Source organism: Labedella phragmitis (assembly GCF_004078635.1).
Taxonomy (GTDB): domain Bacteria; phylum Actinomycetota; class Actinomycetes; order Actinomycetales; family Microbacteriaceae; genus Labedella; species Labedella phragmitis.
On record NZ_RZNB01000008.1, the window covers coordinates 1 to 106,111 of the forward strand.

At 69.5% G+C, this 106,111-nt stretch carries 104 protein-coding genes and 1 pseudogene; 61 read left to right on the forward strand and 44 right to left on the reverse strand.

Annotated elements, in window-relative coordinates; genetic code table 11:
- Positions 1 to 664 (reverse strand): DUF222 domain-containing protein (locus ELQ90_RS15430; protein ID WP_128496200.1); only part of this gene is annotated, 664 nt, incomplete at its 3' end.
- Positions 665 to 889: 225 nt separating this feature from the next.
- Positions 890 to 1,456 (reverse strand): PadR family transcriptional regulator, encoded by a 567-nt coding sequence (locus ELQ90_RS15435; protein WP_166409119.1) that lies wholly within the window; start codon positions 1,454 to 1,456, stop codon positions 890 to 892.
- Between the two features lie 88 nt (positions 1,457 to 1,544).
- Here ELQ90_RS15435 and ELQ90_RS15440 point away from each other — a divergent pair, with 88 nt between their 5' ends.
- Genes ELQ90_RS15440 through ELQ90_RS15455 form a run of 5 tightly spaced genes read left to right on the forward strand, consistent with a single transcriptional unit; the run spans position 1,545 to position 5,181 of the window.
- Positions 1,545 to 2,516 (forward strand): ATP-binding cassette domain-containing protein, encoded by a 972-nt coding sequence (locus ELQ90_RS15440; protein WP_128496202.1) that lies wholly within the window; start codon positions 1,545 to 1,547, stop codon positions 2,514 to 2,516.
- Entirely contained in the window at positions 2,513 to 2,845 is a 333-nt protein-coding gene (locus ELQ90_RS17060) for a hypothetical protein (protein ID WP_243696216.1), read from the forward strand. The genes ELQ90_RS15440 and ELQ90_RS17060 overlap by 4 nt, the downstream gene beginning before the upstream one ends.
- Positions 2,842 to 3,393 carry an ABC transporter permease gene (locus ELQ90_RS17065; protein WP_243696217.1) on the forward strand — a complete coding sequence of 184 codons (552 nt, stop codon included), beginning with the start codon at positions 2,842 to 2,844 and terminating at the stop codon, positions 3,391 to 3,393. The genes ELQ90_RS17060 and ELQ90_RS17065 overlap by 4 nt, the downstream gene beginning before the upstream one ends.
- Positions 3,394 to 3,452: 59 nt before the next feature.
- Positions 3,453 to 4,190 carry a histidine phosphatase family protein gene (locus tag ELQ90_RS15450; protein ID WP_128496203.1) on the forward strand — a complete coding sequence of 246 codons (738 nt, stop codon included), beginning with the start codon at positions 3,453 to 3,455 and terminating at the stop codon, positions 4,188 to 4,190.
- A complete protein-coding gene (locus tag ELQ90_RS15455; protein WP_341810339.1) occupies positions 4,174 to 5,181 on the forward strand; it encodes an NAD(P)H-hydrate dehydratase in 1,008 nt (335 codons plus the stop codon). Before ELQ90_RS15450 ends, ELQ90_RS15455 begins: the two co-directional genes overlap by 17 nt.
- Before the next feature lie 156 nt (positions 5,182 to 5,337).
- Here ELQ90_RS15455 and ELQ90_RS15460 read toward each other — a convergent pair whose 3' ends face one another.
- Positions 5,338 to 6,357 carry an aldo/keto reductase gene (locus ELQ90_RS15460; protein WP_128496291.1) on the reverse strand — a complete coding sequence of 340 codons (1,020 nt, stop codon included), beginning with the start codon at positions 6,355 to 6,357 and terminating at the stop codon, positions 5,338 to 5,340.
- 112 nt (positions 6,358 to 6,469) lie between these two features.
- On the opposite strand from ELQ90_RS15460, the gene ELQ90_RS15465 reads away from it, so the two are divergent.
- Together ELQ90_RS15465 and ELQ90_RS15470 are read left to right on the forward strand one after the other, a co-directional pair.
- On the forward strand, positions 6,470 to 7,087 hold the full coding sequence (locus ELQ90_RS15465; RefSeq protein WP_128496204.1) for a TetR/AcrR family transcriptional regulator: 618 nt from the start codon (positions 6,470 to 6,472) through the stop codon (positions 7,085 to 7,087).
- 101 nt (positions 7,088 to 7,188) lie between these two features.
- Positions 7,189 to 7,905, forward strand: coding sequence for an alpha/beta fold hydrolase (locus ELQ90_RS15470; RefSeq protein WP_128496205.1), 717 nt, complete (start codon positions 7,189 to 7,191; stop codon positions 7,903 to 7,905).
- Positions 7,906 to 7,925: 20 nt separating this feature from the next.
- Here the strand turns inward: ELQ90_RS15470 and ELQ90_RS15475 are convergent, their stop codons facing one another.
- Both ELQ90_RS15475 and alr read right to left on the reverse strand, forming a co-directional pair.
- Positions 7,926 to 8,861, reverse strand: coding sequence for a D-alanine--D-alanine ligase family protein (locus ELQ90_RS15475; RefSeq protein WP_128496206.1), 936 nt, complete (start codon positions 8,859 to 8,861; stop codon positions 7,926 to 7,928).
- Complete coding sequence (gene alr / locus ELQ90_RS15480; RefSeq protein WP_128496207.1) at positions 8,858 to 10,201, reverse strand: alanine racemase; 1,344 nt, start codon at positions 10,199 to 10,201, stop codon at positions 8,858 to 8,860. The genes ELQ90_RS15475 and alr overlap by 4 nt, the downstream gene beginning before the upstream one ends.
- Before the next feature lie 264 nt (positions 10,202 to 10,465).
- Here alr and ELQ90_RS15485 point away from each other — a divergent pair, with 264 nt between their 5' ends.
- The 6 genes from ELQ90_RS15485 (at position 10,466) to ELQ90_RS15510 (ending at position 17,021) form a co-directional block, all read left to right on the forward strand.
- Positions 10,466 to 11,842 (forward strand): NAD(P)H-dependent oxidoreductase, encoded by a 1,377-nt coding sequence (locus ELQ90_RS15485; protein WP_128496208.1) that lies wholly within the window; start codon positions 10,466 to 10,468, stop codon positions 11,840 to 11,842.
- Between the two features lie 98 nt (positions 11,843 to 11,940).
- Positions 11,941 to 12,678, forward strand: a complete 738-nt coding sequence (locus ELQ90_RS15490; RefSeq protein WP_128496209.1) for a FadR/GntR family transcriptional regulator — start codon at positions 11,941 to 11,943, stop codon at positions 12,676 to 12,678.
- 74 nt (positions 12,679 to 12,752) lie between these two features.
- Positions 12,753 to 14,087: an MFS transporter gene (locus ELQ90_RS15495; RefSeq protein WP_128496210.1), complete on the forward strand. Its 1,335-nt coding sequence runs from the start codon at positions 12,753 to 12,755 to the stop codon at positions 14,085 to 14,087.
- 121 nt (positions 14,088 to 14,208) lie between these two features.
- Complete coding sequence (locus ELQ90_RS15500) at positions 14,209 to 15,462, forward strand: four-carbon acid sugar kinase family protein (RefSeq protein ID WP_128496211.1); 1,254 nt, start codon at positions 14,209 to 14,211, stop codon at positions 15,460 to 15,462.
- A 231-nt stretch (positions 15,463 to 15,693) separates the two neighbouring features.
- The gene (locus tag ELQ90_RS15505; protein ID WP_128496212.1) at positions 15,694 to 16,170 is read left to right on the forward strand and encodes a DUF2243 domain-containing protein; all 477 of its coding nucleotides are present in this window, start codon (positions 15,694 to 15,696) and stop codon (positions 16,168 to 16,170) included.
- Positions 16,167 to 17,021, forward strand: a complete 855-nt coding sequence (locus tag ELQ90_RS15510) for a cytochrome c oxidase assembly protein (protein WP_243696218.1) — start codon at positions 16,167 to 16,169, stop codon at positions 17,019 to 17,021. Before ELQ90_RS15505 ends, ELQ90_RS15510 begins: the two co-directional genes overlap by 4 nt.
- 82 nt (positions 17,022 to 17,103) lie before the next feature.
- Here ELQ90_RS15510 and ELQ90_RS15515 read toward each other — a convergent pair whose 3' ends face one another.
- The 6 genes from ELQ90_RS15515 to ELQ90_RS15540 form a co-directional block, all read right to left on the reverse strand.
- Positions 17,104 to 17,817, reverse strand: a complete 714-nt coding sequence (locus tag ELQ90_RS15515; protein ID WP_128496213.1) for an SDR family oxidoreductase — start codon at positions 17,815 to 17,817, stop codon at positions 17,104 to 17,106.
- A 69-nt stretch (positions 17,818 to 17,886) separates the two neighbouring features.
- On the reverse strand, positions 17,887 to 18,246 hold the full coding sequence (locus ELQ90_RS15520) for a winged helix-turn-helix transcriptional regulator (protein WP_208004404.1): 360 nt from the start codon (positions 18,244 to 18,246) through the stop codon (positions 17,887 to 17,889).
- Between the two features lie 136 nt (positions 18,247 to 18,382).
- Positions 18,383 to 18,790, reverse strand: coding sequence for a GlcG/HbpS family heme-binding protein (locus ELQ90_RS15525; protein ID WP_128496214.1), 408 nt, complete (start codon positions 18,788 to 18,790; stop codon positions 18,383 to 18,385).
- A 17-nt stretch (positions 18,791 to 18,807) separates the two neighbouring features.
- Complete coding sequence (locus ELQ90_RS15530) at positions 18,808 to 19,851, reverse strand: zinc-binding alcohol dehydrogenase family protein (RefSeq protein WP_128496215.1); 1,044 nt, start codon at positions 19,849 to 19,851, stop codon at positions 18,808 to 18,810.
- A gap of 151 nt (positions 19,852 to 20,002) precedes the next feature.
- Positions 20,003 to 20,800 (reverse strand): SDR family NAD(P)-dependent oxidoreductase, encoded by a 798-nt coding sequence (locus tag ELQ90_RS15535; RefSeq protein ID WP_166409121.1) that lies wholly within the window; start codon positions 20,798 to 20,800, stop codon positions 20,003 to 20,005.
- Positions 20,797 to 21,636 carry an SDR family oxidoreductase gene (locus tag ELQ90_RS15540; RefSeq protein ID WP_128496217.1) on the reverse strand — a complete coding sequence of 280 codons (840 nt, stop codon included), beginning with the start codon at positions 21,634 to 21,636 and terminating at the stop codon, positions 20,797 to 20,799. The genes ELQ90_RS15535 and ELQ90_RS15540 overlap by 4 nt, the downstream gene beginning before the upstream one ends.
- Positions 21,637 to 21,784: 148 nt before the next feature.
- Here ELQ90_RS15540 and ELQ90_RS15545 point away from each other — a divergent pair, with 148 nt between their 5' ends.
- On the forward strand, positions 21,785 to 22,621 hold the full coding sequence (locus ELQ90_RS15545; protein WP_243696219.1) for a helix-turn-helix domain-containing protein: 837 nt from the start codon (positions 21,785 to 21,787) through the stop codon (positions 22,619 to 22,621).
- Between the two features lie 200 nt (positions 22,622 to 22,821).
- Here ELQ90_RS15545 and ELQ90_RS15550 read toward each other — a convergent pair whose 3' ends face one another.
- Entirely contained in the window at positions 22,822 to 23,436 is a 615-nt protein-coding gene (locus ELQ90_RS15550; protein WP_128496219.1) for a TetR/AcrR family transcriptional regulator, read from the reverse strand.
- Between the two features lie 74 nt (positions 23,437 to 23,510).
- Between ELQ90_RS15550 and ELQ90_RS15555 the strand changes: the two genes are divergently transcribed.
- Entirely contained in the window at positions 23,511 to 24,362 is an 852-nt protein-coding gene (locus tag ELQ90_RS15555; protein ID WP_128496220.1) for an MBL fold metallo-hydrolase, read from the forward strand.
- 348 nt (positions 24,363 to 24,710) lie between these two features.
- Here ELQ90_RS15555 and ELQ90_RS15560 read toward each other — a convergent pair whose 3' ends face one another.
- The 3 genes from ELQ90_RS15560 to ELQ90_RS15570 all read right to left on the reverse strand — a co-directional run bounded on the left by ELQ90_RS15560 (position 24,711) and on the right by ELQ90_RS15570 (position 27,838).
- Positions 24,711 to 25,478, reverse strand: coding sequence for a FadR/GntR family transcriptional regulator (locus ELQ90_RS15560; protein ID WP_279432144.1), 768 nt, complete (start codon positions 25,476 to 25,478; stop codon positions 24,711 to 24,713).
- Positions 25,475 to 26,941, reverse strand: a complete 1,467-nt coding sequence (locus tag ELQ90_RS17070; protein ID WP_243696220.1) for an APC family permease — start codon at positions 26,939 to 26,941, stop codon at positions 25,475 to 25,477. Before ELQ90_RS17070 ends, ELQ90_RS15560 begins: the two co-directional genes overlap by 4 nt.
- 114 nt (positions 26,942 to 27,055) lie before the next feature.
- A complete protein-coding gene (locus tag ELQ90_RS15570; protein WP_128496222.1) occupies positions 27,056 to 27,838 on the reverse strand; it encodes a carbon-nitrogen hydrolase family protein in 783 nt (260 codons plus the stop codon).
- 262 nt (positions 27,839 to 28,100) lie between these two features.
- Here ELQ90_RS15570 and ELQ90_RS15575 point away from each other — a divergent pair, with 262 nt between their 5' ends.
- From ELQ90_RS15575 to ELQ90_RS15590, 4 genes are read left to right on the forward strand one after another with little or no spacing between them, the layout of a single operon-like run.
- Positions 28,101 to 29,024 carry an ABC transporter ATP-binding protein gene (locus ELQ90_RS15575; protein ID WP_128496223.1) on the forward strand — a complete coding sequence of 308 codons (924 nt, stop codon included), beginning with the start codon at positions 28,101 to 28,103 and terminating at the stop codon, positions 29,022 to 29,024.
- A complete protein-coding gene (locus ELQ90_RS15580; protein WP_128496224.1) occupies positions 29,021 to 29,890 on the forward strand; it encodes an ABC-2 transporter permease in 870 nt (289 codons plus the stop codon). Before ELQ90_RS15575 ends, ELQ90_RS15580 begins: the two co-directional genes overlap by 4 nt.
- A gap of 56 nt (positions 29,891 to 29,946) precedes the next feature.
- Complete coding sequence (locus ELQ90_RS15585; protein WP_208020687.1) at positions 29,947 to 31,179, forward strand: sensor histidine kinase; 1,233 nt, start codon at positions 29,947 to 29,949, stop codon at positions 31,177 to 31,179.
- Positions 31,176 to 31,841, forward strand: coding sequence for a response regulator transcription factor (locus ELQ90_RS15590; protein ID WP_128496225.1), 666 nt, complete (start codon positions 31,176 to 31,178; stop codon positions 31,839 to 31,841). Before ELQ90_RS15585 ends, ELQ90_RS15590 begins: the two co-directional genes overlap by 4 nt.
- Positions 31,842 to 31,990: 149 nt before the next feature.
- On the opposite strand, the gene ELQ90_RS15595 is transcribed toward ELQ90_RS15590, so the two are convergent.
- Complete coding sequence (locus ELQ90_RS15595; protein ID WP_128496226.1) at positions 31,991 to 33,052, reverse strand: 2,3-butanediol dehydrogenase; 1,062 nt, start codon at positions 33,050 to 33,052, stop codon at positions 31,991 to 31,993.
- A gap of 77 nt (positions 33,053 to 33,129) precedes the next feature.
- Entirely contained in the window at positions 33,130 to 33,909 is a 780-nt protein-coding gene (locus tag ELQ90_RS15600; protein ID WP_128496227.1) for an SDR family NAD(P)-dependent oxidoreductase, read from the reverse strand.
- Between the two features lie 98 nt (positions 33,910 to 34,007).
- On the opposite strand from ELQ90_RS15600, the gene ELQ90_RS15605 reads away from it, so the two are divergent.
- Positions 34,008 to 34,601 carry a TetR/AcrR family transcriptional regulator gene (locus ELQ90_RS15605; protein WP_128496228.1) on the forward strand — a complete coding sequence of 198 codons (594 nt, stop codon included), beginning with the start codon at positions 34,008 to 34,010 and terminating at the stop codon, positions 34,599 to 34,601.
- 157 nt (positions 34,602 to 34,758) lie between these two features.
- A complete protein-coding gene (locus ELQ90_RS15610) occupies positions 34,759 to 36,135 on the forward strand; it encodes an NAD-dependent succinate-semialdehyde dehydrogenase (protein ID WP_128496229.1) in 1,377 nt (458 codons plus the stop codon).
- 82 nt (positions 36,136 to 36,217) lie between these two features.
- Here the strand turns inward: ELQ90_RS15610 and ELQ90_RS15615 are convergent.
- Positions 36,218 to 36,562: pseudogene (locus ELQ90_RS15615) on the reverse strand (response regulator transcription factor); the annotation flags it as partial.
- Positions 36,563 to 36,843: 281 nt separating this feature from the next.
- Between ELQ90_RS15615 and ELQ90_RS15620 the strand changes: the two are divergent.
- From ELQ90_RS15620 to ELQ90_RS15635, 4 genes are all read left to right on the forward strand, one after another.
- Positions 36,844 to 37,407 (forward strand): signal peptidase I, encoded by a 564-nt coding sequence (locus tag ELQ90_RS15620; RefSeq protein ID WP_208020688.1) that lies wholly within the window; start codon positions 36,844 to 36,846, stop codon positions 37,405 to 37,407.
- Positions 37,404 to 38,270, forward strand: coding sequence for a hypothetical protein (locus ELQ90_RS15625; protein ID WP_208020689.1), 867 nt, complete (start codon positions 37,404 to 37,406; stop codon positions 38,268 to 38,270). Before ELQ90_RS15620 ends, ELQ90_RS15625 begins: the two co-directional genes overlap by 4 nt.
- Positions 38,267 to 40,063, forward strand: a complete 1,797-nt coding sequence (locus ELQ90_RS15630; protein ID WP_128496232.1) for a choice-of-anchor G family protein — start codon at positions 38,267 to 38,269, stop codon at positions 40,061 to 40,063. The genes ELQ90_RS15625 and ELQ90_RS15630 overlap by 4 nt, the downstream gene beginning before the upstream one ends.
- A 198-nt stretch (positions 40,064 to 40,261) precedes the next feature.
- Positions 40,262 to 41,044, forward strand: a complete 783-nt coding sequence (locus tag ELQ90_RS15635) for a dienelactone hydrolase family protein (RefSeq protein WP_128496233.1) — start codon at positions 40,262 to 40,264, stop codon at positions 41,042 to 41,044.
- Here the strand turns inward: ELQ90_RS15635 and ELQ90_RS15640 are convergent.
- From ELQ90_RS15640 to ELQ90_RS15660, 5 genes are all read right to left on the reverse strand, one after another.
- Complete coding sequence (locus ELQ90_RS15640; protein ID WP_128496234.1) at positions 41,041 to 41,532, reverse strand: MSMEG_6728 family protein; 492 nt, start codon at positions 41,530 to 41,532, stop codon at positions 41,041 to 41,043. The two genes, ELQ90_RS15635 and ELQ90_RS15640, sit on opposite strands and share 4 nt — an antisense overlap.
- Before the next feature lie 100 nt (positions 41,533 to 41,632).
- On the reverse strand, positions 41,633 to 41,848 hold the full coding sequence (locus tag ELQ90_RS15645; protein ID WP_128496235.1) for a hypothetical protein: 216 nt from the start codon (positions 41,846 to 41,848) through the stop codon (positions 41,633 to 41,635).
- 8 nt (positions 41,849 to 41,856) lie between these two features.
- Positions 41,857 to 42,456, reverse strand: coding sequence for a hypothetical protein (locus tag ELQ90_RS15650; RefSeq protein ID WP_128496236.1), 600 nt, complete (start codon positions 42,454 to 42,456; stop codon positions 41,857 to 41,859).
- A 5-nt stretch (positions 42,457 to 42,461) separates the two neighbouring features.
- Positions 42,462 to 42,779 (reverse strand): lactococcin 972 family bacteriocin, encoded by a 318-nt coding sequence (locus ELQ90_RS15655; RefSeq protein WP_208020690.1) that lies wholly within the window; start codon positions 42,777 to 42,779, stop codon positions 42,462 to 42,464.
- Positions 42,780 to 42,901: 122 nt separating this feature from the next.
- Positions 42,902 to 43,198: a hypothetical protein gene (locus tag ELQ90_RS15660; protein WP_128496238.1), complete on the reverse strand. Its 297-nt coding sequence runs from the start codon at positions 43,196 to 43,198 to the stop codon at positions 42,902 to 42,904.
- A 150-nt stretch (positions 43,199 to 43,348) separates the two neighbouring features.
- Here ELQ90_RS15660 and ELQ90_RS15665 point away from each other — a divergent pair, with 150 nt between their 5' ends.
- Positions 43,349 to 44,668 (forward strand): M18 family aminopeptidase, encoded by a 1,320-nt coding sequence (locus ELQ90_RS15665; RefSeq protein ID WP_128496239.1) that lies wholly within the window; start codon positions 43,349 to 43,351, stop codon positions 44,666 to 44,668.
- 137 nt (positions 44,669 to 44,805) lie between these two features.
- On the opposite strand, the gene ELQ90_RS15670 is transcribed toward ELQ90_RS15665, so the two are convergent.
- The 8 genes from ELQ90_RS15670 to ELQ90_RS15705 are packed head-to-tail and all read right to left on the reverse strand — an operon-like array spanning position 44,806 to position 54,791.
- The gene (locus ELQ90_RS15670) at positions 44,806 to 46,272 is read right to left on the reverse strand and encodes a glycoside hydrolase family 5 protein (protein WP_128496240.1); all 1,467 of its coding nucleotides are present in this window, start codon (positions 46,270 to 46,272) and stop codon (positions 44,806 to 44,808) included.
- 52 nt (positions 46,273 to 46,324) lie between these two features.
- Positions 46,325 to 47,971 carry an FAD-dependent oxidoreductase gene (locus tag ELQ90_RS15675; protein ID WP_128496241.1) on the reverse strand — a complete coding sequence of 549 codons (1,647 nt, stop codon included), beginning with the start codon at positions 47,969 to 47,971 and terminating at the stop codon, positions 46,325 to 46,327.
- Positions 47,968 to 49,023, reverse strand: coding sequence for a LacI family DNA-binding transcriptional regulator (locus ELQ90_RS15680; RefSeq protein ID WP_128496242.1), 1,056 nt, complete (start codon positions 49,021 to 49,023; stop codon positions 47,968 to 47,970). Before ELQ90_RS15680 ends, ELQ90_RS15675 begins: the two co-directional genes overlap by 4 nt.
- Positions 49,020 to 50,099, reverse strand: coding sequence for an ABC transporter ATP-binding protein (locus ELQ90_RS15685; protein ID WP_128496243.1), 1,080 nt, complete (start codon positions 50,097 to 50,099; stop codon positions 49,020 to 49,022). The genes ELQ90_RS15680 and ELQ90_RS15685 overlap by 4 nt, the downstream gene beginning before the upstream one ends.
- Positions 50,096 to 51,136 (reverse strand): ABC transporter ATP-binding protein, encoded by a 1,041-nt coding sequence (locus ELQ90_RS15690; RefSeq protein ID WP_128496244.1) that lies wholly within the window; start codon positions 51,134 to 51,136, stop codon positions 50,096 to 50,098. Before ELQ90_RS15690 ends, ELQ90_RS15685 begins: the two co-directional genes overlap by 4 nt.
- A gap of 1 nt (position 51,137) precedes the next feature.
- Complete coding sequence (locus ELQ90_RS15695; protein WP_128496245.1) at positions 51,138 to 52,043, reverse strand: ABC transporter permease; 906 nt, start codon at positions 52,041 to 52,043, stop codon at positions 51,138 to 51,140.
- Between the two features lies 1 nt (position 52,044).
- Positions 52,045 to 53,148 carry an ABC transporter permease gene (locus ELQ90_RS15700; protein ID WP_128496246.1) on the reverse strand — a complete coding sequence of 368 codons (1,104 nt, stop codon included), beginning with the start codon at positions 53,146 to 53,148 and terminating at the stop codon, positions 52,045 to 52,047.
- Positions 53,145 to 54,791 carry an ABC transporter substrate-binding protein gene (locus ELQ90_RS15705; RefSeq protein WP_128496247.1) on the reverse strand — a complete coding sequence of 549 codons (1,647 nt, stop codon included), beginning with the start codon at positions 54,789 to 54,791 and terminating at the stop codon, positions 53,145 to 53,147. The genes ELQ90_RS15700 and ELQ90_RS15705 overlap by 4 nt, the downstream gene beginning before the upstream one ends.
- Positions 54,792 to 55,038: 247 nt before the next feature.
- Here ELQ90_RS15705 and ELQ90_RS15710 point away from each other — a divergent pair, with 247 nt between their 5' ends.
- The 9 genes from ELQ90_RS15710 to ELQ90_RS15750 all read left to right on the forward strand — a co-directional run bounded on the left by ELQ90_RS15710 (position 55,039) and on the right by ELQ90_RS15750 (position 66,690).
- Positions 55,039 to 55,560 carry a hypothetical protein gene (locus ELQ90_RS15710; RefSeq protein WP_128496248.1) on the forward strand — a complete coding sequence of 174 codons (522 nt, stop codon included), beginning with the start codon at positions 55,039 to 55,041 and terminating at the stop codon, positions 55,558 to 55,560.
- A gap of 71 nt (positions 55,561 to 55,631) precedes the next feature.
- Entirely contained in the window at positions 55,632 to 56,525 is an 894-nt protein-coding gene (locus tag ELQ90_RS15715) for a hypothetical protein (protein WP_128496249.1), read from the forward strand.
- Between the two features lie 115 nt (positions 56,526 to 56,640).
- Positions 56,641 to 57,906: an ammonium transporter gene (locus tag ELQ90_RS15720; RefSeq protein ID WP_128496250.1), complete on the forward strand. Its 1,266-nt coding sequence runs from the start codon at positions 56,641 to 56,643 to the stop codon at positions 57,904 to 57,906.
- 256 nt (positions 57,907 to 58,162) lie between these two features.
- The gene (locus tag ELQ90_RS15725; RefSeq protein ID WP_243696221.1) at positions 58,163 to 59,107 is read left to right on the forward strand and encodes a carbohydrate ABC transporter permease; all 945 of its coding nucleotides are present in this window, start codon (positions 58,163 to 58,165) and stop codon (positions 59,105 to 59,107) included.
- On the forward strand, positions 59,104 to 60,036 hold the full coding sequence (locus tag ELQ90_RS15730; RefSeq protein ID WP_128496251.1) for a carbohydrate ABC transporter permease: 933 nt from the start codon (positions 59,104 to 59,106) through the stop codon (positions 60,034 to 60,036). The genes ELQ90_RS15725 and ELQ90_RS15730 overlap by 4 nt, the downstream gene beginning before the upstream one ends.
- 119 nt (positions 60,037 to 60,155) lie before the next feature.
- Positions 60,156 to 61,475: an ABC transporter substrate-binding protein gene (locus tag ELQ90_RS15735; RefSeq protein ID WP_128496252.1), complete on the forward strand. Its 1,320-nt coding sequence runs from the start codon at positions 60,156 to 60,158 to the stop codon at positions 61,473 to 61,475.
- A gap of 3 nt (positions 61,476 to 61,478) precedes the next feature.
- Positions 61,479 to 63,344, forward strand: a complete 1,866-nt coding sequence (locus ELQ90_RS15740; protein ID WP_243696222.1) for a BNR-4 repeat-containing protein — start codon at positions 61,479 to 61,481, stop codon at positions 63,342 to 63,344.
- 87 nt (positions 63,345 to 63,431) lie between these two features.
- Positions 63,432 to 65,708: an FAD-dependent oxidoreductase gene (locus tag ELQ90_RS15745; protein ID WP_128496253.1), complete on the forward strand. Its 2,277-nt coding sequence runs from the start codon at positions 63,432 to 63,434 to the stop codon at positions 65,706 to 65,708.
- 88 nt (positions 65,709 to 65,796) lie between these two features.
- Positions 65,797 to 66,690: a LacI family DNA-binding transcriptional regulator gene (locus ELQ90_RS15750; RefSeq protein ID WP_128496254.1), complete on the forward strand. Its 894-nt coding sequence runs from the start codon at positions 65,797 to 65,799 to the stop codon at positions 66,688 to 66,690.
- A 44-nt stretch (positions 66,691 to 66,734) separates the two neighbouring features.
- On the opposite strand, the gene ELQ90_RS15755 is transcribed toward ELQ90_RS15750, so the two are convergent.
- Complete coding sequence (locus ELQ90_RS15755) at positions 66,735 to 67,550, reverse strand: DeoR/GlpR family DNA-binding transcription regulator (RefSeq protein WP_128496255.1); 816 nt, start codon at positions 67,548 to 67,550, stop codon at positions 66,735 to 66,737.
- A 14-nt stretch (positions 67,551 to 67,564) separates the two neighbouring features.
- Between ELQ90_RS15755 and ELQ90_RS15760 the strand changes: the two genes are divergently transcribed.
- The 4 genes from ELQ90_RS15760 (at position 67,565) to pdxY (ending at position 72,771) form a co-directional block, all read left to right on the forward strand.
- Positions 67,565 to 68,611, forward strand: coding sequence for an acetylxylan esterase (locus ELQ90_RS15760; protein WP_243696223.1), 1,047 nt, complete (start codon positions 67,565 to 67,567; stop codon positions 68,609 to 68,611).
- Between the two features lie 9 nt (positions 68,612 to 68,620).
- Positions 68,621 to 69,598, forward strand: coding sequence for an acetylxylan esterase (locus tag ELQ90_RS15765; RefSeq protein WP_128496256.1), 978 nt, complete (start codon positions 68,621 to 68,623; stop codon positions 69,596 to 69,598).
- A 71-nt stretch (positions 69,599 to 69,669) separates the two neighbouring features.
- Complete coding sequence (locus tag ELQ90_RS15770; protein WP_128496257.1) at positions 69,670 to 71,820, forward strand: heavy metal translocating P-type ATPase; 2,151 nt, start codon at positions 69,670 to 69,672, stop codon at positions 71,818 to 71,820.
- Between the two features lie 99 nt (positions 71,821 to 71,919).
- A complete protein-coding gene (gene pdxY, locus ELQ90_RS15775) occupies positions 71,920 to 72,771 on the forward strand; it encodes a pyridoxal kinase PdxY (RefSeq protein ID WP_128496258.1) in 852 nt (283 codons plus the stop codon).
- A gap of 80 nt (positions 72,772 to 72,851) precedes the next feature.
- Here the strand turns inward: pdxY and ELQ90_RS15780 are convergent, their stop codons facing one another.
- Together ELQ90_RS15780 and ELQ90_RS15785 are read right to left on the reverse strand one after the other, a co-directional pair.
- A complete protein-coding gene (locus ELQ90_RS15780; RefSeq protein ID WP_128496259.1) occupies positions 72,852 to 73,514 on the reverse strand; it encodes an NAD(P)H-binding protein in 663 nt (220 codons plus the stop codon).
- Complete coding sequence (locus ELQ90_RS15785) at positions 73,496 to 74,497, reverse strand: aldo/keto reductase (RefSeq protein WP_128496260.1); 1,002 nt, start codon at positions 74,495 to 74,497, stop codon at positions 73,496 to 73,498. The genes ELQ90_RS15780 and ELQ90_RS15785 overlap by 19 nt, the downstream gene beginning before the upstream one ends.
- A 177-nt stretch (positions 74,498 to 74,674) precedes the next feature.
- On the opposite strand from ELQ90_RS15785, the gene ELQ90_RS15790 reads away from it, so the two are divergent.
- The 6 genes from ELQ90_RS15790 (at position 74,675) to ELQ90_RS15815 (ending at position 80,160) form a co-directional block, all read left to right on the forward strand.
- On the forward strand, positions 74,675 to 75,322 hold the full coding sequence (locus ELQ90_RS15790; RefSeq protein WP_128496261.1) for a TetR/AcrR family transcriptional regulator: 648 nt from the start codon (positions 74,675 to 74,677) through the stop codon (positions 75,320 to 75,322).
- A 220-nt stretch (positions 75,323 to 75,542) separates the two neighbouring features.
- Entirely contained in the window at positions 75,543 to 75,956 is a 414-nt protein-coding gene (locus ELQ90_RS15795) for a carboxymuconolactone decarboxylase family protein (protein WP_128496262.1), read from the forward strand.
- A 20-nt stretch (positions 75,957 to 75,976) separates the two neighbouring features.
- Positions 75,977 to 76,864 (forward strand): NAD(P)-dependent oxidoreductase, encoded by an 888-nt coding sequence (locus ELQ90_RS15800; RefSeq protein ID WP_128496263.1) that lies wholly within the window; start codon positions 75,977 to 75,979, stop codon positions 76,862 to 76,864.
- Positions 76,861 to 77,442 carry a TRAP transporter small permease gene (locus ELQ90_RS15805; protein ID WP_128496264.1) on the forward strand — a complete coding sequence of 194 codons (582 nt, stop codon included), beginning with the start codon at positions 76,861 to 76,863 and terminating at the stop codon, positions 77,440 to 77,442. Before ELQ90_RS15800 ends, ELQ90_RS15805 begins: the two co-directional genes overlap by 4 nt.
- A complete protein-coding gene (locus ELQ90_RS15810; RefSeq protein WP_128496265.1) occupies positions 77,439 to 78,989 on the forward strand; it encodes a TRAP transporter large permease in 1,551 nt (516 codons plus the stop codon). The genes ELQ90_RS15805 and ELQ90_RS15810 overlap by 4 nt, the downstream gene beginning before the upstream one ends.
- 10 nt (positions 78,990 to 78,999) lie before the next feature.
- Positions 79,000 to 80,160, forward strand: coding sequence for a TRAP transporter substrate-binding protein (locus tag ELQ90_RS15815; RefSeq protein ID WP_128496266.1), 1,161 nt, complete (start codon positions 79,000 to 79,002; stop codon positions 80,158 to 80,160).
- Between the two features lie 209 nt (positions 80,161 to 80,369).
- Here ELQ90_RS15815 and ELQ90_RS15820 read toward each other — a convergent pair whose 3' ends face one another.
- The 3 genes from ELQ90_RS15820 to ELQ90_RS15830 all read right to left on the reverse strand — a co-directional run bounded on the left by ELQ90_RS15820 (position 80,370) and on the right by ELQ90_RS15830 (position 83,277).
- Positions 80,370 to 81,800 carry an aldehyde dehydrogenase family protein gene (locus tag ELQ90_RS15820; RefSeq protein WP_128496267.1) on the reverse strand — a complete coding sequence of 477 codons (1,431 nt, stop codon included), beginning with the start codon at positions 81,798 to 81,800 and terminating at the stop codon, positions 80,370 to 80,372.
- A gap of 102 nt (positions 81,801 to 81,902) precedes the next feature.
- Positions 81,903 to 82,286, reverse strand: coding sequence for a nuclear transport factor 2 family protein (locus tag ELQ90_RS15825; RefSeq protein WP_128496268.1), 384 nt, complete (start codon positions 82,284 to 82,286; stop codon positions 81,903 to 81,905).
- Between the two features lie 22 nt (positions 82,287 to 82,308).
- Complete coding sequence (locus ELQ90_RS15830) at positions 82,309 to 83,277, reverse strand: AraC-like ligand-binding domain-containing protein (protein ID WP_128496269.1); 969 nt, start codon at positions 83,275 to 83,277, stop codon at positions 82,309 to 82,311.
- 252 nt (positions 83,278 to 83,529) lie between these two features.
- Between ELQ90_RS15830 and ELQ90_RS15835 the strand changes: the two genes are divergently transcribed.
- Positions 83,530 to 84,054 carry an SRPBCC family protein gene (locus ELQ90_RS15835; protein WP_128496270.1) on the forward strand — a complete coding sequence of 175 codons (525 nt, stop codon included), beginning with the start codon at positions 83,530 to 83,532 and terminating at the stop codon, positions 84,052 to 84,054.
- Positions 84,051 to 84,368 carry an ArsR/SmtB family transcription factor gene (locus ELQ90_RS15840; RefSeq protein WP_128496271.1) on the forward strand — a complete coding sequence of 106 codons (318 nt, stop codon included), beginning with the start codon at positions 84,051 to 84,053 and terminating at the stop codon, positions 84,366 to 84,368. The genes ELQ90_RS15835 and ELQ90_RS15840 overlap by 4 nt, the downstream gene beginning before the upstream one ends.
- 160 nt (positions 84,369 to 84,528) lie before the next feature.
- Here ELQ90_RS15840 and ELQ90_RS15845 read toward each other — a convergent pair whose 3' ends face one another.
- Both ELQ90_RS15845 and ELQ90_RS15850 read right to left on the reverse strand, forming a co-directional pair.
- Positions 84,529 to 85,188 carry a PadR family transcriptional regulator gene (locus ELQ90_RS15845; RefSeq protein WP_128496272.1) on the reverse strand — a complete coding sequence of 220 codons (660 nt, stop codon included), beginning with the start codon at positions 85,186 to 85,188 and terminating at the stop codon, positions 84,529 to 84,531.
- 448 nt (positions 85,189 to 85,636) lie between these two features.
- Positions 85,637 to 86,668, reverse strand: coding sequence for a LacI family DNA-binding transcriptional regulator (locus ELQ90_RS15850; RefSeq protein ID WP_128496273.1), 1,032 nt, complete (start codon positions 86,666 to 86,668; stop codon positions 85,637 to 85,639).
- Positions 86,669 to 86,939: 271 nt separating this feature from the next.
- Here ELQ90_RS15850 and ELQ90_RS15855 point away from each other — a divergent pair, with 271 nt between their 5' ends.
- From ELQ90_RS15855 to ELQ90_RS15870, 4 genes are all read left to right on the forward strand, one after another.
- A complete protein-coding gene (locus tag ELQ90_RS15855) occupies positions 86,940 to 88,229 on the forward strand; it encodes an extracellular solute-binding protein (protein ID WP_128496274.1) in 1,290 nt (429 codons plus the stop codon).
- Between the two features lie 6 nt (positions 88,230 to 88,235).
- Entirely contained in the window at positions 88,236 to 89,264 is a 1,029-nt protein-coding gene (locus ELQ90_RS15860) for a carbohydrate ABC transporter permease (protein WP_128496275.1), read from the forward strand.
- The gene (locus ELQ90_RS15865; protein ID WP_128496276.1) at positions 89,261 to 90,154 is read left to right on the forward strand and encodes a carbohydrate ABC transporter permease; all 894 of its coding nucleotides are present in this window, start codon (positions 89,261 to 89,263) and stop codon (positions 90,152 to 90,154) included. Before ELQ90_RS15860 ends, ELQ90_RS15865 begins: the two co-directional genes overlap by 4 nt.
- Positions 90,155 to 90,234: 80 nt before the next feature.
- Positions 90,235 to 92,577, forward strand: a complete 2,343-nt coding sequence (locus ELQ90_RS15870; RefSeq protein WP_481808282.1) for a beta-xylosidase/alpha-l-arabinosidase — start codon at positions 90,235 to 90,237, stop codon at positions 92,575 to 92,577.
- Between the two features lie 33 nt (positions 92,578 to 92,610).
- Here the strand turns inward: ELQ90_RS15870 and ELQ90_RS15875 are convergent, their stop codons facing one another.
- Both ELQ90_RS15875 and ELQ90_RS15880 read right to left on the reverse strand, forming a co-directional pair.
- On the reverse strand, positions 92,611 to 93,342 hold the full coding sequence (locus ELQ90_RS15875; protein ID WP_128496278.1) for a DedA family protein: 732 nt from the start codon (positions 93,340 to 93,342) through the stop codon (positions 92,611 to 92,613).
- The gene (locus ELQ90_RS15880) at positions 93,342 to 93,680 is read right to left on the reverse strand and encodes a hypothetical protein (protein WP_128496279.1); all 339 of its coding nucleotides are present in this window, start codon (positions 93,678 to 93,680) and stop codon (positions 93,342 to 93,344) included. Before ELQ90_RS15880 ends, ELQ90_RS15875 begins: the two co-directional genes overlap by 1 nt.
- A gap of 226 nt (positions 93,681 to 93,906) precedes the next feature.
- On the opposite strand from ELQ90_RS15880, the gene ELQ90_RS15885 reads away from it, so the two are divergent.
- Positions 93,907 to 94,560 (forward strand): DedA family protein, encoded by a 654-nt coding sequence (locus tag ELQ90_RS15885; RefSeq protein WP_243696226.1) that lies wholly within the window; start codon positions 93,907 to 93,909, stop codon positions 94,558 to 94,560.
- A gap of 6 nt (positions 94,561 to 94,566) precedes the next feature.
- On the opposite strand, the gene ELQ90_RS15890 is transcribed toward ELQ90_RS15885, so the two are convergent.
- Positions 94,567 to 95,505, reverse strand: coding sequence for a LysR family transcriptional regulator (locus tag ELQ90_RS15890; RefSeq protein ID WP_128496281.1), 939 nt, complete (start codon positions 95,503 to 95,505; stop codon positions 94,567 to 94,569).
- 349 nt (positions 95,506 to 95,854) lie between these two features.
- Here ELQ90_RS15890 and ELQ90_RS15895 point away from each other — a divergent pair, with 349 nt between their 5' ends.
- The 9 genes from ELQ90_RS15895 (at position 95,855) to ELQ90_RS15930 (ending at position 105,149) form a co-directional block, all read left to right on the forward strand.
- Positions 95,855 to 96,553: a hypothetical protein gene (locus ELQ90_RS15895; RefSeq protein ID WP_128496282.1), complete on the forward strand. Its 699-nt coding sequence runs from the start codon at positions 95,855 to 95,857 to the stop codon at positions 96,551 to 96,553.
- A gap of 97 nt (positions 96,554 to 96,650) precedes the next feature.
- Complete coding sequence (locus ELQ90_RS15900) at positions 96,651 to 97,160, forward strand: hypothetical protein (protein WP_128496283.1); 510 nt, start codon at positions 96,651 to 96,653, stop codon at positions 97,158 to 97,160.
- 235 nt (positions 97,161 to 97,395) lie between these two features.
- Positions 97,396 to 97,776: a hypothetical protein gene (locus tag ELQ90_RS16720; RefSeq protein WP_166409127.1), complete on the forward strand. Its 381-nt coding sequence runs from the start codon at positions 97,396 to 97,398 to the stop codon at positions 97,774 to 97,776.
- Positions 97,777 to 97,780: 4 nt separating this feature from the next.
- Entirely contained in the window at positions 97,781 to 98,701 is a 921-nt protein-coding gene (locus tag ELQ90_RS15905) for a T6SS immunity protein Tdi1 domain-containing protein (protein ID WP_166409129.1), read from the forward strand.
- 41 nt (positions 98,702 to 98,742) lie between these two features.
- Positions 98,743 to 99,267, forward strand: coding sequence for a hypothetical protein (locus ELQ90_RS15910; RefSeq protein ID WP_128496285.1), 525 nt, complete (start codon positions 98,743 to 98,745; stop codon positions 99,265 to 99,267).
- 30 nt (positions 99,268 to 99,297) lie between these two features.
- Positions 99,298 to 99,975, forward strand: coding sequence for a DUF2185 domain-containing protein (locus ELQ90_RS16825; protein ID WP_208020691.1), 678 nt, complete (start codon positions 99,298 to 99,300; stop codon positions 99,973 to 99,975).
- 218 nt (positions 99,976 to 100,193) lie between these two features.
- On the forward strand, positions 100,194 to 101,927 hold the full coding sequence (locus tag ELQ90_RS15920; protein ID WP_128496286.1) for an L-aspartate oxidase: 1,734 nt from the start codon (positions 100,194 to 100,196) through the stop codon (positions 101,925 to 101,927).
- Positions 101,928 to 102,031: 104 nt separating this feature from the next.
- A complete protein-coding gene (locus tag ELQ90_RS15925) occupies positions 102,032 to 103,126 on the forward strand; it encodes an LLM class flavin-dependent oxidoreductase (protein WP_128496287.1) in 1,095 nt (364 codons plus the stop codon).
- A 217-nt stretch (positions 103,127 to 103,343) separates the two neighbouring features.
- Complete coding sequence (locus tag ELQ90_RS15930; protein ID WP_128496288.1) at positions 103,344 to 105,149, forward strand: endonuclease/exonuclease/phosphatase family protein; 1,806 nt, start codon at positions 103,344 to 103,346, stop codon at positions 105,147 to 105,149.
- 111 nt (positions 105,150 to 105,260) lie between these two features.
- On the opposite strand, the gene ELQ90_RS15935 is transcribed toward ELQ90_RS15930, so the two are convergent.
- Both ELQ90_RS15935 and ELQ90_RS15940 read right to left on the reverse strand, forming a co-directional pair.
- Complete coding sequence (locus ELQ90_RS15935; RefSeq protein WP_128496289.1) at positions 105,261 to 105,713, reverse strand: septum formation family protein; 453 nt, start codon at positions 105,711 to 105,713, stop codon at positions 105,261 to 105,263.
- Positions 105,714 to 105,890: 177 nt separating this feature from the next.
- A partial coding sequence (locus ELQ90_RS15940) for an HNH endonuclease (RefSeq protein ID WP_133425025.1) occupies positions 105,891 to 106,111 on the reverse strand: 221 nt, incomplete at its 5' end.

Below are 106,111 nucleotides of genomic sequence, written 5' to 3' on the forward strand. Positions count from 1 at the left end.
GGATGAGACCGTCTGACGTTTCGCGACCGAAGCGCAGCTTGCGCTGCTGACGGGCGCGGTGCTCCTTCGGTCGAGCGCCGTCCGGGTCGATCCGCGCGATGAACACGGCTGCTTGCCCGCGCACGAGGTCGACGCAGAGGGGTGGGTGTGTGTCGTCACCCGCGGCGAGAAGGACGAGGCCTCGTTCGGCTTCGTCGAGAACCTCGGGTGGAACGCGGCTCGCGACGCCGTCCAATTCGCGGATGAGGAGCGCGGCTGCCTCGACCCCGAGCAGCCCCTCGGTCACTGCTGCGGCGATGTGTCGGTGGGATGGAGCGAGAACAGAGCCGGTCACGGTGAGCCTCGGGGTCAACGCTTCGCCGACCCGCATGCGGTTCTTTGCGCTGACGACCGATACTCCGGTGAGAGCAGCGAGCGCGTCCTCCGGGGTGGCATGACCCAGCCGGCCGAACGTGTCGATGGGGCCGCCGGAGCGAGACCTCGCATCGCCCGCGAGCCGATGACGGAGCGCATCGACGACGCGACCGAGGGACTCGACCTCCATGAGAAGAGTGAGGTAATCGTCGCCGGAGAGACGCGCGGGGACGAGGGCGTCGAGGGGCGCGGCGAGCTCGTCGACCGCGTGTGCGATCGCGACTCGAAGCTGCGTCTCGTGTTCCCCCATAGGAACAGTGAACACCACACCACCGACATCCACTCCGGGAGGCGTGGCACGGTGGAAAAGCTGGTGGGTGGCCGTTTCGTGGACGACGGTCGTGAGTGTGAATGGTGCCCTTCGACAGGCTCAGGGACCGCCCTTCGACAGGCTCAGGGACCGTGCGGGGCGGGGAGTCGAGGCGGGGGGCTGCTCTGACGCGCATGCTTCCCGACGGGCGCCGCGCCCGCGCCGTCAGTCCATCGACTCGAGGCGGTCGCGAAGGTCCGCGACGATGCGCGATTCGCTGGCGTAATACGCGAGCCCCCACTCCGCGACGAGGGCGGCGTAGCGCCTCTGATGATCGTCGCCGAGCATGTCGCGCACTCCCTGCAGGTCGGCGCGCCGCGCATCGAGATCACGGAGGTGCTGCTCGAGCATCTCCTGGAGCCGCTCCGGTGTGGACAGTCGCCCCATGAGCAGCCGCAGGGCCACGGGGTGCTTGAGGATCGGGAAGCCGACCTCGCCCTCGAAGAGCCAGCGCTCGACGGCGTCACGGCCCTCGGCGGTCACGCGGTACCGTGTCGGCCCCTCGCCCGGGAGCTCCGAGATGTAGCCCTCAGCGGACAGTCGGCGCAGCTCGGTGTAGATCTGGCTCATCGCGGGCGACACCCAGTAGTAGCGGAGCGTGAAGTCGGCCCGCTGCTTGAGTTCGTATCCAGTCATGCCCCCGGCGGAGTCGGCACCCGAGTCGGCGTCCGAGTCGGCATCGAAGACGAGCAGACCGAGCAGCGCGAAGGCCGTAGGGGGTAATCCCGGCATGGACATGATCGTATCTTCCTGCTAGGAATGTTCCTAATCGGAATACGCGGCGGATCGTCCCGATCCCGCTGTGAACGAGGGGACTCCCATGACCGATCTCGCCATCGAGACGCACGGCCTCGTCAAGGTCTTCGGCTCCAACCGCGCTGTCGACGGCGTCGACCTCGCCATCAGGAGGGGCGGCGTGCACGGCTTCCTCGGCCCCAACGGCGCCGGGAAGACGACGACGATCCGCATGCTCGCGACCCTCGCGCGCCCCGACGGCGGCACGGCGATGGTGCTGGGCCGCGACGTCGTCAAGGAGGCCGACGAGGTGCGCCGTCGCGTGAGCCTCACCGGCCAGTTCGCCTCCGTCGACGAGGATCTCACCGGCCGGGAGAACCTCCGGCTCATCGGGCGCCTGTTCGGCTACACCGGTGCGAGCGCCAAACGGCGGGCCGACGACCTCCTCGACGCGTTCGCGCTCACCGACGCCGCCGACCGCCAGGTGAAGAAGTACTCGGGCGGAATGCGCCGCCGCATCGACATCGCGGCGAGCATCGTCGTGACCCCCGAACTGCTCTTCCTCGACGAACCGACCACGGGCCTCGACCCGCGCAGTCGCAACGAGGTATGGGACATCGTGCGAGCGATGGTCGCGAGCGGCACGACGGTCCTCCTCACGACCCAATACCTCGACGAGGCCGATCAGCTTGCGGACCGCATCAGCGTCATCGACAGCGGAAAGGTCATCGCCGAGGGGACGTCGTCGGAACTCAAGGCATCGGTCGGGTCCGGATCGCTCTTCGTCCGCGTCATGGACCGCGACGACCGACCGGCGGCCCGTGCGGTGCTCGAGCGCGAACTCGGCGTGGAGGTGCGCGACGAGGCGGACCCGAACGCCCTCTCGGCGAACATCGACGAGCAGGGGCGCGTCACGCGCGCTCTGTCCGCTCTCGATGAGGCGCACATCCCCCTGGCCCAGTTCTCACTCGGGCAACCGACGCTCGACGAGGTGTTCCTGTCGCTCACAGGGCACCACGCCGAGGAGAAGACCGATACCGAGGAGGCAGCGGCATGACTCTCGACTCCACGCGCACGGACGACGCGGACGGACGCGGCGGGAACGCCGCTTCCACCACGAGCGCCGACCGCGGATCCAAGATCCTCTCGGCCCTCGCAAGCAGCGAGCGCCCCTCCCCTCCGGGACCGCTGTCGACGTCGCTCACCTTCGGGTGGCGGGCTCTGCTCAAGATCAAGCACGTGCCCGAGCAGCTCTTCGACGTCACGGTCTTCCCCGTGATGTTCACGCTGCTGTTCACGTTCCTGTTCGGTGGCGCCCTCGCCGGCAGCACGGTCGACTACATCCAGTTCCTCCTGCCCGGGATCATGGTCAGGGCGTCATCATGATCACGATGTACACGGGAACGACGCTCCGGACCGATCTCGAGAAGGGCGTCTTCGACCGCTTCCGCTCACTCCCGATCTGGCGGCCGTCGGCGCTCGTCGGCATGCTGCTCGGCGACGCCGTGCGGTTCACGATCTCGCTCACGGTGACCGCGCTCCTCGGCCTGCTGCTCGGCTGGCGTCCCGGCGGCGGCTTCGGCGGATTCATGGTCGGCGCCCTCCTCATCCTGCTGTTCTCGTTCAGCCTCGGGTGGGTGTGGACGTTCCTGAGCCTCGTGCTGCGCACGTCGGGGAGCGTCATGGGCGTGAGCATGCTCGTGATCACGCCGCTCACGTTCGGCAGCAACATCTTCGTCGACCCGACGACGATGCCCGGCTGGCTGCAGTCGTTCGTCGAGGTGAACCCCGTCTCGCACCTCGTGACGAGTGTGCGCGCCGTGATGGGCGGCATCGACCCCGGCGCGAGCCTGCCGCTCACGATCGTCTGGTCCGCCGTCCTCATCGCGGTCTTCGGTTCGCTCACCATGTGGCGCTACCGCGACGCTCGCTGATCATCGGGCCCCTGCACAACCCGGTGCGGGGGCCGGATGAGCGTGACTAGCCTCGATGCATGGCATTGCAACGGTTGGTCCTCGTCCGGCACGGCGAGAGTCTCGGGAACGAGGCGGCGTCCCTTGCCGAGAGCACGGGATCGCAGGTCCTCGACATCCCGACGCGAGAAGCGGACACGCCCCTGTCGCCGACGGGCGCGGAACAGGGGAGCGCGGTCGGCATCGCCCTCACGGGACTCGGGCTCGACGACAGTGCTGCCGTCTGGAGCTCCCCGTACCTTCGAGCGCGCCACACGGGCGAACTGGCAATCGCGGCCGCTGGTCTCCGCCTCGTCCCGCGTATCGACGAGCGCCTCCGCGACCGGGAGCTCGGCATCCTCGACAAGCTCACGAGCGCCGGAGTGCTCGCGCGCTACCCCGATGAGGCGGCGCGGAAGGCGCATCTCGGCAAGTTCTACTACCGGCCGCCGGGGGGCGAATCGTGGGTGGACGTGGCACTGCGGCTCCGCTCGTTCCTCGCCGACGCGGTGGCCGCACCCACCGACCACGGGGTGGTGTTCGCCCACGAGGCGATCGTCTACCTGATCCGCTACGTGCTGGAGGGCTGGGACGAGGCCACCGTCCTCGGCGCCGCTCATGCAGCGCCCGTCCGCAACGCCGCGGTCACCGTGCTGGAGCGTTCCGCCGAGCCCGGTGCGCCGTGGCACGCGACGCTCGTCGGGGACGTGTCGCACCTCCAGCGGTCCGGGGTCGAGTCGACGATGCACGCGGGGGCCGGGCGTGTCGAACAGCACTGACGCGAACGACGCTCGGCCGCACGGCACCGCGTCGCACGGCACCGAGCCGAACGGCACCGAGCCGAACAAGCCTGCGCCGAACAAGCCTGCGCCGAACAAGCCTGCGCCGAACAAGCCTGCGCCGCAGAGTGTCACGCCCGACCTCCTGCGGGAGTGGGGCCAGCCGCAGCCGGGTGAGTCGAAGTACGACCGCGGGGTCGTCCTCATCGTCGGCGGCGCGCGCCGCAGCCCGGGTGCCGTGGCGCTCGCGGGAGTCGCGGCGCTGCGCGTCGGCGCCGGCCGGCTGACGCTCGCGGCCGCCGAATCGGTCGCCGTCGGCCTCGCTATCGCGGTTCCCGAGAGCGGCATCGTCCCCCTCGCGGAGACGGCGGAGGGCAGCGTCCGCGGAGACGCCGGATCGGCGCTCGGGAGCGACCTCGAGAGCGCGGACGTCGTTCTCGTCGGCCCCGGCCTCGACGATCTCGAGGCCGCTGCGCAGTTGCTCGACGAGATCGTCTCGCTCGTGGGCGACGACACCGTCGTGGTGCTCGACGCCTATGCGCTCGCCGCTGTGCACGAGGACCCGAGCAGGGTCGTGTCCCTCGCCGGCCGTCTCATCGTCACGCCGAATCCGACAGAGCTCGCGCTCCTCGCCGACCTCGACGAGGAGCTGCACGGCTCCGACGGCGATGCCGTCGTGCGGACAGCGCGCAGCGTCGCGGAACGCCTCGACGCGACCGTCGCGACGCAGAACGCCGTCGTCGGCCCCGACGGGACGGCCTGGACGATCGAGGCCGGCAATCCCGGCCTCGGCACGTCGGGGAGCGGGGATGTTCTCGCGGGCGCTGTCGCGGGGATGGTGGCTCGGGGCGTGGATCCCGCGCGAGCCGCGGTGTGGGCGACCTATCTGCACGCGGCGGCGGGGGATCGCCTCGCCGTCGATGCGCCCGTCGGGTTCCTCGCGCGCGAGCTGTCCGACGAGTTCCCGTCCTTGCTCGCCGGGCTGCAGTAAGGCCTGCGCCAGAGACGTCGCACCTCGTCCTCCTTCGTCATGGCGGACGCGGCGGCCCGCACCACGAAGCAACCCTCAGAGAGATCGGCGGGGTGATAGCGGACCCGGCGCCGAGGTCCGATCCCCCTCGAGGAACTCCGCGTCGAACGACCGCGGCTACGCCGCCGATCGCTCCGGCGTAGGGCGGCGTCGCAGTGCCGCGTTCACGATCGCGGGAGTGTTGTACTCCTGGTCCATCCGTCCGACCCCTGTTCCCGGCGGGACGATCGCGTCGATCCGGTCGAGGAGGTCGTCGGAGAGAGTGACCTCCGCCGCGAGGAGCAGGTCGTCCAGTTGTTCCCTGGTTCGCGGGCCGATCAAGGCGGCCGTCACGCCGGGATGAGCGATGACGAAAGCGAGTGCCATGTGCGTGAGCGACATCCCGGCCTCCTCGGCGAGCGGGATGAGCTGCTCGACGGCATCGATGCGCCGCTCGTCGCGCAGGGCGGCGAACATCCGAGTGCGCCGCAGGTCGCTCTCCTGCCCGCGTCGGACACGGCCCGTGAGCATCCCGCTCGCGAGCGGGCTCCAGATGACGGTGCCCATCCCGTAGCGCTGTGCGACGGGGAGCACCTCGCGCTCGATCGACCGGTCGAGGATGGAGTAGTGGGGCTGCTCGGTCCGGAAGCGTTCGAGACCTCGTCGTTCGGCGACCCACTGTGCTTCGACGATCTCGGAAGCGGGCATGTCGGACGACCCGATGGCGCGGACCTTCCCGGAGCGCACGAGGTCGGTGAGCGCCGACAGCGTCTCGTCGATGTCGGTCCGGGGGTCGGGGCGGTGCATCTGGTACAGGTCGAGGTGGTCCGTCTGCAGCCGGCGCAACGAGTTCTCGACCGCGGTCATGATCCACCGGCGCGACCCGCCCTGGTGATTGACGTCCTCGCCGATCGGCCGCGAGAACTTGGACGCGAGAACGACCTCGTCGCGTCGCCCCTTGAGGGCGCGGCCGACCATCTCCTCGGAGTCGCCGTAGGCATCCGCGGTGTCCACGAGATTGACGCCGGCGTCGAGCGCGCGCCCGACGATTCGATCGACGTCGACCTGGTCGCTGTTGCCGAACGAACTGAACATCATCGCGCCGAGCGCGAAAGGCGACACCTCGATACCGGTGCGGCCGAGCGAGCGGTAGTGCATGGTCTCCTCCATTCGACCCTTCGCGTCTCGAGCGGGTAGGCTCAGGGGTAAACGGAACGGTCGTCCGCAACTATACGGAACGGCGTTCCGTTTGTCACGTGGAAGGTGAGAGATGAGCACGAACGACACGGCGGGGCCGCCCCGACCCAAGCGAGCCGATGCCGTCCGCAACACCGAGGCTGTGCTCGCGGCCGCGAAAGCGGCCTTCGCCGAACTCGGCGTCGATGCTCCGATGCGCGACATCGCCGCCCGTGCGGGTGTCGGCGTCGGAACGATCTATCGCAACTATCCGCAACGATCGGATCTGATCATCGCGGTCTTCAGACGTGAGCTCGATGCCACCGCCGCTGAGGCGGATCGACTCGCTTCCGAGTACCCTGCACCGGAAGCGTTGCGACGGTGGGCGGACGCCCTGGGGCGATTCGTCGCGACGAAACGCGGGTTCGCGAGTGCCCTGCACTCCGGGGACCCCGCCTACCGACCTCTTCCCGGCCTGTTCCTCAGCATGCTCGCTCCGAGGGTCCAGGCCATCCTCGACGCCGGTGCGGCCGAGGGCTCCCTCCGCGACGACATCCGCGCAGAGGACCTCATCCACGCCCTCAGTCGCCTCGCCGATGACCAGCCCGCCGACCCGGACCGTCGGACGGGCCGGATGAGCGCCGTGCTTCTGGACGGACTCCTGAGGTCACCGCAGGGGGAACGCCCGCGGCCGGACGCCTCGAACCCGTGATGCGGCGTGCGCCGTCGCGGCTCGGACGAGCGCGTGATCTCCTCGGCAGTGCCCGGGAGGAACATCTTCCCGATGTCGGTGGTCGCGCGTAGCGTCTCGGCATGGACATCATCCTCGTTCCCGGTTTCTGGCTCGACGCGTCGTCGTGGCGCGACGTCACCCCCGCCCTCGAGGCGGCGGGGCATCACGTTCACCCGCTCACGCTTCCCGGGCTCGAGTCGGTCGACGCCGATCGTGGCGGCATCGGTCTCCGTGACCACGTCGACGTCGTCGTCGCTGCGGTCGACACACTCAGCGAGGAGTCCGGCGAACGCGTCGTGCTCGTCGGGCACTCCGGTGGAGGTGCGATCATCCACGCGGCTGTCGACGCGCGTCCCGACCGCGTCGCCCGCGCCATCTACGTCGACAGCGGCCCGCTCGGCGCCGGCGGCGTCATCAACGACGAACTCCCGTCGGACGGAGACGACGTGCCGCTGCCCCCGTGGGAGCTCTTCGAAGACGCCGACCTCGTCGACCTCACCGACGAGCTGCGCGTGCAGTTCCGCTCGCGTGCGGTCCCCGAGCCGCTCCGCGTCACGTCGGATGTGCAAGAGCTCAACGACGAGCGTCGCTTCGACGTGCCCGTCACTGTGATCGCGTGCGAGTTCCCGTCGTCATTGCTGCGGGAGTGGATCGCGGGCGGTCACCCGTACGTCGCGGAACTCGCGCGCGTCCGCGAGGTCGAGTACCTCGATCTCCCCACCGGGCACTGGCCGCAATTCACGAAGCCGGCCGAGTTGGGAGACCTTCTCGTCGGAGCGGTCGACCGGCAGCGCTGATCGCCGCGCGCCGACGTCGGTCAGCGGCGGCGCGCGACCTCCACGAGCGACCGCACGAAGTCGGCGTAGCTCATGCCGGCGGCAGCGACCATCGCGGGAACCTGCGAGTGCTCGGTCATGCCCGGCATCGCGTTCACCTCGTTGAAGACGAAGCCGCGGTCGTCGAGGAAGAAGTCCACGCGGGCGAGTCCTCGGCAACCGAGAGCGCGGAAGATCGTCGTGGCCGCCTCCGACACGCACCGGAGTTCTTCGGGCGAGAGCGGAGCCGGCACGAGGAAGCCGGGATCGCCGCCGTACTTTCCGGCCACGTCGAAGACCGAGCCGGGGGTGCGCGGGATCTCGAGGGCCGGGGCGACCGAGAGCGCGCCGTCCGCCTCCTCGAGAACGGCAACGTCCACCTCACGGCCCACGATGAGCTCCTCGATGAGGACGTCGTCCCCGGGCTGCGCCGCCGCGATAGCGCTGTGCACGTCCGCTATGGAACTCGCGATCGAGACGCCATGGCTCGAACCGCCCGTCACGGGCTTCACGATGACGGGGAAAGGTGCCGATCGGCGGACGTCGTCGATCGAATAGGCGCGGGCGGTCCGCACGCCGACGCTCTCGGCGACGAGTTTCGTCGCACGCTTGTCCATCGCGAGCGCGCTCGCCACGACGCCCGAGCCCACGTACGGGATCCCGATGGTCTCGAGGAAACCGGCGATCGTGCCGTCCTCGCCGTTCACGCCGTGCAGGGCGGGGAAGGCGACGTCGGCCCGGCCGATCTCGGCGACGGCCTCCGCGGCCCCGAGTGCCCGATGACCGCCGATGTTCCACGAGCCGTCCCGACCGATGCGTACGTCGAGTACGTCGTAGTCGTCCGAGAGGGCGCGCCGGATACCTGCCGCCGACGCGAGTGAGACGTCGTGTTCCGAGTTGCGACCGCCGGCGATGACCGCGACCGTCGGCCGCCTCACAGCGATCGTCCCGCGAGGTCGGTGCGCGTGTCGGCGCGGCCGCTGGCAGCCACGTGCGCCGAGACGTGTGCGGAGGCGGGGACCGGTGCCGATTCGGCGGCGGAATCGCCTGCCGGCGTCGAGCTCGACGCGCGTGCCGCTGGGTGTCGCGGCTGCTCGGGACCTCCTGGTCCACGGTCGTCGACTCCCGCGGTGACGCGGCCGTCGTCGACCCCGTCACCGATCGAGGTGCCGTCCGTCGAGACCCCGCGATGCTCGCGACGGATGCGTGGGCCGAGACCCGTGACGATCTCGTGCTCGATCGTTCCGGCCCAGTCCGCCCAATCGCGGACGGTCGGCTCGCCGTCGTTCCCCGGCCCGAAGACGACGGCTCGCTCGCCCTCCGTCACGGGTACGTCACCCGTGTCGACGACGAGCTGGTCCATCGAGATGAGCCCGACGACGGGGCGCCGGACCCCGCGGATGCTCACGCTCGCGTGATGCGACGCCGCGCGCGGAATGCCGTCGCCGTAACCGATCGGCACGAGGGCAAGCCGGGTGTCCCGGTCGGTGTGGTGGCTGAGCCCGTAGCCGACACCGGTTCCCGCCCGCACGTCGCGCACCGACACCACGGGGGCGTCGAGCGTCATCGCACCCTCCAGCGCGAACCGGTGCGCCGGGTCGATCCCGAAGAGGCCGGCCCCCACGCGTGTCAGGTCGAAGCGCGTGTCGGGGCGCGAGAGCGCGGCCGCCGTCGCGGCGAGGTGTCGCACGCTCGGCCGCAATCCGGCTCGCGCTGCCATGCGGCACCCGTTGAGGAAACGCTGCCGCTCGACGACGTTCTCCTCGGCTTCCGGATCCTGCGCCGACGACAGGTGCGCCATGATCCCGACGACACGGATCGCGCCGCGCTCCTCCCACTCCCGTGCGAAGAACATGAGCTGCTTCCACTCGGCGGAAGCGGCACCGTCGCGCGCCATGCCCACGTCGAGGTGGAGGTGCACCCGTGCTCTCCGCCCGGCCGCCACGGCAGCGCCAGCGATCGCGGAGAGGTGGCGCACGCCCGGAACGGCGAGGTCGATGTCTGCGGCGATGGCCGCCGCCCAGTCCGCATCGACCGGGTTCAGCCAGCTCAGCAGGGGAGCGCGCACGCCGTGTTCGCGGAGGGGCATGGCCTCCTTGATCGACGTGACGCCGATCCAGCTCGCCCCGGCCGAGAGTACGACGGCGGCTTGTGGGCCGTGGCCGAAGGCGTCCGCCTTGAGCACTGCCATGAGCGGTGTGCCGGTCGAGCGGACGATGCGCCTGACGTTGCGCGCCACAGCGCCGTCGTCGATCAGGAGGCGAGATCCGTCGTGCATGGGGGGCTCCGTTCTGCCGCTCGAGCCGAGCGGACGCTCAACGTTACGAGCGCGGGGCGCGCCGTCACGTCAGTCGCGAGGGTGAAGAGCCACCAGCGCCATACATCCCGCGGATGAAACCGACGGTTCACAAGCGCGCGATGGGCGTTTGACAGATGGTCAGACCAACGTTTACAGTCGCTTCTATTGATGGTCTGACCATCACCCGAACTGATCGACCGGTACCTCACACCGTAGTGGGCCTGTCTACGAAGGAGTAGAAACGTGAACCTCTTCTCGCTCATGCAAAAGCGAACGGCCGAGGCCGGACCGATCCGCGTCGGCGTCATCGGAGCCGGCAAGTTCTCGTCGATGTTCCTGACCCAGGCGGTTGGAAGCTCCAACATCCACGTCGTCGGCGTCGCCGACATCGACGTCACCAAGGCGCGCGCGGCCCTCGCCCGCACCGGCTGGCCGGAGGAGCGCTACTCCGCAGCGTCTCTCGACGAGGCGGTCCGCTCCGGCGGCACTGCGGTCATCGACAGCTCGGACGCGCTGCTGACCCACCCGGCGGTCGAGGTCATCCTCGAGATCACGGGCAACCCGCTCGTCGGGACCTACCACGCGGTGACTGCCATCGACAACGGCAAGCACGTGATCATGGTCAACGTCGAGGCGGACTGCATGGTCGGTCCGATCCTCCAGCGCCGGGCGCAGGCCGCGGGCGTCATCTACTCGATGGCGTACGGCGACCAGCCGGCCCTGATCTGCGAACTCGTCGACTGGTGCCGCACCGTCGGTTTCGACGTCGTCGCAGCGGGCAAGGGCACCAAGTACCTCCCCGAGTACAACTACTCGACTCCCGACACCGTGTGGAACTACTACGGCTTCACGGACGAGCAACTCGCCTCCGGCGACTACAACCCGAAGATGTTCAATTCGTTCCTCGATGGCACGAAGTCGGCCATCGAGATGGCCGCCGTCGCCAACGGCACGGGTCTGCAGCCGCAGGAGGAGGGCCTCCTCTTCCCCGCCGCGAGCAAAGACGACCTGCCGACGGTCTTCCGCGAGAACCGCTTCGACGGCGGCAGCCTCACGCGTCGCGGGACGGTCGAGATCGCGTCGAGCATGTACCGTGACGGCACCGAGGTGCCGGACAACCTCCGCTGGGGCGTGTACGTGACGTTCGAGGCGACCACCGACTACGCGGTGCAGTGCTTCGCCGAGTACGGCGTGCACACGGACGCGACCGGTCGCTACGGATCGCTCTACCGCCCGTACCACATGATCGGTCTCGAACTCGGGGTCTCGATCGCGGCCGCGGTGCTGCGCAACGAAGCCACCGGGTCGCCCACCGGCTTCCGCGGTGACGTCGTCACGACGGCGAAGCGGGATCTGCGCGCCGGCGACACGCTCGACGGTGAGGGCGGTTACACCGTCTTCGGGAAGCTCGCTCCCGCTCATCTCTCGCTCAGCCGCAACGCGCTCCCGCTCGGGCTCGCTCACGGTGCCAAGCTCATCCGCGACGTGCCGAAGGACCGCACCGTCTCGTGGGACGACGTCCAGCTCGACGAATCGCAATTCGCCGTCCAGATCCGCCGCCAGCTCGAGGCCGAGTTCCGCGCCGAGCACGCCGTCGCCGGCTCGCTCGCGTCCGTCTGACGACGGCGCTCGAAGGTCTGACCGTCGAACCATGGAGACTACGATGGACGCACCCACCCCCGCCGGGGCGGGCAGGCGAACCGGGGAGTTGACGCGTGGTGACCGCGAACGATCGGTGGGAGCCCGTCCAGCGGCTCCGCACGTACGAACAGGTGATGGCGCAGATCGAGCAGCGCATCCTCGACGGACGACTGAAGGCGGGGGACCACCTCCCGAGCGAGCGGGAACTCGCCGTCTCGCTCGGCGTCTCGCGGCCGTCGCTGCGGGAATCGCTCCGGGTCCTCGAGGCCCTCGGCGTCGTCGAGATCCGGCGGGGCGGCGAGGGCGGAGCCGTCCTCGTGCAGACCCCCGGGTCCGGCATGGTCAACCTGCTGAAGCTGCAGATCGCCCTCTCGCAGTTCTCGTGGACGGACGTCCTCGAGACCCGGCTCGCTCTCGAGACATGGTCCGTCGAGGAGGCCGCCTATCGATCGACTGAGGATGACCACCGGGAACTCGCGGCGATCCTCGACCGCATGGACGACGCGTCCATCGAGGCGTCGCAGTTCAACAGTCTCGACGCCGCCTTCCACATGCGGATCGCGGAGTCGACGGGCAACGCCCTCACGGCTCACTTCATGGGCTCCCTTCGAACCGCGATCCACCGCCAGATGGTGGAGATGTACGCGGAGCTGGAGGACTGGCGGCGGACCGCCACCACCGTGCGGCGCGAGCATCGCGAGATTCTCGACCTCATCGTCCGGAAGGACGGGAAGACGGCCGCGCGGGCCGTGCACGCGCACATCAGCGACTTCTACAAAATCGGAGCGATCGACGGGGCCGACGCCCCCGGCTGACGCGGGAGAACCGACTCCCGGTCGATCTCGGACGAGACGCCTCTCGTTCATATCAAGGGAGATACGGACCAATCATGACCACCACGACAGCCCCACTGGATCGCAGCACTCGTGCTCGCGACGGCTCGCCTGACAAGCTCCGCACGGCCATCGGCAGCGCCGTGGGAACGACGATCGAGAACTACGACTTCCTCGCCTACGGGACGGCGGCCGCGCTCTACTTCAACACGGTGTTCTTCCACTCGGAGGACCCCGCGATCGGTCTCCTCCTCGGCTTCGCGACGTTCGGCGTCGGCTTCGCCGCCCGCCCCATCGGTGGCGTGATCGGTGGCTACCTCGGTGACAAGATCGGCCGGAAGCCCGTGCTCGTCGGGGCACTGCTCCTCATGGGCATCTCGACCGTCGCGATCGGCATCCTGCCGACGTACGCGCAAGTCGGCCTCCTCGCCCCGATCCTCCTGACACTCATCCGCATCATCCAGGGCCTCGCCTTCGGTGCGGAGTGGGGCGGCGCGATCCTCATGACGTTCGAGCACGCACCGTGGAAGAAGCGCGGCCGCTACACGGCCATCCCGCAAGCGGGCGTGCCGCTCGGGCTCCTGCTGGCGAACCTCGTCTTCCTGTGGTCGAGCACTCTCGACAGCGAACTCGCCTGGCGGCTGCCGTTCCTCCTGAGCGCCGTGCTCATCATCGCGGGACTCATCATCCGCGCGAAGGTCAGCGAGTCCCCCGAGTTCGAGGACACCAAGAGCCTCGGCCTCGTCGTGAAGAATCCCCTCAAGGAGGTCTTCAAGAACGACTGGCGGACGATCCTCCGGGTCATCTCGCTGCGACTCGCGGAATCGGGCGGCTTCTATGTCATCGTCACGTTCATGCTGTCGTACCTCACGAGCGGCGACGACCCCATCGCCGAGCGCTCGACGGCCCTGACCGGACTCATCATCGCCGCGGGAATCGGTCTCGTGACGACGATCCTCTTCGGAACGCTCTCCGACAGGGTCGGTCGTAAGCCCGTCTACCTCGTCGGCTCGCTCCTCGTGATGGCCTTCGGCTTCCCGATGTTCCTGCTCGTCAACACCGGGCTCCCTGTGCTCATCGTGCTCGTGTACATCATCGCGATGGCCGTCATCCACGACTCGCTCGCCGGAACGCAGGGCGCGTGGTTCTCGGAACTCTTCGACACGAACACACGCTCGTCCGGCGCGTCGATCGGCTACCAGTTCTCGGCCGCGATCTCCGGGTTCATCCCGCTCATCGCGACCGCGGTCGCGATCCCGCTCGGATGGGGCGGCGTCGCGATGGTCTACATGGCGTGCGGTCTGCTCGGCGTCGTCGGCACCCTGCTGACGAAGGAGACGTGGAGCGCCTCCCGCCGGGCCGAGGTCGACGCGGTCATCGCCGGCCGCTGACCCGCGCAGCCCTCCCGCCCCGACCCACGTGCCGGGGCGGTCACGAGGGTGTCGGCTCTCACTCGTGCGGCGGGCGGGCGCACCCGCCCGCCGCACCCACTACTCCAGCCAGGAAGGCACCATGAAGACCATCGTCCTGGACGACGACCCCACCGGCACGCAGTCCGCCACGGGAGTGACCGTCCTCCTCGAGAGCGACGCGGATCTCCTCGAGGCCGCGCTCACCGAGTCCGACAGCGTCTATGTGCAGACGAACAGCCGTGCCCTGCCCGAGGCGGAGGCGACCGCTCTCGTGACCCGGATCCGTGCCGACGGCGAGGAGGCTGCTCGCCGTCTCGGATCGCCGGTCCGGTTCGTTCTGCGCGGGGATTCGACGTTGCGCGGCCATGTTTTCGCTGAGACCGAGGTCTTCCTCGACGGAGATCGGGCCGATGACGCGCTCATGCTCTTCGTCCCGGCCTTCCCTGACGGTGGCCGGACGACCACCGACGGCGTCCACCTCGTCCGGGTGAACGGTGAGACGGTGCCGGCGCACGAGACCGAGTACGCCGACGACCCCGTGTTCCCGTTCTCGACGGCGGTTCTCGTGGACTACGTCGCGGAGAAGTCCTCGCGGCGAGCGGTCCCCGTCGCCCTCGACGTCGTGCGGTCGGGCCGATTCGCCGAGGCGCTCGTCGCGGCACCGGCGGGCTCCGTCGTGGTCCCGGACGCCGAGAACGACGAGGACATCGCCGGGATCGCGCACGGCGTGGACGTCGCCACGCAGGCGGGCGTGCGCATCGTCGTCCGTTCGGCCGCGCCCCTCGCCGCCGCTCTCGCGGGCGTCACGAGCACGGGGCTGCTGCCCGTGCCCCTCGTCCCGGAGCCGCGACCGACGCTGCTCGTGTGCGGGTCCCACACGGCGGGCGCGACGGCGCAGCTCGCACCGGTCGTCGACGCGTGGGGAGCCCCCGCGATCGTCGACACCGCTCACGCTCTCGGCGACCCGTCGGCGGCGGGCCGGCGGGCCGCCGAGTCCATCCGCGAGCAGTTGGACGCGCGCCTGCTCGGCATCGTCACGACGGAACGCGTGCGCTCGCGCGACCACGGCACGCTCGATCACGGCGAGCGGGTCATGGCCGCACTCACGACAGCGGTGCGGTCGGCGCTGCCGGCGGTCGACGTCGTCGTCTCGAAGGGCGGGATCACCTCGGCCGAGGTCGCCCGCACCGGCATCGGCGCCTCGTCGGCCGTCGTGCTCGGCCAGGTGCTCCCCGGCGTCTCCGTGTGGTCGATGACGACGCACGACGGCCGTGAGGTGCTCTACGTCGTCGTCCCCGGGAACGTCGGGGAACCGGACACCCTCGAGCGCGTCCTCGCGGCCGTGGGGTTGTGAGTGCCCCTTCCTTCCCCGGCGGCGGACTGGTTGTCGTCGACACGGCGACCACCCGCTGGCCGCGAGGCGCCGCTTCGCATCCGTCAGGCCCCTGCAGCAGCGCTGCAGGGGCCTGAGACGTGTGAGCAGGAAGGCGAGCGGCCCTCGTCAAGCTGTCGTCGGTGATCGCGGCGGTCGTTAATGTGGGGCCGAGACGCTCCGCCGACCGGGCGGGCGGTGGAGGCGGTGCGGATGAACGAGACATCGACCCTACGGGTGACGCGACGCACGATCGCGCGGCGACGAGCGTTCTGGGCGACGTTCCTCATGGGAGCGGCCGTCATGGCGGCCGTCGACGAGATCGTGTTCCACCAGCTCCTCCGTTGGCACCACTTCTACGACCGGTCGACGACCGACGTCGGACTCGTCTCGGACGGCGTCCTGCACGCCGCCGAGCTCGTCGCCCTCGTCGCAGGGTTCTTCCTCCTCGCGGATGCGCTCCGACGAGGAGCGGTCGACGCGCTCACGATGTGGTCGGGTTTCTTCGTCGGCGCCGGCGCCTTCCAGATCTGGGACGGGCTCGTCGACCACAAACTCCTGCGCGTGCACCAGGTCCGGTACGACGTCGTGCTCCTCCCCTACGACGTGGCCTGGGTCGCCGCGGGCGTCGTGCTGCTGGTGCTCGGTCTCCTGCTCGGACGCCGAACGGACGGCGAGCGGACGACATGACGGACGCGACGGTCGTCCCGGTGATGTCCGGCGTCCTGAGCGTCACGCGCGAGCACGACCACGGGGGAGCGGTGATCGGTGTCGCGTGGCTCCTGCTTCTCCCCCTCGCTCTCGCCGCTGTCGCCTACCTGGGAGCGGCCGCCGCGGAACGCTCACACGGCCGGCGCTCGTGGCCGTGGTACCGGGACGTCGCCTGGAGCGCGGGGCTCGCGATCGTGGCCGTCACCCTCGTCGGCCCGCTCGCCGATGCCGCGCACGGGGACCTCGCCGCCCACATGGTGGCGCACCTGCTCGCCGGGATGCTCGCCCCGCTCCTGCTCGTGGCGGCGGCCCCCGTCACGCTCGCCCTGCGCTCCCTCGACGTCGGCCCCGCGCGGCGTCTCTCACGACTGCTCGCGAGCGCCCCTCTCCGCGTCCTGACGCACCCGGTCGTCGCGGCGACGATCGCCGTCGGTTCCCTCTGGCTCCTGTACGCGACGCCCCTCGCGGCTGCGATGCGCGACGTCCCGCTCGTGCACGAGCTCGTGATCGTGCACGTCGTGATCGCCGGATACCTCTTCACGGCGTCGATCGTGTCGGTGGACCCGGCACCCCACCGTGCCGGGTACGCCCTCCGGCTCGGCGTGCTGGTGCTCGCGATCGCCGCCCACTCCGTGCTCGCGAAACACGTGTTCGCCGTCGCCCCGACCGGAACGGCGATCGTCGAGGCGGAGCGAGCGGGACTCGTCATGTACTACGGCGGCGACGCCGTCGAGCTCGTCCTCCTCATCGCGTTCTTCGCCGAGTGGTACCGGTCGGCCGGTCGGCGGCTCCGCGTGGGCGGTGGCCACGCCCTTCCCGGTCCCGGCTGACGGAGGTCCTGCGCGCAGGTGATGCCCGCGAGTGCGACGCGAATCGCGAGAGGGAGTCTGAACGCGCTGGTGGACCGGGCGCTCACGCGACCGGTTGCCCCCCGTCGATGCGCAGCGTCGTCGCCGTGAGGAACCTGCTCGTCAGGGCGAAGACGACCGCGGCGGCTATGTCATCGGGCGTTCCGACCCGCCGCGCGGGGTTCGACGCTCGGATGTTGTCGAAGAACGTCTCCTTGTCGGACATGTCGTCCCATGATCCCGAGTCCACCACGCCGGGAGAGATGCCCACGACGCGGATAGGCGCTACCTCGGTGGCGAGAGCCGGGACGAGGGCGTCGACGGCGCCGTTCGCCGTGGCCATCACCGTGAGGGTGGGAGCGGGGCGGACCGATGCGTAACCCGAGAACAGCACAATCGATCCGTCGGTCGGCATGGTCGGGACGAAGTGCTTCGTGAGCAGGATCGGTCCGACGACCTTGGCCGTAAAGGCCTCGTCGATCGCACGGCGTTCAAGAGTCGAGAGCGGACCATTGGCGTGGTCCGCAGCGACGGACACGATGTGGTCGACCCGGCCAAGGCGCTGGGCGGCCTCGGCAATCGTCGTCTCGTCGGAGAGATCGAGACGGATCCCCTCCGCTCCGTGACCGATGCGAGCGGCGACGTGATTCGCGGTCTCGGATCGGCGGCTCGTCGCAATGACGTGCGCCCCCGCTTCGGCCGTCGCATGTGCTACCGCCGTCCCGATGCCTGAACCGGCGCCGACGATGAGGACACGGGCTCCGTCGAGTTGTGGCATGCGTTCTTCTCCTTCGTATCGATGGCCGGGCCACCGGCCTTTGAGGTCACGAGGGCGACGCTGAGCGCGTCAGTGGCGTGTGACGTTGGCGTTCACCCAGTCACGCAAGTGGGCAAGGGGTTCGCCGGCGCTGACCCCGAGGGGGGTGAGCTCGTACTCGACCCGGAGAGGGACCTCGGCGAAGACGGTTCTCGTGACGAGCTCGGCATCCTCGAGTCGTTTGAGCGTCGAGGACAGGACCTTCGGTGTGATGCCCTGCAGGTCGCGGCGGATCTCGCCGAAGCGGCGCGGCCCATCTGCGAGGGCGCCGATCGCCAGGGCGGACCACTTGTTGGCCAGGAGATCGAGCATCTCCCGGCAGGGGCACGCCGCCGCGTACACGTCGTTCCTATCGCACGCGTCAACGGTGAAATGCTGTTCGATGGACATGACAGCACGGTACGCCGATTGCACGGTACCTCCAAGTACTTTCGTACCCGGCCGATACTGGCGAGCCGACTCATCGACGTGCCGGGGTATCTGCCGGAGGGAACGGGCCGTCGTGTACGCGGCGGCGCCTGTGGCGTTAGAGGGACGCGACGCCGGCCTCGGCGATGACGGCATCCTGCTCGGGCGTGCCGCCACCGGAGCCGATCGCTCCGATGAGTACGCCGTCGGCGTCGCGAAGCGGAAGGCCGCCCGCGAGGAACGTCAACTGCTCCGGCGTCGCGTCGCCGAGTGTGAACAGCGGCGCACCGGGCTGGATCGCCCCGACGAGGTCACCTGTCGCCGCGCCCCCGAAGAAGACGGAGGTGCGTGCTTTCGCGACGCTCGAGTCGATGGACACGAGCGGTGCGCCGTCCTGGCGCAGGAGGGCGACGAGGCGAGCGCCGGTGTCAAGGATTGAGATCGACGACGGCACGCCCGTCTCGACGGCCTTGGCCTCGGCTGCCGCCAAGACGCGCTGGGCTTGCTCGAGAGTGATGTTAGACATGATTTCCTTTCGTTGCGTCAGTGACGCTCTGTCGCTGACGGGGTCTGGTGGGCGACGACGACCTTGCCGATCACGCGGCCTCCTTCGACGAGGCGATGCGCTTCTCGGAGGGTGGTCGCGTTGATCGGGGCAAGGATCGACGTGGCGGTCGTACGCACCCGTCCCTCGTCGACGAGGCGCGCGACCTCCTCGAGGATGTCGTGCTGCCGGCGCATGTCCGCGGCGTCGTGGAGTGAGCGCGCGAACATGAACTCCCAGTGCCACGACAGAGCCTTGGACTTGAGCGGGACGACGTCGACGACGCGGGGGTCGTCGATCGCGACGATCTGACCGAAGGGCTTGGCGACTGCCACGTAGTCGGAGATGCGCCCCTCGGAATTGGTGCTCAGGATCCATTCCACGCCTTCGGGGGCTATCGCGTGGACCTGGGCGGGCAGGTCGCTGTGGTGGTCGACCGTGGCGTGCGCCCCGAGGGACAGTGCCCATTCGGCGCTTTCCCGTCGCGATGCTGTCGCGATGACGCGGATTCCGGGACGCAGCACTCGGATGAGCTGGATGGCGATCGAGCCGACGCCGCCGGAACCTCCGACGATGAGGATGGTGCCGGTCGCTTCGGGATCGATGCGTAGCTTGTCGAAGAGGCTCTCCCACGCCGTGAGGGCAGTGAGGGGAAGGGCGGCGGCCTCGGCGGCGTCAAGCGACCGGGGCTTGTGCCCCACGATGCGCTCGTCGACGATCTGGCGATCCGCGTTGCTGCCGGGCCGATCGATCGCCCCCGCGTAGTAGACCTCGTCACCCGGGGCGAACAGGGTGACCGACTCGCCTACCTCGATGACCGTCCCGGCCGCATCGAAGCCGAGCACTCGCAGTCCACCGTCGGGTTCGACTCCACTTCGGAGCTTCACGTCGACCGGATTGACGGATACCGCGTGAACGTCGACGAGGACGTCGAACGGGCCCGGCACGGGGGCAGGGATGGTCGCGGGGATGAGGCTTCGCTCACTCGTGATGGGTAGGGCGGCCGTCTGGCCGACCGCTCGAATCTCGTTGTCTGAGGTCATGGAAGAGACGGTAGAACCCGTGGCGTGGTTTCCCGCAAGGGCAGTGAGTTACCCCGTGGATACTGCTGCCGCTCGGTCGGGGTACGCCGCTACAACGGCCACGTCGGATTCGATGGACCACCTGTATTCGACGACCGATAACGCGCGGCGCTCAGGAGGCGAATCGGACACCGAGTCCTCCGTCCACGTCCCAGCTCGCGCCCGTCACGAAGCTCGCCGCGCGCGACGCGAGGAACGCGACGACCGCAGCGATCTCGTGGGGCTCTCCGATCCGACCGAGCGGGTGAACGCTCGCAAGTCGCTTCCAGGCTGCTGTCGGGTCCGGCATTCCGTCGTACTGGGCGACCATCGGCGGGGTCCGAACGTACCCGGGGCAGACAGCATTCACACGCACGTCGTCGGCGGCCAACTCGAGGGCCATCGAACGGGTCAGTCCGAGGATTCCGGCCTTGGCCGCGGCGTAGGGGAACAGGCCCGGCCGTGTGAGGTGTGCATGGATCGACGCGATGTTCACGACGGAACCGCCTCCGGCCCGCAGCCCCGACAACGCCGCCCTCGTGCACAACCAGGCAGCTTTGAGGTCGACCGCCATGAGTGCGTCCCAATCGTCGCTCGTCACCTCCTCGAACGCGGCGACGCGGCCGACGCCCGCATTGTTGACAAGGACTTCGACGCGCCCGAGCTCCTTCTCTACCTCGGCGAACGCCTCGGGGATACGTGACTCGTCCGAGACATCGCACGAAATGAAACGGTGTCGAGTGCCGAGGCGCGCCGCGGCCGCGCGGCCCGTGATCTCGTTACGGCCCATGACGGCGACCCGCCATCCCTGAGCAGCGAGCGTCATTGCGATCGCGTGGCCGATGCCTTGGGTTCCGCCGGTGACAACCGCGCTCCCGCGATTGTCACCGTCCGGAGCGGGAGCGGCAGAATCGGCGACGTCGTCGCTCACGGTGCCGGGGTGAGATCGGTTGCGGCGGCGGAGGCCTCCTGCGATTCGACGTCGGCCAGGCGCTCCCGCAGCGCGTCGCGGATGTATCGCTGCGAGTCGCTCCCCGTAACGAGTCGCAACGGAGCCGGTGTCACGTCGACCGAGGCGATGATCGCCGCAGCGACCTTCTCCGGATCGCTCACCGAGGGCAGAGCGGGGTTCTGGATACCGCGACTCATCGCAGCGGGAGTCCCGTCGTACGCGGACATCGGCTCCGGCAGGCGCGATCCGCCCACCCGGAAGCCCGTCGCGGCGCTACCCGGTTCAACGATCGTCACCCCGATGTCGAAGGGTGCGAGGTCGCGGGCATTACCCTCCATGAATCCTTCGACCCCCCACTTGCTCGCGTGGTACAGCGACGCCCCGGGGTTTGTCGCCTGTCCGCCGTACGTGGACACCTGGATGAAGCGTCCCCCGCCCTGCTCGCGGAAGTGCGGCACGACTGCCCGGAGCAGCTGGATGGGGCCGACGAGGTTCGTCCCCAACTGGTGTTCGATCTGGTCGTCCGTCAGTTCCTCCGCCGCACCGAAGAGCCCGTACCCGGCGTTGCTGATCACCACGTCGATGCGGCCGAGGTCCGTGAAGGCCGCCTCCACGGCGCGCCGGATCCCGGCGGTGTCGGTCAGGTCGAGTTCCGCCGTCCAGAGAGCGTCGCCGAAGCGTGTCTGCAGGTCCTGAAGGCTCGTCGTGTCGCGAGCCGTCGCGGCCACGCGGTCGCCCCTCTCGAGAAGACGTTCCGCGATGATGCGACCGAATCCTCGATTCGATCCGGTGATGAGCCAGGTCCGTTGAGCCATGTCGTGAATCCCTTCGATGTTGTGGACGGCTACTCCGGCCGCCGGAGAGCCTCCATCGTGCGCGCGAGCCGCACCCGGACCCAGCCCCCGCTTATCCCAGTCCTCAGAGGGACAGCATGACCCTGCCGCTGGCGCGTACCCTCGGAGCGTGGATCAGGACAACCTGCTGGGGGAATTCCTCCATGCACGGCGTGAACTCGTGCATCCCGAGGAAGTGGGACTGCCCGTCGGCCAGAGGCGACGTGTCGCCGGACTGCGCCGCGAGGAAGTCGCATCTCTGGCGGGGATCAGCACGGAGTACTACGTTCGCCTGGAGCAGGGGCGGGACCGGCACCCGTCCGAGCAGGTAGTCGATGCGATCGCCGACGCGCTGAGGCTCGATGTGGAGAGCAAACGGCATGCGTTCGAGCTTGCGAGGGACCGCTCCCGCCAGAGGAAGTTTGCCGGTGCACGTGCCGAAAAGGTACCTGCCGGTGTCCAGATGTTGCTTTCGACGATGAACGTCCCGGCGTTCGTGCTCAATCGGTATCGGGACGTGCTCGCCGTCAACGATCTCGCGACGGCCATGGAGCCGTCACTCGTGGTGGGGAGCAATCGGCTCGTTTCGCTCTTCACGGACCCGGCGGCTCGCGCGTATCACCCGGACCTCGACGCCAACACTGCGAGCGTCGTCGCTCAACTCCGTGCCGACATCGGCACCGACGACAGAGACCCGAGGTACCAGGCCCTCGTCGGAGAACTGTCATTGCGGAGCGAGCAATTCCGACGGCTCTGGGCGCGCCACGACGTCAGGATTGGCGGGTCGGACTCGGCCATCGTCGAGCACCCCGAGTGGGGCGAGATCCGGTTGCGCCGGGAGAAGCTCGCGATGGTCGGGACCGACCTCGTCCTCGTGATCTACCACGCGGATCCGGGCAGCAGGTCGGCCGACGTCATCGCTCGGCAATGGTTAGCGATGAGGACGGGAGCGGGGGAGGACGGATGAGTCATCGAGGCGACGTTTCAGTCCTCGAGAGGCGGCTCCGTCTTGAGTCGAAGAGGGTTCGGGACGGCGACGTTCGCCATGGAGGGGGCGTCGCGCTTCGCTCCCGCTGACGGCGTGGTGTTCGTCGTTCTGGCGATGCCGAGTTTCGCAGATGTCCTGTGCAGGTGCCAGCCAACCGTCCTATCGTGATTTCGGGGTTTTCACTGCACCACGGTCTGGACGAACCTCCGTATCTTCCCAATGGCCGTGTCCAGTTCAGCCCCCACTCGGCTGAAGTCGTCGTCTCCGGCGCACGCGACAAGCGCTCGTTCCCACGCCAGCATCATCACTCCACTGTGCAATCGGCTCTCCATGGTCCCGGTGGGAAGGCCCATACGTTCGTCGTTCGCGGCGGCCAGCGCTTGCGCCCAGACGTCCTGCTGTTGGAGATGGCGCCGTCGGAGCGCGGGTTCGGACTGCCCCAGCGCGATGACGGTCGCCCAGCGTTCCGGCGTTGCCATCACCGAGTCGACCGCGACGTCGAACGCCGCGCGAAAAGCCTGCAGCGACGTCTCACGAGGGGGACGAGCGGCGACAGCTTTCGCCACGGACGAGCCGAGCGACTCCGTCGGTTGCAGGACCGCGTCCTCCTTCGTGGGGAAGTAGCGGAAGAACGTCCGCTCGGAGACCCCGGCGGCGGACGCTATCGCGCTCGCGGTCGTGCCGGTGAAGCCCACCTCTTGGACGAGGCGAACGGCCGCGTCCGTCAGCTCTCCGCGAATCGTCTCGCGCATCCGCTGCCGGATGCCGATGGGATGCGGTTCCGAGTGTTCCATGTGTTCGATCCTACGCTAGAGTCATCCAGTGACTGCATGACAGTCACTGACAGATTCGAGCCGGAGGACTCACGATGAATGAATCGATAGAAATCGGGAAGTACACGATCACGGCGCTCGAGGACGGTGAGTCCCATCTGCCGGCTTCCGCGTACCCGGGAGCGGATTTTTCCGTGTACCCGGGACTCCTGAAGGAGACGGGAACGCATCGAATCCGCATCGGAGCGCACCTGGTGCGCGGGCCGGCGGGAACCTCTCTCATCGATGCCGGTGCTGGGCCACTCTCGTTGCCGTTTCCGCCGGAACTCGCCATCGCGAACGGCCTGACGAACCCGCCTCGTCACCTGGCCGAAGCCGGATCGCTCCCGAATTCGCTTGCGGCCGAAGGTGTGGCGCCCGAGGACATCACTTCGATCTTCGTCACCCATCTTCATCTTGATCACGTCGGTTGGATCATGAGGGACGACGAGCCCTTCTTCCCGAACGCCGAGGTGTACTACGGCGCTGAAGACTGGGAGCTGCTCGTAGACGGCGCACCCGATGACGATCCGGCTCGGCTGGTGATGCAGGCCGCCGCTGAAGCGGGCATCCTGCGCACCTTCGCGCCCGGTTCGGCTGAGGTCCTCCCCGGTGTCACGGCGACCCATGTTCCCGGGCATACTCCGGGTCATAGGACGATCGAGATCGAGTCGGAAGGTGAACGGATCATCTTCGTTGGCGATCTCGTCGAGCTGCCCGCGCAGCTCGCGGACCGGGAGATCCATTTCATGACCGACCACGACCGGGAAGAATCCGGTGCGGCGCGAGCTGCGCTGTTCGCTCGGGCGGAGTCGGAGGGTGTCGTCATCGCAGCGGCCCACCTCACAAACCCGACTTTCGGGCTGATCACCGAGGATGGTGCGTGGGCGGACGCCAGGGCTCGCTGAGTGCCACGGGAGCACACGGCAGGCGGCGGCGCCACGGGGAGAGCGGCTCGCTGAGCCGGCAAAGGGCTGCGCACTGGGTGGATCTCGCGCGGCGGTCTCCGGGGGCGCAGACCGTTCGCGGCCCATCTCGCGACTGCTCGCGACCGCCCGTCGAGCTCGTCCTCCTCATCGCGTTCTTCGCCGAGTGGTACCGGTCGGCCGATCGGCGGCTTCGCGTGGGCGAGCACCGCGCCCTTCCCGGCCCGGGCTGACGGAGGCGCTGTGCGCGGATGACGCCCGCAAGTACGATCCTCGTCATGTCGCTGCGCTGGGATGACGTCGTCGTCGATTGCCGTGACCGGCGGACGCTCAGTGGGTCCCGAGCCCCACGTACATGGAGCCGTGCAGGTCGGCGACGTGATCGAAGGCGAGTCGGCTCGCCGCGCCGGCGTCCCGCGCCGTCAACGCGGCGATGAGTCGCGCGTGCTCCTCGTTCGACGACCTCAGGTAGTCGATCCGGTAGGGGATGAAGTAGGCGTAGAGCTCGTGCGAGATCCGATGGTGCAGTTCGCTCGCAGCGGGGAGCCCGGCCGCGGCCACGAGCCGTTCGTGGAAGGCCGTATCCGCCGAGCGGTAGCCGGCCCAGTCCGGCACGGTCCGCATCCGCTCCGTGAGCTCGCCGAGCCGCGCGATGTCCGCGTCGCTGCGGGTGACCGCGGCGACGCTCGCGAGACCCGCCTCGAGCGCGGCTCGCTGATCGATGAGCGCGTGCACGCGGTCGGCGTCCGCCCGGTACGCGGCGACGGTCGAGGCGTCGGCGGCGCCGCCCCGGGGCGGCGCATCGGCGATGAACGTGCCGCCGGCGTTCCCCCGGCGCCGCACGAGCACCCCCTCCTCGCTGAGCGTCCGGTACGCGCGACGCACAGTCATGGCACTCACATCGAATGCGACGGCCGTCTCCTCGGGAGGGGGGAGGCGTTGGCCGGCTGCGAGCATTCCGAGCTCGACCGCGAGGGCGATGCGCGCGCGGACCGTGTCGACGGCCGTCGTGCGGCGGATCGCGCCGAGCGTCGGGGACGAGAGGTCGATGGTGTGCTCCTCGTCTCGGTCGTCCGGCGCGATCCGCTGCGTCGTCAGTCGGCGACGCCCGCCGCTGCGCTCGGCGTCTGAGCGTGGTCCTCCTCGGCGGTGTCGAGTCGGAAGCGCTTCCCCAACACGATACCGAGCACGAGGGCGACGACCGGGATGAGCGCGAGCACGGTGCTCACGGTGACGCTGCCGCCCGTGACGAGAGTGAAGTTCGACAGCACGAGCCACATCGCGAACGCGAGGCCGACGACGGCGAGGATCGGGAACACGCGGGCTCCCAGCGCTCGCCCGGCCGCGACCCGCGGGCGGCGCGCGAAGAACGCGAACACGGCGATCGACGTCGTGAGCATGAGGAGCACCATACCGACCGTCGCGACCCCGGCCATCGACCCGAAGACGCCCACGAGGGGGTCGAGGCCCGAGAGGGCGAGCACCGCGAGGATCACCGCTGCGGTGATCGTCTGCACGATCGACGAGAACGACGGCGAGTGGTGGGTGGCGTGGCGGTGACCGAGCCGCGCGGGCAGCGCACCCTTGTGGGCGAGCGTGAACTGGTACCGCGCGATGACGTTGTGGAAGGACAGGACGCACGCGAAGAGGCTCGTGATGAGGAGCACCTGGATGACGTCGCGCATGATGGGCCCGAGATAGGCGGTCGCGGTGTCGAGGAGGAAGTTCCCCTCGCCCGCGAGGGTCTGCTGAGCGACGGCGACGGCGTTGCCCGCGCCGACGCCCGTGATGAGAGCCCAGCAGGAGACGGCGTAGAAGACGCCGATGATGATGACGGCGAGGTATGTCGCTCGCGGGATGGTCTTCTCCGGGTCGCGCGCCTCGTCGCGGAAGACCGCGGTCGCCTCGAAGCCGATGAACCCGGTGAGCGCGAAGAGGACGGCGACGCCGATCCCACCCGTGAAGATGTTCGCGGGGTCGAAGGTCTCGACCGCGAGACCGTCGGTCCCGCCCGTCGCGAAGATCACGACGTCGAGCACGACGACCACGAGGATCTCGAGCGCGAGTGCGACTCCGAGCACACGCGCGCTCAGATCGATGTGCCGGTAGCCGAGCACGGCGACGATCGCCATGGTCGCGAACGCGTAGAGCCACCACGGCAGCGACGGGCCGCCGAAGAAGGTCACGAGGTCGTCGAGTGCCCACCCCATGTAGCCGTAGATGCCCACCTGGATGGCCGTGTACGCCACGAGGGCCGTGAAGGCGGCGCCGAGTCCGAACCGCGAGCCGAGTCCGGCGGTGACGTAGGAGAAGAACGCGCCGGCCTCCTTCACGAACGGTGTCATCGTCACGAAGCCGACCGAGAACACGAGCAGGATCACGGCGGCGAGCGCGAAGCCGATCGGAGCGCCGGCGCCGTTGCCGCTGCCGACGGCGATCGGCACGTTGCCGCCGACCACCGTGAGCGGAGCGGCTGCGGCGATCACCATGAAGACGATGGCGCCCGTGCCGAGGTGGCCGTCGAGGCGCTGACGCGGCGGGGCGATGGGGGAGACGGTCATGAATTCACTTTCGTGTGCGGCCGCGCGTCGGGGCGGGGCCGGTGGGGGGAGAAGGTGGAGCGAGGCGGGTCGGGAGGCGCGGGCCTCAGTAGAGGGGGCTTCCGGAGCGGGGCTTCAATAGAGGTCCGGACGGCGGTCGGCGATGTAGGGGTTCTCGTGCCGTGCGCGTCGGGTGACCTCGGGATCGATCGTGGCGATCAGGAGGCCGGTGTCGGCGGCGCCGAGGGAGTCGATGACGACCCCGTCCGGTCCGACGATGCTGCTGCGCCCGACGTAGGTCAGGTCCCCCTCGGACCCGACGCGGTTCACGTAGACGACGTGCAGCTGGTTCTCCCACGCCCGCACGGGGATGAGACGCTCGGCGATGTGCGCGTAGGGCTCCATCTGGGCGGTGGGGACGATGACGACGTCGGTCTCGCCGAGCGCCGCGGCACGCACGGTCTCGGGGAACTCGACGTCGTAACAGATGAGGACGGAGACCCGGACGCCGTCGATCTCGATGGGCTCCGGCAGGGAGTCGCCCGCCACGAAGAGACCGCGGTCCAGATCACCGAAGAGATGTGTCTTCCGGTAACGGAGCAGTTCGGCTCCGTCGGAGTCGATCACCACGAGGGCGTTCGCGATCGACCCGTCGTCTCCGACGGGCTCGGGCAGCCCGGCGACGATCGCGATGCCGTTCTCGACGGCGATGCGGGCCACGCCGTCCACGAGGCCGGGGGTGGCGAGGGGTGCGAGACGATCGCCGATGTTGTAACCGGTGACGAACATCTCGGGGGTCACGAGGATTCGAGCGCCGCGATCGGCCGCCTCGCGAGCGGCGCCGGAGAGGATCCGAAGATTCGCGTCGACGTCCCCGGGGACTCCCTCGTGCTGCAGCCCGGCGATGGTCAGGGTCATTCGGTCGCTCCTCCGGGTGCGTCTGTGCATCCCATCAAACAGATCAAAGTGATCTTAATGATGTCCATCTTGTTTCCCTCGCGTTACAACCGCAAGAGCGGGGAAGCGCGGGGCGGTCCGGCTGCCCGGCGCGGCGCGCCGCACCCCACCGCCGATACGAGGTGGCACCCCGGTACTACTCGCGCCCCGCAGGAACCCACCGGAGGCTGACGCGCCCGCGCGCCGCGATCCGTAGCGTCGATCCCGAACGAAAGGACGACGCATGATTCACGCACGCGGTCTCACCAAGAGGTACGGAACACGAACGGCCGTCGACGGCATCGACTTCACTGTCGAGCCCGGACGGGTCACCGGATTCCTCGGCCCGAACGGTGCCGGGAAGTCGACGACGATGAGGATGATCGTGGGTCTCGACCGGCCGACGGCCGGGACGGTGACCGTCGGCGGGCACCCGTACCGGTCGAGCGCGGCCCCGCTCCGCGAGGTGGGTGTCCTGCTCGACGCGAAGGCGGTGCACTCGGGGCGGACCGCCTACAAGCACCTCCTCGCGATGGGTGCGACGCACGGTATCGGCAAGGAGCGCGTCCGCGAGGTGATCGGCATGACGGGACTCGAGTCCGTCGCCGGGAAGCGCGTGAAGGGGTTCTCTCTCGGCATGGGCCAGCGGCTCGGTATCGCCGCCGCGCTGCTCGGCGACCCGGGGATCCTCATCCTCGACGAGCCGGTCAACGGGCTCGACCCTGAGGGCGTGCGCTGGGTGCGGACGCTCGTTCGTGGGCTCGCCGCCGAGGGGCGCACCGTGCTCCTCTCGTCCCACCTCATGAGCGAGATGGCGCAGACCGCCGATCAGCTCATCGTGCTCGGGCGTGGGCGCATCCTCGAGGACGCCCCCGTCGGCGACGTCATCTCCCGCACCAACGGAACGACCGTCCGCGTGCGGACGAACGACCTCGGCCGGCTCGCGGCGCTCGTCGCGGGCGACGGCGTCACCGTGAACCGGGAGGCCGACGGTTCGGCGACACTCTCGGGGGTCACGCCGGAGCGCATCGGAGACTCCGCTGCCGCCGCCGGTCTCCCGATCTACGAGCTCACCGTCGTCTCGGGCTCGCTCGAGGATGCCTACCTGACCCTGACCGCCGACGAGGTCGAGTACCGCTCGACCGCAGCAGAGGAGATCGCGCGATGAGCGCCGCCACGACGCACCGCGTCCCCACCCACGCCCTCACCACGGCGCACATCGCGCCGGACGCCCGTCTCACCTTCCCGCGCATCCTGCGCTCGGAGTGGATCAAGCTCACGAGCCTGCGGTCCACGGCCTGGTCGCTCGCGATGATCGTGCTCACCGGTGTCGGACTCAGCCTGCTGCTCGCGGCCACCATGGATTCGGCCGGACTGCCGGACGGTCCGTCCGTCGGTTTCGCCCTCTCGACCGTCACCCTCGGAGTCATGTTCGGGCAGATCATCGCCGCGGTATTGGGTGTTCTCGCCATCAGCGGTGAATACTCGACGGGGATGATCCACTCGACCCTCACCGCCGTCCCCACGCGACTCCCGGTCCTCGCCGCGAAGAGCGTGGTGCTGTTCGCGCTCGTGACCCTCGTGGGTCTCGCGACGCTCCTCGGCTCCTGGGCGGGCACCTATCCGATGTTCGCGGCCGAGGGGATCGCGGTCGGGCTCACGGAGCCGGGCTTCCTGCTCGCCGTCCTCGGCGCGGCCGTCTACCTCGGACTCACGGCCGTCTTCGCCCTCGGCATCGGCACCGTGCTCCGGTCCGCCGCCGGTGGTGTCGCGACGGTCCTCGGCGTGATCCTCGGGCTGCCGCTGTTCCTGCCGCTCGCCGCCCTCGCGTTCGACTGGGTCGTCGACGTCGCGCCATACCTGTTCACGTCGGCGGGCGAATCGATGGCCAGCATCCCGGCCGACCTGCCCGCCGGCGCCGAGGCGGAGCGCGGTGCCCCGCTCGCGCCCTGGCTCGGTGGTGTCGTCGTGCTCGTCTGGACGGGCGTCTCGCTCGCCCTCGCCGGCCTCTCCCTCCGCCGGAGGGACGCCTGAGCGACAACGAGCGGAGAGCGTCCGGCACCCCGAGCGGGGTGCCGGACGCTCTCGCGTTGCCGCGGCCCCCCGGGATCATCCGGCGCTTCTTCCAGACGCACCCCTGGGTCACCGATTCGCTCCTCGCGGCCGTGTACCTCCTCGTGGCCGGCACCCTCGCCATCGCCGCAACGCCCGAGTCGGCGCCCCTGTGGGCGGTCGTCCTCCTGGCTCTCGCGGGCACGGCGGCGCTGCTCTTCCGCCGCCGCAGACCCGTCCTCGTCTTCACGATCACCAACGTCCTCTACGTGCTCTCCACGGCCGTCGGCACGACGGCGGAGAGCGTCCTCCCGCTCCTCGCGATCTACGCCGTCGGCGTGTACCGCTCGAGCCGCGCCGCGTGGGCGTGCTTCGGCATCGGCTCGGCCGTCGCGGCCCTCGACGGATTCCTCCTCGCCCTGCGAACACGTTTCGGGACCGGGATCCTCGAACCCATCGAGCCGTCGGTCTCGACCGACCTCTTCGCCGACTGGGTCAACAACACCATCGGCGTCCTCGTCATGCTGCTCATCGCGACCCTCATCGGGACGAACATCGGAGGACGCGTCCGCTACGTCGCCGCCCTCGTCGACCGCGCCGCCCAGCTCGCGCGTGAGCGCGACCAGCAGGCGGAGATCGCGAGCGCGCAGGAGCGCGAGCGCATCGCGCGCGACATGCACGATGTCATCGCCCACAGTCTGTCCGTCATGATTGCGCTGTCCGAGGGGGCGAACGCCGCGGCCGACACCCGGCCGGAGCAGGCGAAGATCGCGATGGGGCGAGCGGCCGAGACGGGGCGGCGCACGCTCGGGGAGGTCCGGAGGCTGCTCGCCTCCGTGCGCTCGGACCGGGAGTCGGGCGCCGGTGAGCACACGCCGCAACCCGGGGCCGGCGACGTCGTGGCGCTCGTGGAGGAGTTCTCGCGGGCCGGGCTTCCCGTGCGGTTCGCCGTCTCCGGTGCTCCAGCAGCCGACGCCGCCCTCGGGCTCACGGTGTACCGCATCCTGCAGGAGTCGCTCACGAACGCGCTCAGGCACGCGGGCGGTGCGACGGAGGTCGTCGCTCGCGCCGACTGGACCGCGACCGCCGTGGAGATCACCGTCGAGGACGACGCTCCGCAGCGGATCGGGGACGGCTCCGACCCGGGTCGCGGCCTCGTCGGGATCCGGGAGCGCGCGGCGCTCTACGGCGGCGAGGCTCAGATCGGACCACGAGGAGCGAACGGGTGGCGGGTCTTCGTCCACCTGCCGAGAAGAGGAGAGGACGCATGAGCGACCGCATCCGGATCATGATCGCGGACGACCAGGAGCTCGTCCGCTACGGGATGCGGCTCGTGCTCGAGGCCGAGCCCGACATCGAGGTCGTCGGCGAGGCGGAGGACGGCGCGTCCGCGGTCCGCGAAGCCGAGCGGCTGCGCCCCGACGTCGTGCTCATGGACGTGCGGATGCCGGGCGTCGACGGGATCGAGGCGACGCGCCGCATCACCGGGCTCTACCCCGCGACGCGTGTGCTCGTGCTCACGACCTACGACCTCGACGACTACGCCTTCGGGGCGCTTCGGGCCGGCGCGTCCGGGTTCCTGTTGAAGGACACACGGCCGGCAGCGCTCACGGGGGCGATCCGCGCCGTCGCGGACGGGGACGCCGTCGTCGCACCGCGCGTCACCGCGAAGCTCATCGAGCTCGCCTCCCCGCGTCTCCCCGGACCAGACCGTCACGACGCCCACAGCGTGCTCTCCGTCCTCACGACGCGCGAGCGCGAGGTCCTGCAGCGCATCGGGGAGGGTGAGACGAACGGCGAGATCGCGGAGCGCTTCTTCCTCAGCGAATCGACGGTCAAGACGCACGTCGGCCGGATCCTGTCGAAACTCGGGCTGCGCGACCGGGTGCAGGCGGTGATCCTCGCCTACGACCTCGGCGTCGTCGGCCGCTGATGGGCTGAACTCCGCCACGATCGAAACCGGCCCCGTTCCCCGATCGCGTCTGACGAAACGCGATCGGGGAACGGGACCGGCTCCGTCAGCTCAGCTCAGCTCTCGGGCTCGGATCAGCTCTCGGGGTCGGCTCAACTCTCGGGGTCGGCTCAACTCTCGGGGTCGGCGGACACGAGCACCTTCATCCCCCGTCCAGCGCGCAGCTCCGCGAGCGAGTCGACGACGGCGTCGAGGCCGACGGTCGTGACCCAGCCGGTCGTGTCGTACGCCCCGTCGGCCATCGCCGCGATGACGGCGTCGAAGTCGGCCTGGGTGTAGCCGAGCGTGCCGGCGATCTCCGTCTCCGCCATCACGAGCATCGTGGGGTTGAACTCGAAACCGCGCTCGTGGAGCGCGACGACGACGACGCGCCCCAGGGGAGTGAGGTTCGCGATCGCCGAGGTGACGGCGGCTCCCGCCCCCGCGGCGTCGAATGCGACGTCGACGCCCCGTCCGCCCGTCGCGTCGCGGACGCGCGCCGCGAGATCCTCGGAGGTCGGATCGACGAGCAGATCGGCGCCGACCGCGCCGATCGCCGCGCGCCGTGACTCGCTGGGCTCCGAGACGATGATCGTCTCCACTCCGTGCGCACGGAGCGCGAACCAGACGCCGATGCCGATCGGCCCCGCACCCGCGATGAGCGCCGTCTGCCCGGGCTGCACGCGGCTGCGTTCGACGGCGTGCCACGCGACGGCCATGGGCTCGACGAGCGCCCCGAGCGTCAGATCGACGTTCTCGGGAAGTACGTGCAGCTTCTCCGCCGGTACGGTCGTGAACTCCGCCATGCCTCCCCCATCGGAGGTCAGGCCGTGGAACCCGATCCTCGTGCACGCGTTGAAGGCGCCCTTCTCGCAGGCGGCGCACTCGCCGCAGTAGTAGACGGGCCAGACGGCGACCCGGTCGCCGACGGACACGTTCGTGACGCCCTCACCGAGCTCCACGACGGTGCCGGAGAACTCGTGACCGAGCACTTGCGGCGGGGTCGATCCCGTCACGGGGTGCGGTTTCGTGAAATCGAGCCCGGACGCCTCCGGCGAGTAGTAGACGTGCAGGTCCGATCCGCAGATGCCCGCGAAGGCATTACGGAGCTTGACCATTCCTCGACCGGGTGCGGGCTCGGGGACGTCCTCGATGCGGAGGTCCTCCTTGGCGTGGAACACGGCGGCTTTCATCGTCGATCCTTTCCGTTGATCGTGCTGGTGGGTGGGTGGGTGGGGTGGGGTGGGGTGTGGCCGTCGCGTCGGACGGGTCAACCGAGGAAGGGGCGCAGGTCCGGATAGCCGGACACCGCCCACGCGCCGTCGACGACGAGGTTCTCGCCTGAGATGTACGACGCGTCGTCGCTCGCGAGGAAGAGCGCTGCCGCTGCGATCTCGGACGGATCCGCAGCTCGTCCGAGCGGGATGCGCTCCATGTACGCCTCCTGGACGCCCGGGATGCTCGTGAGTCCGCCCGTCATGGGTGTCGAGACCAGACCCGGCGAGACGGCGTTGACGCGGATCCCGTGCTCGGCGAGTTCGAGTGCCGATTGCTTCACGAGCATCGCGGCTCCGGCTTTGGATGCGGTGTAGCCGACACCGAAGAACATCGGGACGAGAGAGTTGAGTGACGCGATCGTGACGATCGCACCCGGCTTCTTCTCCGCGATGAAGGCTCGAGCGGCAGAACGGGTGCCGTAGAACGCGCTGTACAGATTGAGCTTGACCGTGAAGTCCCAGTCCTCGGCGCTCACGTCGAGCAGGCTTCCGGCCTTCGAACCGCCTGCGACGTTGAACATCACGTCGAGAGTGCCGTAGGTGGACACCGCCGCGTCGACGACGGACTGAACGTCCTCTTCCCTCGTCACGTCGGCACGGACGGCCGTGACGTTCTCGCCGAACCTCTCCGATGCGGTGGAGACGAGTTCCTCGTTGACGTCGGCGACGACGACACGGGCTCCCTCGGTGAGCAATCGCTCGGTGATCTTCGCGCCGATACCGGAGACGCCTCCGGTGACGACCGCGACACGGTTCTCGAAACGTGCGGACATGGTGCTCCTTCCGGCGCCTGCTCCGTCGGCGGCGACCACACCCAGGCTACGCCTATCAGACAGGTGTTTGATAGCCCGTCGGGTGTCATCATGGACGCATGGATCCCCGACAAGCCCGCACGTGGTCGAGGCTCGTCGAGGTCGTGCACGAGATCGCTGCGGAGCGGCCCATCGACGAGGTCAGCGTCGCGGAGGTCGCGCGTCGCGCGGCGATAACGCGCGACACGTTCTATCGTCACGCGAGCGGTCCCTCCGACCTGCTGTCCCGGGTTCTGCGAGCGGAACTCGACGAGCTGCTCGCCGACTTCAGCACCGAGGCGGACGCCCGAGGAGGGGGCTTCGCGGTCTTCGACGTCGCCGAGCGGGCTCTCCTCGCGCACATGAGGGAGCACCGCGCGATTTATCGCGGCGCGATGTCGCCGCGATTGGTACCGGAACTCCGCGACATGCTCGTCGACACCATCGAGCGGTCGCTTCTCGACCTCCTCGAGCGGCACCCGGAGATCGCTCCGGCCGGCCCGGCGGGTGTGGACCGCGCGCGCCAACTGCGCGTGTCCGCCGCCTACGCGGCATCGGGCACGATCGGTGCGATCGAGGTCTGGCTCGCGGACGATGAACCGGCCGCGTCGGATGACGCGGCGCGGGCGATCCTCGCGGCGTCGCCTGCGTGGTGGTTCAGCCCGGTGGACTGAGCACGGCGCCGCACGCAAGGCCGGAGCGACGTCCTCCGCGATGGGGTAGGGATGCGGATTCCGTAGATTCCACGGCCATGGGCGGTGGTAATCCTCCGTCAGCTGCACCATGATGAGAGAAATACGTGATTCGACCCCTACTCGAGGAGCACCGAGAATGTACGCCGTCGTCAATCCAGCAACGGGCGAGACCGTCCGCGAGTACCCGACCATCACGGACGACGCGCTGCAGGACGCGATCGCATCGGCTGACAGCGCCTTCCGCACGTGGTCGCGTCGAGCGTCGGTCGCCGATCGGGCCGCGCTCATCGCACGCGTCGCCGCCCTCCACACCGAGCGTCGGGAGGAGCTCGCCGAGATCATCGTCCGCGAGATGGGCAAGCCGATCGAGCAGGCGCTCGGCGAGGTCGACTTCGCCGCAGCGATCTACCAGTACTACGCCGACAATGGCGAGGCGTTCCTCGCCGACGAGAAGATCGAGCTCTCCGACGGAGGAGGCGACGCGTTCGTCCGCCGCGCCGGGCTCGGCGTGCTGCTCGGCATCATGCCGTGGAACTTCCCGTACTACCAGGTCGCGCGCTTCGCCGGACCGAACGTCGTGGTGGGAAACACGATCCTCCTGAAGCACGCGCCGCAGTGCCCCGAATCGGCGGCCGCCATCGCCGACATCTTCGCCGTGGCCACCGAGGAGCTCGGCGCTCCCACCGGCGTCTACGTCAACGTCTACGCCACGAACGACCAGGCCGCGACGATCATCGCCGACCCGCGCGTGCAGGGTGTCTCGGTCACCGGGTCCGAGCGCGCGGGAAGCGCCGTCGCCGAGCTCGCGGGCCGTCACCTCAAGAAGGTCGTGCTCGAGCTCGGCGGATCCGACCCCTTCATCCTGCTCTCGACGGACGACCTCGACTCCGCCGTGCAGGACGCCGTGAACGCCCGTATCGACAACAACGGTCAGTCGTGCAACGCGGCCAAGCGCTTCATCGTGCTCGACGAGCTCTTCGACGAGTTCCAGCAGAAGTTCGTCGACGCCTTCACGGCGTCGCAGCCCGCCGACCCCACGGCGGACGACACCGTGCTCGGTCCGCTCTCGTCGGCCGCGGCGACGGCCCGGCTGCAGGAGCAGCTCGATCGCGCGATCGCGCAGGGCGCCACGGTGCTCGCGAAGGGCGAGACGACCGGCAACTTCTTCCCACCCGCCGTCATCACCGACGTGACCCCCGAGATGGACGCGTTCCACGAGGAGTTCTTCGGACCCGTCGCGGCGCTCTACCGCGTCTCCTCCGAGGAGGAGGCCGTGGAGCTCGCGAACGACACCCCCTTCGGCCTCGGCTCGTACGTCTACACGACGGACCAGGAGCAGGCGCTGCGCGTGGCGGACCAGATCGACGCCGGCATGGTGTGGATCAACGTCGTCCTCGGCGACGCGGCCGAGCTGCCCTTCGGCGGCGTCAAGCGTTCCGGTTCGGGCCGCGAGATGGGCCGCTTCGCGCTCGAGGAGTTCGTCAACAAGAAGCTCATCCGCATCGCGGGCTGACCTTCTCATCCCCCTCAGCGACCGTGTGGCTGGTTCGGTCCTCGAGTCCGGCGGGCGTGTCGAAGGCGGTACCGTGGCGCGATCAGCGGCGGTGGGGGAGGAGGCCGAGCTCCAGCGCGCGCGTGACCGCTCGGGTGCGGTCGCCCACGTCGAGCTTCTCGAAGACGTGCAGCAGATGCGTCTTCACCGTCGCCTCCCCGACGTAGAGCCGACGCGCGATCTCGGGGTTGCTGAGCCCCTCGGCGACGAGACCGAGCACCTCGGTCTCGCGCGGGCTCAACGACACCGCCGGTCGCCCGACCCGTCGGACGAGCATCGCGGCGATCGACGGGGCGAGCGCCACCTCTCCGCGCGCGACGGAGCGCACGCCCGCGAGGATCTCCTCCTGCGGCGCGGCCTTCAGCAGGTAGCCGCTCGCTCCCGCCTCTGCAGGACGATTCGCCGGGGTCACCGGCGGGCCGACGCTCATCGCGGATGGGCCTCTTGCCGCGACCGGCGGTTCGGCGACGCAATCACTGCTCGAGAACTCGGGCTCCACGCAGTTCTACTGCTTCGAGGTGGGGCTTCCGGCGGCGCCGACGCTGCCGACCGGCACCGCACTCGACGATCTCCAGGGTCGCTCCGTCGCTCCCGCCTGGGAGTTCGCGTCCGAGTCGAACTGAGGTGACGATGCCTTCGCTGCTCGAGCAGACTCGGATCGACGCTGAGGTGACAGCTCCTGCCAGGACATCGACAACAGCTTCGGTCCTCGTCACGGTCGGCGGCATCGTCGGTATCGCCGTCCTCGTCTGTGTGGCCTCCGGGTGGGTGTTCGGAATGTCCGTCCTCGTGTTCACAACGGGGTCGATGGCCCCCTCGATGCCGACCGGCACGGCGGCGATCGTGCAACACGTGGATGCGTCGAGCGTGGTCGTCGGTGACGTCGTGACGGTGCCTCGTCCCGGTGAAGCGCTCCCCGTCACGCACCGGGTCGAGTCGATCGGGCTCGTGGCTGACGACGCCTCTGCTCGCTCGCTCGTGCTGAAGGGCGACGCGAACGACAGTGCCGACCGTGAGCCGTACGTCGTGCGCGCCGTCGAGCGGGTGCTCGTCGCGGTCCCGGGCGGTGCCGCTGCACTCTCCGTCCTTCGCTCACCGGCGGTGATCGGCATCACCGCCGGGCTCGTGGCGATGGCGATCGTGTGGTCGTTCTGGCCACGGGAGCGCCGACCGTTCGAATCCCACGAGTCCGCAGACCCGTCGAGCGGCTCACCGTCGATGACGGCGCCATGACGCCGAGCGACAGGAGGACGCGGCGTCATGCCGTGGGGAGGGCGACCGGTTCCGCTGCGGTCGGTTCACTCGTCTGCGGTGTCGTCCTGCTGTCCGGCTCGGCTCATGCCGCGCTTCAGGAGGTTCCCGAGAACGGAGCGCCCGGTCGTCTCGTGCTGTCGTCCGACCCCTACCCCGCACAACTGGATGCCCTGAGCCCCGGCGTCATCCGGTATTGGGAGGTCACCGCGACGATCGAGGGGGCCTCCGACGCTTCGCTCGTCCTCGAGATATGGAAGGACGGCGATCTCGTCGAGCACCCGGACGGCCTCGTCGCGACCGTTGAACGGTGCGACGTCGCGTGGACAGGAGTTCCCGACAGTCCGCACTGCGCCTCCGGCTGGGAGGTCGTGACCGACGCGCGGCCGAGCGACGACTACTCGACCGTGAGTCCCGTCTTCGACCTCCATGGCGTCGATCCCGTCGACGGCACGCATCTTCTCCTCGGCTTCGGGCTCGAGCCGACCGATGCCGGTGACGAGTCGCTCATGGGTTTGAGCGCCGAGATCGGTCTCGGTCTCACGGCGGCGGCAGACGACCCGGACGGTCCTGGGCAGCCGAGCGCTCCCGATCGTCCGAGCGGCATTCCTGCCGCCGATGCTCCGACCCACCCGATCGCCACGTCGACCGGCGATCTCCCCGTAACCGGCGCGGACGTGATCGGGCTGGCCCTCTTCGCGCTCGGTGCGATCGGGCTCGGTGCGATCGGGCTCGGTGCCGTAGCGTTCGTGAGTCTCGGACGAGGAGCGGCCGGCGGCCGGACGGCGCGTCGAGCGATGGCCACGCACGTCACGCGCCCGAGGGCCGTGAGGCAGGACACATGAGGAGCGGTCATCGGCACGCCCCCTCGCCCGGACGGATCGGCCGACGCGCCGTCTGTGCCATCGCCGCGCTCGTGGTCCTCGCGATCGTGCCCCCCAACGTCTCGGCGACCGTCGCCGCGTGGAACGACGCGGAGTGGGGGCACGCGACGGTCGGCACGTCGAGTTTCGACTGCGGCACGGACACGGGCCACACGACCGCCGCGAACTCGACGTTCCTCCGCGGGGAGTTGCTCGGCCAGGATCTGGATGACATCGCGGAACTGGAGGAGCTCGTCCTCGTCCGCCCGGCGGATGGACCCGCGCTCGTGCAACCGGCATCGGCCGTCGACCTCGGAAGCGACGACGCCGATCCCAACACGGACACCTTCGGGCGACCGCTCGCCGTCGACCTCCTCGACGGGATCGTCGGGCTCGACCTGACAGGTCTCGAGGTGGGGCTCCCCGCCGGGTCCGCCGGCGCCGTCAACCAGGTGACGCGTGTGACGACCACGGGCAGCTCGGCCGCTGCATCCGGACTGGTCGACGACAGTGGTGCGTTGCTCGTCTCGTCGGAGACCCCCACTGACCAGTTCCCGGAACCCGCACGGCTCTCCCTCGAGGACATCGTGCCCGACCTGGAGGGAGTCGTCGACCCTGCGATCGAGATCGGGGCCGTCGGATCGCGAGCGGACCTCGATTGGTGCGCGGCCGCCGAGAGTGCCGCGTGGGGCGACGGGTCGGTGACGGGAGTCACGCGCGAGTACGGTATCGCCAGCCTCGCCCTCGACGTCGACAGCCCGACCATCGGGGTTCTGACGAGCGCCGCCTCATCGACCGTCACGAGCCTCGATGCCGCGCTGAGCGCGCTCGCCGGCACCGGTGGTCTCGTGAGTTCGGCCCTCCGCGACTCGATCGTCTCGGCGTTGGTCAGCGGACTGTCGCTCGGAGCGCTGACGGGCTCCGTATCGATCACGGGAGTCGACCTCGCGCGAACCCTCGAGCCGTTTCTCGTCACTCCGCTCTCCGACGGAGTCGTGACGATCGACCCGAGCACTGGGTCGATCCGCGCAGACCTCGCGGGCCTCCTCGGGGACGACATCGGCGGCGTGAACGATCTCCCTCCCAACTCGGAGCTCATCATCGACGCCCAGGTCGTCGACGATCTCGTGGCTCGAACGGGTGATCTCCTCGACACGTGGACGGCTGTCGTCGTGTCGTCACTGCGCTCGGCCCTCCTCTCCGCTCGGATCGTGGTGGACGTCGCTGCGGTGGTGAGCCTCGGAGCGACCCGCGTCGTGAGCCTCGACGTCGATCTGGATGCGGCGATCGCCGAGGTTCTCGCAGGGTCGGCGACCGTCACCGTCGACACCGACGTGCTCGGACTCGTGTCGGTTCTCGACGCCGTGCTCGCAGTGCTCGGAATATCCGTGAGCGGACTCGTCAGCACGCTGCTCGGGTTGGGTCCGACCCTCCTCGCCGCCGTCGGGTCGCAACTCACGGCTTCGCTCATCGACCCGCTCACGTCCGCGGGTTCGAGTCTCGCGGCCCTCACCGCCCCCGTCGTCGGCGTGCTCGACGTCCTCGTGTCGGCGTTGCCATCCGTGCTGTCGATCATGGTGAACGTGCAACCGGATCAACCGGGAGCGCCGCCCGGCCCGCTCCCCGAGGGGCCGACCGAGGTCTCGAGCGGGCGATTCTCCGTGAGCGCCCTGCGCGTCGGGTTCCTCGACGCGCTCGTTCCGAATGGCGGACCCTCGTACATCGAACTCGCGACCTCGGAGGTCGGGCCGAACAGGCTGCCGCCTCCATCGTGACCCGGATCAGGCCGGCTCGGGGACCTTCGTTCTCCGACTGCCCGAAGCGGAGCTGTGAGAGCGGTTCGGGCGCTGGGCAGGACCCGATCCCGCGATCGTCCGTACGGATCTCCCCGGAGGCTGCGGCGGATCGCGGGAGCGCCGCCCGGTGCGAGCCGCTACCTCCGCGGTTCACGCGGCGAGCGTAGAGTGCCCGCCATGACTGGATTCGCACCGGCGCACGAGCGCCTCATCGACAGCGTCCCCGTGCCCCCCGGCTCCGAGATCGTCGAGTACACGATCGAACACGAGCACGACGGCACCCGCTTGGCGAGCGTCGTCGTGCACGACGCGGCGCGGCCCGGTCCGAAGCCGACGATCGTGATCGTTCACGACTGGACGGGCCTCCGAGAGTATCCGCGCGCTCGCGCCCACATGCTCGCGCGGCTCGGCTACACGGCCGTCGCGATCGATGTCTACGGCGTCGGCATGCGTTTCGACGATGACGACGTCGAAGGGGCGTCGGCGGAGGCCGGCCGGTACTACGGCGACCCTCCGCTCCTCCGTGCACGAGTCCAAGCAGGAGTCGAGGCGGCGGTAGCCGACGAGAACGTGGATCCCGACGCGGTCGTCGTGATCGGCTATTGCTTCGGTGGTTCCGCCGCGCTCGAGTTCGCGCGGACCGGGGCGGCCGTGCGCGGCGTCGTGTCCTTCCACGGAGGACTCATCGTTCACGATCCTGCCGACGTTTCGGCGATCGCGGCTCCCCTGCTCGTCCTCACGGGCGGCTCGGATCCCGTGGTGCCCGACGCGGACCTCGCCGCGTTCCAGGACGAGCTCCGCTCGCGCGGCGGCATCGACTGGCAGGTCGTCGTCTACAGCGGAGCCCCGCACGCGTTCACCCTCCCGGGCCGGAACCACCACGAGGCGGCCGATCGGCGCAGTTGGCGCGCCTTCCTCGACTTCCTCGACGAGTTCCTCCCCCTGCCGGTGGCGGGCTAGGGCACGTCCTTCGGCACCGGCCAGACGTAGTCGAGGTCGGGTCGGGTGTCGGGGAAGAGCTCGCCGTAGAACTCGGGGTCCTTACGGAGCAGGTTGGAGCGGTGGCTCTCGTGGATGTCCTCGCGACCGAGCCACGGCGGCGGCGGGGTCTGCCCGGCCTCGTAGGCGAGCAGCTCGTCGATGACGGGCGTGCTGAGGGACTGGCGACTCAGCAGCGACGGGAGCGCGAGCACGGCGAGGGTCTTCTCGCGGCACGTGTCCGCAAAGCCGCGACGCTCCCACTCCGTGCACGTCGCATCCTGGTAGACCATGAGGCTCGGGCGGTGCCCGCGCCACATCTTCGCGACGGGGTGGTGCCTCCACCCGTAGTTCTCGACCGTGAGGGCGCGCATCACCTGCAGGGTCTCGACGCGCTGCTTCCCGAGCCGCTTCGTGTCGAGGGACCGGGCGCTGCGTTCGAAGTCGGCGTACGGCAGGAACGTCTGCATGCTCCGACGTTAGGTCGGCATCGCGGGGCGATCCAGCCGTGGCGCGGCAGCACATCGGCGTGTACGAGGGCCCGCCAGCGGCGGCGGGACGGAGGGCGCGTCACCTCTCCGGATGCTCGCGCTCCGCGGGGTGGTCGTGGTCGTGTTCGTGGTCGTCCTCATGCTCCGCGACTCGTGAGCCGGGACGGAGCCGGGCCGAGGCCCGGCGCAACCGCGCGATACGGAGCAGTTGACGGGCGAACACGGCGGCGATCGTCAGGGGGATGACGATCGCCGCTGTGAGGACGACGGAGACGAGAGCCGGCAGCGGGTCCACGGCCTCGCCTACCCGTTCCTCAGGTCGAGTGGGTCCTCGCTGCAGGCGATGAAGCGCTCGTCCTCGCTCATGGCGACCAGATCGACGCCGTCCTCGTAGTCGCGCGCCGTGTAGTCGGGACCGACGATGCCCGCCCGGTGGAGGCAGTCGACCATGATCGCCGCCTCGTCGAGGTTCTCCGGATTGCGGTCGATCGCGTCCTTCATCGTGAGCACCTGGATGCCGCCTTCCGACATGCACGCGTTGATGTCGTCCTCCGGCACGCCGCCGCCGTTCGTGTACTCGAGGGTGAAATCCGCGGCGAAGGAGGCCTCGATGCCCAGACCGTCGAGGCACTCGATGATCCGATCGCGGAAGTACCCGTATTCGAGCTCGTCGATCGTGCCGTCTTCGAGGGCCTGGCGCTCTTCCGGGGTCGCGATGCCGTACGTGCTCGTGAGCAGATCGGCCCACGGTCCCGAGAAGGGGGTCGGCGGCGCGGCGGCGGAACCCGAGGCGGCTCCGTCGGCTCGATCACCGGCTGCGGGGGAGCAACCGGCGATCGAGCACGCGACGAGGAGCGCGCCGACGGCCGCGACCATCCGTCTCAGCGGCTCACGACGGGTCATGCGACTCAGTACGTGTCCCAGAAGGCGGTGTTGCCGCCGATGAACGTCTTGGCCGTCGACGTCTTGGCCCACGCACCGGGAGCCGCGCTCTTCTTCTTGCAGGTCTTCAGGATCGCCCCGTCGCACGCGGTCGCCGAGTGATACAGCTTCGCGTGGTGGTAGTGCGAGAAGACGACGGCCTCCACGCCGTACTCCCACAGTCCTCCGCCGACCTTCTTCGTCGTGGTACCCGCTTCGGCCGCCGCCGGAGCGAACACCACGGCGAGTGCCAGCGCGGCCGCTCCCAGCCCGGTCAGCGAGCCCCTCTTCGTCATCAGGCGCATGCGCCTCTCCATTTCTCTCGTGGACGCCGGACCGAGCGGTCCGACGCATCACGAACGTAACGGAGATACCCATAGGGATACCGTAGCGCGTCGCGATGTGGAGAACGCGATGGTCCGGGGGACTAGGCGGCGGTGTCCTCAGGCAGGCGCCACTCGGCGACGAACTCCTCGACCGTCTTCTCCTCGAGGTCGCGCCGCACCCGGTGCACGAGGATCTCGGGATCGCCGACGTCGGCCGGAGTGCGCATGATCTCCCGCCCCGTGTCACGCCGCCGCACGACGAGGTCGACGTCGGCCACGACGTCGGGGGAGCCGCCGACCGCCATCGCGACGAGGTTGATGAGGAGACGCACGCCGCGGAGCAGGCGCCCGCCGCGTCGCTTCTCGAGGTCCGCCGTGAGGATCTGGGCCGCATTCACTTCTCCATCCTCTCTCCTCTCGGACGGAGGCGGACGGAGGCCGACGGGGGATGCGCCCGCTCCCTCTCCCCCCGTGAACACGTCCTCCGTGCTCGAAAGCGCGTGCACGGAGGACGTGTCCAGGTACCGCCGGAGTGCTTGGATGGATGGATGGACTCCGCAGCCCACGTCGCCGATCTGGCCAGCTTCGTCACCGCGTCCCCCTCGTCGTACCACGCCGCTCGAGAGGTCGCCGCGCGAGCGACGTCCGCCGGCTTCGCCCTGCTCGACGAGTCCGCTGACTGGGCCGACGTCGGGCCCGGCTTCCGGGGCGTCGTCGTGCGCGACGGCGCGGTCATCGTCGTGGCCGTGCCCGACGGCGCGACGGCGACCACTCCTTTCCGCATCGTCGGTGCCCACACCGACTCGCCCGGGTTCAAGCTCAAGCCGAAGCCCACGACGGCGGCGGCCGGCTGGCTGCAGGCGGGAGTCGAGGTCTACGGCGGTCCGCTCCTCAACTCGTGGCTCGACCGCGAACTCGAGCTCGCGGGTCGTCTCGTCACGCGGGACGGGCGGGAGCACCTCGTGCGCACGGGGCCGTTCCTGCGGATCCCGCAGCTCGCGATCCACCTCGATCGTGACGCGAACTCGGGGCTCGCCCTCGACCGTCAGCGCCACGTCCAGCCCGTGTTCGGGGTCGGCGACGTCACGTCCGGCGACCTCGTCGGGATCCTCGCGGAGCGGGTCGGCGTCGCGTCGGAGGACGTGCTCGGGTATGACGTGCTCACCGCGGACACGCAGGAACCGCGGACCTTCGGGCTCGACGACGCGCTCTTCGCGTCCGGGCGGCTCGACAACCTGAGTTCGGTCCACGCGGGTCTCGCAGCCCTGCTCGCGGCCGTCGACGCAGGAGAGTCCCGTGATAGCGGGGCCACAGATCTCGATGCCGCGGATCTCGGCGCCGTCCTCGTGCTCGCCGCGTTCGACCACGAAGAGCTCGGGTCCGAATCGCGCTCGGGGGCGAGCGGACCCTTCCTCGCCGACGTGCTCTCCCGCGTGGGCGGAGCGCTCGGCGCGGGACCGGCCGAGCTCGCGCGATCCTTCGCCGCCTCGTGGGTCGTGTCGGCGGACGCCGGCCACGCCGTCCACCCCAACTACCCCGAGAAGCACGATCCCGTGAACCGCCCGCTCGCCGGACGCGGCCCGCTGCTCAAGATCAACGCCAATCAGCGCTACTCGACCGACGCGCATGGGGCCGCGCTGTGGGCGCGCGCGAGTGAAGCGGCCGGGGTGCCGTTCCAGGAGTTCGTCTCCAACAACACCGTGCCGTGCGGGTCGACCATCGGTCCGCTCACCGCGACGCGGCTCGGTATCCGCACCGTCGATGTCGGGGTCGCGCTTCTGTCGATGCACTCGGCGCGCGAACTCGTGCACGTCGACGACGTCGCGGCGCTCGCGGCCGCCTCGACGGCCTTCTACCGCGGCGCATAGACGCAGGCACCGGCATCGTGACGAGGCCGTGGGATGGCATCGTCGCTCGCCGCTCGCCGCTCGCCGCTCGCGGCACGGGTGTCGCGCCGCTGTGCCCGTCGGCTCACCCCCTCAGATGAGCCGACGGGGCACGTCGATCAGCCTCTGACGGCCAATTCGTACACGCGGGCGATCTCCGCCTCCGTCGTCGACGCCGACGGATCGGTGACGACGAGGCGCACCTGGTCGACACCCGCGACGCCCACCGGGACGTCGAGAGCCGGCTGCGTGTTCCCGGTGATGGACGCGACCTGCTGCCATTCGCCGCCAGTGTGCACTTCGAGCGTGAAGTCCACGAGGACGACGCCCGACCCGCCGCCGTAGCCGCTGTAGACGCCGACCGAATCGACGGTCTGCGCGGAGCCGAGGGTGACCGTCGCCGTCGGTGTCGTGTCACCGACGGCGGAGAGCCATCGACCGGCGTCGGAGCAGTCGCCGTCTGTGAGGTTGTCGCCTGAGAACGACTGGTGCACCGAGGACACCTGCGCAGCCGCCCCGACGGCGTCGTGCGATTCGCACGGCGACACGTTCGGTGCGCCCGCGAGCCAGTCCTTGATGAACCGCCCCTGGAACTCCCCGCCCATCAGGTTCCACTCGTAATCGAACATCTGCGGCTTCCAGAAGTTGTCGAGGATCCACGCTTGCCAGCCGATCCACGGATGCGCGTCCATGTACTCGCGGAACGGTACACCCCAGTTCGAGGTCGTCCCGTTCGTGATCGGATCGGAGAACTCGCCCGGCGGATTCCAGCCGAACTCGGTGAGCACGACGGGCACGGTGTTCGCCGCGTTGCCGAACTTGCCGTCGAGGAGGGTCGGCGTCGGGGAGCCTTGGTTCGGATAGAGGTGGTACACGTAGGCGAGATTGTCGTCGTCGACGGGATTGGCGAGGGCGCCGTTGAGCATCGTCGACCATTGGGGAGAACCCATGAGGAGGAGCGTGTCGGGAGCGACGGTGCGGATCGAGTCGACGACGGGCTGGATGTAGTCCTTCCAGGTGTTCCAGTTCGCCGGGTTGATCGGTTCGTTGAACACCTCGAAGATCACGTTCGTGGTGGAGCCGTAGATCGGTGCGATGTAGTCCCAGAAGCGCTTCACCATCGATTGCGGCACGGCACCCGGGCCGTCGCCGTAGTCCCGCACCAGGTGCAGGTCGATGATGAGGTAGATCCCGAGGTCGACCGCCTGATCGACGTACGGCGCGATGTACTGGGCGTCGTAGGCGGCGAGGTCGGTCGTCGAACTGATCTCGGTGACCGGCAGGCGCACGACGTCGGAGAACCACCCGGCCGACGCGTCGGCCGCCAGATCGATGAGCTCCGCTGTGGGCTTCGAGTCGCAGTAGTCGCAGACGTCGTTCTGCTCGGGGGCGAGGACCGAGACGCCCTGGAGGGTCACCCCTCGACCGTTCGCGTCCCGGATCCAGTTGCCGTCCACCTGCAGCGCGGGCGCCGAGCCCGCTGGTGCTGCGCTCGCCGCGGCGGGAAGGCCGCCCAGTGCGAGCCCGCCGGCCACGATCGCGACGACTGCCGCGATCGAGCGCCGTCGGTGTCTTGGTCGTTCCATGAGTTTTCCCCTCTCGTCACCGGTCGCCTCGTTGCGACCGCTCGCCTCGCCCTCAGCGGGCGGGGACGTTCTCGTCCTCTTCCGCGCGTACGGGACTCCAGTGGTGCGTCCGCACGTGCTCCGGCCAGCGGAGCGTGAGTCCCAGCGGGCCCGTGAGGAGGGACCGGAAGTCGTGCAGGAGGTGCTCGTCCGCGCGGACGGCGCGCGGCGGCACGCGTCTCTCCAGCGCGAACGTGGCGAGGGCGCCGACGGCCTCCCCGATGCTCCATTCCACGGGGTGCAAGCGGTAGCAGCCGTTCGTGATGTGCGTCGAGCCGATGTTCTTCGCCGCCGGCAGCAGGTTGTCGATCCGCACCGGAAGCAGGGCTCCGAGCGGGATCTGGAACGGGTACGCCTCGATGTCGACGTACGTGCGCCCCGAGGTGCTCGGGTGCAGATCGATACGGTAGTGACCGATCCCGACGCTGTCGTCGAAGAGTGCGCTCCCGGTGCCGCGACCGCGGGACTCGACGCCCACGTGCTGCTCGAGGACACGGAACTCCGTCACGGCGCGTCGGGCCTCCCGGATGTACGCCGCCATCGCGAACCCGTCATCGGTTCCCGTCACGTCCCCGCGCAGCATCAGTCCGGGGTACCCCTCGCCGCCGTCCTCCCGTGGGGCCTCGGTCTGCATCCAGTGGAGGAACGACGCCGACAGTTCCCGACTCGCGGCGAGCGCCCGTTCCGCGGCATCGGGCTCGACGCCGAGAAGCGGCGCCTCCCAGTAGTCCACCTGCGGCCAGTTGACGAGGGAGACGTCCGAGTCGATCGTTCCGTCTCGGAAGTTCTCGGCGGCGAGGACGCGGCGGAACCGCCACAGGTCGAACGGCACGTTCGGCGTCGGCAGAGCCTGGAAGATGGGGCGTGTCCGCACGCGTAGGCCGATGGGCTCGACATCCGTCCAGGAGAGCTGCGGACCCGGCCAGAATGGATCGACGTGGGTCCGCCAGTGCTCGTACCGCTCGGGCTTCGCGATGGTGTGGTCCTCGCCCGGACGGTGTTCGACCGCGAAGCACCAGGAGATCGCCTGCTGATCGAGGGGATCGGCGTTCGGCGGAGCGTGCAGTTCGCCGGTGTCGTCGCGGCCCTCCGCGCCGATGACGTGTTCGACACCTCCGAGTTCGAGCAGGTCGCCGAGCTCCGTCGCATCCACGACGATCGGCGCGCGCAATTCGTGCTCCATACCGTCGTCGCCTCTGACCGTGACGGCGCGGACCTCGTGTCCGCGCACCTCGACGGCGACCGGCCGCGCGCGGAGCATCACCCGAAGACGCCCGGACGCGAGCCACGGTGCGAGCATCTCGTCGATCACCGCGGCGGCGACGCGCGGCTCGTGGCAGAGGCGGCTCACGACACCGGCGCCGGGATTCAGGTGCGGATCGGCGGCCGCCGCGGCCGTCAGCGGGTAGTTGCGGCGGTAGTAGTCGCGGACGCGATTGCGGAACTCCGCGTAGCTCGGCGAGGTCGACGGCGCTTCGATCCACGCGTTCTCATCGGGCGGCACCGCTTGACTCGTGAGCTGACCGCCGAGCCACGCGGTCTCCTCCGTCACGATGACGCGAGAGCCGAGGCGGAGGGCCGTGAGCGCGGCGGCGACCCCTCCGGTTCCGCCGCCGATCACGAGGAGATCGGCACCGTGTCGCTCGGATCGATGATTCATCGTTCGGCTCCCCGTGTCGCGTCGGCGATCGTGCCGCCCGGAACCACCTCGCACGCCACGAGCACGCTCTCCCGCTCGGCATCGGGGTCCTGCACCATCGCGATGAGGCTGTCCACGGCGATGCGGCCGATCTGCTTGCGAGGGATGCGGAGGTCGTCCCAGTGCTCGCCCGCCGCCGAGGTGTCCTCGAGGACGGCGACCGAGACGTCCTGCGGCACCGACAGCCCCCGCGCGGACAGCTCCGTGCGGAGCCTGTCGGCGATGCGCTCGCTCTCGACGACCGCTGCGGTGGTGTCCCCGCGCGCGAATCCGTCGATGACGGCGCTGTCGAGACCGCTCACGCCGCTCACGAAGCCGGGGGACGTGTCCACGATGCCCAGCCGGGCGACGGCGTCGGCGTACCCGGAGCGTCGGTCGTCGTACGGCTCCCCCTCGATCGAGTCCCGGAGGTAGGCGAACCGGCGGTGGCCGTGAGCGTGGACGCGCTCCACGATCTCCGCGGCGGCACGCCGGTAGTCCGGGACGATGCAGGGGAACGGCGCGCCGTCGACGTCGCGGCGACCGATGTGCACGAACGGGTAGCCCTCGTGCCACAACCGCGCGAGCTCCTCGCGATCGGGCGACATGCCGAGGAGGACGCTGCCGTCGGCGATCGTGAGGCGGTTCGTCTCCTCCCGGTAGATCTTGCGACCGCCGGCCCCGTCTCCCGTCGAACTGAAGAGCACGAGGTCGTGGCGGGTCTCCTCCGCCCGCTCCTCGATGCCGAGGAGGAACTCGAAGTAGAAGCTCTCACGCGCGTTCGGGAACAGAGGTTCGAACGTGTGCACGCCGAGGAGTTGCGTGCGCTTGCCACGCAGGTTCCGGGCGATGGGATTCGGCACGTACCCGAGGCTCGCGATGGCGGCGAGGATCCGGTCACGGGTCTCCGCGGGGATGCGGGAGTCGGTTCCGTCCCCGCTGATCACACGCGAGACGGCCGATTGCGAAACGCCGGCGAGTCGGGCGACGTCCGATTGGCGAGCGGCCCTCTGCCGTCCGGTGGTGCTGGTCATCGGGTCTCCTCGGAGAGTCTTCTGGTGATGAGTTCGGTCATGGGGGCTTCGTGGAGTTCTTCAGCCCTGCCGACCTCGTGGAGCCAGCAGTCCGCCCAGCGGCCCTCCGCGAGTACTGCTCGGGGAGGCTCCGTCGTTCGGCACCGTTCCATGGCGAAGGGGCAACGAGGATGGAAACGGCATCCCGTCGGGGGATCGATGAGACTCGGCGGCTCACCGAGCTCGTCGGCATCGCCGAAGATGGCCTCGCGGTCCACGGCGACATCGCGGTGCGGGTCGGGGGACGACTCCACGAGCAGCTTCGTGTACGGATGCTGCGGGTTCGAGATGACCTCGTCCTTGGGCCCCGCCTCCACCATCTGTCCCGCGTACATCACGACGATGTCGTCGCAGAGGTAGCGCGCGCTCGCGATGTCGTGCGTGATGTAGAGGATGGCCAAGCCCTCCTCGCGTCGGAGACTGTCGAGGAGGTTGAGCATCTCGAGTCGGATCGAGACGTCGAGCATCGAGATGGGTTCGTCACCGAGCAGGACGCGCGGCTCGACCGCGAGGGCTCGTGCGATCACGACGCGTTGCCGCTGGCCGCCCGAGAGCTCGTGCGGGAACTTGTCGAGATAGTCGGAAGCGGGTACGAGGCTGACGCGCTCGAGGAGGGACGCGACACGCTCGTCACGCGCCTGTCGGGACATCCGTCCGTGATGGAGTGCGATGGCGCGTTCGAGGTTGTGGCGTACGCGATGCAGGGGGTTCAAGGACCCGAAGGGGTCCTGGAAGATGAGCTGAACGGCCTTGCGATACGTCTTCTCCGACCGGGCCCTGCGCGTCCGACCGACGGGAGCGCCGGCGAGGCGGATCTCGCCCGTCGTCGGCTCGTAGAAGCGTGCGAGCAGTCGTGCGAGAGTCGTCTTCCCGCTTCCGCTCTCCCCGACGACGGCGACGATGCGTCCGGGGAGGAGGCGGAGGCTCACTCCCTCCACGGCTCGCACCACGGCGGCGTCACCGATCCCGTTCGCGACGCTGAAGTGCTTCGACACGTCGATCGCCTCGAGCACGGGTCGGATGGTCGTGTCCGTCATGGCCGGATCCCTTCATCGTGGAGATGGCACGCGACGGAACGACCGCCGTGCGGCTCGAGCAGGGGGAGCTCGGTGCGGCATCGCTCCATGACGGCCGGGCACCGGTCGGCGAACGGGCACCCGCTCGGCAGAGCGCGGAGGTCCGGGGGGCTCCCGGGGATGCCCTCGAGGCGCGTCACCGGGGCGTGCAGCGGCGGGAAGGAGTCTCGGAGCCCCCGCGTGTACGGGTGCATCGGTGTCCGGTACACGTCGGTGGCCGAGGCGAGCTCGACGATGCGACCCGCGTACATCACGGCGATCCGATCGGCGAGTTCGAGGAGGAGGGAGAGATCGTGCGTCACGAAGACGACCGCGAAACCGAACTCGCGTCGCAGACGCAGCACCTGGGCGAGGATCTGCCGCTGCATCACGACGTCGACAGCCGTCGTCGGCTCGTCCATGACGACGAGCTCGGGTCGACATGCGAGGGCGAGTGCAATCGTGGCACGCTGTCTCATGCCACCGGACAACTCGTGCGGATAGCTCCGTGCACGGTCGGCGGAGATCCCGACGAGGCCGAGGAGTCGCCTCGCCTCCTCCCAGGCCGCCGTGTGGCTCATGGAACGATCGTGCTCGCGCAGCGCATCGACGAACTGGGCTCCGAGCCGCATCACGGGATTGAGCGCGTCCATCGCGCTCTGCAGCACGATCGAGAGACTCGTCCAGCGCAGGGCGCGGAGCTTCCGGGGCGTGAGCCGCACGAGATCGACGGGCTCCTCGCCGTCCTGGGGGTGGAAGAGGACGCGCCCTGCGGTCGTCACGGCGGGAGGGCGCTGCAGCCGGGTGAGAGCCGTGATGAGCGTGGACTTGCCCGAGCCGGACTCCCCGACGATGCCGAGGATCTCGCCGCGACGGAGGGCGAAGGTGACGTCGGTACACGCTCGCACGGGCTCTCCGGCGCCGGCGTATTCGACGCACAGCCCGTCGACGTCGAGGACGGTGTCCGATCCGACGGGTCGAGCGGCATCGTTCCGAGCGGTGAGTGCTGTCGTGGTCACGTCATGCTCCTTCCGAGGCGACGGCGATGCGGTGAGCGGCCGTTCGCTTGACGACACGACGCGACACGGACCGGAGCTTCGGATTGGCCAGTTCGTCGACGCCGAAATTGATGAGGGCGGCAGCCGTGCCGACGAGCGCGATGCAGAGTCCCGGAGGCACGAACCACCACCACAGCCCGCGGAGGACCGCGCTCTGCTGCTGAGCCGCCTGGATCATCGTGCCCCAACTGATCGCCGAGGAGTCCGAGACGCCGAGGAACGCGAGCCCGGCCTCCGCCATGACCGCCCCGATGAGGCCGCCGAGGAACATCGACGCGATCCAGCCGTACAGGTGCGGGAGCACTTCGGAGAAGATCAGTCGTGTGTTCGACTCGCCGAGCATGCGCATGGCTTGCACGAAATCCCGATTGCTGACGCTCATGGCTTGGGCGCGCAGTGTCCTTGCCCCGCCGGCCCATCCGAAGACGCCGATGATGAACGCGATCATGACGAGTCCGGTGCCCTGCAGATACCCCGCGATCACGAAGATGAGCGGAAGCACGGGCATCACGAGGAAGAGGTTGGTGAGGAAGTTGAGCAGATTGCCCGTCGTCCCGCCGAAATACCCGGCCGGCACCCCGATGAGCACGGAGATCGCCGTCCCGATGATCGCGCCGAGGAACCCGACGAACATCGAGCCCCTCGCGCCCTCGATGACCTGGGCGAGCACGTCCTGACCGAACTGGGTGGTGCCGAGCGGGTGCTCGGCGCTCGGAGGCGCCGAGATCGCGGAGATGTCGTTCGTCCGCGCGTCGAGTCCCAGTACCGACCCCGTGATCCACGGGCCGACCAGGGCGAGGAGGACGAAGAAGCCGAGCACGACGACGCCGAACGTCACCTTGCCGTTGCCGAAGAGGGAGTACTTCACGTCACTTCTCCTCTCGGACGCGCGGATCGAGCCACACGTAGACGGAATCCGCGATGAGGTTCGCGAGGAGGACGGTGAGAGTGACGAGGAGGAAGACCCCTTGCATGACCGGGTAGTCACGCTTCTGCAGAGCCGAGAACAGCAGGTAGCCGATGCCGGGGTAGCTGAAGACGATCTCGGTCAGGAGCGCACCGCCGACGACACCTCCGAGCGCCATTGCGAATCCCGTGAACTGCGGGAGCATCGCGTTGCGCGCCGCGTACCGCCACCGCACGCGAGCGGGTGAGAGTCCCTTCGCCTGAGCGAGCAGGACGTAGTCCTCGCGCACCGTCGTGACGGTCATGTTCCGCATGCCGAGCATCCACCCGCCGAACGCGGAGAAGACGATCGTCGCCGCCGGAAGAATGCCGTATTGGAGCACGCTCCCGATGAACGCGGGCTCGAAGGCGATCACGAGATTCGGGTCGTACCCGCCCGACAACGGGAACCACCCCCACAGGAATCCGAAGAGCCAGAGCGCGAGGAGAGCGACCCAGAAGTAGGGGACAGAGGACAGGAAGGTCGTGAGCGGCGTGAGGATGGCGTCGAAACGCGATCCGGCTCGCCAGCCCGCTGCCACACCGAGCGCGGTTCCGAGAATGAAGGAGAGCACGGTCGTGGTGCCGACGAGCAGGAGAGTCCACGGCAGCCCGGCGGCGACGAGCTCCGCGACCGGGACGGGGAAGTTGACGATCGAGAGGCCGAGATCGAACCGTGCGAGCTGCCCGAGATAGGCGATGTACTGCTCGAAGAGGCTGTCGTCCGGGTTGCCGAAGAGACCCTGGATCGACACGAGCGTCGCGGGAGGCAGCGCTTGCCCGCTGACGCGCTCGAGCTGGTCGATGATGGCCGCCGACGGGTCACCCGGCATGAGCCGCGGGATGACGAAGTTGAGCGTGATCGCCGACCATCCGGCGACGAGGTAGAAGCCGAGCCGACGAGCGAGGAAGGCCCCCTTCCGCCTCCCGCTCCGCTTCCGGTCTCGGTTCCGATCGTGGCGGGCGCTCGTCTCCACGGCCCCGGTCGCCGCTGCGGCCGGTCCCGTCGCGCCGGTCGTCGCGGTCATTCGGCCGGCTCGAGGGACTGCAGCGTGAGGATGGTGTCCGGACCGAGGCTCGGGAAGGGCACGGCGTCGAAGTCCTCCGGCGTCGGCCATCCGGTCCAGTTGGAGGCGTTCACGTCGACGAACCAGTAGGAGTTGTAGAGGGGACTGAACGGCACCTCCTCGACGACGATGTGCTGCATCTGCTTGCCGAGCTCCTTGAGGGCGTCCTCGTCGGAGGCTTCCGTCATGGCAGCGAGGATCGCGTCCGTCTCGGGATCGTCCCACCGGCCGATGTTCGTCGCCGCGGCCTCCCCGATCGGCTCGACGTAGCGGCTGTCCAGGAAGCTGTAGACCCCGTAGACACCGGCGCCTCCCGTCGTCGCGATCGTGAGGTCGAAGTCGCCTGTCTTCTGCTGGTCGTAGAGAGTGGCACCGGGTGCTCCGGCCGGCGCCACGGAGATCCCCAGCACGTCCTTCCAGGAGTTGATCATGATGTCGGCGTAGGCGTTCCAGCCGAAGTCCTGATTGAACGAGAGCCGCGGCGTGTAGGTCTCGCCGTCCTTCACGAGTGCTCCATCGACGACCTCGAAGCCGCTCGCGACGAGGGCGGCCCGGGCGGCGTCGGCGTCCACCTCCTGGACGACGCCCGCGTAGTCCTCGGCGAGCCAGTCCTCGTAGATCTGGTCGACGAGTCCGGTAGGTCCCGCCTCCGTGCCCGGGCGGTTGAGTGTCGCCGTGATGTCGGACCTCGGGATCGACAGGGCGAGAGCCTTGCGGAGGTTCACATCGTCGAAGGGGGCGCGAGCGGTGTTGTACATCATGGAGTACGCCCCACCGGTCGCGTACAACTGGTACAGGTTCGTCTCGGGGGCCTTCGCCACGAACTCCTCCTCGGCGCCGGCCCACGACGCCGGCGCCCAGTCGACGTCGCCGCGCAGCAACTGCGCCTTCACCGTCTCCGCATTGGTCGCGAGGATCTTGAGGTAGGTCATAGGCATCTCGCCGCCCCAGTAGTCGTCCCGGGCTTCGAGCGTCACCTGCTGGGAGGCGAACGCGTCGAGAACGAACGGCCCGGTGCCGATCGGTTCGGGGTTCGTCCACGTGGTCAGGTCCTGCTCCGACCAGATGTGCTCGGGCACGATCGGCAGTGAACTCGAGGCGAACTGGTTGAGCGCGGCGAACGAGGGCGAGTCGAAGCCGATCTCGACCGTATCGTCATCGATCTTCTCCACCGTCGTGTAGGTGACCCCCGCGAGGTTCAACTCGGGTCGGTCGAGCGGAAGGGTGAGCGAATACGCCACATCGTCCGCGTCCATCGGCTCGCCGTCTGAGAACGTGACGTCGTCACGGACGTCGATCGTGAGGGTCGTGCCGTTCTCGTCGAAGGTGAGCGCGTCAGCGAGCCATGGCTTCACGACGGCGCCGTCGCTGTAATCGATGCGGGCGAGCGGTTCGTAGATGAGTTCGGCGTTGGGCGCCTTCTCCGTCGCCGGACCGAGCACGTTGTAGTTGCGGACGTACGTCGTGCCGCCGTCCGACTTCCCGAAGACGATCGTGTCGACGCGCTGGTTCGACGCGCTCGTGCTCGGGGCGCACGCGCTGACGCCGAGGGCGAGCGAGAGGGCCGTCGCGACCGCGAGAGTCCGAGTAGTGGTCTTGCGCATTCCTGTCTCCTTTGACTGGATCGCCGCCGAACGACAGCGTGCGAACGAGCGCCGGTGCTCATTCGTATGACCGACCACGGACACCGTACTGCGGCCGGTGGTACTACGTATGAGCACGACCATAACGAGAGCCTTTCGTCGCTGTCAAGAGTCGAGTCGGCGGCGCGGGGCGGACGAGGCTCGGCGGACGACTGGCGACGAGCGAGAGGCCCCGGTGGCGCGGTCGTCGCGCCGGTAGGGTGGCGATATGGCCACGAGACGCGGCACCGCGACCGCTGAGGGTGAACCCGGTGCGCGCGCCGAGCGCCTCAAGGAGCGCGTCTACGTCACCTTCACGAGCCTCGCGGTCGTCCTCGCGCTCGTGTCGCACGCGCACGACACCACGCCGGGCGAAGCCGCCACGACGCTGCTCATCGCCGTGGTCGGCACCCTCCTCGCCGTCTTCGTCGCGGACTTCGTCTCGCACATCGCGGCCCACGAGGCCATGCCGACGTCCGACGAGCTGCGCCACATGGCCGGCGTGAGCATGGGCGCCGTCACGGTCCTCGTGCTGCCGCTCGTCTTCCTCGGGCTCGCGGCCCTCGACGTGTGGACGGTGCTCGCCGCGCTCCGGGCGAGCGCCGTCGCCCTCATCGTGAGCCTCGTCGCCATCGGTTTCCTCGCCGTTCGTCGGGTGAAGCTGCCGGTCGGGCAACGCCTCATCGTCCTGCTCGCCGAGGCTGTGCTCGGCCTCGCGGTCATCGGGCTCGAACTCCTCGCGCACGGCTGAGGCCCAACGCGCCCTCGCCGCGCTGACCGCTTCCGGCACCCTCCCGCTGCAGGGCATGCCAGGATCGACGCATGACGGTGGAACGGCGCGGGTCCCTCTCCCGGAGCATCGTGCTCGCCCTGTCGACCCTCCTCCTGGTGCCGGGGTGCGCGCTCGTGCCGATCGCCCCTGGCGGCCCCGGCGGTCCGACGGCCCCGCCGTCCTCCTCGTCGACCGTCGAGCTCGAGGAGGAGCTCGAGCGGTTGCCCGGCGTCGACGCCGTCGAGTCCTTCGACGGGCTCGTCGTGGTGTCCGTCACGGCCACGGCCGACGACGGCGACGTGCTTCTGATCGGGGCGGCGGCGCACGCACTCGCGACGGCACTCGCCGGTGACGCGATCGTCGATCTCGTCCGCGCGGGCGCCGGTTACGACGCGGATCTCGACACGATGACGGAGGATCCGTGGCGGGTCACGGTTCATCCGACGGAGGACGTCGAGCGAGTCCTCACCGGCGTGCTCAGGGTCGAGGGCCTGCCGGGAGTGCGCTCGACCGTCGTCTCCGGCGGATGGGCGTCCGTGCGGATCGACCCGGCCGTCGACTTCGGCGACACGTTCGGTGAGATCGCCGCGACGTACCCCTTCTCGGACGGCGCGTCCTACAGTCAGGGGTCGGGCGAGCACCTCATGATCGTGCACGTCCCGGAGCGCACCACAGTCGAGGCGATCCAGACGATCGCGGGCATCGCCGCCGAGTACCCGACCGCCGAGTTCATCCTCCAGTCGCCGACCGAGGGACCGATGTGGCCGCAGCTCCTCGTCGCGCATCTCGACGCCGAACAGGGGGCCGCCCTCGACGCGCGGCTTCGCGAACCGGACCTCGCGGACGCCGACCCGGAGGGCTTCGCGCAGCAGTTCCAACTCACGGTCGTGGGTCCGGACGGGCCGACGTACATCGCCGGGACACTCGGCGACGTGCCGAGATGATGCCTGTGGAATCTGTAACAACCGCGAAACACGGTCGCGACAACGGCTGAAACATGAGTCCGACACCATGTGAGCACGCGTCAAGTAGCGCGTTAGCGAATTAGGGGTCTTCTCAATGGATCAAGGAAATACTGCGTTCATTCTGATCGCTGCCGCCCTCGTGCTGCTCATGACACCGGGCCTGGCGTTCTTCTACGGTGGTCTCGTCAAGGCGAAGAGCGTCATCAGCATGATGATGATGAGCTTCGGTGCGCTCGGGCTCATCGGTGTCCTCTGGGTGCTCTACGGGTACGCGATCGCGTTCCCGGGCGCCGAGGGCACGCTCTTCCCGTGGGCGATCGACGGCGGTGCTCTCGGGCTCTCGAACGTGCTCGAGACGCCGGAGGACGCGGCCTACCCGCCGCTCGCCTTTGTCGCCTTCCAGGCGACGTTCGCGATCCTCACCGTCGCCCTCGTGTCCGGTGCGATCGCCGACCGTGCGAAGTTCGGTGCGTGGATGGTCTTCGCGGGAGTGTGGGCGACCCTCGTCTACTTCCCCGTCGCGAGCTGGGTCTTCAACTTCGGCCTCGCCGATGACGGCTCCTTCGCGTACGGCGGCTGGATCACCCACGGTCTGCAGGACGTCTTCGGCGTCGGCGCGATCGACTTCGCCGGTGGAACCGCCGTTCACATCAACGCCGGTGCCGCGGCCCTCGCCCTGGCTCTCGTCCTCGGTCGTCGCGTCGGCTTCCAGAAGGGCGTGCACGTCCCCCACAACCCGCCGTTCGTGCTCCTCGGCGCCGGTCTGCTCTGGTTCGGCTGGTTCGGCTTCAACGCCGGCTCCGAGCTCGCGGCCGACGGCACCGCGGCCCTCGCGTTCGTCAACACGATCGCGGCTCCCGCCGCCGCGCTCCTCGCCTGGCTGCTCGTCGAGAAGATCAAGGACGGCAAGCCCACCTCGATCGGCGCCGCGTCCGGTGCCGTCGCGGGCCTCGTCGCGATCACCCCGGCGTGCGCCTCGCTCGACCCGATCTGGGCGATCGTCCTCGGCCTCATCGCCGGTGCCGTCTGCTGCCTCGCGATCGACCTCAAGTTCAAGCTCGGCTTCGACGACTCGCTCGACGTCGTGGGCATCCACCTCGTCGGCGGCCTCATCGGAACGCTGTACCTCGGCTTCTTCGCCCGTGGCACCGGCCTCTTCATGGGCGGCGACGCGTCGCAGCTCATCGTCCAGGCGATCGCGGCCTTCGCGGTCCTCGCCTACTCGTTCGTCCTCGCGTTCGTCATCGGCTGGGTCATCCAGAAGACGATGGGCTTCCGTGTGAAGAACGAGGACGAGCTCGCGGGCATCGACACGGTCGTCCACGGCGAAGAGGGCTACGTCCTCTCCGACGGTCGCTAGTCACACCGCTTCACGTACCGCGAAACGCGGGTCCGGCTTTCGAGCCGGGCCCGCGTTTTGTGTTGTGAGCATTCACCTCGGCGTGAAATGAACACAAACAAACATAAGTTAACGTCCCGTGACCGAAACGTTACCGACCGCGATTGACCCTGTCGGGGTGGAGCCGCGATGCTGGGTCGAGTCGATCGCGGCCACCGCCGCTTCATTCGGGCCCGACTGCCCCTCAGAGCCGAGGAAAGCCTCACACGGACGTGACATGACAACAGCACCCGAGTTAACACAAGCGAACAAAAGTCACACCAAGTCTCTGCGTGCCTCGCTCTCATCGAAGCCCCAGCGCCTCGGGGACGGGATCTTCGCGATCCTCCTCGTCGTGCCCGGGCTCGCGCTCATGGCCGTGGTGGTCGCCTACCCCCTCGTCTCCGCACTCGTCACGGCCTTCTTCAAGCAGAGCCTCGTCCTTCCCGGACGTGAGTTCGTGGGCCTGCAGAACATCATCGACGTCCTGCAGGGGAACTTCTTCCAGCTGCTCCAGCAGACACTCGTCTTCACGCTCGGGACCACGATCGCCCCGTTCGTCATCGGCTTCGCCCTCGCGCTCGCCCTCAACACGCAGATCCGCGGCACGAAGATCATGCGTGGACTCATGCTCATCCCGTGGCTCGTCCCGGGCGTCGTCGTCTCGTTCCTCTGGATGTGGATCTTCAACGCCAACTACGGCGTCATGAACGCGATCCTCGAGCCGTTCGGCATCGAGCCGCAGGCGTGGCTGGCCCAGCCGGGAACCGCGATGTTCGCGGTCATCGTCGCGAAGACGTGGCAGTCGTTCCCCTGGATGATGGTCATGCTCCTCGCCGGACTCCAGACGGTCCCGCGTGAGCTGCACGAGGCCGCCGAGATGGACGGCGCCGGGACCATCCGCCGCTTCTTCTCCATCACCGTGCCGCAGCTCTCCGGCATCATCGGGCTCGTCGTCCTCCTCGAGTTCATCTGGAACTTCCAGCACTTCGACATCATCTACGTCCTGACGGGCGGGGGACCGGCCGGAACCACGGAGACGTTCGCGACCTCCGTGTACGAGACGGCGTTCCATGGCTTCGACCTCGGTCGAGCCGGCGCGCTCGGGCTCCTCTGGCTCGTCCTCCTCATGGCGCTCGTCGTCGTCTACGTCCGATTCTCCGAGAAGGGAGAGAAGCGATGACCAGTACAGCGCTCCCTCCGGCACCGTCATCCCCCGAGACCATGCCCGCCGCCCCGGCGAAGGTGTCCCGACCGCGTCGTCGTGCCGCCTCCGCACTCCGTTCCGAACGCCCCTCGGTGCGATTGAGCGCCTGGATCGCGGTCATCGTGTGCGGCGGCTTCGCACTCCTGCCGGTCTACTGGCTGCTCGCGACCTCGCTCACCCCGCGAGATCAGGTCTTCTCCTATCCGCCGAAACTGATCCCGACCGAGATCACGCTCGACGCGTACACGTCGCTCTTCGCCAACCCGCAGCTGTTCACGTACCTCCAGAACAGCATCATCGTGTCGGTGGTCACCGCGGTCCTCTCCGTGTTCGTGTCCGCCTACATGGGCTACTCGTTCTCGAAGTTCCGCTACCGGGGGCGCCGCCAGCTCATGTACTTCGTCCTCGCCTCGCAGATGTTCCCGCAAGCACTCCTCCTCGTGACGCTCTACAGCGTGTTCAGCGCCTACGGCCTCCTCAACACGTACACGGCGCTCGTGCTCTCGTTCACGACATTCACGCTTCCCCTGTGCGTCTGGATGCTCAAGGGCTTCTTCGACACGATCCCCGACGAGCTCATCGAGGCTGCTCGCGTCGACGGCGCCTCGCGACTGCGCACCATCCACTCGATCGTGCTGCCGCTCGCGGCCCCCGGCCTCGTCGCCGCCGGCCTGTTCGCGTTCGTCCGAGGCTGGAACGACTTCATCTTCGCCCTCACCCTGGCCGGACCCGACAAGCAGACCCTGCCTCCGGGCCTCGTGAACACCTACGTCGGTGAGGCCGCGACGGCCTGGCCGGAGCTCATGGCTGCGTCGCTCGTCGTCTCGCTGCCCGTCGCGATCGCGTTCATGCTCCTCCAGCGCTACCTCGTCAGCGGCATGACCGCCGGCGCGGTCAAGGGCTGACCGCCGTACCGCACCCGCTGACCGCCGAACCGCACCCGCCGATCGCCCCGCCGCACCACACTGTTCCGCTTGCACGACCTGCTTCTCTCACCATCACCGCCTCGACAAGGAGGACACCCATGTCCGCTTCACCGCTGCCGAACCCCGCCTTCACCCGGCGCCGAGCGCTCCAGCTCTTCGGGCTCGGCGCCGCCACCGTCGCCCTCGCGGGCTGTTCACCGACAGGGACGTCGGGCGCAGCTTCGGGAGCCGCCGGGTTGAACGGCGCAGACCCGACCGACTTCGCGTTCGCGTCCTGGTCCCTCACGGAGGAGGCGGCCAAGCCGGCCCTCGAGGCGATCATCGCCGACTACGAGAAGGCCAACGGCGTGAGCGTCAAGCCGACGGCCTTCCCCTACAACGAGTACATCAACCAGCTCATGCTCCAGGTCACGGGCGGTCAGTTCACCGGTGCGGCGCACGTCGACGTCGCGTGGCTCGGCAGCCTCGCGGCGACGGGCAAGCTGCAGGACCTCTCCTCCCTCGCGAAAGGTCGCGGCTACACGGACGCGGCCCTCACCGCTGCGACGTTCGACGGCGTGCAGTACGCCCTCCCGTGGACGATCGGCGCGATCGGCCTCGTGACGAACTCCGAGATCCTCGGAAAGGTCGGGGTCGCGCCCGATGCGTTCCCGACCACGATCGACGACTTCGAGAAGACGCTCAAGGACCTCAAGGGTCTCGGCGGCGGTCTCATTCCGTACGCCGCCTCCACGAAGGCCGCCCAGCTCAAGGACATCCTCATCTGGATGCAGACCTTCGGCAGCCCTCTCGTCGACGGTGACACGATCACGATCGGCGATGACGCGAGCATCGAGGCGGTCGCCTGGTACAAGAGCCTCTACGACCAGGGTCTCATCGCCGCCGACGTCGATCGCTTCGATGCCCGGTCGCTCTTCGCCCAGGGCCGCGCCGCGATCTACGATGACGCTCCCGTCGGTCGTGGGGCGGTGACCGGGGAATCGCCCGACCCCGACCTCGGCAGCAAACTCGTCCCGGTGTCGCGTCCCGTCCTCGCGGCGGGCGACACCCCGCGTGCCCTCGTGTGGGGTGGCGCGATCGCCGTCGTGAGCGGCTCCGGAGCGGCGACGGCGGGGGACTTCGCCCAGTTCGCGACCTCCGACCTCGACACGATCCTCGCCGACTACGCCGTCCGGGGTCTTCCGCCGGCAACAGAGGACGCACTCTCCTCCGACGCGATCGCCTCCGACGTCTTCGGCACCCAGTTCAGCGAGCGCATCACCGCGACGGCGACGGCGAACCCGCTCTGGGCGTTCACGGCCTACTCGCAGATCGAGGCCGAGGTCGCCGACCGCGTGCAGGCGGTCCTCGTCGGATCGTCGTCGCCGAAGGACGCGATGAAGGAAGCCGGCGCCGCGGCCCGGAAACTGGCGGGCTGAGCCGTGCGCTCTATCGGAGTGCGTCGCGCGCTGGCCGTCGTCGCCATCACCGGCCTGGCCGGAGCCGCATCGACGGCGACGGCGTCCGCGACGCCGAACCCGGCGACCGCGGTCGAGGTCGCCGCCACGGCGACATCGACCGTCAACACCGAGACCCTCCCGTTCCGGGTCGACAGCTCGAACCAGGCGGCGTGGTGGAAGCCCATCGACCTCGTCGGCGGCGTCACCTACTTCGCCTTCAACGCCCCGGCGGCACAAGCGTCGCAGCACGAGGTCCACCTCGCGTCGCGCACGGCCGCCGGTGTGTGGACGGAGGGGTGTCTCCGCGCGTCGAGCGGCGCAGCGTGTTCCACGTTCGCCGACGACAACGGCCACAACCAGCCGTCGATCGTCGTGGACGGGAACGGCTCCATCCACGCCTTCGTGTCGATGCACAACGAGCAGTGGAACTACTTCCGCTCGACGGTCTCCGGCGATGTCACGACCCTCGTCGACAGGACAGCCCAGATGCCCGACCTCGACATCGACATCACCTACCCGGTGACCGCTCGCGGACCGGACGGCGATGCGTGGCTCCTCGTCCGCACGGGGACGGACGCCGACGGCGCTCGCGAGGGCGTCCTCTACCACTACGACCTCGATGCCGGGCACTGGGAGCGGGAGAAGGTGATCGCGGCGGCCGCCGGCTACGCCTTCTACCCCGATGACCTCCAGGTGTCGTCCGACGGTCGCGTCCACGTGCTCTGGGAGTGGGGTCCGTTCCCCGCCGACCCGGCGAGGCACCTCGGTTCCTACGCCGTCTACGACCCGGCGACGGGAATCGTGCGCGGTGTCGGGGGGACGACGGTCGCGACACCGGTCACACCGAGCTCCGGCGGATCCGTCGTGTGGCGGGCCTTCGGGTCCGGTGAGACCATCGGAAGCTACACGCCGGCCATCCAATCGGCGAAACTCGCGCTCAACGGAACATCGCTCGCTGGCATCGCCTACCGATTCGTGCAGAAGGACCAGTCGGCGTACGACGCGCTCTTCGCACGCTGGACGGGGTCGGCGTGGTCGAGCGAGACGCTCGTCGACGTCTCCGCTCTCGGGACGGACGTCGCGACCTCCGCGGCGATCGACGTGACGCGGGCCGGGACGTCGACGCGCGTCTACACCGTCGTCACGGCGCACGTGTGCGGCGAACTCCGCAGCCAAGCCGTCGTCGCCGAGAGGATCGACGGCGCCTCCGGCTGGACGTTCGCGACGGTGGGGGAGCAGCGGCTCGGACAGCAGCGACTGCGCGCCGAGACACGGTCGACCGACGGCGCCGACGTCGTCTATCTCACGGCGCCCAACGCGGCTCCTGCCGTGGTCGTGCGCGCCGGTCTGCCCCGATCGGGTCCGATCGGGCCGGCCGTCCCCCTCGCCGACATCGTCTCGGCGCTCCGCGGCGATCCGGGCGGGACGAACGTCGCCGTCGGGGCGACGGTCATCGCATCGTCGAGCATGCGTGCGGACACCGGGCCGGAACTCGCGGTCGACGGCGTGTGCACCGACGCGAGTCGGTGGATCTCCGCTGTGGGCGACACGAACCCGTCGATCCGGCTGACGCTCGTCGAGCCCACTGCGCTCGACGAGGTCCGCGTCCGAAGCGGTTACAGCGCCGACACGGGGACGAGTGCCGTCCTCCGCGCCTTCCAGATCCAGGTCCACTCGGCCGCCGGGTGGACGACGGTCGGCTCATACACGACGAACACTCAACGGCTCGTCCGTTCGGCTGTCGGAGGAACGGTCGTCGACGGGGTCCGACTCCTGATCACCGACCCCTCCACGTCGGCGACCGACGTCGCCCGCGTCTTCGAGATCGAGGCGATCGCCGTGGAGTGACAGTCCCGCACCCATCGAGGAACGACAGAACACCGAGGCAGTCGGGCCGCCGAGCGGCCCGGCTCCCGCCCAGGAAGGACACCCAGCATGCGCACACAGACGGTCGAGGTCGACGTCGTCGTCGTCGGAGGAGGCCTCGCCGGAGTCGCGGGGGCGATCTCCGCCGCGCGACTCGGACGGCGGGTCGCCCTCGTGAACAACCGACCCGTGCTCGGCGGGAACTCGTCCTCCGAGGTGAGGGTGTGGGTGTGCGGGGCGACGGCGCACGGCAATCAGCGCTGGGCGCGCGAGAGCGGCATCATCGGTGAGCTCTACCTCGAGAACCAGTACCGCAACCCGGAGGGCAACCCGGTCCACTGGGACGACGTCGTCCTCGACGCCGTGCGAGCTGAGGAGAACATCTCGCTCTTCCTCAACACGGACGTGCGCGACGTGTCCGTCGAGGGGAGCGACGGCGACGGGCGCGACCGAGCTCGCCGCATCACCTCGGTGACCGGGTGGACGATGGGGGCCGAGATCCTCACGACGTTCGTCGCTCCCGTCTTCCTCGACTGCACGGGCGACGGCCTCGTCGGCCACCTCGCCGGCGCGCGAGCGCGTCTCGGCAAGGAGGCGCGTAGCGAGTTCGACGAGGAGTGGGCCCCGGTCGAGGCCGAGCGCACCTTCCTCGGTTCAACGCTCCTCTTCTACACGAAGGACGTCGGTCGGCCCGTACGCTTCGTCGCACCGGATTCCGCGAAGGACATCCGAGACACCCCGATTCCCGCATCACGCGTCATCCGCAGCGGCGACAGCGGCGCTCACTACTGGTGGGTCGAGTGGGGAGGGGAGCTCGACATCGTCGACGACAACGAGCGGATCCGCGACGAGCTCCGCTCGGTGATCCTCGGGATCTGGGACTACATCAAGAACTCCGGCGAGTTCGACGCCGACACCCTCGATCTCGAGTGGATCGGGAACGTCCCCGGCAAGCGCGAGTACCGCCGCCTGGTCGGTGACTACACGCTCCACCAGCGTGACGTGCTCGAGCAGTCGAGCTTCGACGACGGCGTCGCCTTCGGCGGTTGGTCGATCGACCTGCACCCCGCGAAGGGCATGTACGCGGAAGGGGCCGGAGCCGTCCAGCGGTTCTCCAACGGCGTCTTCGAGATCCCGTTCCGCTCGTTGTACTCGGCGGACGTCGAGAACCTGCTCATGGCCGGCCGCGACATGTCGGCGACCCATATCGCCTTCGGCGCTGCGCGCGTCATGGCGACGTGCGCCGCGATGGGGGAGGCCGCGGGCGCTGCGGCCGCCCTCCTGCTCGACCGCGGCACCACTCCGCGCGGCCTCTACGAACAGCACCGCGAGGACCTGCGGCAGCTCCTCCTCCGGCAGGATGCCCCCGTGATCGGGATCGCGAACACCGACGCGACGGACCTCGCGCGCATCGCCGGTGTCTCGGCCTCGAGTAGGCGGCAGACGATCGGTGTCGCGGAGGACGTCGAGGTCGCTCCCCACGCCCTCGACAACGATCTCGGGATCGTCGTGCCCGTCCACCCCGCTCTCGACGGGATCGAACTGCTCGTCGAGTCCGACCGCGACACGGACCTCGTCGTCGAGGTGTGGTCGACAGGGAAGCTCCAGAACGCCGTCCCCGAGCACCGGGAGAGCGCGACGACCGTCGCGGTCGGAGCAGGGGCCGCCCGCTGGCTCTCGGTCCCCGTCGCGTGGGTGCCGGGCCGGCCGCAGAACGCCGTCATCGTCCTGCGCGCTCAGCCCGGCGTCACCGTCTTCACGACCGATGAGCTCCCACCAGGGGTGCTCACGCTCGTCCGCACTCTCGACGCCGACGACCAGAACGTCGAGGTGAGCCTCGACGAGCTCCTCGTGCAGTGGCCGACGAAGCCGCTGCGGGGTCGCTCGATCGTGTTCCGCTCGCGAACCGTGACGGAAGCCTTCGCCCCGGAGCGCGCCGTGAGCGGGTTCGGCCGTCCGTACGGAGGCCCGAACCTGTGGGCGTCCGAGCCCCTCGGCGGCTCCACGGCCTGGCTGCGGCTCGACTGGTCGGAGGCGGTACGCGCGCGTGAGGTGTCCCTCGTGTTCGACGACGATCCCGACGTCGAGCTCAACACGCTCCACCACCATCGGAGCCCGCACCTCGTGATGCCGACGCTCGTGCGCTCGTACCGTGTCGAGCTTCTCGTCGAGGGTGCCGCGGACGACGAGTGGACCATTGTGGCGACCGAGACGGAGAACCGCAGACGACGTCGGCGGCACGCGCTCCCCGAGGGACTCGGCGCCCTCCGCGCCGCACGTCTCGTCGTCGAGACGACGAACGGCGCGCCCGAAGCCCGCGTCGTCGCCTTCCGAGTCCAGGAGTGACGTGCGCCGCGATACCGTAGCCTCCAGAACCGATCGATCCGGTCTGTCCCGAGCGGGAGACGGACGATCCTCGTCGAGGAGCGCAGCCATGACCGATCACCCGTCGGCAGCACGGCGGAGACCCCCGCTCCTCCGGCGCGAGCGCACCGGCATCATCGCGCTCGCCGTCCCGAACCTCGAGGAGCCGTACTTCGCCGAGCTCACGACGCTCCTCGTCCGGGGGGCCGAGGCCCGCGGCTTGTCGATCCTCATCCAGCAGACCGAGGGAGACCACGACAGGGAGGTCGACGTCGCCAACGGCGTCGGGCTGCCCGCCACGGACGGGCTCATCCACATCCCGCGGTCGCTCACGGTGGGGGACCTCACTCGTCGCACGGCCCCCGGCCCGCTCGTCCTCCTCGGCGAGCACATCGCCGTGAGCCCGTTCACACACGTCTCGATCGACAACCGCGCGACGGCCGATCTCGCGACCTCGCACCTCGCGTCCGTCGGCTGCTCCCGGATCGCCTTCATCGGCCCGCGACTCTCGCGGCCATCGGACGCAGCCGACCAGCGATTCACCGGTTATCGCGACGCCGTCGCGCGCTTGGGACTGGCCGACGAACCGGGGCTCGTGACACCGGTCGACGCGTTCTCGCCAGAGGAGGGCCTCGCCGCGCTCCGCAGACTGCACGCGTCCGGCGTCGCGTTCGATGGTGTCGTCTGCTCGAACGATTCCGTCGCGTTCGGCGTGCTCGCGGGACTGCACGAGGCGCGGCTGCGCGTGCCGGAGGACGTCGCGGTCATCGGGATCGACAACGTGCACGGCGCCGGGTTCTCCGTGCCGGCACTCACCTCGGTCGCTCCTGACGACGAGGGGATCGTCCGGGCGGCGTTCGCGGAGCTCGAGCGTCAATTGTCGGCTCCTCCGGGCGCCGACGTTCCGGTTCGTCACATCGTCGTGGACGCCCACGTCGTCATCCGCGCGAGCACGACCCGGTGAAGCCCGGCCCGGCCGCCGTCGCTCCTCGAGAGGGAGGTCGCGCGTCAGTCCTCCGCGCTCGTCGCGGCGGGCACCGTGAGCGGCGCGACCCAGAGGTCCACGACGTGCGCGCGCAAGGACTCCTGCGCCTCGGGGGCGAGTCCCGAGTCGGTCACGATGAGCGCGACCTCGTTGAGGTCGACGATGGTCGTGAGCCCGACGGCTCCCCACTTGGTGTGATCGGCGAGGACGACGGCGCGGGCGCCCGCGGCGACGAGCGCCCGATTGGTCTCGGCCTCGAGCAGGTTCGATGTCGTGAGGCCGGCGGTCAGGTCCATCCCCCGCACACCGAGGAAGACGATGTCGCAGTGGAGGTGTTCGAGCGACGCGACCGCGACGGGTCCGACGAGCGCATCGGTCGGCGTCCGGACGCCGCCCGTGAGAACGACGGTCTGCGTGTAGGGCTCGTCGGCGCGATCCGGTCGCGCGAACACGTCGGCGACGGGGATCGAGTTCGTGACGATCGTGAGGTCCGGGATGCGGCGCAGTTCCGTCGCGAGGGCCCACGTGGAGGAGCCGCCCCCGAGCCCCACGGACATGCCGGGCTCGACGAGTTCTGCCGCGCGAAGCGCGATGGCGGCCTTCTCGTCGCGGTTCTGCCGCGCTCGCGCCGAGGCGTCGGGTTCGAGCCGGTCGCCGCCGCGCGGGGTGCGAGCGCCACCGCGGACCTTGTCGAGGAGGCCGTCGGCGGCGAGGCTGTCGAGGTCACGCCGGATCGTCATCTCGCTCACGCCGAGGCTCCCGGCGAGCTCGGAGACCGAGGCGGAACCGCGGCGTCGGACCTCCGCCATGATGCGGGAACGGCGTTCGGCGACCAGCACGGTGACTCCTTTCGGTGGCCAGCCCAGTCTGGCACGACGCCGCGGCCCGGCCGGCGGGCGTCGTGAGCGTCGCGAGCGCGGCCCCGGCGGATGACGGAAGCTACGGGTACGACCTCGAGGCCCTCCTCGCCGTGCCGCCCGTCGAGCCCCCGAGCGCTTTCGCGGAGCTCTGGAGCTCCTGGTACCGCGACGCACTTCGGGTCGATCCCGATCCCCGGCCGACGTCGGTCGGCATGTCCGGCGGGCGCGAGGTCTTCGAGGTCGACCACGTCGTCTCCGGCGGACTGCGTCTGCGCGGCTGGTTCGCCACGACCGTCGACGGACTCGAGCCGACCTGCGGAGTCGTCCACGGGCACGGGTACGGCGGACGCGAGGCCCCAAACGTCGATCGCGTGCCGGACGACGCCGTGGTGTTCTTCCCCCTCGCGCGAGGGCAGGGCGTCCTCAACGCCGGCGTCGGCGCTCCGACCCCCGACGACGGCCACGTCCTCTTCGGAATCGAGTCCGTCGACACGTACGTGCTCGGTCGGTGCGCGGTCGACCTCTGGCATGCGGCGTCCGCACTCCGCGCCATCGCCGGGGATCTCCCGCTCTATTACGTGGGCGAGAGCTTCGGCGGAGGGATCGGCGCGCTCGCGCTCCCCTGGGACGATCGGCTGGTCGGGGCGACCCTGATCGTGCCGACCTTCGGTCAGTACGACGTGCGCCTCGGCCTCTCGTGCGAGGGCAGCGGCGAGAAGGTCAGACGGTACGTAGAGGAACACCCCGAGGGGCGGGACGTGCTGCGTTTCGTCGACGCCTCGACGGCCGCCGGGTTCGTCCGCGTGCCAGTGCGGGTCGAGTGCGCCCTCGTCGATCGCCACGTTCCCCCACCGGGGCAGTTCGCCGTCGCGAACGCCGTGGCGCTCGCCGAGGCGCGCGGTGACGGAGCGGCCCTCGAGCTCGACGTCCAGCCGGCGGGCCACACCGAGTACCCCGGGGTCGATGACGTCCGTCGTGCCGCATTCGCGGCGACCCGCGCCCACATCCGGACGTCGGTCGGTCGACCGTCCGCGGCCTGAAAGGACACCGTGCCCCACTTCGATCTGCCCCTCGACGAGCTCGAGCGCTTCCGTCCGGAGCGGGAGGAGCCCGCCGACTTCGACGCCTTCTGGTCAGCGACGCTCGCGGAGTCGCGCGAACTCGCCTGGCGCCCGCGGTTCGACGCCGTCGCCCCGGGCGACACGGGACTCGACGGCGTGCTCGTGGACGACGTGACGTTCGCGGGATTCGAGGGGCACCAGGTGCGCGGTTGGCTGCTCCGTCGGCGCGGACTGGACGGACCCGTTCCCTGCGTCGTGCAATACATCGGGTACAACTCGGGACGTGGGCTCGCCCACCAGCACACCCTCCTGCCGAGCGCGGGATCCGCCGTCCTCGTCATGGACGCGCGCGGTCAGGGCAGCGGGGCTTATCCCGGTTCGACCACCGACCCGATCGGGAGCGCGCCCCACGCCTCCGGTCGTGTGTCGGACGGGATCGAGAACCCGTCCGACTACTACTACCGTCGCGTCTTCACGGATGCCGTCCTCGCGATCGACGCGGCGAGGGCGCATCCGGACGTGGACCCGGACCGCATCTCGGTGTGGGGCGGCAGCCAGGGCGGTGGCATCGCACTCGCGGCGGCGGCGCTCAGCACCGGGCTGTGTGCCGCGTTCATCGACTTCCCCTTCTTGAGCGCCGTCCGGCGCGCGGTGTCGCTCACGGACGCCCCGCCGTACGCCGAGCTCGTCACCTATCTGCAGACGCGACGCGGAGAGGAGGAGGACGTCTTCCGCACGCTCTCGTACATGGACGGCGTCAATTTCGCGGCCCGTGCGACGGCTCCGGCTCTCTTCTCGGTCGGCCTCCGCGACGCGGTGTGCCCCCCATCGACGGTCTTCGCGGCCTACAACCACTACGCAGGCGAGAAGAGCATCCGCGTCTATCCCTTCAACGGCCACGAGGGGGGCGGGCCGGTGCACCAGCGCGAGATACTCCAAGAGTTGGCGCGCCGCAACAGGGCCTGAGGAATCCCGGACATCACGTCGGGAATATACCCTATGGGGGTATTGTTGCGGCGCGTGACGGAAGGAATCCCATGACTGACGACTCCCCGAATCGGATCGATCACCAGCAGGCGGCGCACGATGCGCATGCTGGACACGATGCGCACGCCATGCACGACGCGCCCGCCGGACACGGCGGGCACGCCGGCCACGACGCGCCCGCGGGGCACGGCGGGCACGCGGGCCACGGCGATCACGTCGCCCGGTTCCGGCGGCTCTTCTGGGTGATGCTCGTCCTCGCGGTGCCCGTCGTCGCGTTGAGCGAGATGTTCGCGATGATCCTCGGCTACGAGCTGCCCGACGTCGCCGCGCTCGCCTGGGTCTCGCCCGTGCTCGGCACCGCCATGTTCGTCTGGGGCGGGTCACCCTTCCTGACGGGAGCCGTGGACGAGCTCCGGCGTCGGCGGCCGGGCATGATGCTCCTCATCGCCCTCGCGATCACCGTCGCGTTCGTCGCATCGTCGGGCGCGAGCCTCGGCCTGCTCGACCACGCCCTCGACTTCTGGTGGGAGCTCGCGCTCCTCATCGTGATCATGCTGCTCGGGCACTGGATCGAGATGCGGTCCCTCGCTCAGTCGGCCTCCGCGCTCGAGTCGCTCGCCGCGCTGCTCCCCGATGAGGCCGAGCGCGTCGAAGGCGACACCATCGTGACCGTCGCGCCCGGTGACCTGCGTCCGGACGACGTCGTCATCGTCCGTCCCGGCGGGCGGATCCCGGCGGACGGCGTCGTCGTCGAGGGGGCCGCCGACGTCGACGAGTCGATGATCACGGGCGAGTCGCGCCCCGTCGGGCGCAGCGTGGGCGATGCTGTCGTCGCGGGCACGGTCTCGACCGACTCCTCGGTGCGCGTGCGGGTCACCGCGGTCGGTGACGACACGGCCATCGCGGGCATCCGGCGCCTCGTGGAAGAGGCGCAGAACTCGACGTCGCGTGCGCAGAGACTCGCGGACACCGCGGCGGCGTGGCTGTTCTGGTTCGCGCTCGGGGCCGGCGTCCTGACCGCGATCGCGTGGTCGCTCCTCGGCATGCCCGACGAGGCCGTCATCCGCACGATCACCGTCCTCGTGATCGCGTGCCCCCACGCCCTCGGGCTCGCCATCCCGCTCGTCGTCTCGATCGCGACCGAGCGCGCCGCGCGTGGCGGTGTCCTCGTGACCGACCGGCTCGCGCTCGAGTCCATGCGGAACGTCGACACCGTCCTGTTCGACAAGACGGGAACGCTCACGAAGGGCGAGCCGACGGTCGTGGACATCCGTGTCGCCGACGGCCGGTCCGCCGACGACGTCCTCGCGGTCGCCGCGGCGGCCGAGGGGGAGAGCGAGCATCCGCTCGCCCGTGCCATCGTCCGGCACGCCGCCGACCGCGGCGTGAGCGTGCCGACCGCGACCGACGTCCGCGCCTCCACCGCCGTCGGCGTGAGCGCGACCGTCGCCGGCCGTTCGGTGAGCGTGGGTGGCCCCGCCCTGCTGCGGTCGCACGGCGTCGACGCTCTCGCCGGCCTCGAGGACTGGGAGCGGGAGGGTCGCATCGTCCTGCACGTCGTCGAGGACGGCCTCGTCGTCGGTGCCTTCGCGTTGGCCGACGAGGTCCGCCAGGAGTCGAGTGAGGCCGTCGACGCGTTGCACGCGATCGGGGTCCAGGTCGTGATGATCACGGGGGACGCCGAGGCGGTCGCGCGCTCGGTCGGAGACGAGCTCGGCGTCGACCGGGTCTACGCGGGTGTGCGTCCGGAGGACAAGTCGTCGACGGTAGCCGGACTGCAGGCCGAGGGCCGGACCGTCGCGATGGTCGGCGACGGGGTGAACGACGCTCCGGCGCTCGCCCAAGCCGATGTCGGCATCGCGATCGGCGCGGGGACCGACGTCGCGATCGCCTCGGCCGGAGTGGTCCTCGCCTCCGACGACCCCCGCTCGGTGCTGTCGGTCATCGAGCTGTCACGCGCCGGCTACCGCAAGATGACCCAGAACCTCTGGTGGGCCGCCGGATACAACCTCCTCTCGGTGCCGCTCGCCGCGGGAGTGCTCGCCCCCGTCGGGTTCGTCCTGCCCATGTCGGTCGGCGCGCTCCTCATGTCGGCGTCGACCGTCGTCGTGGCGCTCAACGCGCAACTGCTCCGGCGGCTGGACCTCACGCCCGCCGCGAGCGCGGCGGCGGCTCGGGGGCGGGGAAGCGTCTCGGCGTGATCGGGCGATCGCTGGGCGAGCGCCGGTGAGGGCGTACGATTTTTCTCATCCCGTGAGCCGGCGTCGACCGGCCTCCTCTGCGAGCAAGGAACCGTGCACATGAAGATCCTGTCGATCCAGTCAGCCGTCGCCTACGGACACGTCGGCAACTCGGCCGCCGTGTTCCCCCTCCAGCGCATCGGCGTCGAGGTCCTTCCTGTGTACACGGTCAATTTTTCGAACCACACGGGCTACGGCGCGTGGCGCGGACCGCTCATCGACCCGGAGGACGTGCGCGCCGTCATCACGGGCGTCGAGGAGCGCGGTGTGTTCCCGCAGATCGATGTCGTCCTCTCGGGCTACCAGGGCGGCGTCGGCATCGGCGACGTCATCGTCGACGCCGTGAAGCGCGTCAAGGAGGCGAACCCCTCCGCGATCTACGCGTGCGACCCCGTCATGGGCAACGCGAAGTCCGGGTGCTTTGTCGCTCCCGAGATCCCCGTCCTCCTGCGCGAGCGCGTCGTCCCCGCCGCCGACCTCATCACGCCCAACCAGTTCGAGCTCGGCTTCCTCACGGGCACCGACCCCTCGACGCTCGAATCGACGCTCGAGTCGGTCGATCTCGCTCGCGAGATGGGGCCGCGGACCGTCCTCGTCACGAGCGTCGAGCGTCCCGATCGCGAGCCGGACACGATCGAGATGCTCGCGGTCGACGACAACGGCGCCTGGATCGTGAAAACCCCGATGCTCCCGCTCAAGGCCAACGGCTCCGGCGACGTCACGGCGGCGCTCTTCACGGCCCACTACCGCGAGACCGGTGACGCGGCCGTCGCTCTCGAGCGCACCGCGTCGAGCATCTTCGACCTCATCGACACGACCCACCGCTCGGGGCAGCGGGAGCTGCAACTCATCGAATCGCAGGAGTTCTACGCCCACCCCCGCTTGCAGTTCACCGCCGAGAAGGTGCGCTGAGCACCCTGCGCTGACGCACCTGAACACGTCCTCTGTGCTCGAAAGCGCATGCACGAGAGACGTGTTCAGGGGCTCGGGGGTCAGGCGGATGCTCGAGCGATGGCGTCGGCGATCGGGTCGTCGCCGCGGACCAGCTCCCAGGTGTGGCCCGCGCTCGCGGCGTTCTCGAGTGCTGCCGTGATCACTCCGGCTACGTCGTCGCGACTGACCGCGCCGATTGGAAGCGCGCCGGTCGCGGCGAGGGCGACGCGGCCCGACCCCGGCGACGCGAGCAGTTCGCCCGGTTGGATGATCGTCCAGCTGAGCGTGGAGGCCCGCAAGCGGCGCTCCGACTCCTCCTTCGCTCCGAAGTAGGAGTCCCAGAACCCGCCGTACAACGCCGCGGGCCTCGAGCGGCCGACACCCATGCCGGTGAGGAGGACGAAGCGCGCCACCCCGGCCCGCTCGGCCGCCCCGATCACCCGGATCGCCCCGTCCCGATCGACGCGCTCCGGGTCGCCGGCGGCCGCGAACACGACCGCGTCCACGCCCTCCAACAGCTCGACGAGCTCCGCGCTCTCCACGTGTGCCAGGTCGACCGTCGATGTCCGGACGTGAGGCGCGCTGCCCCAGCGGCCATCGACCGATCGGCCGAGGGCGATCACATCGCGCCCGCCCTCGACGAGCCGATCGACGACGCGCCGTCCCGTCTGACCGGACGCTCCGAACACCGCGACGAGGGGCGTCACGACGCCGTCTCCCACTCCGGCAGGTGACCGTCGGCATAGCGGCTTCCGTACGCGCCCTCGGGGAGGATCTCGCGTACCCGGTCGATCAGCTCCGGCGCTATCCGCGCCGTCGCCGCCACGACGTTCTCGTCGACCCGCTGGGGGCTCCGCGTGCCGAAGATCGGCACGATGTCGTCCCCCTGGCCGAGTAGCCATGCGAGGGCGAACTGCGGGAGCGACAGCCCGGCTTCCGTCGCCACCTCGGCGAGTCGCTCGACGGCGTCGGCGTTGCGCTCGAAATTCCCCGGCTGCCAGCGAGGATCCCAGCGCCGCATGTCGTCGGCGGGGTACTGGTGGGCCGGTTTCACCGCCTCGGTCAGGAAGCCGCGGCCGAGCGGCGAATAGGCGACGAACCCGATGCCGAGATCGCGGATGACGGGCAGGACCGCCTCGATGCCCCGCTCGAACATCGAGTACTCGCTCTGCAGGACCGTGACGGGCTGGACGGCGTGTGCACGCCTGATGATGTCCGTTCCGGCTTCGCTCAACCCGAAGTGGAGCACCTTTCCGGCGTCGACCAACTCGCCGACGGCGCCCGCGACGTCCTCGATCGGGACGTCGGGATCGACGCGGTGCTGATAGAGCACGTCGATCCGATCGGTGCCGAGGTACCGCAGGCTGTTCTCGACGACCGTCCGGATGCGATCGGGCCCGCTGTCGAGCACCGCGCCGGCCGACTGGTCGGCGTCGACGTCGTAGCCGAACTTCGTCGCGACCACGACCTCGTCGCGGAAGGGACGGATCGCGGCTCCGAGCAGCCGCTCGTTGCTGCCGGGATCCGCCCCGTTGTAGAGCTCGGCCGTGTCGAAGAGCGTCACGCCGAGATCATGGGCGTGGTGGATCGTCGCGATGCTCCGTTCCTCGTCGGCCGGACCGTACGCCATCGTCATGCCCATCGTGCCGAGCCCGAGGGCTGACACCTCGAGCCCCCTGCCGAGGTGTCGGTGTTGGATCGTCATCGTGTGTTCCTCGTGATTCCCGTCGTGGTCTCGGATCGCCGAGTCCTCTCGCCGACTCCTGCCACCGCTTCGTGCGCTTCGTGCGCTTCGTTGATGGTGAGTCGATCGACTCACCTCGCCAAAGGTAGGCCGACCCTGATGGTGAGTCAAGTCACTCACCTCTGATAGATTCGGCACATGGAGCCGCCCGCAGCCACGTACCACCAGAAGGTCGCGCTCGAGAAACGCGCGTCCATCCTGCGGGCGGCGACCGGGCTCTTCATCGAACTCGGCTACGACAAGACCTCGTTGGCCCGCGTCGCCGAGAGAGCGGGCGTCTCGACCGCGACGATGTTCAAGCAGTTCCGCACCAAGGCCGACCTGTTCGAAGCGATCGTGCTGCAGTTCTGGGACGCGGGGTCGGACGAGGCCGTCACGCCGCCGCCCGCCGGAGACCCGCGCTCTGGGCTCGCGGCCCTCGGGGCTCGCTATGCGCGACTCCTGCGGCGGCCGGGCATGGCCGGGCTGCACCGCATGGTCATCGCGGAGGCCCCCCGTTTCCCCGACCTCGGTCGCATCCAGTTCGATCTCGGCAAGCAGCCGTTCTTCGAACTCGTGCGCGACTACATCGACTCCGAAGCGCGACACGGACTTCTGCGGGTCGCCGACGTCGTCCGCGCCACGACCGAGTTCCTCGGCATGATCTCGAACTTCGTCCTCTGGCCGCAGCTCCTGCTGCAGGAGTGGTCGCCGAGCGACGAAGAGGTCGATGCCACCGTCGGCAGCGCCGTCGAGACGTTCCTCGCCCGATACGCCGACGAGACGTCCGCCAGGCCGTCGAGCTGACACATCGGTCACGGCCGGGTCACCGCTGAGCGGGATGACGCCCTCTCGGCGTGGATGAGACCGCCGCCTCCCGCCGCGCGTCGTGCGCGAAAAACGGATGCGCGTGCGCCGGAGTGCGAGACGCACCCCCGCCGCTCTCCCAGACTGGTACTCACCGGAGCCACCGACCGTCTCCCGCCTGAACGGCGTCGGTTCCGTGTCACCACGAAAGGGACCACGCATGATCAGGAACGATCCGCTCTTCGAAGCGGGGATCGCCCAACGTCGGCACATGTTCGGCTCGGCCGGAGCCGAGGGCCAGGTCGACAACACCACGGACCTCGACGACAAGCTGCAGGATTTCGTCACGCGGTACTGCTTCGGCGACATCTGGCAGCGCCCCGGGCTGAGCATCACCGATCGGAGCAAGATCACGCTCGCGATCCTCATCGCCACGGGCAAGTCGCACGAGATCCGCGTGCACCTCCGCGGAGCGCTCGCGAACGGCGTGACGCCCGTGGAACTGCGCGAGCTCGTCGTGCACTCGATCCTCTACTGCGGCATCCCCTCGGCCGTCGAGGGCATGCGTGCGCTCACCGAAGTCCTCGCGGAGCAGGGCATCGAGACCGACCTCGACGGCGAAGCAGCGGCGTGAGCGGCACGGAGGACGACACCATGACCGAAACGATCCGACCCGTCGTCGGCTTCATCGGCCTCGGGACGATGGGGCACCCGATGGTGAGCAACGTCGTGCGAGCGGGCTTCGACACGATCGTCTACGACGCGGACCCGGCCACGACCGCGCGCGTCGCCGCCGAACTCGGAGCAGAGGGCGCCGAGGACGTCGCGGGCCTCGCTCGCGCCGGTGTGATCGTCTGCATGCTGCCGACGAGCGCGATCGTGCGCTCCGTCCTCGTGGGCGACGACGGGCGGGCTGATCCCGCGCTTCGTGCGGGCACCGTCGTCGTCGACATGAGTTCGTCGGACCCCGTGGAGACGGTCGAGACGGGGCGCATCCTCGCCGAGTCCGGGCTCGTGATGGTCGACGCCCCGGTCTCCGGCGCGCGGGAACGGGCGATCGCCGGGACCCTCGCGATCATGCTCGGATCGGATGACGACGCGGCGGCCGAACGCGCAGTGCCCGTCATCGACGCCATGAGCCAGCGGATCTTCCGGACAGGCAAGCTCGGCACGGGGCACGCCATGAAGGCGCTCAACAACTTCGTCGCCGCCGCGGCGTACACGGCGTCGAGTGAAACGCTCGTCGCGGGAGAGCGCTTCGGCCTCGACCGCTCGACCATGGTCCAGATCCTCAACGCATCGACGGGGCAGAGCTTCGTCACGACGCACGTGCTCCAGGCGCACATCGTCGACGGGGCGTTCGCGTCGGGCTTCGCGCTCCCCCTCATGACGAAGGACGTGCGCATCGCGCGCTCCATGCAGCAGGCCGTCGGCCACGCCGCACCCGTGTGCGACGCCGTCACCGAGGCTCTCGGAGACGCCCTCGACGACCTCGGCAACGTCGACCACACCGTCGCCTACTCCTTCTGGGAGAGGCGGTGAGCAGCGAACCCCGCGTCGAGGGACTGCCGCGGATCGAACGAGCCGTCGTCGGTCTCTCGCGACTCCTCGCGATCGCCGCCGCCGGAGCCATCGTCGTCGTGATGCTCTCGACGGCGCTCAACGTCGTCGTGCGATTCACGTCGCGCGCGACGGTGCCCGGCACCCTCGAGGTCGCACAGTCGTGCCTCGTCATCGCGGTCTTCTTCGGACTCGCGTGGGCCGGCATCACGGGCGATCACGTGTCGGTCCGTCTCGTCTCCGATCGGCTCGGTCGCGGCGCGAACCGCTTGCTCGACGTCATCGTCTGGACGCTCTCGACGACCGTCGTGGCGTGGATGCTGTACGCGTCGGTGACGCGCGCCATCGACGCCACGGAACGCCGCGAGACGGCATTCGGCCTCATCGACTGGCCGGGCTGGCCGTGGCGCTGGTTCCTCGTCGCGGGACTCGCTGCGTTCCTGCTCGTCTCCGCCGTCAACCTCGCCCGCTCGGTCTCCGGCCGCATCCCGTTCGGCGACGACGCCGACGACCAGCCGTCGATCGTGCCGCCATCAGCTGAAGGGAGCGACAGGTCATGACCGTCGCCGCCGTCGTGGGACTCGCCATCCTCGTCCTGCTCGTCCTCCTCGCGATCAAGATGCCGATCGCTCTCGCTCTCGGGGTCACGGGAGCGCTCGGGCTCATGCTCCTGAAGGGCACGGGTTACGCCACGGATGTGCTGGGTTCCGCCCCCTTCTCGACGACGTACAGTTACAGCCTCACGATTGTGCCGATGTTCATCCTCATGGGACTCTTCGCCGTTCGGGCGCGCGTCGCCGAGTACGTCTTCGCCGTCGCCAACCACGTCGTGGGACGAGCGCCAGGCGGGCTCGGCGTCGCGACCGTCATGGCGTGCGCGGGCTTCGCCGCCGTGTCCGGATCGAGCATCGGGACCGCCGCGACGATGTCGAAGCTCTCGGTCTCGCAGATGCGGTCGCACGGCTACCCCGCGAGCACCGCGACAGCGCTCGTCGCCGTCTCCGGCACTCTCGGCGTGATGATCCCGCCGAGCACGTTCCTCGTGCTCTACGCGATCATGACGAACACGTCCGTCGCGCAGGTCCTCGCCGCCGGTGTGCTGCCGGGACTGCTCTCGGCAGCCGCCTACATCGCGTACATCATGACGTTCGGCGCTCGCCGCATCGGCCGATCGACGGACTCCGACGACCTCGGCAACGCGGTGGCCCGCGCCAGGCTCGACGCCTCCGCCGCGGCTCGCCTCGAAGCCGCCGGTCGTCGTGGCGGTGCGGAACGGGCGGGCGATCGGGTCCGCTTCGGCGAGGGCTCGGCCCGCGGTGCCACCGCGACGGTCGAGGCTGTCGATACCCGGACGGCCACCAGCCGCACGACCACGTCGACCACTCCGGGCGCCTCGTCCGCCGCAGCGTCCGCCGACGTGACCCGGTTGCGCGACCTCCACTGGCGCGGCGTCGTCTACATCGCGATCCTGTTCACGATCGTGCTCGGCGGCATGTACTCGGGCGTCTTCACGTCGACGGAATCCGCCGCGATCGGCGCCCTCGCGTCCGTCGTCATCCTCATCGTCGAGAACCGGAAGGACGGCATGCGCGTCATCCTGTCGCAGATCAAGGGGGCGCTCCTCGACACCGGCTCCACCACGTCGATGGTGTTCTTCATCGTCGTGGGGTCGTCGATACTCTCGGCCTTCTTCATCGCCGCTCGCGTTCCCGAGGCGGTCACGGATTGGGTCACGGGCCTCGGCCTCGCGCCGATGCTCGCGATGGCGCTGCTCCTCGCGTGCCTCATCCCGCTCGGGATGGTGCTCGAGTCGCTCTCGATCCTCGTCATCACGGTGCCGATCCTCTACCCGATCGCCGTCGAGTTCGGGTTCGAACCCGTCTGGCTCGGGATCATGGTCGTCAAGCTCATCGAGATCGGCATGGTCACACCACCGGTCGGCATCAACGCCTTCGTCGTGGCGGGGGCGACGGGTGTCAAGACCGAGACCGTGTTCAAGGGCATCCTGCCGCTGTTCCTCGTCGACCTCGCGGTCACGGCCGTGCTCTTCCTCTTCCCCCAGATCTCCCTCCTCCTGCCCTCACTCGTCTCACCCAACGCCGGGTGAGGACGCCCCCATGAAAGGAACGATGATGTTTCCCCACCGCACGACCACCCGATCGAGGCGAACGCGACTCGCCGCCGCTGCCGTCGCCTTCTCTTTCCTGACCCTCGCCGGCTGCTCCGGCGTCGTCGCCGAGGGCGGATCGGGCGGCTCCGACGAGTCGTTCGAGTTCACGCTCTCCACCGCGGCACAGCCGGGGACGCCCAACGCGGCCGTCCAGGACTGGTACCTCGACCGCATCGAGGAGGAGACCGACGGTCGCATCGCGTTCGAGCGCACCGCTCCCGAGGCCATCTGCAAGGCGGCCGAGGTCGTCGAGTGCGTGCGCGACGGCCGCGCCCAGATCGGCGTGACCGTGCCGGACTACACGCCGCAGTACTTCCCGTCGGCGAGCATGGTGAGCATCCCGTTCCTCAGTCAGAACTCGGCGGCGATCATGCGCTCGCTCTACGACATTCACGCGGACTACGAGCCCGCCATGGAGGTCATGGCCGACAACGGCCTCCACCACGTCGGCACGTGGCCCGTCGGTCGACTCCTCCTCGGCACACCGGAGCCCGTGACCGAGAAGAGCGGGCTGTCCGGTCTCCAGATGCGCGCATCCGGGCCGATCGTGCAGCAGGTGCTCTCGGGCGCCGGCGTCAACATCCAGGCGATCACCGCCCCGGAGACCTACGAGGCGGTGCAGCGCGGCGTCATCAATTCGATCGGCGGCGCCATCGACTTCCCCGTGAACTACAAGCTCATGGAGCTCCTGCCCTACTGGACGGATCCCGGATTCGGGCAGTACTCGACGTTCGGCATGTGGTTCTCCGCCGACGCCTACGACGGTCTTCCGGAGGACCTGAAGGGCATCGTCGACGACGTCACGGAGGAGCTCAACACGGGTGAGGGCATCGAGGCCTTCAACACGCAAGCGGCCGACCAGTGCCAGCAGATGCTCGACGCCTCGACGGTCGAGGAATTCACCGCGTGGGAGGACTCGGCGACCGAGGAATGGTCGACCGAGGTCGAGGACAGTACGCAGCAGCAGTGGATCGAGCTCGTGAAGGGCCAGGGGCTCTCCGATGCTGAGGGCGTGCTCGACGAGTACCTGTCGCACCTCGAGGAGTACGACGACCTCGAGTACACCGACGCGACGCTCGATTGCGAGGACCAGTTCGCGGCTCGCTGAACCGACACGCGTCCCGCACACGTCCACAGCAACGGCGGGTGCCCTCGATCCTGAGGGCACCCGCCGTCCTCGTACCCCGCTCTCCCCCCTGAATATCCCGTGCGGGCACGTATTTTCGTGCACGGAGGGGATATTCAGGGGGGAGAGGGGAGCGGGAGAAGGGGGCGTCGCCTCGTGGCGACGCCCCCTCGGTGCTGCGTATCGGTGGTCTACAGCGCGGCGACCGTCCGGGTGATGACCTTCGGCGCGGCGACGGCCTTGAGGCCTTCGCGACCGAACTCCATCCCGTAGCCCGAGCCCTTCACGCCGCCGAAGGGGACGAGCGGGTTGAGCGTGCCGTGCTGGTTGATCCAGACGGTGCCGGCCTCGAGGCGAGCGGCGATCGCCATCGCGGCCTCGGGGTCGTCCGCCCAGACGGACGCGCCGAGCCCCTGATCCGAGGCGTTCGCTCGCGCGATCGCGTCGTCCACGTCGCTGTAGCGGATCACCGGGATGACCGGTCCGAACTGCTCCGTGTCGACGAGCGGCGCGCCGTCCTCGATGTCGGCGACGACGGTCGCGCGGTAGAAGTGCGGCCCCAGCTCCGGAGCCGCCTCGCCACCCGTGACGATGCGTGCGCCGCGCTCGCGGGCGTCGTCGACGAGGCCGGACACGATGTCGAACTGCTGCGAGGTCGACAGCGGTCCGAGAGCGCTGCCCTCGTCGACGCCCGCTCCCATCGGCGTGCTCTCGGCGATCGTCGCGAGGGCGTCGACGACGGCGTCGTACTGGCTGTCGTGCACGTAGAGGCGCTTCAAGGCGGCGCACGTCTGGCCCGTGTTGATGAAGATGCCCCAGAACAGGTTCTGGGCGATCGCGTCGATGTCGGTCCCGGGGAGCACGATGCCGGCGTCGTTGCCGCCGAGCTCGAGGGTGAGGCGCGCGAGGTTGTCGGCCGAGCTCCGGATGATCGAGCGGCCGGTAGCGGTGGACCCCGTGAACATGACCTTGTCGAGGCCGGGGTGACCGGCGATCGCCTCGCCGACGTCCCGGCCCCCCGCGACGACCGTGAGGAGGCCGTCGGGCAGGTGGCGATTCATGAGGGCCGCGACCGCGAGGACGCTCAGCGGCGTGTACTCGCTCGGCTTCGCGACGACCGCGTTCCCCATTCGGAGCGACGGCGCGATCTGCCACATGGCGATGAGGGCGGGCCAGTTCCAGGGGCTGATCGCCCCGACGACGCCGAGCGGCGCGTAGTGCAGCTCCGAGCGGGTGCCGTCGGCTTCGAAGAGCACCTCGGGCTCGAGTGTCGTGTCCGCGGCGTTCCGGAGCCAGACGGCGCAGCCGCCGGCCTCGAATCGGGCGCCGGGACCGTTGAGCGGCTTGCCCTGCTCGCGCGCGATGATCTGGGCGAGCTCTTCGGCGTGAGCGTCGATCTCGTCCGCCGCGCGGTGCAGTATCGCGGAGCGTTCCTCCACCGGCAAGGCGGCCCAGGCCGGTTGTGCCGCCCGGGCGCGCTCGATCGCGGCGTCCAGGTGCTCGGTCGAGTGGATGGGCGCGTAGCCGATGGTCTCGCGCGTCGCGGCGTCGGGGATCGCTCGTCCCGACTCGGGGGCGACGGTGATCTCATCCAGCAACGTTGCTGGCCGTGTCTCGGTCATGAGTTCCTCCTCAGGGGTGTCCCGGCCAGTCAATCCGCTCTCCGGCGGTTCGGCTCGGACACCGGCGCACGCGTAATGTGCGTGCGCGCACAGTGGAGGGCGCTACATCGCGGCGTTCTGCGTGGCGGAATCGACGACCTGCTCGAAGCGCGCGACGCGGTCGCCCTCGACATGCCAGAGATGCACGAAGCGTGCGCGCATGGCGGCGCCGGTGCCCCGGAACGTGCCGACATACCAGCCCGTCGCGACGACGCGGTCGCCCGAGGCGATGAGATCGAGGTCGTCGAGTCCGAAGCCATCCCACTCGGCGCCGATCCTGGCGAACACGTTCTCGATGATCGCCTGGCGCCCGATGAACGTCCCTGCGTAGGCGGAGCCCGCCGTCTCGGTCCACTCGGTCGCGTCGTCGATCGCGGCGAACGCGCGATCGACGGCGCCGTCGCGCGAGGCGATGTAGTGGTCCTGGACGATCTCCATGGGTGTCATGACGGTTCCTCGGGTCGAGCGATCAGGCGGAGACGGCGAGGCCGAGGTGCAGCTGCCGGTACTCCCGCGGGCTGTGACCGAACGCCGACTTGAAGAGCTTGCTGAAGTGGCTCGGATCGACGAACCCCCACGATTGCGCGACCTGGATGATCGAGCGGGAGGCGAGCGCCGGGTCGCCGAGGTCGATGCGACAGTGCTCGAGGCGGCGGCCGCGGATGTACGCGGACACCGTCGTGCCCTCCTCCTGGAAGAGGTACTGCAGCTGTCGGGGCGAGATGAAGTGGGCGCGCGCGATCGCGTCGGTGTTGAGGTCCGGGTCGTCGAGGTGCGCGTCGATGTACTGCGAGACGGCGTCGACCGCTACGAGCCACGGCTCGCGCGTCGTCGTGGTCTGCAGCTCCGCCGAGAGCAGGGCGGTGATGAGGTCGAACGCGCTCCGCACGATGCGAGCGCCGTTGACGCCCTCGAGCTGGTCGAGGTTCTCGGCGATGTGCTGCATGAACGGGCAGATCACCCGGCCGAGTCCGGTGTCGCCGCGCAGTCGCACCGCGGTCGTCGTGTGAACGAGGTTGGCGGAGAGACCGAGCATGCTGTGCGGGAACATCATCACGAGGGACCGCATCGCCCCCTCGTACTCGAGCGTGTACGGCCGCGTCGTGTCGTAGATCGCGACGTCGCCCGGTCGGAGCTGGGCGCTGCGGCCGTCCTGCAGGACGAGCCCCGTGCCCTCGAGCTGCATGCTGAGCTTCAAGTGATGGGGGTCCTCGTCGGTGATCGCTTGCGCGAGGCGGTGCACGCTGTGCGACGAGGCCGCGATGTCGGTCACGCATGTGCCGTCGACGTAGCGCGTGCGGAGCGTGCCCGAGAAGCCCTCCGGATCGAGCGTCGTGAGGGTGAGAGGCACGAAGCGGTTGCCGACGAGGCGGATCCACTCGTCGAAGCAGACGCCCACGTGGTTCTCCATCGAGGGGGAGGGAAGGGATCGGCTCATTCTCGCTGCCTCCTTGCAGTCCGACGCGCCGCCGCGTCCTTCCCAGAGTATTCGGTGCGCCGGGGATCGCGCGTGCGGGGGACGCGGTTCGTGCGTCAGTGGCCGACGCTGTTTCGCCGACGGACCAGTCGACCCCGTCGAGCGACGTCTCGACCTGCAACATGATGGTTGCGTCCGACCCTGCTTCCTGCAATGATTCAGTTGCACAAGACGGAGCACCGATGCTCCGCACCGAGACCAGGAGGATTACACATGAGCGCGATCGAGAACGATCAGTCCGTCGTCGATGCGGGCGCGTTCACCGTCCGTCGCAGCATCGCGATCGCGGCCCCCCTCGAGAAGGTGTGGGCGGCCGTGACCGAGCCGGAGCACGTGTCGCGGTGGTTCGGTCGACTCGTGCTCGACGGTTCGGGGCCCGGAGCGAGCGGCACCATCTCGTGGCCAGAGCATGCGCCGATCCCCATCCGTGTGGAAGCCGTCGACGCGCCGCGCTCGATCTCCTACAGCTGGGGCAACGACGACGCGAGCGATACGGCGCCCGTCTCTCTCGAGGATGCGCAGCCGACGGTCTTCACGTTCACACTCGAGTCCGTGTCGACGGGGACCCTCCTCACCGTCGTCGAGGCGGGCTTCGAGGCGACCTCCGACCCGCTGGCGAATCTCGAGAGCCACCGTCAAGGATGGAACATCGAGCTCGACAAGCTCGCGGCGCTCGTCGAGGGCGAGGCGTCGAATGTTGATACGGCGACCGGCGGCGCGGGCAACGACCGCGCATGAGCACCGAGACGCTCGTTCCGGTGTTCGCCGCTCTCGGTGACGAGACGCGGTGGAGCGTCCTCGAGGCGCTCGGCGACGGCGAGGCCTCGGCCTCGGCGCTCGCCGGTCGCCTGCCCGTCACCCGGCAGGCGATCGCGCGCCACTTGTCGGTGCTCGAGGGCGCGGGTCTCGTGGAAGCGGTCCGCGCGGGCCGGGAGGTCCGCTATCGCGTCCTCGCCTCCCGGCTCAGTGCGACCGCGCGTCGACTCGATGCGATCGGCGCCGAGTGGGACCGCCGCCTCGCCGCCATCAGGGAGATCGCCGAGGGCCTGTAGGTCCACGCGCCCCAGCGCCTCGCCGAGTGCCGCTGCCCCGCAGAGCACCGGTCCGCCGCGTGACCCCGGGCGCCACACGACGAGCCGAGCGCGCCACGAGTCCGTGGCACGCTCGGCTGAACCTGGCGCGGTCGGCTGCTGCCCGGCCGACGGTGCGGGGCTATTCCGCGAGGATGGCGTAGAGGGCGCGACGGGTCTCATCGAGCTTCTCCGCTGCGGCCGTCCGCTGGGCGTCGGTCGCGTCGTGGAGGAACGGCTTCATGACGCGCATGAGCTTCATCATGCTGGTCTGGAAGGCGTCCTCCCCCTCGCTCTTGTCGGTCGTGGCGGCCCAGGCGGCGTCGATCGCCTCCGTGTTCTCCGCGACGTAGGCCCGCCCGGTCTCGCTGAGCGCGAAGACCGTCTTGGAGCTCGATTCGTCTGCGACGATGAGGTCCTCGTCGACGAGTTGCTGCAGGGTCGGGTAGACCGAACCGGGGCTCGGTCGCCACGTGCCCTCGCTGCGCTCGGCGATGCTCTTGATGAGCCCGTAGCCGTTCGAGGGTCCGTCGACCAGGAGGGACAGGATGGCGAGGCGGACGTCGCCGCGGCGGGCCCGTCCGCGTCCGCCACGGCCGGGACCGAAGCCGGGACCGGGTCGGAATCCCGGACCGAAGCCGAATGGGAAGTCGTGCCGCCAGTCCCCGCCGGGCCCCCGGTGAGGGTGGTCGGGCTGGAAGTGGGGGTGCCGTCGGCCGCCCTCGTGGTGGAGGTCGTGCCGGCGGTCGTGACCGGAACGCCGGTCGTCATCGCGGTGGTTCTGGTGATCGTGGGGGCGCATGGGCGCTCCTTTCGGGTTGGGGTGAGTTCGTGGGTCGCGACGACGTCTTCACATATTCGACGACTGTTGCGATGTGTCAAAGATATATCGGTAAATATCGCTCGTCAAGACCGATGGCGTGCTTCGTTCCAGGTTTTCGGCTCGGGACGATGTTCGGTTGGCGCGAGTCCGCTATCCCGGCGACTCCGGACAGCTGACTCGTGACAACCCAGCGGATGCCGGGTCTCGGTCGCCGCGCCGGACAGCCGATTCGCGACAGCCGGGCGCACGACCTTGCGGAGGTCTCGTGTTGGGTTGGCGTGAATCCGCTGTCCCGGCGGCTTCTGATAGCGGATCTGCGACAACCCAACGAACGACTCGAGACGTAACCCAACGGGGGCGCGGCTCGGGGTGCTACGCGCTCAGTAAGCGGCCGGCGCCGCGTGAGCTACGTCGGGCGACGTGCGCGTCATGCCAACGCCTGAGCCGCCGCCGCCGACGACGCGGCGGGCGGAGCGGCCGTCGTCGCCCGACGCACGAGCCGCGTCGGAAGACGCACGTGCATGTGCTCCGGCTCCTCGCCGGCCATGAGCGCGATGAGCATGTGCGCGGCGGACGCGCCGAGGTTCTGCATCGGCTGACGGATCGTCGTGAGCGCGGGGTTGAGCTGGGAGGCCTCGGGGATGTCGTCGAAACCCACGACGCTGAGGTCGCGCGGGACGGAGAGTCCTCGGTTCGACGCGACCTCGACCATCGCGATCGCGGAGAGGTCGTTCGCCGCGAACACGGCCGTCGGGCGGTCGGGGAGGGAGAGCAGGGCGACGGCGGGTTCGCGCGACGTCTCCTGCTGATAGAGACCGATACGGACGAGCGACGGGTCGAACGGGATGCCGGCCTCGGAGAGTGCGCGTTTGTAACCGGCTTCCCGAGCGATCGACGACCGTAGATCGGGGCGCCCGCCCAGGAGACCGATGCGACGATGGCCGAGCTCGATGAGGTGGCGCGTCGCCTGCATCGCCCCCGCGAAGCTGTCGGACTCGACCGTGGGCAGATCGGCGCGGCCGGTGTGCGGGTCGATCGCGACGACGGGGATGTCGCTCGAGGCGGTCACGACCGTGGGCGTCACCATGATGGCGCCGTCGATGAGGGTTCCGCTCAAGCGGCTGAGCGAGCGGCGCTCCCACCCTTCACTGTCGCGCTGCCGCGTGCCGCTGTAGGCGAGCAGGTCGTAGCGCGAGCGGTGCAGGGCCGCGCCCACGCCCTTGAGGATCTCGGAGCTGAAGGGCTCGAAGTCGGCGACGAGCACCCCGATGACGCCGGTGCGGTGCGATCGCATGCTGCTCGCGACGAGGCTCGACTCGTAGCCGAGTTCGTGCACGACGTCGAGCACACGCTGCGCCGTGGACGCCGAGATGCCGTAGCGCCCGTTCACGGCCTTCGACACGGTCGCGACCGAGACACCGGCCGCGGCGGCGACGTCGTGGATGGTGGGGCGGGCCATGGCGAGAGCATACGCCCGGATCTCACCCTTCTCCGTCCCCATCGAAATGGTTTTCGAAAACGTTTGACACCTTTTCGCGGCCCGGGTGAGACTGAGCCGGTCCGAGGGACACGCCACAGCAGCGACGCCGGCGTCAGCCTCAACCCGAGTCCCCTCGCGGGGAACGGATTCACCCCCCCCCTGATGCCCGGAGACGGGCTGATGCCCGGAGACGGGCTGATGCCCGGAGACGGGCAGCACCGCTCAACGAAGAGAACAGGTTGAACCATTCATGAAGGCCACCAAGATCCTCGCCGGATCCTCCGCCCTCCTCCTCGGAGCACTCGCCCTGAGCGCGTGTTCCAACGACTCGGGCGGCGGCTCCTCCGATGGGAGCGTCGCCATGACGCTCTGGCAGAACTCCACGACGGGACCCGGACAGGAGTTCTGGGACCAGACGATCGCCGACTTCGAGAAGGAGAACCCGGGCGTCACGATCGAGGCCCAGGCGATCCAGAACGAGGACCTCGACGGCAAACTCCAGACCGCCCTCAACTCGGGTGACGCGCCCGACGTCTTCCTGCAGCGCGGCGGCGGCAAGATGGCCGCCATGGTCGCTGCCGGTCAGCTCATGGACCTGACCGACAAGCTGTCGGACGACGCCACCGCCGAGATCCCCGAGGGATCGTTCTCGGCGAACTCGCTCGACGACAAGATCTGGGCGATGCCCGTCGCCGTTCTCCCCGGCGGCATCTTCTACAGCCAGGACCTCTTCACGGAGGCCGGGATCGAAGCCGCCCCGACGTCGATGGACGAGCTCGACTCGGCCGTCTCCGCTCTCAAGGAGTCGGGCGTCCAGCCCGTCGCCCTCGGCGGTAAGGACGCCTGGCCGGCCGCCCACTGGTACTACTTCTTCGCTCTCCGCGAGTGCAGCCAGGACGCTCTCGCCGAGGCCGCCGACTCCATGTCTTTCGAGGACGAGTGCTGGGTCCGCGCCGGTGAGGACCTCGAGGACTTCGCCGCGACGGAGCCGTTCAACGAGGGCTTCCTCACGACCGCCGCTCAGCAGGGCGCCGGCAGCTCCGCCGGTCTCATCGCCAACCACCAGGCCGGCATGGAGCTCATGGGTGCCTGGAATCCCGGCGTCATCGCGTCGTTGACCCCCGACGAGAAGCCGCTCCCGGACCTCGGCTGGTTCCCGTTCCCCGAGATCGAGGGCGGCGACGGGGGTGCCGGCGCCATCATGGGTGGCGTCGACGGCTACTCGTGCTCGGCCTCCGCTCCGCCGGAGTGCGTGGACTTCCTGAACTACCTCGCGACGAGCGACGTGCAGAAGAACTACTACGCGGCCTTCAACGCTCCGCCCGTGAACACCGTCGCGCAGGAAGCCGTCACCGAGCCGTACCTCCAGGACATCCTCGAGGCCTACAACGCCGCCCCGTACGTCTCGCAGTGGCTCGACACCGTCTACGGCCTCAACGTCGGCAACGCCCTCAACGTGGGAGTCGTCGACCTGCTCGCCGGCAAGAGCACACCGGAAGAGCTCGTCGAGGCCGTCAACGCCGCGGCAGCGAAGGCCTAGTCACTCATGCTCCAGACCCAGGTGAGTTCGTCGGACGAGACGGACACCCCGGCGGACCTCGCTGATCGCGAGGCCCGCCGGGCCACCGGGACCCTGCCGCCGCCCCCGAGCCCCGTGCGGGCCAGGGGCGGCGTCTGGGGGGCGCGCGCCGAGATCGCGCTCCTCGTCGGCCCGGCGCTCATCGTGTTCCTCGCCTTCGTGATCTTCCCGATCGTGATGGCGGCCTACTACGGCTTCTTCAGCTGGCAGGGGTACGGCGTCCCGACCGAGTTCGTGGGCTTCCGGAACTACCTCACGATCATCCAGGACCCGACGTTCCACGACGCCTTGCGGCACAACGCGATCATCGTCGTGCTCTCGCTCGTGCTCCAGGGTCCGGTCGCGATCCTGCTCGCGCTGCTGCTGAACCAGAAGCTGCGCGGCCAGTCGATCATCCGCGTGCTGATCTTCGTGCCGTACGTGATCTCCGAGGTCGTCGTCGGAACCGGTTGGAGCCTCATGCTCCAGACGAACGGCGCCGTCAACGGCCTCCTCGAGAAGGTCGGACTCGAGTCCTTCACCCAGGACTGGCTCTCGAACCCCGACATCGCCATCTGGACCCTCATGGCGATCATCACGTGGAAGTACATCGGCTTCGCCGTGATCCTCTTCCTCGCGGGTCTGCAGGGCATCCCCGAGGAGTTGTCGGAGGCCGCCGCCATCGACGGCGCGTCGTACTGGCAGATCCAGCGGTCGATCACGCTTCCGCTGCTCGCCCCGACCCTCCGTATCTGGGCGTTCCTGTCGATCATCGGCGCGCTGCAGTTGTTCGACCTCGTCTACATCATCTGGGGTCAGTACGTCTCGGCCACGGCGGGCACGTCGACGATGGCGACCTACCTCGTCACGAACGGCCGCAACGCCGGGAGCTACGGTTTCGGCAACGCCGTCGCGGTCGTGCTCTTCCTCATCTCCCTCGTCGTCGCCCTGATCTACCAGCGGTTCGTGCTGCGGCGCGACACCGACGGCGCACTCACCGGGAAGGCCGGACGATGACCGCTTCGCTCCAGACCGTCAACATGCCGGGCGTCCGTCCCCGTGGCGGGGGGCATGATCGCGCGCCCGTGCGCCGCGGGTTGGGCCGCCCGCTCGGATACGTCGCAGCGGTCATCGTGATCATCGCGATGCTCGCTCCCGTCGCGTTCATCATCATCGGCGGCTTCCGCACGAACTCCGAGATCACGACGGACCCCTCTGGCTGGCCGTCGGTGTGGAACATCGGGAACTACCTCGACGTCCTCACCGGGGGGATCTTCTGGCAGGAGGTGCTCAACTCCGTCATCGCGGGTGCCGCTACCACCGCCGGAGTCGTCGTCCTCGGACTCATGGCGAGCTACGTGCTCGCGCGCTACCGGTTCAGGGGACGGGGAGCGCTGTACGCGATCTTCGCCGCGGGCCTCATGTTTCCCATGACCGTGGCCATCACGCCGCTCTACATCCTCGTGAAGAACCTGGGACTCATGAACTCGCTCGGCGGGGTCATCCTGCCGCAGATCGCCTTCGCCCTGCCGACCACGATCATCATCCTCGTGCCGTTCCTGCGTGCGATCCCGGACGAGATCCAGGAGGCCGCGTTCATCGACGGCTGCAGTCGGCTCGGCTTCTTCTGGCGCATGGTCGTGCCGCTCGCGATGCCGGGCGTCATCACGGTGGGCATCCTCGCGTTCATCGCGAGCTGGAACAGCTACCTCCTCCCACTCTTCATCCTCAACAACGAGGCGACGTTCACCCTGCCGCTCGGCGTGCAGGCGTTCTCGTCGCAGTACTCCGTCGACACGGCGAAGGTGCTCGCCTTCACTTCGTTGTCGATGATCCCGGCGCTGTTGTTCTTCGCCTTCTTCGAACGCCGCATCGTCGGCGGACTCACCGGGGCGGTCAAGGGATGACCGTCGAAAGGACCCTCTCCGTGCACGACTCATCGACCGCTCCGTCGAGCGATCCCGCGACGGCCGCTGCCGCGCCCCACCTGACCGACGAGGGGGACGCGCTCGTGTCGGCGCGCGTTCACGAACTCCTCGAGAGCATGACGCTCGAGGAGAAGATCGCGCAGCTCGTGGGCTTCTGGGTCGACCAGGGCGACGAGGTCGTCGCACCCCTCGCGGGGGAGATGGCGACGAGCACACGCTACGACGAGTTCACCCGTCACGGTCTCGGTCAGCTCACGCGCGTGTACGGCACACGCCCCGTCGATCCCGCCGAGCGCGCCGAGTGGTTGTGGCGCGAGCAGCGCCGGCTCGTGACGGAGACCCGCCTCGGCATCCCCGCACTCGTGCACGAGGAGTGCCTCACGGGACTCGCGGCCTGGCAAGCGGCCACCTTCCCGACTCCGCTCGCGTGGGGCGCGTCGTTCGACCCCGAGCTCGTCGAGGAGATGTCGCGACTCATCGGCCGGTCCATGCGTGAGCTCGGCGTGCACCAGGGCCTCGCGCCCGTGCTCGACGTGATCCGGGACCCGCGCTGGGGCCGCGTCGACGAGTGCATCGCCGAGGACCCCTACGTCGTCGGCACGATCGGCACCGCCTACGTCCGGGGCCTCCAGGCGGAAGGCGTGCATGCGACGCTCAAGCACTTCGTCGGGTACTCCGCGTCGCAATCGGGCCGGAATCACGCGCCCGTGCACGCGGGGCCTCGCGAGATCGCCGACGTGCTGCTGCCGCCCTTCGAGATGGCGGTCTTCGACGGCGGCGTCCGTTCCGTCATGAACTCGTACGCGGAGATCGACGGCGTCCCCGTCGGCGCCGACCCGACGTACCTCACGGAGGTCCTGCGCGAGCGCTGGGGCTTCGACGGTGTCGTCGTGTCCGACTACTTCTCCGTCGCCTTCCTCCACCTCATGCACGCCGTCGCGGCGACGCCGGGGGAGGCCGCCGCCCTCGCGCTCGAGGCAGGCATCGACGTCGAGCTTCCCACGGGTGACGCGTACCTCGAACTCGCCGAGCTCGTACGGGCCGGTGTCGTCGACGAGGCGCTCGTCGATCGCTCCGTTCTGCGTGTGCTCGACCAGAAGGAGGAGCTCGGTCTCCTCGACGAGACGTTCGACGAGGCTCCCACCGGCATCGATCTCGATTCGCCCGAGCACCGGGCCGTCGCGCTGCGGCTCGCCGAGGAGTCCGTCGTGCTGCTCGCGAACGATGGAGTGCTGCCTCTCGGCGGCACGGCTACGTCGGGGGCGGGGCCCGCCCGCGTGGCCGTGATCGGGCCAAACGCCGACTCGTCGGAAGCGCTCATGGGCTGCTACTCCTTCGTCAATCACGTCCTCGCCCACCATCCCGGCGTCGAGGCGGGGATCGAGCTTCCGACGGTGCTCGAATCGCTGCGCGACGAGCTCGACGGCTCTGTCGTCTCGCACGCCGTCGGCTGCGCCGTCGAGGGTGACGACCGTTCGGGCTTCGCTGAGGCGCAGGCCGTCGCACGCGACGCGGACGTCGCCGTCGTCGTCGTGGGCGACCGCGCGGGCCTCTTCGGTCGCGGCACCGTCGGGGAGGGCAACGACGTCGAGTCGCTCGAGCTCCCGGGCGTGCAGCGCGAACTCGTCGAGGCGGTCCAGTCGACGGGAACGCCCGTCGTCCTCGTCCTTCTCACGGGTCGGCCGTACGCGATCGGGTGGGCCCTCGACACGGCGGATGCTCCCGCCGCCGTCGTGCAGGCGTTCTTCCCGGGCGAGGAGGGCGGCCGCGCTCTGGCCGGCATCCTCTCGGGGCGCGTGCACCCGAGCGGGCGTCTGCCCGTGTCGCTGCCGCGCTCGGCCGGTGCCCAGCCGTTCTCGTACCTGCACCCGATCCTCGGCGGGTCATCCGAGATCACGAGCGCCGACACGACCCCCGTGCGTCCTTTCGGTTTCGGCCTCGGCTACACGCGCTTCGAGCGCAGCGAGCTCGCGGTCGACGGCGACGTCGTCGCCGGGGGCTCGTTCTCCGCGAGCGTGCGGGTACGCAACGCGGGCGACCACGCGGGAGTGGACGTCGTCCAGCTGTACGCACGCGACGTCTTCGCCTCCGTCACGCGGCCGGTCGCCCAGCTCGTCGGTTACGCGCGCGTCTCGCTCGAGGCCGGTGAGGAGGCCGTGGTGCGCTTCGACGTGCCGACGACCCGCTTCGCCTTCACCGGCCGGAGCGGCGCACGCATCGTCGAGCCGGGGTCCGTGGAGCTGTGGGTCGGCCCGTCGAGCGCCGACAAGGAGACCACGTCCTCGGTCGAGATCACGGGCGGCGAGTACGCCGTCACGACGGCCGACCCCCGCCTCGTCGAGGTCGACATCAAGCGCGCATCCGAACCCGCCCGCAACGCGGAACCCGCCCGCACCTTCTAACGAGAGTGCTACACCCGTCCGAGGGCGCCCGTTCTACCGGGCGCCCTCGGGACGCAACTGCAGCCCTCGGCCGTCGTGGTGCTCCTGTTCGTGGTGCTCCTGTTCGTGCTGCTCCTGTTCGAGCTTCTGCTCCTGCTCGTGCTCGAGCCGGCGATCGCGGGCGGAACGGCGACGCGTCGCGATCCGGTCGATGCCCCAGCCGACCGCGACCGCGATCGCGACGGCGAGCGCCGCGGAGAGGATCGGATTCGCCGGCAGCAGGACGCCTGCGAGTCCGGCGAGCGCGATCGTCCACGCCGTCCATGCGGCGGAGGCCAGCAGGCTGATGGGCAGATAACGGGAGAGCGGCATCCGTCCCGCTCCCGCCGCCATGTTGACGAGGACGCGCACGACGGGAACGAAGCGGCCGGTCAAGAGCACGCTCACGGGCCGCGTCTCGAGTTGCGAATCCATGCCGTGGCGGATGCGCCGCACGGAGTCGCGCCGCATCCAGCGGAACGGTTCGCGACTGATCCGACGGCTGAACCGCCGCCCGATCCCGAACGCGATGAGGTCGCCCACCCATGCGGCGGCCCACGCCGTGAGGACGAGGAGCGGGAGCCACGGCGTCCCCGTCGACCAGGAGATCGCGGCGACCGCCACCACGATCGTCTCGCCCGGCACCGGCGGGAAGAACCCGTCGAGAGCGCAGAAGAGGAAGACGAGCAGGAACACCCATGGCGAGGCGGCCGCGCCCGTGACGAGCTCGGTGAGGTACTCGAACATCAGGCTGAGTGCGTCGAGCCGGTCGCGCCCGTCGGGTGGGTCCCGGTCGCGCGCACGACGATCGGTCCGGACCGGCGGCCGTGCCCCTGCCCGCGGACGACGCTTCTTGCGAGGGTGACGATGGCCCAGAGCGCCGTGAACACGGCACCGATGATGCCGAGCACCAGGAGGGCGACGAAGGCGACGACGGTGCCGATGAGCCCCGCGGCGCGCTGCCCGATCGTCACGCGTGGTATCGGCGGAGGTGTGTGCGCGCCTGCGGACGATTCGATGATGATGAGCTGAGGCGCCGAGTTCGACATGGGGTGGACGATCCTGGTCGGCAGGGTGGCGGTCATGGCGTGCTCCTGATTCGGTCCGGTCGCCGACTCCGCTGAGTGGCGATTCCTGAACGGTACGGAGCGTGCCCCACACGCCACATCACTCCACGGAGGTGTCCACCCCCTACCAGCGGGGTATCCCGTGATACCCGGACGGACCTCCGGGCGACCGCGGACACCTCGCGTTCACCGGCATCGATCACCATGGGAGCGACCAGTACCGGAGGGAGCGCTCGTGCCCGACATGGTGGCCGCGCTGTCCGCCGCCGTCGAGGACGTCGTGATGGCGAGCGTCGGACTGCCGTACCTGCTCCTCATCGTCGCGGCACTGTGCCTGATCGATGCGGTCTTTCCCGTCGTGCCGAGCGAGTCGGTGCTGATCGCCGTCGCGACGGTCTCGGTGTCGGCGGTCTCCACTGGTGCGACGAGCTCAGCGTCGGCCGGGCCGCCGCTCTGGGCGCTCGTCCTGGTGGCGGCGCTCGCCGCCTGGGTCGGCGACCACCTCGTCTTCCATCTCGGGCGTCGTGTCGGACCCGAGCGGTGGCGGTGGATGCGCCGAGCACGCGTCGCACAGGGCATCGGGTGGGCACGCGCGGCGCTCGCGCGCCGCGGCGGACTCTACATCGTGACCGGCCGGTTCATCCCGGGCGGCCGGGTCCTCGTCAACTTCGTCGCGGGATCCACCCGGTATCCCCGCGGACGGTTCGCCATCACGGCGGGGCTCGCCGCGATCGTGTGGGCGTCCTACTCGGTCGGCATCGGCGTGTTCTTCGGGACGGTGTTCGACGGGCAACCGCTCCTCGCGATGCTCGTCGGCATCGTCGTCGCGTGTGTCGCGGGGCTTGTGCTCGACGCGCTTTTCGGGCGCGCTCGCCGTGGCGAGACCATCACGGACTAGCGGGTCTCAGCCGTGTTTCGCCACGCGCATGGTCTCGCCCGCGCGATCGGCGAAGCTGCGGGCGGTTCGGGAGATCGTCGCCTGCATCACGTCGACCGCGCGAGTGGGGGCGACGTCCGACGGTCGGGCGAGGCTGATCGTGCGGGTGAGGCGCGGATCGGCGAGCCGCACGGAGCGGAGCCCCGGCCGGTCGATGAGCACCATCGCCGGAACGATCGCGACGCCGAGTCCCCGTTCGACGAACCGCAGCACGGCGTCCATCTCCGCTCCCTCGAGAACGACGTCGGGACGCAGCCCGGCCGCCGCGAACGCCGCGTCGGTGGTGCCGCGGAGGTCGTACGACGAGCTGAACACGATCTGCGGGAGAGCGGCGACAGCGGCGAGGTCGATCGCCAGGCCCACGGCGATCGGCGGGGCGGCCGCCGACGAGATCACGACGAGTTCCTCAACGAGCAGGGGAATGAGCGAGAACCGCTCGGCGGAGCGATCGTCGGACGTCGTCACGAGGGCGAGGTCGAGTTCGCCGCTCGCGAGTTCGTCGAGCAGCCGCCGCGATCCTCGTTCGGAGAGGGAGAGCTCGATAGCGGGGTGGTCGGCATGGAACGCGCTGAGCACCTCCGCGACGAGGCTGATGCAGAGCGTCGGCGTGGCCCCGAGGCGCACCCGGCCGCGCTCGAGACCGGCGAGTTCGGCGAGCTCACGACGGACCGAGTCCGCGTCCGCGAGCATGCGGCGGGCGAGCGGGAGCAGCGACTGCCCGGCGGCCGTGAGGCTGCTTCCGCCGCGGGCGCGGTGGAAGAGCTGTGAGCCGAGATCCTGTTCGAGGGCGGCGATCTGGCGGCTGAGGGACGGCTGCGCGAGGTGGAGCTCGTCGGCCGCCCGGGTGAAGTTGCCGAGACGCGCGACCGCGACGAAACCGTGGAGTTGCTCGAGGTTCACTCGCATAGCGTATTCGCATCGCAGCTGCCCTCGATATGCAGTTGAGTAATCCCGCGGTACCTCGAGCGTTGAGGAATGATCGCTTCCGACTCGTCCGCTTCCGACTCGTCCGCTTCCGACTCGTCCGAATCCCCGCGCCGTCCGCGTCAACACCCACCCCTCGTGCCGCCCGTGCCCCCGGGCGGATGACGGCTCGCAGGCGGGGTTCTTCACCCCGCTCGTAGATCTTCTGGGCCGGGTCGGGGCACGATGGGTACAGGATGACGATGAGGGGGACGAGGATGAGCGTGCGTCCGACGCTGCGGGATTCGCCGGCCGAGCGGGTCGGCGACGTCCGCGTGGAACCGGTGCCGCTGTGAGCGCGCGTCCCGCTCCGGCGTACCCGGGCATGGTGTTCGGCTACCCCTGGATCGATCCGCGGATCACGGTCGTGCACCGCGAGGACGGACCGCGCGAGGTCGTCTACGGCAACGTGCACGTCCCGCGCCACGAACAGCGGGCGTGGGCTTTCGCGGCGGTGCGGCTCGACCGCATGATGCCGCACATCGTGCTCGAGAACCTCCGTGGCGGTGGGCTGATCGCCTGCAGCGTGGGTCTCCCCGACGGGAAGCGGCTGCGGCTCGAGGGAGATTTCGACCGGACGTTCGCCCTCCACGTCGCGGAGGGCTACGAGACGGACGCCCTGTATCTGTTCACGCCGGACGTGATGGAGCGCGTGCTCACCATCCCCGCGAAGCTGGACATGGATGTCGAGATCGTCGACGACTGGCTGCTGATCTATTCGCCGATCCCGATCGTCTCCCTCGAGGCGGCGGCGGGCGTCCCCGTCCGGGAGACGAGTGTCCTGCCGGCCCTGGAGGCACTCGTCGCCGGACTGACGCCGAAGATCGGCGGCTGGGGCCGTTGGAGTGACCACCGCGAGCCGGATGCTGGCGCGGTCTCGCCAGCGGGCCGGCGCATGCCGCGGCCGCGGGGCCGGTTCGACTACGTCGTCCACGTGCTGTTCTGGGGCGGGCTCGCGGGCTTGTTCTGGCTGTGGTGGTCGCTGAACTGACGATCCGGATGGGCAGCCCCCTCCGGTCGGGAGGACGAGGAGGCGGCCTACGCCAACGAGGTGCAGCACGCACGACGTCCCGTTCGGCAATGCCGCGGTGTTGCGCACCGACCTGGGTGACGCGGCGGCCGGGCTTTCCGCGGAGCTGCGTGGGTGGATCCACTCCTCGGTCGAGATCCGGGTGGTCGATGTCCGGGTGGTCGATGTTCGCTCGTGGTGTCAGGATCGTTCTATGACGTTCGGGCCAGGCGGAGCGACCATCGACCGGTTCATCGATTGGCTGGGCAGCAGATCCGACGAGCAACTGCAATCAGCTCTCCGGCTTCTTCCTCGCCCTCGCCCCGCCGACGTCAAGGCCGCGCAGCGGCAACTGCTGGTCGTCAGGACTTCGGCCGCCGCGAACCAGTCGCTCAACACGTCTCTGCGGGACATGTGGTCTCAGTCGGATGCCCGTGACGCGCTGGGTACCGACTTCATCGTGTTCGCCGACGTCGTCCAGCTCGCCGGGCGAGCGGTTCTCGTGCGTCACCGGCTCGAGCCGGCGACGTTCGATCTCATCGTGCGGCCGTTCCGGGATGCCGGATTCGATTTCGACCAGGAGGCCTGAGCCGGTGGTGACTTTCGCGCGTTTCGAGCCGTCGGCTCCGATCTCCGAGCCGCAAGGTTCCGCGCGAGAGCCTCTACGTTCCGCCCAGCACCGGGTGGCGGGGTCGCGGTGTCCGCATGGTGCCCACTGAGCGCTCGCGGGCACGGCACCGTGATGACCGTCCCGGTGACGGCACCCCGACCGAGCGTGGAGATCCGCTTCATCGATGTCCGAATCTGATGCAAGGATCGAGACTGTGACATTCGGTGCGCGCGGTGCGCAGATCGACCGCTTCGTGGGCTGGCTCGGGGGGCTCGAGGTCGGCGACCTGCAACGAGTCGTCGCCGCGATTCCGGTTCCCCGGCCGGCCCATGTCAAGGACGCTCAGCGCACGCTCGATTCGGTCAAGGTCTCGGCGGCGCAGAATCAGTCCCTCAACAAGGCTCTCCGTGACCTGTGGGCCGAGTCGGGAGCGCGCGATGCGTTCGACGACGCCGGTCTGTTCCTTCGTCTCGCGACCAACGCATCCATGGCGGGCCAGGCGATCCTGGTTCGCGACCGCCTGGCTCCCGAGATGTTCGATCTCATCGTGCAGCCCTTCCGGGATGCCGGATTCGATTTCGATCAGGAGGCCTGAACCGGTGGTGACTTTCGCGCGTTTCGAGCCGTCGGCTCCGATCTCCGAGGAGACGATCGCCCGGTTCGCACCGAACGCTCCCGAGGGGGCGGCGGAGATGTGGCGCCGGTACGGCACCGGGGTCCTCGGGGACGGCTTCGTGCGGGTCGTCGACCCCGCGCGGGGCGCGCAGATGACCGAGGGAGTGCTGGGGCTGGCACCGACCGCGGTGGTGCTGTTCTCCACGGCGCTCGCCGACCTCGTCATCTGGAACGACGGCGCGTTCCTGGTCGCGAAGTTCCGCTGGGGTGTCGTTCAGTACACGGACCGCGCTGTGACGCTCGAGCAGTTCACGCAGTGGCTGCAGGACGAGCAGCGGCTCGACGAGGCGTTCGAGCGGCAGCCGTACCCCGCGGCGGCCGCTCGCGATGGCGTTCCCGCCGTCGAGGAGTGCTTCGGGTTCGTGCCCCTGCTCGCGCTCGGCGGCGGCAACTCGGCCGACCACCTGCAGAAGATGGTGCTCTGGGAGCACATCGCGCTGATCGTGCAGGTCGCCGGTCCGCCGAAGGTCACGGGCCTCCTGGTGCCCCCGCCCGAACCGCAGGGCGACGCGACCGCTGGTCGGGCCCCGGCGTCCGACGGAGGCCTGGTCGTGGGAGAGGGACGCCCGACTCCCGACCAGCAGCGCCTGATCGACATCGGCGTGGGCTACTGGCGGCGCATGATCGCGGCGGACGCACCGCTCGGCTACACGCTGCTTCCGGAAGACGACGCCGTCGTCGTCTCGTACGCCGTGCGCGGCGGTGGACGGATCTACGTCGCGACGGACGGATCGGCCCTGTTCACGTACTCGTCGGCACCGCCGCACGAGGCGCTCGAGGTGTTCCGCTCGGGCCGCCGCACGCCGCCGGAGCACTTCCGGCCGGCCGATGGCACGCGCCGCTGACCCCGCCGATCACTGCCTCCCGAGGATGCCGAACCGATCACATGGAAATGAACGAGCCGCCGATACTGGCCGAGGCGCATCTGCGCACCGAGATGGCAGGTGCGCTCGCGGAAGCTGCGCCCGCCGCGTGGCGCGAGCTGCGCTACACCGCCGCGAGCGTCGGGGGCGTGACGGACGTCCAGGCGTCCGCCGTCTTCGATGACGAGCGTGCAGAGCCTCTTGATGCTCCGGGTCGCGTCTCCTTGCTGCGCTCGAGGCTGCGCACGGCGATGTACGAGCCGGGCAAGGGCACGTGGTTCTCGATGACGCTGACGGTGACTCGCGACGGTCGGGCGGGGGCGACGTACGCCTACGACGAGGAGCCGTGGTCGCACGTGCCGATCGTCTCGTCGGCGTGGTTGGCCGATCAGGAGAAGTTCCCGCGTGACCCGGAGCACCGTCCCGCGTGGCTGCAGCGGAAGCTGGCCGAGGCGGGCCACTCGGACCCGCCCCGCCGCGGAACTGCAGCGGGCGACGGCGGACCGATGCTCGAGTGCGAAGCTGCACGCGGGGTCGATGGGGACTGATATACAGATAATGACGAGAGGGGAGCGATGATGGCGACGCCATACATCGAGTTCATTCCGAAGGCAGGCGCGTGCCTGGCGACCACCAACGTGATCGAGGGGCGCGGCCGGGTCCGGTGGATGGTCAGGCGGCCTTCCCAGGCGCCCGCCGACAACGGCTGGCAGATCATGAGCCACATCGACACGAGCGAGTACCTGAACGACAGCTCGAACTGGCAGATCATCGACTTCAACGAGCTCTGCGCGATCGAGCCGGCGCTCATCGGGATCTGGGACCTGCCGGTGGGGTCCGACCTGCAGCTGGTGCACGACGAGCTCGGCATCCGGATCGTCGACACCGCGACGGGCCGCGAGGTTCCGCGCGACAGCCTCTACGTTCCGCCCCAGCACCGGTCGGAGCCCTCCGCGCCGGTGACCGGCACGGGAGGCGACGAGCGGCCCGACGCGCGGCAGCAGCACCTCATCGATGTCGGCGTCGCGCACTGGCGCAAGATGGTGCCCCAGGACGCTCCGCTCGGCTACCGCCTGCTTCCCGAGGATGACGCGGTCGCGGTGTTCCACATGGTGCGCGGCGGTGGCACGCTGTACATCGCGTCTGACGAGTCGGTCCTGTTCGCGCCATCCTCGGTCTCGCCCGATCAGGCGCTCGAGGTCTTCCGTTCCGGGCGACGCTCCGATACATCCAAGTTCCGGGCGGCCGGATCCTGACGGTGACGGCCATGACGACGATCGACCAGCGCTGCGCCGCCATCTGACGCCGGCGACCGAGCTCCTCGCGGCGACGGTCAGCGCCGGGTCCAGCCGACGAGCGGGAGGCGGCGTCGGAACCGACCCGGTGAGCGAGGCTCACGTCGATAGCCGATGCACATCGTCGCTAGGACTTATATGCATTGGAGTAATCCGAAAGACGCGCCTAGCGTGGAAGCATGACTACTTCAGAACGGCGAATCTCCACGTCGGTGCTCGTCATCGGGACCGGCGGCTCCGGCCTGCGCGCCGCGATCGAGCTCGCGGAGGCCGGCGTCGACGTGCTCGCCCTCGGCAAGCGCTCGAAGGCCGATGCCCACACCTCCCTCGCGGCAGGTGGCATCAACGCCGCCCTCGCGACGATGGACGAGGAGGACAGCTGGCAACAGCACGCCGCTGACACCCTCAAGGAGAGTTACCTGCTCGCGAACCCCCATACGGTGCAGATCGTGACGGAGGGCGCCGCCCGCGGGATCGACGACCTCGAGCGCTACGGCATGCCGTTCGCGCGCGAGGACGACGGGCGCATCTCGCAGCGCTTCTTCGGCGCCCACACGTACCGCCGGACCGCCTTCGCGGGCGACTACACCGGTCTCGAGATCCAGCGCACGCTCGTCAACCGCGCTGCCCAACTCCATGTGCCGATCCTCGACACCGTCTACGTGACGCGCATCCTCGTGAACGAGGACGGCGCCGTCTTCGGTGCGTACGGCTTCGACATCGAGGACGGCACCCGCTACCTCATCCACGCCGACGCGGTCATCCTCGCGGCCGGTGGCCACAACCGGATCTGGCGCCGCACGTCGTCGCGCCGTGACGAGAACACGGGCGACTCGTTCCGTCTCGCCGTCGAGGCGGGCGCCCGACTCCGTGACCCTGAGCTCGTCCAGTTCCACCCGAGCGGCATCATCGAGCCGGAGAACGCCGCCGGCACGCTCATCTCCGAGGCCGCCCGCGGCGAGGGCGGCATCCTGAGGAACGGCCTCGGCGAGCGGTTCATGCATCGCTACGACCCGGAGCGTCTCGAGCTGTCGACACGCGACCGCGTAGCACTCGCGTGCTACACGGAGATCAAGGAGGGGCGCGGCACGTCCAACGGCGGCGTCTGGCTCGACGTCTCGCACCTCCCACGCGAGACGATCATGACGCGCTTGCCGCGGGTCTACCAGACGATGCTCGAGCTGCAGATGCTCGACATCACGAAGGAGCCGATCGAGATCGCGCCGACGGCGCACTACTCGATGGGCGGCGTGTGGGTGCGGCCGGAGGACCACGGCACCGACGTGCCCGGTCTCTATGCGATCGGCGAGGCGTCGAGCGGACTGCACGGCGCGAACCGCCTCGGCGGGAATTCGCTCATCGAACTGCTCGTCTTCGGTCGCATCGTCGGCCAGGCGGCTGCGGACTACTCGGCGTCGCTCACGGCGCAGAAGCGGTCTGCCGCGGCCGTCGCGACGGCGCGTGACGAGATCGCGACGCTGCTCGCCGCCGACGGCGAGGAGAACGTGCGCGCTCTGCAGCGCGCGATCCGCAACACCATGACGGAGCACGCGGGCGTCGTCCGCGACGAGGCCGGGCTCCGCGCCGGTCTCGCCGAGCTGGACGCCATCGAGGCGCGAATCGCCGACGTCGGCATCCACCCCGACATCGCGGGATTCCAGGACCTCGCCCACGCGTTCGACCTGAAGTCGGCGGCCCTCGCCGCGCGTGCGACGCTCGAGGCGGCCCTCGAGCGCCGTGAGACGCGCGGGGCCCACAACCGCAGTGACTATCCCGAGCTCGACCCGGCGCTCCAGGTGAACCTCGTCTGGTCGCCGAGCACGGGTGTCGTGCGCGAGGAGATCCCGCCGATCCCCGCCGAGATCCAAGCGCTCATGCAGGAGGTCGCGGTCGCGGGCAAGCTGCTCGAGTAGCGGTCGGTGGCCGTGGTCACGTTGAGAATCGTCTTTCGCAGACGGCCCCGTTTCGGCGACAGCGGGCGGCGATCCGCGAGACCGTGAGAACGTAGGGTCGAAGGATGGCAGCAGCGGTTCCGTCCCCCTCGTCATCGCAACCGTCCGGCCGTGGCTCGAGCCGCACGCTCGCGCGGCTCGGCTTCCTCACGATGGGACTCTTCGACCCCGCCGACCCGCGCGCCGGCCACGAGTCGACGCTCGAACTCATCCGCTTCGGCGAGGAACTCGGTTTCGACAGTGCATGGCTGCGACACCGGCACCTGCAGTTCGGCATCTCCTCGCCCGTCGCCGTCATGGCAGCGGCGTCGCAGCGGACGAGCACGATCGAACTCGGCACCGCGGTCACCCCGCTCGGCGCGGAGAACCCGTTCCGCCTGGCCGAGGACCTCGCGACGGTCGACGTGCTGTCCGGCGGGCGGATCATGCCTGGCTTCAGCACGGGCCGACCGATGAACTTCGAGCGCTACCAGGACGCGATCTACCCGGACACGCTCGAGCAGGAGGTCCTCGGCTACGACCGCCTGCTCCGACTCCGGTCGTTCCTGCGCGGCGACGCCGTCGGCGAGGCGGGCCGCGCGGGCATCGAGGAATTCTCCGACCGCGTGGAACCGCACTCGCCGGGGCTCGCCGATCGCCTCTGGTACGGGGCCGCCGGGCTGCGCTCGGCGCAGTGGGCGGGGGAGAACGGCTTCCGGCTGCTCACGAGCAGCGTGATCGCGGGGGAGAACGGCACGACCGACTTCGCCTCCAACCAGGCCGAGCAGATCCGCGCCTACCGGGCGGTCCACCCGGACGGCGAGCGGGCGCGGGTGTCGCAGGGACTCGTCGTCATCCCGACGGACAGCGCGACGCCGACCCAGCGCGCCCGTTACCGCGACTACGTCGACTCCAGGGCCGGCCGGGTGGGAGTGGCGCACGGCCCCCGGCGGCTGCTCTTCGCCGCCGACCTGCTCGGCACCTCGGCGGAGATCGCCGAGCGACTCCGCGACGATGCGGGGTTCCGCGAGGTCGACGAGGTCGCGTTCGCGCTGCCGTTCACCCTCGAGCCCGAGGACTACGTGCAGATCCTCGGCGACATCGCGGGCGCGCTCGGGCCCGCGCTCGGCTGGCGGCCGGGTGTCGAGAAGGGGCGGGAGCACACGGCGCCGTTGCCGTGAGATCCCCCCTCATCGCGTCATGACGGCTGAGCCGATCATTCGGGTGGACGCGAGTGCCGCCCCCGCGACTTCGGGTGGCGTGGGGTGACTGGGAAGGTTCGGCGCCGGCGGCGAAGTGGATCGGAGGTTCACACGACCGGCACGAGGAGTTCACGAATGCGTCGATCGGAGTGAATAGCGTTCCGAAGGCTCACCCGATCGGAAGGACTCCTCCCCCATGCCTCATCCGTTCCCACCGCGTGACCGCCGCTCTGGCTCGCCGCGAGCGCGCCGCCGACTGAGTGCGCTCGTCGCCGTCGCGGCCGCGGCCGCGGCCGTCGCGATCCTCCCCGGAACCACCTTCTCAGGGCCGGCGTTCGCGGCAGCGGGAGCGCTGACCGTCGACGCGACGACGATCACCGAGGACGGCACCGTCTCGATCTCGTTCGATGCGGGAGAGGACGTCGCGGCGAAGAACTGGATCGGCATCTACCGTGACGGCATCGTCCCGGGCACGGGTCCCGCCTCCCTCGACTGGCGCTACGTGCCCGACGCGACGGGGACCGTGCAGTGGGGTCCGAACGAGCGCGGCGGATGGACGAGGAACACCGCCGACATCGGCATCGGCGACTACGACCTCTACCTCCTCCACGACGACGGGTACGGGGCGCTCGCCGGCCCCATCGATCTCACCGTGACGGCGGGTGAGCCCACCGAACCCGAGGAACCGACGAAGCCGACCGCCCCGAAGCCCGAAGTCGACGGAGTGAGCGAGCTCTCCGTCCTGACCTTCAACCTTTGGCACGGCGGGACCCAGATCGACGACGGATCACAGCGGATCGCGGACATCATCGCCGAGACGGATGCCGACGTGGTCTTCACGCCGGAGAAGGGCAGCGCGACGGGCGAGATCGCGCGCCTGCTCGGCTTCTCCTTCGTCGACGCGACCGATACCGGCGTCATCTCGCGCTACCCGATCCTCGACAGCGCGACCGTCGGCGGAGACTGGACGAAGGCCGTCCTCGACGTGAACGGCACGGAGACCGCTGTGTACGGCGGCCACCTCGAGTACCGCTGGTACGCGAACTACCTCCCGCGCGGATACGGCGGGGAGATCCGCGGGCTCCCGGGCGAATACCCTGTCGGGTGGGAGACGTGGGATCAGCTCGCGGCTCCCGTAACCGATGTCGACGAGATCCTGCGCGCGTCGAACGGCTCGGACCGGCCGGAGGAAGCCGCGGCCGTCGCCGCCGACGCCGCCGCAGAGCGGGCCGCCGGACGGCTCACGATCCTCGGCGGCGACTTCAACGAGCCCTCCGGTGAGGACTGGACCGAGGCCACCGCCGACATGTTCGACCACAACGGCACCGTGATCGAGTGGCCGGCGCTCCAGGTTCTGCTCGACGCAGGCATGGTCGACTCCTACCGGGAGAAGTACCCGGACCCCGTGACGCACCCCGGCATCACCTGGGCGATCGAGAACCCGGCGTTCGACCCGTCGGTCCTCACCTGGACTCCCGAGGCGGACGAGCGCGACCGGATCGACTTCGTGTTCTACACGCCCGACGAGCGCATCGCCCTGCAGGACTCTCTCATCGTCGGCCCGGAGGGCACGATCGTCCGGGGTGAGGTCGTCGACAAGGACAGCGAGGACGTCATCCTCTCGCCCGAGGGCGTCTGGCCGAGCGACCACAAGGCCGTCCTCTCGACCTTCGCCGTGTGCGACGTCGACTGCGCGGCCGAGCTGGAGCCCACGCCCGGCCCCACGGATCCCGTGCCAAACCCTGTGCCCTCCACCCCCGCTCCGACCGGGCCGCCGGCTGGAGACCCGTCGTCGCCGGGGCTGCCCGGAGGGGACGCCGGAACGGGTGACGAGTCGGCCGATGCAGATGGCGGATCGGGCGACGACCTCGCCGCGACGGGTGCCGACGGTGTCGTCGTCGAATGGGTTCTCGCGCTCCTCCTGATGGCCGCGGGCATCGGTGCGACCGTGCTCGCGCGGATCGGTGCACAGCGCCGAGCCCGGCACGCGACCAGAGAGTAGGGCGGCGGGGGTCGCTGCGACGACGATGGCTCGCTTCGATGTCGATCGAAGCGAGCCATCGTCGGCAGTACCGGCTGGCGCCGAGGGAACGCTGCGGGCGTCAGTCGGGCGTCATCGGCCTGCGTCGCGGAGGCTGCCCGTGGTCTGCTCGACGCCGCCGATGAGGCAGTTGATGGTCCGATCGCCCGCGGCCCAGCTGGCCGCTGTCGGGACGTAGTAGGTGAAGTCGTGCATGGAGTCGTCGTGTGCGACACCGATGAAGCCCTCGAATTCGGTCAAGCACTGCTCGTCGGCATACGCCGCCGTCTCGGCGTCGCCGGAGAAGTCGTCGTCGGTCATGACGAGGTTCGTCATCACCTCCCACGTGTGGGGGTCGCTGCACGGCACGGTGGGGACATCGTAGATCTCCTCCATGTCCTCCTCTCCCTCGGCGGGCGCCTCGGCCGACGCCTCGTCGTCGATGCAGTCGCCTTCCTCGAGGGTGAGGACGTCGGTGCTGCCACCTTCCACGATCTCGCCGGTCTCCGGGTCGCGCGTCTCTCCGGGAAGCAGGTCCTGGATCATGCTCCAGCCGGTCAGGAGGGCGGCGAGGGTCGAGAGCGTGTGCCGCCCGCGACGATATCCGCTCGCCCGTGACGGCCACAGTTCCTCGTTCGAGCGACATGCGTCGGCCTCGGGTGGCCGCTCATGTTCCCTGATCGATGTCCAAGGACGCGTGGCGGCGCCTCTCCCCTGAGGGCGCTAGCCGGTGGCAGCGAGTGGCGGTCGTCCGCGTGTTTTCGTGACGTGGGTCCAGTTTGGGTGTCCGGGTCCGCGGACGTGTGGGATTCCGTTGGGCATGCTGATGCGCCAGGGTCCGGAGTCGATCTTCTGGTGGTGGCCCCAACACAGGAGCACTCCGTTGTCGACGTGAGTTCGGCCGCCGTGCCGGTGCGGGGTGACGTGGTGGACTTCGCACCAGC

Bases quoted from the DNA above. Each gene is read 5' to 3' on its own strand.
- ELQ90_RS15435 (WP_166409119.1), bottom strand. From the start codon at position 1,456: ATGCCGGGATTACCCCCTACGGCCTTCGCGCTGCTCGGTCTGCTCGTC.
- ELQ90_RS15440 (WP_128496202.1), top strand. From the start codon at position 1,545: ATGACCGATCTCGCCATCGAGACGCACGGCCTCGTCAAGGTCTTCGGC.
- ELQ90_RS17060 (WP_243696216.1), top strand. From the start codon at position 2,513: ATGACTCTCGACTCCACGCGCACGGACGACGCGGACGGACGCGGCGGG.
- ELQ90_RS17065 (WP_243696217.1), top strand. From the start codon at position 2,842: ATGATCACGATGTACACGGGAACGACGCTCCGGACCGATCTCGAGAAG.
- ELQ90_RS15450 (WP_128496203.1), top strand. From the start codon at position 3,453: ATGGCATTGCAACGGTTGGTCCTCGTCCGGCACGGCGAGAGTCTCGGG.
- ELQ90_RS15460 (WP_128496291.1), bottom strand. From the start codon at position 6,357: ATGCACTACCGCTCGCTCGGCCGCACCGGTATCGAGGTGTCGCCTTTC.
- ELQ90_RS15465 (WP_128496204.1), top strand. From the start codon at position 6,470: ATGAGCACGAACGACACGGCGGGGCCGCCCCGACCCAAGCGAGCCGAT.
- ELQ90_RS15470 (WP_128496205.1), top strand. From the start codon at position 7,189: ATGGACATCATCCTCGTTCCCGGTTTCTGGCTCGACGCGTCGTCGTGG.
- alr (WP_128496207.1), bottom strand. From the start codon at position 10,201: ATGCACGACGGATCTCGCCTCCTGATCGACGACGGCGCTGTGGCGCGC.
- ELQ90_RS15495 (WP_128496210.1), top strand. From the start codon at position 12,753: ATGACCACCACGACAGCCCCACTGGATCGCAGCACTCGTGCTCGCGAC.
- ELQ90_RS15500 (WP_128496211.1), top strand. From the start codon at position 14,209: ATGAAGACCATCGTCCTGGACGACGACCCCACCGGCACGCAGTCCGCC.
- ELQ90_RS15505 (WP_128496212.1), top strand. From the start codon at position 15,694: ATGAACGAGACATCGACCCTACGGGTGACGCGACGCACGATCGCGCGG.
- ELQ90_RS15510 (WP_243696218.1), top strand. From the start codon at position 16,167: ATGACGGACGCGACGGTCGTCCCGGTGATGTCCGGCGTCCTGAGCGTC.
- ELQ90_RS15515 (WP_128496213.1), bottom strand. From the start codon at position 17,817: ATGCCACAACTCGACGGAGCCCGTGTCCTCATCGTCGGCGCCGGTTCA.
- ELQ90_RS15520 (WP_208004404.1), bottom strand. From the start codon at position 18,246: ATGTCCATCGAACAGCATTTCACCGTTGACGCGTGCGATAGGAACGAC.
- ELQ90_RS15525 (WP_128496214.1), bottom strand. From the start codon at position 18,790: ATGTCTAACATCACTCTCGAGCAAGCCCAGCGCGTCTTGGCGGCAGCC.
- ELQ90_RS15530 (WP_128496215.1), bottom strand. From the start codon at position 19,851: ATGACCTCAGACAACGAGATTCGAGCGGTCGGCCAGACGGCCGCCCTA.
- ELQ90_RS15540 (WP_128496217.1), bottom strand. From the start codon at position 21,636: ATGGCTCAACGGACCTGGCTCATCACCGGATCGAATCGAGGATTCGGT.
- ELQ90_RS15550 (WP_128496219.1), bottom strand. From the start codon at position 23,436: ATGGAACACTCGGAACCGCATCCCATCGGCATCCGGCAGCGGATGCGC.
- ELQ90_RS15555 (WP_128496220.1), top strand. From the start codon at position 23,511: ATGAATGAATCGATAGAAATCGGGAAGTACACGATCACGGCGCTCGAG.
- ELQ90_RS17070 (WP_243696220.1), bottom strand. From the start codon at position 26,941: ATGACCGTCTCCCCCATCGCCCCGCCGCGTCAGCGCCTCGACGGCCAC.
- ELQ90_RS15570 (WP_128496222.1), bottom strand. From the start codon at position 27,838: ATGACCCTGACCATCGCCGGGCTGCAGCACGAGGGAGTCCCCGGGGAC.
- ELQ90_RS15575 (WP_128496223.1), top strand. From the start codon at position 28,101: ATGATTCACGCACGCGGTCTCACCAAGAGGTACGGAACACGAACGGCC.
- ELQ90_RS15580 (WP_128496224.1), top strand. From the start codon at position 29,021: ATGAGCGCCGCCACGACGCACCGCGTCCCCACCCACGCCCTCACCACG.
- ELQ90_RS15590 (WP_128496225.1), top strand. From the start codon at position 31,176: ATGAGCGACCGCATCCGGATCATGATCGCGGACGACCAGGAGCTCGTC.
- ELQ90_RS15595 (WP_128496226.1), bottom strand. From the start codon at position 33,052: ATGAAAGCCGCCGTGTTCCACGCCAAGGAGGACCTCCGCATCGAGGAC.
- ELQ90_RS15600 (WP_128496227.1), bottom strand. From the start codon at position 33,909: ATGTCCGCACGTTTCGAGAACCGTGTCGCGGTCGTCACCGGAGGCGTC.
- ELQ90_RS15605 (WP_128496228.1), top strand. From the start codon at position 34,008: ATGGATCCCCGACAAGCCCGCACGTGGTCGAGGCTCGTCGAGGTCGTG.
- ELQ90_RS15610 (WP_128496229.1), top strand. From the start codon at position 34,759: ATGTACGCCGTCGTCAATCCAGCAACGGGCGAGACCGTCCGCGAGTAC.
- ELQ90_RS15625 (WP_208020689.1), top strand. From the start codon at position 37,404: ATGACGCCGAGCGACAGGAGGACGCGGCGTCATGCCGTGGGGAGGGCG.
- ELQ90_RS15630 (WP_128496232.1), top strand. From the start codon at position 38,267: ATGAGGAGCGGTCATCGGCACGCCCCCTCGCCCGGACGGATCGGCCGA.
- ELQ90_RS15635 (WP_128496233.1), top strand. From the start codon at position 40,262: ATGACTGGATTCGCACCGGCGCACGAGCGCCTCATCGACAGCGTCCCC.
- ELQ90_RS15640 (WP_128496234.1), bottom strand. From the start codon at position 41,532: ATGCAGACGTTCCTGCCGTACGCCGACTTCGAACGCAGCGCCCGGTCC.
- ELQ90_RS15650 (WP_128496236.1), bottom strand. From the start codon at position 42,456: ATGACCCGTCGTGAGCCGCTGAGACGGATGGTCGCGGCCGTCGGCGCG.
- ELQ90_RS15655 (WP_208020690.1), bottom strand. From the start codon at position 42,779: ATGCGCCTGATGACGAAGAGGGGCTCGCTGACCGGGCTGGGAGCGGCC.
- ELQ90_RS15665 (WP_128496239.1), top strand. From the start codon at position 43,349: ATGGACTCCGCAGCCCACGTCGCCGATCTGGCCAGCTTCGTCACCGCG.
- ELQ90_RS15670 (WP_128496240.1), bottom strand. From the start codon at position 46,272: ATGGAACGACCAAGACACCGACGGCGCTCGATCGCGGCAGTCGTCGCG.
- ELQ90_RS15675 (WP_128496241.1), bottom strand. From the start codon at position 47,971: ATGAATCATCGATCCGAGCGACACGGTGCCGATCTCCTCGTGATCGGC.
- ELQ90_RS15680 (WP_128496242.1), bottom strand. From the start codon at position 49,023: ATGACCAGCACCACCGGACGGCAGAGGGCCGCTCGCCAATCGGACGTC.
- ELQ90_RS15685 (WP_128496243.1), bottom strand. From the start codon at position 50,099: ATGACGGACACGACCATCCGACCCGTGCTCGAGGCGATCGACGTGTCG.
- ELQ90_RS15700 (WP_128496246.1), bottom strand. From the start codon at position 53,148: ATGACCGCGACGACCGGCGCGACGGGACCGGCCGCAGCGGCGACCGGG.
- ELQ90_RS15705 (WP_128496247.1), bottom strand. From the start codon at position 54,791: ATGCGCAAGACCACTACTCGGACTCTCGCGGTCGCGACGGCCCTCTCG.
- ELQ90_RS15710 (WP_128496248.1), top strand. From the start codon at position 55,039: ATGGCCACGAGACGCGGCACCGCGACCGCTGAGGGTGAACCCGGTGCG.
- ELQ90_RS15715 (WP_128496249.1), top strand. From the start codon at position 55,632: ATGACGGTGGAACGGCGCGGGTCCCTCTCCCGGAGCATCGTGCTCGCC.
- ELQ90_RS15720 (WP_128496250.1), top strand. From the start codon at position 56,641: ATGGATCAAGGAAATACTGCGTTCATTCTGATCGCTGCCGCCCTCGTG.
- ELQ90_RS15725 (WP_243696221.1), top strand. From the start codon at position 58,163: ATGACAACAGCACCCGAGTTAACACAAGCGAACAAAAGTCACACCAAG.
- ELQ90_RS15730 (WP_128496251.1), top strand. From the start codon at position 59,104: ATGACCAGTACAGCGCTCCCTCCGGCACCGTCATCCCCCGAGACCATG.
- ELQ90_RS15735 (WP_128496252.1), top strand. From the start codon at position 60,156: ATGTCCGCTTCACCGCTGCCGAACCCCGCCTTCACCCGGCGCCGAGCG.
- ELQ90_RS15745 (WP_128496253.1), top strand. From the start codon at position 63,432: ATGCGCACACAGACGGTCGAGGTCGACGTCGTCGTCGTCGGAGGAGGC.
- ELQ90_RS15750 (WP_128496254.1), top strand. From the start codon at position 65,797: ATGACCGATCACCCGTCGGCAGCACGGCGGAGACCCCCGCTCCTCCGG.
- ELQ90_RS15770 (WP_128496257.1), top strand. From the start codon at position 69,670: ATGACTGACGACTCCCCGAATCGGATCGATCACCAGCAGGCGGCGCAC.
- pdxY (WP_128496258.1), top strand. From the start codon at position 71,920: ATGAAGATCCTGTCGATCCAGTCAGCCGTCGCCTACGGACACGTCGGC.
- ELQ90_RS15785 (WP_128496260.1), bottom strand. From the start codon at position 74,497: ATGACGATCCAACACCGACACCTCGGCAGGGGGCTCGAGGTGTCAGCC.
- ELQ90_RS15790 (WP_128496261.1), top strand. From the start codon at position 74,675: ATGGAGCCGCCCGCAGCCACGTACCACCAGAAGGTCGCGCTCGAGAAA.
- ELQ90_RS15795 (WP_128496262.1), top strand. From the start codon at position 75,543: ATGATCAGGAACGATCCGCTCTTCGAAGCGGGGATCGCCCAACGTCGG.
- ELQ90_RS15800 (WP_128496263.1), top strand. From the start codon at position 75,977: ATGACCGAAACGATCCGACCCGTCGTCGGCTTCATCGGCCTCGGGACG.
- ELQ90_RS15810 (WP_128496265.1), top strand. From the start codon at position 77,439: ATGACCGTCGCCGCCGTCGTGGGACTCGCCATCCTCGTCCTGCTCGTC.
- ELQ90_RS15815 (WP_128496266.1), top strand. From the start codon at position 79,000: ATGAAAGGAACGATGATGTTTCCCCACCGCACGACCACCCGATCGAGG.
- ELQ90_RS15820 (WP_128496267.1), bottom strand. From the start codon at position 81,800: ATGACCGAGACACGGCCAGCAACGTTGCTGGATGAGATCACCGTCGCC.
- ELQ90_RS15825 (WP_128496268.1), bottom strand. From the start codon at position 82,286: ATGACACCCATGGAGATCGTCCAGGACCACTACATCGCCTCGCGCGAC.
- ELQ90_RS15830 (WP_128496269.1), bottom strand. From the start codon at position 83,277: ATGAGCCGATCCCTTCCCTCCCCCTCGATGGAGAACCACGTGGGCGTC.
- ELQ90_RS15835 (WP_128496270.1), top strand. From the start codon at position 83,530: ATGAGCGCGATCGAGAACGATCAGTCCGTCGTCGATGCGGGCGCGTTC.
- ELQ90_RS15840 (WP_128496271.1), top strand. From the start codon at position 84,051: ATGAGCACCGAGACGCTCGTTCCGGTGTTCGCCGCTCTCGGTGACGAG.
- ELQ90_RS15845 (WP_128496272.1), bottom strand. From the start codon at position 85,188: ATGCGCCCCCACGATCACCAGAACCACCGCGATGACGACCGGCGTTCC.
- ELQ90_RS15850 (WP_128496273.1), bottom strand. From the start codon at position 86,668: ATGGCCCGCCCCACCATCCACGACGTCGCCGCCGCGGCCGGTGTCTCG.
- ELQ90_RS15855 (WP_128496274.1), top strand. From the start codon at position 86,940: ATGAAGGCCACCAAGATCCTCGCCGGATCCTCCGCCCTCCTCCTCGGA.
- ELQ90_RS15860 (WP_128496275.1), top strand. From the start codon at position 88,236: ATGCTCCAGACCCAGGTGAGTTCGTCGGACGAGACGGACACCCCGGCG.
- ELQ90_RS15865 (WP_128496276.1), top strand. From the start codon at position 89,261: ATGACCGCTTCGCTCCAGACCGTCAACATGCCGGGCGTCCGTCCCCGT.
- ELQ90_RS15875 (WP_128496278.1), bottom strand. From the start codon at position 93,342: ATGTTCGAGTACCTCACCGAGCTCGTCACGGGCGCGGCCGCCTCGCCA.
- ELQ90_RS15880 (WP_128496279.1), bottom strand. From the start codon at position 93,680: ATGACCGCCACCCTGCCGACCAGGATCGTCCACCCCATGTCGAACTCG.
- ELQ90_RS15885 (WP_243696226.1), top strand. From the start codon at position 93,907: ATGGTGGCCGCGCTGTCCGCCGCCGTCGAGGACGTCGTGATGGCGAGC.
- ELQ90_RS15890 (WP_128496281.1), bottom strand. From the start codon at position 95,505: ATGCGAGTGAACCTCGAGCAACTCCACGGTTTCGTCGCGGTCGCGCGT.
- ELQ90_RS15910 (WP_128496285.1), top strand. From the start codon at position 98,743: ATGGAAATGAACGAGCCGCCGATACTGGCCGAGGCGCATCTGCGCACC.
- ELQ90_RS16825 (WP_208020691.1), top strand. From the start codon at position 99,298: ATGGCGACGCCATACATCGAGTTCATTCCGAAGGCAGGCGCGTGCCTG.
- ELQ90_RS15920 (WP_128496286.1), top strand. From the start codon at position 100,194: ATGACTACTTCAGAACGGCGAATCTCCACGTCGGTGCTCGTCATCGGG.
- ELQ90_RS15925 (WP_128496287.1), top strand. From the start codon at position 102,032: ATGGCAGCAGCGGTTCCGTCCCCCTCGTCATCGCAACCGTCCGGCCGT.
- ELQ90_RS15930 (WP_128496288.1), top strand. From the start codon at position 103,344: ATGCCTCATCCGTTCCCACCGCGTGACCGCCGCTCTGGCTCGCCGCGA.
- ELQ90_RS15935 (WP_128496289.1), bottom strand. From the start codon at position 105,713: ATGATCCAGGACCTGCTTCCCGGAGAGACGCGCGACCCGGAGACCGGC.